Raw genomic sequence first — 114560 nt, 5'->3', positions numbered from 1 at the left:
CGGCGGGGTCTCGCTGGCCTCGGGCGATCCGATCGGTGACCCGGAGGCCTGGCCGGGCGCGATCGACGCCTGGCTGACCGAGGCGCGCGAGCACGCCTGGGCGCCGGCCGTGATGGGGGCCTCCGAGGAGGCCGGGGTGATCTACGCCCGGCACGGGCTGGACGCGCTGGAGCTGGGCGACGAGGCGATCGTCGAGCTGGACGAGTTCTCGCTGGACGGCCGGGCGATGCGGGTGGTCCGCCAGGCCTACAACCGGGTCAAGCGGGCCGGCTACACGGTGCGGATCCGGCGGCACGAGGACGTGCCGGAGTACGAGATGGCCGAGCTGGTCGAGCGGGCGGACCAGTGGCGGGACGGCGCCACCGAGCGCGGCTTCTCGATGGCGCTGGGCCGCCTCGGCGACCCGGACGACGGCCGCTGCGTGATGCTGGAGTGCCATGACGGCGAGGGCGAGCTGAAGGCCCTGCTGAGCTTCGTGCCCTGGGGCGAGAAGGGGCTTTCGCTGGACCTGATGCGCCGCGCCCGGGACACCGAGAACGGCCTGATGGAGTTCATGGTGATCGAACTTCTCCAGCGGGCCCGGGAGGTCGACCTGGAGCGGGTCTCGCTGAACTTCGCGATGTTCCGGTCGGTCTTCGAGCGCGGTTCGAAACTGGGGGCCGGCCCGGTGCTGCGGCTGTGGCGTTCCGTGCTGGGGTTCTTCTCGCGCTGGTGGCAGATCGAATCGCTCTACCGGGCGAACGCGAAGTACCGGCCGATCTGGGAGCCGCGTTATCTGCTGTTCGAGAAGAGCAGCGAGATCCCGCGGATCGGCATCGCGAGCGCGCGTGCCGAGGGTTTCATCACCGCACCGAGCCTGCCCGCTCTGTTCCGTCGCCGACACGCCCGTCCCGCTGTGGTGGGGCCCCGGGTGCCTACGGCGGAACGGACTGGGAAGGGGTAGTCCCTCCGCCGGGGGGCGGAGGGAAGCCGAATCACCCGAATGACGGTGTTTCGGTCGTCGATCTCCCACTTTGGGATGACGTGGAATCGACAGAATTGCCGATGAGGATTCTTTGACCACCTTCTAATGTTGAGTGGTGGTAGAGGTTTCGGGGAGCATCGGAATTGGAGCGAAGGCTGTGAATCAGAGGACCCACGCGGGGGGCGTGCGAAAGGGGCCGCTGGCATTTGCCAGACGGGCCGTTGTCGCAGAGTGGGGGCCGTTGTTCGGCGCTGTCCGGGAACGGCTGGTGGAGCGGAAGTTCGCGGCCGTTCCACTGGCCACCGCCGCCACGCTCCTGATCATGATGTTCAGCGTCATCCAACACCTGCCCGGCGGCGAGCGCTTCGTCACCAGCATCGGGGTGGTGCGGGCCTCGCTGCCGCTGGAGGTCTCGCTGCTGCGGACCCCGCTCTCGCTCTACGTCCCGGCGCTGGACCTGCCGGTCTGGGGCGCGCTGGCCCAGGTCTTCCTGGTCTTCGGGCTGGCCGAGATCGTGCTGGGCCGCCGGATGACGCTGGTGATCGCCTACGTCTGCACCCTCGCCGGGACGCTCTTCGCCCGGGTGGCGGTGGCGGTCGGGCCGGACCACCTGCTGGGGTTCCCGCGGTGGGTGGCGCATGTGCGCGACACCGGGCCGTCGGCCGCCGTGGTGGGGCTGGCGCTCTGCATCGCCTTCCGCTGCCGGGCCTGGTTCACCGGCGGCACCGTGCTGGTGCTGATGATCGGCGAGGCCGTGATCCTGCCCAACCTGGCCGGCCTGGAGCATGTGGTCGCACTGATGGCGGCGATGCTGATCGCCGCCTCGGTGGAGGTGTTCGGGGGCTTCTGGCCGCGGGTGCTGGCCGGCGTGGTCGCCGCCACCGCGATCGCCGCCGCCGGGCGCGCCGGCGAGGCCAGGCGGCGCGGCGCCGCCGCGGGCACCGTCATCCCCTGACAGGCACTTCTTGACGGGCGTCCGCCGACGGGCTCACCCCGTACGACGGGGCCGTACGGGGTGGGCCCGGGCCGCGAGGGGCAGACCGTACCGGGGTCAGTCGCGGACGCTGCGGGGCAGCGGCAGCTCGAACCAGACCACCTTGCCGACGGCCTTGCGGGCCGAACCCCAGCGCTCGGCGAGCTTGGTCACCAGGTGCAGCCCCCGGCCGGTCTCGCCGAGCTCCTCGGCGGGCTCCAGCGACGGCAGGTTGTGGTTGTCGTCGCTGACCTCCACCAGCAGCTTGTCCACCCGGATCAGCTGCAGCCGCACCTTGTCCCGGGCGACCCGGACGGCGTTCGTCACCAGCTCGCTGACCAGCAGCTCGGTGGTGTCCGAGAGCGCCTCCAGGTGCCAGGCGGCGAGCTGCTCGCGGACCAGCGTGCGGGCCCGGCCGACCTCGGCGGTGTCCACCGTGAGGTCCCAGGTGGCCACCTCGGTCGGGGCCACGCCGTCGAACCGGGCCACCAGCAGGGCGACGTCGTCCTTCCGGTCGTCCGAGTGCAGCCGCTCCAGCACCACGTCGCAGGCCTGCTCGGGGGTCTGCTTGGGGTCGATCAGGTTGCCGCACAGCGCGGCCAGCCCCGCCCCTATGTCGCTGCCGCGGACCTCGACCAGGCCGTCCGTGCAGAGCACCAGCATCGAGCCGTCCGAGACGTCGATCTTCTTGGCGACGAACGGCACCCCGCCGACCCCGATGGGCGCCCCGGCCGGGATCTCCAGCAGCTCACCCGTGCCGTCCGGGTGCACCAGGACCGGCGGGACGTGGCCCGCGCTGGCCAGCTCGCAGGTGCGGTTGATCGGGTCGTAGACCGCGTACAGGCAGGTGGCCAGATGGTCGTCGCCGAGCTTGTGGGCCAGGTTGTCCAGGTGGCGCAGCAGCTGCCCGGGCGGCAGGTCCAGCGCGGCCAGGGTCTGCATCGCGGTACGGAACCGGCCCATCGCGGCGGCCGAGTGCAGGCCGTGGCCCATCACGTCGCCGACCACCAGCGCGACCCGGCTGCCGGGCAGCTGGATCGCGTCGAACCAGTCGCCGCCGACCTCGGCCCGCGGGTCGCCGGGCAGGTAGCGGTGGGCGATCTGGACACCGGGGATCCGCGGCGGGCGGGTCGGGATCATCGACCGCTGCAAGGTGGTGGCGACCCGGGACTCGGCGCGGTGCAGCCGGGCGTTGTCCAGCGACAGCGCGGCCCGGGCGGCCAGCTCCTTGAGGGTCGCCGCGTCGCTCTCGTCGAAGGGCGCGCGGTCGGCGAGCCGGAGCAGCTTGAGGATGCCGAGCACGGTGCCGCGGGCGGACAGCGGCACCACCAGCATCGAGCGGCCGGCCACCACCGAGGCCAGCCCGGCGCCGCCCAGCGAGGCCGCGTAGTCCACGGCGACGTCCGGGCTGATCACCGGGACCAGCACCGGCTGGTTGAGCTGGAGCGCCATGCCCGGCGGGGTGCTGCGCGGCATGGCGAGCAGCGCGCCCTCCTCCAGGACGTGGTCCCACTGGCCGACGGCGTCGTTGAAGGTGCGGGCGACCCGGCGCAGCATGGTGTCGTCGTCCGGTCGGGCGGCGGGCAGTTCCGAGTCGGAGATCAGCCCGTCCAGCAGGTCGACGCAGGCGAAGTCGGCGACCCGGGGGACGAGCACCTGGCACAGCTCGCGGGCGGTGGCGTGCAGGTCCAGGGTGGTGCCGACCTTGCCACCGACCTCGCCCAGCAGCGCCAGCTGCTCGCCGGCCTGGCCGTTGGTCAGGATCGGGACCAGCTGGTCGGCCGGCCGGGCCCCGCCCGGGGCGGGCACGGTGGGAGTGGCGGTGTCCGTCGTACGGTCGCGGTGGCCGTTCGCGGAGGGTTCGACGGCGGCCTGCTCGATGGTGGCTCCTCCTTCGGATCCTGCGGAGCTGTCGGTGGCGGGGGCCGCCGTGGCCGATTCGCGCTGCCCGGGCAGGGCGCCGCCGGGGCCGGTCGGGCCGGCGCCGCCGGGGGGCAGCACCCGCAGACCGAGCGCGGCGCCGCGGGCGACGCCCGGGGACCCGGTGGAGCCGCCGTCGCCCCGGCGTCCGGTCGGCTGCTCGCCGGGCCGACCGGACCCGAGCCGGGCGGCGCGCTGCTGCGCGGTCGGGTAGCGGCGGCCCAGCCCGGCGGCCGCGCGGGCGGTGCCGGCGGCGGGCGGTTCGTACGGGAGGACCGGCAGCGTGGTGGCCGCGTCCACCCACAGGGCGGGCAGGCCGGCCCGGAGCAGCTGCGCCAGCAGCCGCCGGACCCGCTCCGGGGATCCGGCGGGCAGCAGGGTGGCCAGCGGGCCGGCCGAGCCCTGCCCGGGCGGGGTGAAGGTGGCGCCGAGGCGGTGGAAGCCGCCCTGGGCGGTCGAGGTGGCGGCGTACGGCAGCAACCGGGACCCGAGCGCGATCCGCGGGCCGGCCGATCGCAGCGGTCGGGCGTCCACAGCCAGCGCCAGCAGGCTGCGGCCGGCCGGCTCGATCAGCGGGTACGCCCACCAGAGGATGTCCCGCACCCGCTCCTCGCGGTCGGTGACGGCCATCGGGCCGGACCACGGGGTGTCCAGCTGGGTGAGGTCGTCGAGGGTGTCGAAGGCGTCGCAGCGCCTCCCGGCCGACTGCCGTACGGTGCCGGGCCGCGAGGCGGGGCCGGGCAGCTGGGCCGGGCCGGGCAGGGCGTGCGGGCCGGTGCGCGGTTCGAAGGCGGGCAGCAGCCCGGAGGCGGTCCGGCCGTGCGCGACCTCGGCGCGGTGCCCGAAGAGTTCCTCGGCCGCCCGGTTCCACTGGACGATCCGGCCGTCCTCGTCGACCAGCACGGCGGCGAGCCGCAGGAGGGCTGCCACTCCTGACGGCGGGTCGTCACGGTCGCCGGCACCGCCCTGGGCGGCCGGGGCGACATCCGGACTCGGTGTGGAGTTGGGCTCGTCCACCATGGATTCGGTCTGCTCCCGCCTGGCCGCCGCGCCTGAGGGTGGCCGTTCTGTGTGGGGGGCGGCGTGCTCTGCCGGTCCCAGCGAAGCATGGAGAGGGTCTGGACTGATAGCGAAACGGTGAGATTCGTAAGTATCAGTTGCGTGTCACCCAGAGTGCGCCGCCACGCACACCCTGTCCATCCAACGAGTGGGGCAGCTGCCTCCCGGCCCGCCGGGAGGCCGGGTCGGCGGGGTAGTCTGGCTGATCGCACCGAGACGAGACAGAGGCGAGAAGGTGACTGCGCAGAGCCCCGTCCGCTGGTCGGACCCCGAGCAGCAGGAGCTGGAGGAGCGGGTCGCCGCGACCGAACTCGCCTGGCTCACCATGGATGTCGACGTGCAGACCCTGCGGGTCGAGATCGACAACTTCGCGCTGATCCACCACCAGCTGCTGGGCCCGCTCTACGCGCGGCTGGACGAGCTGGACGCGCTGATCGCCGAGGCCGTCGCCGCCCGCACCGGCCACCCCGAGGACGTCCGCCGGGCCGCCGACGCCCGCCGGCAGGTGGACGAGCTCCCCGACCTGGAGTCGCTCTTCGCCGACATCCAGGAGCAGGAGGCGGCCGTCGCCCCGCCGGAGCCGCCGACCCGGGTGCGTCCCGGCAAGGACGCTCAGCGGATCTACCGGGACCTGGCCCGCCGGGCCCACCCCGACCTCTCCACCGACCCGGCCGAGCAGCGGCGCCGCTCGGCGTTCATCGCCCGGGTCAACGAGGCGTACGCCTACGGCGACGCCAAGGCACTGGCGGAGCTCGCCGAGGAGTGGTCCACCGACCCCGAGGCCGCGCCCGCCGTCGACTCCCCCGACCGGCTGGCCTGGCTGCGCCAGCGGCTGGAGTGGCTGGGCGGGAAGATCGCCGAGGTGGCCACCGAGCAGGTCCGGCTGGAGAACACCGCGATGGGCGAGCTGCTGGCGCTCTCCCCCCAGGACCCGGACCGGCTGCTGGAGGAGCTCGCCGAGCAGCTGCTCGCCAAGGCCGCCGCCCAGCAGGCCGAGCTGGAGCGGCTGCTCGCCGGCCCTGCCGGGCAGCCCGTGGACGACCGCACCGAGAACCCGACCCAGGAGACCCAGACGATGTTCCCCCAGATCCCCTCCATCGACGCCGCCGCCGTCCCCGCCGACGCCGTCCTGCTCGACGTCCGCGAGCAGGACGAGTGGGACGCCGGCCATGTGGACGGTGCGCGGCACATCCCGATCGGCGAGGTGGTCGCCCGGATCGGCGAGCTGCCCGACGCCAAGCTGTTCGTCATGTGCCGGGTCGGCGGCCGGTCCGCGCAGGTCGTGCAGTACCTGGTGCAGCAGGGCATGGACGCGGTCAACGTGGACGGCGGGATGTTCGCCTGGGAGGGTGCCGGCCGTCCGATGGTCGGCACCGGCGGCGCCGAGGCCTTCGTCCTCTAGGACGCTCCCCGGCCCGGTCGGTCCGGTGTTCCCGGACCGACCGGGCCGGACCCTCCCCCGGTCGCGGGGCCTTAGGGCAAGATGGGCGGGCGCGCCCGAGGGGTGCCCCCGGGCCCAGGCCCGGGAGCGGCCCGCCCTGGGGTGCGCGCCGCCCGGCGCACGGCCGGGCAGCGGCGCGAGCGACCACCCGGGGAGAGCATGGCGCAGACCATCGCCGGCCGGCCGGGGCACACCGGCGACGGGCCCGGGCCGGTGCCCGCGGAGCCGGACACCACCCCCGCCCGGGTCTGGTCGACACCCGCACTGGTGGTGCTGTGCCTGTCCGGCGCCCTGCTGCTCGGCGCCGCCGGGGTCTTCCTGGGCGCCGTCTTCCTGCACGTGGCGCCCGCCAACGCGCTGTCCAGGGAGTACCGGCACCAGGTCGACGGGATCGTCTACCCGGAGTTCGAGCAGAACTGGAAGCTCTTCGCACCGAACCCGCTGCAGCAGAACGTCCGTCTGGACGCCCGGGTGCGGACCGTGCTGGACGGCGGCGCGACCCGCGAGCACGACTGGCTCGGCCTCACCGAGCAGGACATCGCGGCGATCCGCGGCAACCCGGCGCCCAGTCACGCCGACCAGAACATGCTGCGCCGGGCCTGGGACTTCTACGACGGCTCGCACGCCGGGCCGGACGGCACGCTGACCAACCCCCGGGGCAAGCTCGCCGAGCAGTACCTCAAGCGGATCGCGCTGCAGCGGATCGGCCGGACCGCCGACGGTGAGCGGATCCTGGAGATCCAGTTCCGGGTGACCGGGGTGCCCGTGGCGCCGCCCGGCTGGGCCGGGGAGAGCCCGCCGGTGACGCAGCCGGCCCGGGAGCTGCCCTGGTGGCCGGTGAACGACGAGGACTACCGGGGGCTGGCGTGAGCGGGGCCTCGCCGGCCGGGGCGCCGCAGGCGGATCCCTCGGGGGGCCGCGGCGCCGGACCGGACCGGGTCACGGACCAGGACCGGCCCCAGGACCGGCCCCAGGACCGGCACCAGGACCGGCACCGCCGCCGGAATCAGCATCAGCGCCCGGACCGGGATCAGCGCTCCGACCAGGGCCCGGGCCGGGCGGCGGCGCCGCTGCCGGACCATCAGCTGCTGGTCGGGATCCCCCGCCAGCCCGCCGTCGGACCGGGCGACCCGGTCGCCGTCCCGGTGCCCGGCGCCGTACCGCTGCCCGACGCGGCGCCCGGCGTGGTGCCCGGCCCGGTCCCCCGGCCCGGCGTCGGCCCCGTGGCGGCCCTGGGGGCGGCCTTCGCGAGGGGGTTCGCCGCGTTCACCGGGCGGGTGCTGGGCCCGTACCAGGCGGCCGTGGTGCGGATCGGCTTCGGGCTGGCCTGGCTGGCCTTCCTGCTGCGCGAGTGGCCCGAGCGCCGGGTGCTGTACGGCGACCGCTCGCCCTGGTCGCTCGACCTGGCCGGGCAGCTGCTGGCGGACAACGGCGCGTTCACGGTGCTGCCCTGGTTCGGCGGCCGGCTCTGGTTCGAGCTGGTCTACCACCTGGCCGTGCTGGCCGCCCTGTCCGTGGTGCTCGGCTGGCGGACCAGGGCGAGCGGCGTGCTGTTCATGGTGACCGTGCTGTCGCTGCAGAACCGCAACGTCTTCGTCGGCGACGGCGGCGACAACGTGCTGCACGTGATGGCCGTCTACCTGGTCTTCACCCGGTGCGCCGCCGTGTGGTCGCTGGACGCCCGTCGCGCCCGGCGCGCCGCCGGCGCCCGGGACCGGGGCGGGGCGGCACTCTGGGCCGTGCTCGGCGCCGCGCTGACGGCGGCCCAGTTCGGCGGCTTCTCCGGCGGCACCCTCGACTGGGTCTCGGCGGCCCGGCCGTACCCCGGTTTCGCCCCGCTGCTCTGGGGCCTGTGGGCGGTGGCCGGCCTCTGGTACGCCGTCAACCGGTGGTGGCCGGCCGGGGAGCCGCGGGCGGTGCTGGACGCGCTGGCCACCATGCTGCACAACTGCGCGCTGCTGGTGATCGCCACCGAGGTGGTGCTGATCTACTCGACCGCCGGCTGGTACAAGGTCCAGGGCTCGCGCTGGCAGGACGGGACGGCGCTCTACTACCCGCTGCACCTGGACTACTTCGCGCCCTGGCCATGGCTGTCCGGGCTGCTCGGGGCGGCCCTGCTGCCGGTCTTCCTGATCACCTACGGCACGGTGGCCGTCCAGGTGGCCTTCCCGTTCACGCTGGTCGACCGGCGGGTCAAGAACGTGCTGCTGGCCGTGATGATGGCCGAGCACGCGGGGATCGCGGTGGTGCTCGGGCTGCCGATCTTCTCGCTGGCGATGATCGCGGCGGACGCGGTGTTCCTGCCCACCACGGTGCTGCTGCGGGTCGGGGCGACGCTCTCCGACCTCCGGACCCGGCTCCCCGCCCCCGGGGCCGGGCGGTCGCGGCTGCGCCAGGCGGCCCAGGTGGGGCCGGAGCCCGTTCGGCCGCCCACCCTGGGTCGATCGGTCTAAGCTGTCCGTTATGTCCTGGTTGGCTGCCCTACGTGACACCGCGCGGGCCGGGCTGACCCTGGACCGGACCCTCACCAACCCCCAACGCGCCCTGCGCGGCGCCGTCGCGGTGGCCCTGGTGATCTTCCCGACCCTGGCCATCGGCGGGCCCCGACTGGCCACCTCCGCCGCGATGGGCGCCTTCATCGCGGGCACCGCGACCTTCCAGCGCAGCTTCCGGCCCCGGCCGACCATCGCGGTCGCGGCCGGCGCCGGGCTCGGCATCAGCACCTTCTTCGGGTATTTGGCCGTCGGCGTACCGGGGGCCTTCCCCGTCCTGCTGGCGGTCTGGGCCTTCGGCGCCGGGCTGATGTGGGCGATCGGGCCGACCGCCGGCGTGGTCGCGGCCACCACCGTCTCGGTGATGCTGGTCGTCGTCCAACTGCCGGTCAGCGTGCCCACCGCGCTCGGGCACGGCCTGGTCTGCGCGCTCGGCGGCGCCGTCCAGGCCCTGCTGATCACCGTCTGGCCGATCGGCAACTGGACCGCCCAGCGTGAGGCGCTCGCCGACACCTACGCCGAACTCGCCGACTACGCCCGCCGGCTGCGCCACGACCCGATCGCCCACCTGGACCCGGCCCCCTTCATCACCGCCCGGCACGCCGCCACCCTGACCTCCTGGCAGGAACGCCGCCGGCCGGCCGAGATGCGCGGGCTGCGCAGCATCGCGGAGCGGATCCGCCCGGCCCTCGCCGCCATCGCCGATCCGAAGGTCGGCGCCCCCGACGAGGGGCCCGAACGCGACCGGGCCCGCGAGGTGCTGGCGGCCGCCGCCGAGGCGATGGACGCGCTGGCGCGGGCGGTACGCACCGGGGATCCGCTCCGGCTGCCGCGCTCGACCCCCGCGCTCACCCTGGTGGCCCCGGCCCAGGGGCCGCAGCTGCGCGGCGCCGCCCGCCGGGCCACCCGCCGGCTGGCCGGCCTGCTGCGCCGGGCCGCGGACATCCTGGACGGCAGCGACGAGGAGAGCATCGGCGCCCTGGCGGTCGACCCCGGCAGCACGCTGCGCAAGCCCCCGCTGCACCGGATGGTGCCGGTCGCCGCCCGGACCGTCGGGCGCCAGCTGGAGCCGCACTCGGCGGTCTTCCAGCACGCCGTCCGGCTGTCCGGGGTGGTCACCGTCGCGTACCTGCTCGCCCGGGTGGTCGGCTTCCACCACGGTTACTGGGCCCCGTTGACCTCCGCCATGGTGATGCGGCCGGACTTCGCGCAGACCTACAGCCGGGGGGTGGCAAGGCTGGCCGGCACCGTGGTCGGCGTGGCCTTCTCCACCCTGGTGGTGCAGCTGCTGCACCCCGGCCAGTGGCTGGCGGCCGCCTTCGCGGTGGTCTTCATCGGCGGCGCCTATCTGACCCTGCGCACGGGGTACGCGCTGATGACCGCCTGCGTCTCCTCGTACGTGGTCTTCCTGCTCGGCCTCCAGCCGGGGGACCCGCTGGCCACGGCCTTCGAGCGGGTCGGGCTGACCCTGCTGGGCGGTGGCGTGGCGCTGCTCGCGTACGCGCTCTTCCCGACCTGGCAGTCGGCCCGGCTCGGCGAGCGGCTCGCCGAGTGGCTGGCCGCCGCCGGCCGCTACAACGCGGCCGCGCTGCGGGTCTACGGCGACCCGGCCACCGACGGCTCCGGTGAGGTGCGCGCCGCCCTGCTGGACTCCCGGGAGGCCCGCTCGGAGCTGATGCAGGCGGTGCAGCGGGCGGACGTCGAGCCCGGCCGGCACAAGACCCGGCTGCCGGACGTCTCACGCAAGCAGATCGACCGGGCCCGGGCGGCGGTCGGCCACCTCGGCCGGGTGGGCATCCTGCTGGAGGCGCACCTGCCGGGGCCGGACGCCGACCCGGTCCCCGGCGTCCCCGAGTTCGCCGACGAGGTCCGGTACGGGACGGCGCTGGCGGCGGGCGCCCTGCTCACCGGGCGGCGGGTGGAGTTCGACTCGGTCCGCGAGGCCCACGCCAAGCTGGAGCGGGAGCTGTCGCAGGCCCCGGAGAGCGACCGGCTGGACGTGATCAGGTCCGCCACCCGGCTGCTGCTGCAGGCCCTGAAGGACCTGGAACGGGCCCTGCGCCGCGGCGGCGGCCGGCCGGGCACCGCTCCGCAGCCCCGGGAGCGCGAGCCCGCGGGCTCCTGAGGCGGCCGGGCGGGCGCGGGGGCCCGCCGGGGCCCCGCGCGAGGGGTGGGAGAGTGGGGGCATGAACGACGAGGCCGAGGTCACCGGGTTGGTACGGAGCTGGCGGGAGAGCGCCGCCGCCCCCGGGACGGTGGTCCTGGACGGGTTCCACGCGCTGAAGCACGCACTGCGTTTCGGCGGGGACGTCCGGTACGTGTGCACCGCCGACCTGGCCGCGCTGCTGCGCCTCGCGGACGAGCTGGCGCCGGACGTGGCGCCGGCCCTGGCCGCGCTCGCGGTGCAGCTGCCCGAGCCGGCGCTGCGCTCGCTGGCCCCCAAACCGCACCCGACGGGCGTGGTCGCGCTGGCCGTCCGGCCCGGCCCGGCGGCCAACCTCGCGGCCCTGTCCCGCACCCCCCGCCCCGCCCCGGTGGTGCTGCTGGAGAACCCGCGCAACCTGGGCAACGTCGGGGCGGTGATCCGGCTGGCGGCCGGCTTCGGGGCCACCGGCGTGGTGACCACCGGCGACCTGGACCCCTGGCACCCCAACGTCGTCCGGGGCAGCGCCGGACTGCACTTCGCGACGGCGGTGGAGCGGCTGACGCTCGCGGAGCTGCCCGCCGGGCCGCTCTACGTCCTGGACCCGGAGGGCGCCGACATCAGGACGGTCACCGTGCCGGACGACGCGGTGCTCGCCTTCGGCACCGAGCGGCACGGCGTCTCGGACGAGCTGCGCGGGCGGGCCGCGCAGCTCGTCGCGGTGCCGATGCAGCCGGGGGTGTCCAGCTTCAACCTCGCCACCAGCGTGGCGATGGGGCTCTTCCACTGGATGTCCGGCCGCAGGCCCTGACGCTCCGGGCCGGCGGCCGGCCGGCGGGTCAGCCGAACAGCCGGCGCCAGGTGTCGGGGCCCGGGTAGCCGTCCGCCTCGTCGCCGCTCCAGCCCAGCGACAGCTGGAAGGCCTGGGTGTTCAGCCGGTCGCTCTCGCTCCAGCGCGGGCCGGGCCCCTGGCTGTAGTAGCGGCCGAACCCCTTGCGCACCAACTGCTCGCCGAGCTGCTGGACGTAGCTGTTGGACTGCCCGGGCGCGAACTTCTCCGCGCCGGGGAAGGCCGGGACGCCGGTCGCCGGCGGCGGGGCGGTGGGCGGGGTGCCGGGCGCGGGGGTGACCGGCGGCGGGGGCGATCCGCCGCCGATGTCCTCGCCCTTGCCGTTGACCAGGTGGTCCCAGGTGTCGCGGCCGGGCAGGCCGTCGGCCTCGGCGCCGGTCCAGCCCTGGGCCAGCTGGAACGCCTCGGTGGCCTTGCGGTCCGCCTCGCCCCAGGTGGGGCCGGGGCCCTCGGTGTAGAAGCGGCCGCCGCCGCGCTGGACCAGCATCTGCCCGAGCCGGGTGATGTAGTCGTTGGACCTGCCCGGGCCGAACGTGTCCGCCCCGGGGAAGGCCGTGCTCTGGCCGGTGCCGTCGCTGCTGCTGCCCGTGCCGGTACCAGGGTCGGTGCCGGTACCCGGGTCGGTGCTGCCGTCGGCGCCGCCGGGGGACAGCGCCTTGTAGCGGTAGGGCAGGTACCCGGTCGCGTTGCTCCAGTAGGCGTACGGGGTGGTCCGCCTGATGGTGCTCGGGGAGGTCTGCTCGTACGCGAGATAGCTGGTGCGGGCGGCGTCGGCCCACCCGCCGAAGATCGTCACGTGCGACCCGGCCTGCGGGTTCGAGGGGTTGTTGAAGATCAGGACGTCGCCCGGCTGGAGCTCGTCCTTGGTGATCCGGTCGGCCAGGCCGGGCAGGGTCCAGGTGGTCTCGCTGGCGGCCAGCCCCCAGGCCATCGAGACGTAGCCGGAGCAGTCCTGGCGGTACCCGTCGGACCAGTTCGAGCTCATGCTGTACGGGACCTTCTGGTCCACCCAGCCCTGCGCGCGGGCGATGATCTGCTCACGGGTGATCCCCTGGACGGCCTGCAGCCGGGCCGGGCCGCCCGCCGGGTCCCCGCCGAACCGGCCGGTGACCCCGCCCTGCGGGCTGCGGGGGGCCGGGGTGCTGCTGCTGCCGCCCGGGGTGGGGGCGGCGGCCGCGGCCGCGCCGCCGCCGATCACGGTGCCGACGGCCGCGAACAGGACGGCGGCCCGGCGGCGGACGCTGTGCGCGGATGCGTGCCCGCCGTCCTGGACGGCCGCGGCGTGCAGCCTGGCCCGGCGGCGGGCGGAGCATCCGGGGCATATGCAGTCGGTGTCCGGCTCGACCTCGTCGAACTCCAGCAGTCGGGTCATCTCCGCCCCTTTCCAGGGCACGTCGTTCCGGGGCCCGTCGCCCCCGGCCGGGAGCTTTCCTCGCGGGGGCTGACGGCATGGCAGGAGTGACCTTCGCAGGCCGATCCGGTGCTATCAGGACCAACGTCCCAAATCGGACGGGTATTCGGCGCGATGGGATGGGCCGCGCGGGTGAGCGGGCGCGACCGGGTGGAGCTGAAACACCGTCGGACGGCGACCGGCCGCGCGGTGCTGCCGGTACGAAGCAACCGTGCGGGGGAGCAGGCCTGCGGGGCCGGGGTGCGTCGGGCCGGGGCAGGCGCCGGGCCGACGGCGGGTCAGGCGGTGACGGCGGCCGACGGCAGGTCAGGACCGGCGGGTCAGCGCCGGCCGGGCGGGACAGGCCCGGGGTGGGACAGGCCCGGGGTGGGACACCGGACCGGCCGCGGCGTCACTCCCACTCCCAGCGGATGCCGACCTCGCCCGGCTGCTGGTCCGGCGCCAGCACATGGGCGCTGGCCGAGGCGCCGATCCAGAGCTGCTCGCGCCGCCGGTCCACCTCCTCGCCCGGGGAGCGGTCGTAGCGCTCGCAGTGCGCGGGCACCGCCGCCGGGTCGAAGTGCACCTGCAGCACGTACTCGCGCACCGGCACCGCGAAGCGCCGCCCGTACACCGTGGTCGGGCCGTCGGACGGGATCTCCACCTCGTACTCGAAGACCGTGCTGTCCCCCAGGCCCAGCGGGCGGTCCAGCATCAGCTCGGCCACCACCAGGCCGTTCTCCGGCCGGCGGCGGACCCGGCCCAGCCGGGCGTGCCGCACCGCGGTGATCTCGGGGCAGCCGGTCGCGCCCTCGTCCGCCTTGTGCACCACCAGGCAGCGGGCCACCCCGCTCACCGTGGCCCGGACCACCTGGCGCATCCGCAGCAGATGGCCGCGGTGCTCGGCGTCCACGTAGTAGGCGTCGTGGATGCTGAGCCGCTCCAGCTCGCCGACCGGCGGCGCGTCGAGCTCGGTGAAGACGTCCGCGATCTGCTGCTGGCCGGGCCAGACGTCCTCGATCCGCAGGCTGCCGGTGGTCGGGGCGGTGGCCCAGCGCCCGCGCGGGCGGGGCGGGCCGAGCAGCGCCGAGAGGCCGTCGTGCGGGAACCCGAGCAGCTCCTCCAGCAGGTGGACGGCGTGCAGCGAGGCGGCCCGTTCGGGCTGGCTGCGCCCGCGCCGCCAGTAGCTGAGGGTGGTGACGCTGACCCGGACGCCGCGGTCGGCGAGGGCGGCCCTGATCCGGTCCAGGCTGAGGCCGCTGGCCTCGATGGCGGCGTTCAGGGCCTCGTCGAAGCTGCCGGCCGGGTTGATCCGCGCGACCTGCGGTTGCGGGGCCGCGGGCGCCTCGGCGGGCGGGCGCTCCTCGGCGCCCGGCGCCGCGGAGCCCTGCTGCCCGGCGGGCGGGAGTTCGGGGGCCGGCGGTTCGGCGGCCAGGGGTTCGCCTGTCTGCTGTCCGACCAGACGGAGTCTGGCGGCGTTCTGTGGGAGTTGTGAGCCCATCCGGATACCTTCCCCACCAAGCGAGTTCGGCGGGACCGGCCCGCTGCCGGTATGCGCTGGGAGCCGCGTATCACCGAACTGTGGGAACCCTACGCACGGTCGAGAGGGTACGTCATCCACCGCGCGTATGACAGTGGTCACGGAGGGGACCGCCGGATGGCGGGGAGGGCGCCCCCGCGGCGGTGCGCCGTCCGGCCGGGGCGGGACGGCGCACCGCCGGGACAGGCCGTGAAGGCCCGCCCCGGCGGATCTCAGGAGGTCATGGACCTCAGGAGGTGGTGACCGCCGCGTCGTCGACCACGAAGCTGGTCTGCAGCGAGGAGTCCTCGGTGCCGGTGAACTTCAGGGTCACGCTCTGGCCGGCGAAGGCCGAGAGGTCGAAGGACTTCTGCACGTAGCCGGTCGCCGCGTTGGCGTTGGAGTACGTGGCCAGGGTGGTGGAGCCGGCCTGGACGGTCAGCTTGTCGTAGGCGGTGGTGCCGCTCTCCGCGGTGTCGATGTGCACCCAGAAGGAGAAGGTCGCCTTGCAGCCGGCCGGGATGGTGACGGTCTGCGACACGGTGTCGGTGTGGGCCGAGCCGTAGCCGTTCATCCAGGCCTTCCAGGAGCCGGAGTGCGCGGCCTGGCCGGAGCTGTTGTCGACGACGCCGGTGGAGGCCGTCCAGGGCGCCGCCGTGCCGGTCTCGAAGCCCGCGTTGCCGAGCAGCTGGGCCGGGGTGCAGGTGCTGGTGCCGCCGATCGTCCAGGTGAACGAGGCGGAGCCGGTGGCGTTGGTGGTGTCCTTCGCCGTCACGGTGACGTTGTAGGTGCCGGCCGCGGTCGGCGTGCCGGTGACCTTGCCGGTGGTGGCGTTGATCGCCAGGCCGGTGGGCAGGCCGGTGGCGCTGTACGTCAGGGTCTGGCCGCTCGCGCTGTCGGAGGCGCCGATCTGCAGGCTGACGGCGGTGCCGGTGGCGGTGCTCTGGTTGCCCGGGTTGGTGACCGTCACGGTGTTGCCGGTCTGGGTGCCGCCGAGCAGGGCGGTGGTCAGGGCGTCGGCGACCGGGCTGCCCCAGCCGGTGACCTGGTCGTAGCCGGCCTTGGTGGAGAAGTCCTGGTTCTTGCCGGTGACGGTGTCGTGGAAGGCGCCGGCGTAGCCGCTGCCGTTCGCCACGGTGTAGAGCTTCGGGCTGGCCTCGCCGAGCACCGGCTTGCCCGCCGCGCCGGCCTTCTGGTTGAACAGCGCGGCGTAGCCGGACCAGAGCGGCGCGGCGGCGCTGGTGCCGCCGTAGACCTGCCAGCCGCCGGTGGTGTAGATGGCGAAGCCGCTGGCCGGGTCGGCGTTGGAGGCGACGTCCGGGACGGTGCGCATGGTGCCGGTGACGCCGGTGCCGGTCTGCCAGGTCGGCTTGCCGAACACGGTGGAGACGCCGCCGCCGGCGGTGCTCCAGGCGCTCTCGGAGGAGTAGGTGGTGCCGGAGACCTTGAGGTTGGTGCCGCCGACACCGGTCTGGTGCGGGCTGGACGCCGGGAAGTCGACGGCCTTCACCGTGGAGCCGCTGGTGGAGCGGGTGCAGTCGCGCGAGCCGTCGTCACCGGAGGCCGAGAAGATCGAGATGCCCTGGGCGGCGGCCTGCTTGAAGGAGTTGTCGACCGCCGTCATCGAGGCGGCGGTGGTGTCCGGCTCGCAGGAGCCCCAGGAGATCGAGATGACCGAGACCAGGTTGTCCGAGACGATCTTGGCGGCCATGTCGATCTCGCCCTGGTCGCTGTTGGGCGCCTCGTAGACGAGCTGGGTCGCCTTGGGGGCGACGCCGCGCACGATCTCGCTGTCCAGCTCGACCTCGCCCTGGCCGTCGCCCGGCGCCGAGTCGTAGTTCGCGCCGTCCACCGAGACGGTGGTGACGGCCGGGCCGGTCAGCCCGTACTGGGTGTCGTAGGTCTTGAGGTTCGCGGACTTGTAGCCGTCGAACTCCCAGAGCGCCACCTTGGTGCCGGTGCCGTCCGCGCCCATCGAGTTGAGCTTGTAGGCGCCGTCGTACTGGCTGGGCCCGAAGCCGCTCGGGGCCGCGTGCGGGGCGGCGGCGGCCGCGGTGCCCTGGGGCTTGGCCAGGCGGGTGGTGCGCACGGTGTGGTTGTTCAGGCCGGATATGCCCTGGACGACGTCGGCCAGGTCGGCCGGCACCGAGGCGGCGGCGTCGTTGGCGAAGAAGGTGCGCTGCTGCAGCGGGTCGAGGTAGGCGCTCTCGTGGGTGCCGAAGGCCTTGGCGATCTGCTCGGCGGTGCCCTGGGCGTTCACCACCTGGCGGTTGTCGCTGACGCTCGCGACGGTCAGCCCCTGGGACTTCAGGTAGCTCTTCACCTGCTCCACGGCGGCCTGGGTCGGGCCGTACAGGGCGGTGAACTGCGCGGGCGTCAGGTACTTGCCGTACTCGGGCGAGCCGGGGGTGGCGACCGCGGTGAGGAAGCGGTCCAGGCCGGCGGTGTCGCGCAACTTGAGGCTGACGGCCACCGAGAGCTGCTGGGCGGCGGGGACGTCGCCCTTCTTCTCGGAGCGTGCGACCGCCGGGGTGACGGTGTCGGGGAGGGCGACCCGGGAGGCGGTGGCGTTCGGGGCGGGGGCGGCCTGGGCGGCGGTGATTCCCAGCGAGAGCGCGGTCAACGGCAGGACGGTCAAGGCCGCGGCAAGGGCGAGCGGGCGGGGGCGCACGGGCTCCTCCTCTGGCCGGCTGTGGGGGCCGGCAGGGACTGGGCGTTCCGGGTTCGAAAACGCTTGCTAGAACATCCCAGAGGGCGTGCGGAAATTGGCTCATGGTCGAGCAATTCATTACTAAAGAACAGTCAAGTGTGGACGGGTAATTCACAAACAGAATGACCGTCAGTCCATACAGTGAATGGCTGTCGGTGCGTCATCTGCGCAGCTCGCGACAGGGGATGAAGCGTACCGGAATTGGTCTGGCCCAATTCGCGCAGAGCGAACGGGACTTCTCCGGTGAATAGGTCCGGGGCGGTTGCCCCCATTTCGGCACGCACCGCGGGGGGCAGGCCGGGCCGGGGTGGGGCATTCCGGCGGGCTTCCTCGGCTGCCCCGGCAACACGGCAACACGGCAACACGGCGGCAGGGCGGCGCGGCGGCCGGCCCCGGTCCCCGCCGTCGTGGGCGGGGTCGGGCGCGGGGCCGGGCGAGGGCGGCCGGTTGCTACGAGCGGGCCGGGGGCCGCCGCCCCGGGCCCGCCGCCGGCATCAGTCGTCGGAGGGGGCGCCCAGCCACTGCGCCAGGGCGGCCCGCAGCTCGCCCCGGCTCGGGTCGACGGCGGCCCAGGCGGCGTAGCCGTCCGGACGCACCAGCAGGACGGTGTCGCGGAGCTTGCCGTGCGGGTCGGCGGGGGCGGCGGTGACCACCCGGTCCGCCCAGGGGTCGGCGGCGGACAGCTCGTCGTTGCTGACCAGGACGAACCGGCCGGTCCGCAGGGCCTCGTACAGCCGGCCGGGGCCGCCCGTCCGGCCGTCCGCCGTGCCCTCGGCCGGGTACAGGCCGGTGAGCCGCAGGTCCGGCACCCGGCGGCCGGCCAGCGGGTGGGAGTCCTTCGGGGCCGGGTACTTGATGCCGATGCCGGAGACGCTGCGGGCGCCCTTGGCGGCGACCGGGCCGAGGCCGTCGGCGAAGGAGGTCAGGGCGGAGCGCAGGGCCCGGGTGGGGCCGGAGCGGGCCAGCGCGAGGCGGACCAGCGCGCCGGAGGTGCGCAGGACGGTCCGGCCGACCGGGTGGCGCTCGGTCTGGTAGGTGTCCAGCAGGGCGTCGGGGGCCCAGCCCTGGACGGCGGCGGCGAGCTTCCAGGAAAGGTTGGCGGCGTCCTGGAGGCCGGTGTTCATGCCCTGGCCGCCGGCCGGGGAGTGGCAGTGCGCCGCGTCACCGGCCAGGAAGACCCGGCCGGAGCGGTAGTTGGGCGCCTGCCGCTCGTCGCTGTGGAAGCGGGAGGACCAGCGGGCGTCGTGCAGGCCGTAGTCCTCGCCGAGCGCCCGGCGGGTGATGTCGGCGATCTCGCTCAGGTTCACCGGGGCGCTGTCGGGGAGCCGGCGGGCGCGGTCCCAGGCGATCACCCGGTACCAGCCGTCGCCGAAGGGCGCGAGGAAGGCGAAGCCGTTCTCGTTGGCGCCCACCGTCAGGACGTCCTCGGGGGCGCGCTCCAGCCGGACGTCGGCCAGCAGCACGGAGTCGACCACCGACTCGCCGGGGAACGGGATGCCCAGCAGGTCGCGCACGGCGCTGTGGACACCGTCGGTGCCGACCGCGTAGCGGGCCCGGTGGACGGCCTTGGTGTCCCCCTCGCCGGTCTCGATCCGCACGCTCTCGGCGTCCTGGCGCAGGCCCGTCACCTCGACGCCGCGCAGGATCGTCGCACCGGCCTTCAGGGCCCGCTCCTGCAGCAGCCGCTCGGTGTTGGACTGCGGGGTGATCAGGACGAACGGGAAGCGGGTCGGCAGCGCGCCGAGCTCGATCCGCAGCCGGCCGAACAGGCGCAGCGAGGAGAGCGGGGCACCGGTGGCGATCAGGTCGTCCGCGAGCCCCCGGGCGTCGAGCTGCTCCAGCGTCCGGGCGTGCACGGTGAAGGCTCTGGTGAGGTTGGACTCGCTGCCGCGCTTCTCCAGCACCGTGACCCGGACGCCGGCGGTGGCCAGATCGCCGGCCAGCAGGAGCCCGGTCGGTCCGGCTCCGACGATCAGGACATCGGAGCTGAGCTGCTTCTGGGTCATATGTCATCTCCCGGCGGTGGGACGAGGGTGGGAGCGAGTTCTCAGCGCTCTCTCAGCCTCCCATCATCGCGGCCCCATCGGGACCTGTGAATCTCCGAATCATGACTCAGCCCGCAACATCCGAGACCGACCGTGACGCCGGCCCCGCGCGCGCCGGCGCCTCCCCCTCCGGCGGCCTCCGCGCCGGTGCGCCGACGCGGGCCGCGACCAAGCTGGTCGAGGTGGTCGTACCGGTCTACAACGAGGAGCACGTGCTGGAGCGCTGCGTGCGGCGGCTGCACGCCTATCTCGACGAGACCTTCCCGTACGACTACCGGATCACGGTGGCCGACAATGCCAGCATCGACGGGACCTGGGCCGTGGCCTGCGCCCTGGCGGCAGAGATTCCGCAGGTCAGAGCGGTGCACCTGGATCTGAAGGGTCGCGGCCGGGCGCTGCGGCAGGTCTGGGGCGACAGCGCCGCGGACGTGGTGGCGTACATGGACGTCGACCTGTCCACCGGGCTGGAGGCGTTCCTGCCGCTGGTCGCGCCGCTGCTGTCGGGGCACAGCGACCTGGCGATCGGGAGCCGGCTGCACCGGGGCTCGGCGGTGGTGCGCGGGCCCAAGCGGGAGTTCATCTCGCGCACCTACAACGTGCTGCTGCGGGCCACCATGGCGGCGAAGTTCTCGGACGCGCAGTGCGGTTTCAAGGCGGCCAGGACGGACGTGGTGCAGCGGCTGCTGGCCGAGGTGGAGGACAACGCCTGGTTCTTCGACACCGAGCTGCTGCTGCTGGCCGAGCGGTCGGGCCTGCGGATCCACGAGGTCCCGGTGGACTGGGTGGACGATCCGGACAGCCGGGTGGACATCGTCCGGACGGTGCTGGACGACCTGAAGGGGATGGCCAGGGTGGCCCGCCGCTCGCTGTCCGGCGCCACCCGGCTGCCGGTGCCGCCGAGGGTCCGGCAGGCCCGGCTGGCGCCCGGCCTGGGCTGGCAGTTGGCCAGTTTCGCGGTGGTCGGCACGCTCTCCACCCTGGCGTACGTGCTGCTGTACCTGGGGCTGCGTCAGCTGATGCCGGCGCTGGTCGCCAACGCCCTGGCGCTGGCGGTGACGGCGGTGGCGAACACCGCCCTCAACCGGCGCTTCACCTTCGGCGTGACCGGCAGCCGGGACGCCCTGAAGCACCAGGTCGAGGGCGGGATCGCGTTCCTGATCGGGCTGGGCCTGAGCAGCGGTGCGATCGCCCTGCTCGGGGTGGTGCAGCCGCAGGCCAGGCACGGCGCGGAGCTGGCCGCCCTGGTGGCGGCGAACGCGCTGGCCACCCTGGTGCGGTTCGTGCTGCTGCGGGTCTGGGTCTTCAGCCCCGGGCGGGCGGCCCGGGGCTGAAGGAGGGCGCCGAGGCGCGGGCCGGTCAGACGTGCCGGCGCACCTCGACGGTACGGAACCGGTTCGCGACGAAGGCCGCGTCGCAGTACGCGGAGTTGGCGGCCGGGTTGGCGCCGGTGCCGTGCAGGTCGGAGAAGGCGGCGGTCTGGTTGGCGTAGACCCCGCCGGTGAGGTTGAGCGAGAGCGAGACGCCGGCGTCCAGGGCGGCCTCGACCAGGGCGGCCTCGACCTCCGGCTCGACGGTGTAGCCGGCCGCCGTCATGGCGCCCTGCTCGCGCACGGTGCGGCGGAGCAGCTCGACGGCGGCCTCGGTGGACTCCACGGCGACGGCGAAGGAGACCGGCCCGAAGCACTCGGTGAGGAAGGCGGCCCGGTCGTCCGGCTTGTCGGCGTCCGCCTTGACCAGCGCGGGGGTGCGGACGGTCGCGGCCGGGAAGTCGGGGGAGGTGACCACCCGGGGCGCCAGGGCCAGCTCGCCGTACTCGCCGCCGGCGGCCTGCACGGTGCGCTGGAGCACCCCGGGATTGACCACGGCGCCGAGGACGGCGGCCGCCCGGGCGTCGTCCGAGAGCAGGCCCTCGACGGCGGCCGCGAGGTCGGCGACCACCTCGTCGTAGGACTTGTCGCCCTGGTCGGTGCGGACCCCGGTGCGCGGGATCAGCAGGTTCTGCGGGGTGGTGCACATCTGGCCGCTGTACAGCGAGAGGGAGAAGGCCAGGTTGGCCAGCATGCCCTTGTAGTCGTCGGTGGAGTCGATCACCACCGTGTTGACGCCGGCCTTCTCGGTGTAGACCTGGGCCTGCCGGGCGTTCTCCTCCAGCCAGTCGCCGAAGGCGGTGGAGCCGGTGTAGTCGATCAGCTTCACCTCGGGCCGCACCGCCAGCACCTTGGCGACGGCGGCGCCCTCGTGCTCGGCCGCCAGACAGACCAGGTTGGGGTCGAACCCGGCCTCGGCGAGCACCTCGCGGGCGATCCGCACGGTGAGCGCCAGCGGCAGCACGGCGCGCGGGTGCGGCTTCACCAGGACGGGGTTGCCGGTGGCGAGCGAGGCGAACAGGCCGGGGTAGCCGTTCCAGGTGGGGAAGGTGTTGCAGCCGATCAGCAGCGCGATGCCGCGCGGCACGACGGTGAACTCCTTGGACATCCGCAGCGGGTCGCGCTTGCCCTGCGGCTTGGTCCAGCCGGCCTGCAGCGGGAGCCTGGTCTGCTCGGCGTAGGCGTACGCGACGGCCTCCAGCCCGCGGTCCTGGGCGTGCGGGCCGCCGGCCTGGAAGGCCATCCCGTACGCCTGGCCGGTGGTGTGCATCACGGCCTGCGCGAACTCGTGCGAGCGGGCGTTGATCCGGGCCAGGATCTCCAGGCAGAGCGCCGCGCGGGCGGCCGGGCCGGCCGCGGCCCAGCCGGGACGGGCCGCCTGCAGGGCGGCGATCAGCGGGTCCGGCGCGGAGTGCGGGTAGCTGATGCCCAGCTCGATGCCGTACGGGGAGGCCTCGCCGCCGACCGGGTCGCCGTCGGTGGGCTGCCCCTCGATGGTGAAGGGCCGGCCGAGCAGGGCGTCGAAGGCGGCCTTGCCGTCCGCGGCGCCGCTCTCGCCGTACGCCTTGGGGAACTCGGGGTACGGGGACCAGTAGTCGCGTTCGGTGATGGCGGTGAGCGCCCGGTTCAGGGTGTCCTGGTGGCGTTCGACGAGTTCGGCGACGAGGGGGTGGGTGACCGCAGCAGCCATTGGTGCGCTCCTCGGAGGAGGCGGACGGGACACGTCACAGAGTAACCGAACGATCGGTCGGCTCAAGGGGTTCCGCGCTCCCTTTCCGGTCCGGGGCCCGCGCGGCCCGGGAAAAGCCCGGGGCTCCGGCGGCCGCCGGGACACGACGACGCCCCGGCCGGGAACCCGGCCGGGGCGTGGCGGTGTCGAGGTCGGACCCGGTCTACGGGACGCCGAGTTCGAAGATGATGTAGCCCGCGAACCAGCCGGAGGCGATCGCCGCGGAGCCGAGCACGGTGGCCAGCACCGGCCAGCTCAGCTTGCGCAGCGCGATGGCCAGCGGCACGAACAGCGGGAAGACCGGCAGCAGGTAGCGGGACGTGTTGCCGAAGATCTGCGCGCTGCCCAGCACCGTCACCAGCGTCACCAGGGTGTAGACGATCAGGACCACCGGCGGCCGCAGCCGCAGCATCAGCACGACCAGGATCGGCAGGGCCAGCACGATCAGGACGGCCAGCATGTCCGGGATCGGGTAGGCGAACGGGTAGTCGAACCGGCCGAGCATCACCCCGCGCATGGAGTTCCAGGTGCTCACGCCGTAGTCGAAGTAGTGCAGCCAGGCCTCGCGCTGGAGCTTGAAGTAGCCGCCCCAGTCACCCATCCGCCAGCCCACCCAGCCGACGTAGCCGAGCAGGCCGAGCGGCGCCAGGAACATCGCCACCAGCGGGCGGACCACGCCGCTCTCCCGCCGGTACAGGTCGATCAGGGCCGCGATGCCGACGCCCGCGATCAGGGCCGCCGCGGTCGGCCGGTTCAGCCCGGCGACCAGGGTGACCACGCCGGCCGCCACCCAGCGCCTGGTCAACACCAGATAGCAGGACCAGGCGGCGAGCGCGACGAAGGTGGAGTCCGAGTAGACCGCCCACTCGGCGCCGGAGCCCGGGATCACCGCCCACAGGCCGGCCGCGATCACGCCCGCCCGGGCGCCGGCCAGCCGCTCGGCGACGGCGAAGATGCCGGCCGCGGCGAACAGCGAGGCGACGATCGAGACCAGCATCCCGGCGCCGTACAGGCCGAGGCCGGTGCCCTCCGAGACCAGCCGCATCAGGCCGGGGTACAGCGGGAAGAACGCGGCGGAGTTCTGCTCTATCGTGAAGCCCTCGACCGCGCCGGGCACGTGGATCAGCTGCGGGTGGTAGCCGAACTCCGCGACCTGGCGGTACCACCAGCCGTCCCAGGAGGCCAGTACGTCCCAGGGCTGGGCGCCGCCGCCGAAGCGCGCGTCCTTCTTGGCGTAGTCGCCGGCGAACTGGAGCATCCGCATGAACACGGTGAAGCCGATCAGCTTCAGCACCGTGTAGCACCAGACGGCCGGCCCGTAGCGGATCGCCAGCCGGCGTGCCTTCTCGCGCAGGCTGTCGGCCTCCGCCCCCGCCCCGCCGTCCCGTTGCTCGGGCACGCCGGTGGTCACTGCCTGTTCTGCGTTCATCAAGACCTGATCCCACCCTGCCGCGGTCGATGGTGCGCCGAGTCTAGGACATTGGTCCAGACCTGGCCCTGGAGCTTCACCGGTCTGCCGGCTCTCGGAACACCCACAGCCGCAGCAGCACGAAGCGCAGCAGCGTCGCCGCCGCGTTGGCGGCGATCAGGGCACCGACCTTGACCGGCGAGGAGGCGTCCGGCGCGACCCGCGCGAGCAGTTCCAGCGCGCCGTCACTGAGCACCAGCCCCGCCACGAAAGCCACCAGCCCCTGCACCTGGTGCCTGGCGGCGCCGGCCGACCCGCGCACCTTGAAGGTGAAGCGGCGGTTGGCGGCGGTGTTGGCCACGGCGGTGACGAGCAGCGCGATCAGGTTGGCGGTCCGGTCACCGACGGCGGGGCTGAGAGCCACGTACAGGCCCAGGTAGGCGACGGTGGACACCGCGCCGACGACGGCGAAGACGGGCAGCTGCCGGACGGCCCCCGGGCGCTTCGCCGCCGGGTGGTCCGGCCCCGCCGGACGGGTCGCCGTCGGCGGTACCGCCGGTCGCGGCGTGTCGTCGTGATCGGAGTCGGACGGCATCGGTCACGGAACCCTGGGTCGAGGAGTCGGAAAACCCTGCCAAACGGTCAGCCGCGGGGAATATTGGTCTGTACCGATCGACAGTTGTCGGACCGCAAAGCTCCCACTCGGCATCGGCGCAGTCTACGGTATGGGCGTGGACGGCACTCCCTGACCCGTTCGCGACACCAGCCGATCACCTTCTTCTCCCATGGGCCAGGACAACCGATGACCGCAGTGCACCACGACCGCACCGAGCTCTCCGTCGTCATCCCCATGTACAACGAGGAGGAGGTCCTGCCGGTCCTCGTCGAGCGCCTGCGCCCCGTCCTGGACGGCACCGGCGTCAGCTACGAGGTGGTCGCCGTCGACGACGGCAGCACCGACAAGACCGCCGCCCGGCTGGAGGACCTCCGGGCCGGCTGGCCGCAGCTGCGGGTGGTCGCGCTGCGCCGCAACTCCGGCCACCAGGCCGCCCTCACCGCCGGCCTGCACAGCGCCCGCGGGGCGTACGTGGCGAGCATCGACGCCGACCTCCAGGACCCGCCGGAGAAGATCCCCGAGATGCTGGACCTGGCCAAGGCCCAGCGCCTGGACATCGTCTACGGGATCCGCTCGGACCGCTCCACCGACACCGGCTTCAAGCGCCGGACGGCCGGCGCCTACTACTGGCTGATCCGCCGGCTGGTCGGCAAGAGCGTCCCGTCCCAGGCCGGGGACTTCCGGCTGCTCAGCCGCGAGGCCGTGGACGCCCTCAAGACCCTCCCCGACCAGCAGCAGGTCTACCGACTCCTGGTGCCCTGGCTGGGCTTCCCCAGCGGCCAGGTCACCTACCAGCGCGACGAGCGCGCCGCCGGCGAGACCAAGTACCCGCTGCGCAAGATGGTCGGCCTGGCCATCACCAGCATCACCAGCTTCTCGGCGGCCCCGCTGCGGCTGGCCACCTGGCTCGGCGTCGTCAGCTTCTTCACCTGCCTGGCCATGCTGGTCTTCACCCTGACGGCCTACGCGCTCGGCAACACCGTGCCCGGCTGGACCTCGCTGTTCACCGCGATGCTCTTCCTCGGCGGCGTCCAGCTGATCTGCTTCGGCCTGCTCGGCGAGTACGTCGGCCGGATCTACACCGCCGTTCAGCAGCGGCCCACCTACTTCATCGCCAGCGACAGCGGCCGCACCGCCGAGGCCGCGACCCCGGCCGGTACGCCCGCCGCCTCCACCGCTCCCGCCAACGGGCCGGCGGCCGAGCCGAAGGTGCCCTCCGGCCGGCCCGAGGCCGGTCAACTGCCCCCGGCCTGATCCTTCGTCCGGCCGCCGGGGATACTCGGAGGATGGCCGATCACACCACCCGCACCGCCTACACCGTGGAGTCGCTGCTCGCGGTGACCGTCGACGTGTTCAACGAGCGGGGCTACGACGGCACCTCGATGGAGGACCTCTCCCGCGCCGCCGGGATCTCCAAGTCCTCGATCTACCACCATGTGCGGGGCAAGGAGGAGCTGCTGCGGCTCGCCGTCGGACGGGCGCTGGACGGCCTCTTCGGCATCCTCGGCGAACCGGCCGCCACCGAGGGCCCGGCCGTGCACCGGCTGGAGCACGTGGTGCGCCGCACCACCGAAGTCCTGCTCACGGAGCTCCCGTACGTCACCCTGCTGCTGCGGGTGCGCGGCAACACCGCCACCGAGCAGTGGGCGCTGGAGCGCCGCCGCGAGTTCGACCACCGGGTCGCCGAACTCGTCCGGGCCGCCGTCGCCGACGGCGCCCTGCGCTCGGACGTCGACCCGCGGCTGGCCACCCGGCTGCTCTTCGGCATGATCAACTCGATCGTCGAGTGGTACCGCCCGGGCATCAGGACCGCCGACGGCGTCGCCGACACGGTCGTCCGCCTCGCCTTCGACGGCCTGCGGGCCGTTTGATTGAGGCTCGGCTCGCCTCGCGGGCGCTTTGACCCGGTGCCGACGGTCGTCGCTCCCGCGGTCTCCCCCAGCCTTCGGCCGGGAGGTACCCCCACCGCTCCCTTCCTCGCTCTCTCTACTTTCGGCACCGGCGCGCCCCCTCGGCTCGCTCGCGGCCGTGCCCTCCCGCAGGTCAACGCCCTGTGTGAGGGCTGCTTCGTACGTGGGGTGGTCCTTCCGCCGGCTACGGGCCGGGGGCTCAGTCGGGGGGTACCTGGTCGGTCTCCTCGAAGACGATCAGGGTCTGGGTGGCCAGCACCTGGGGGATCGACTGGATGCGGCCGAGCACCAGCTCCCGCAGGGCCCGGTTGTCGGCCGTGTGCACCAGCAGCAGTACGTCGAACTCGCCGCCGACCAGGGCGATGTGTGCCACCCCGGGCAGTTCCAGGAGTTGTTCGCGGACCGTCCGCCAGGAGTTCTGGACGATCTTCAGGGTGATGTAGGCGGAGGCGCCCTGGCCGGCGCGCTCGTGGTCGACCCGGGCGGTGAAGCCGCGGATCACTCCGTCGTCCATCATCCGGGAGATCCGGGCGTAGGCGTTGGCCCGGGAGACGTGCACGCGTTCGGCCACCGAGCGTATCGAGGCCCGCCCGTCCTGCTGGAGCAGGCGCAGGATGGACCTGTCGACCCGGTCCAGCGGGGTGACGGGTTCCTTCGCTCTGGACATCTGTTCAGCGGACATGGCCCCCCACCCCTCGGATATGGACGTGCTGCTTCCAGCAGACCGCTGTCACGGCCGATTGTCCACCACCTTGGCGCAGCTGTGGTCAGAATGAACAGACAACCGAACAATCGGTAGGGAGGAATCCGTCGCCGACCCGGTCGCGGCCCTTGAGCACCACGGCACCACCCCGCTGCCACCGCAGCCCCTCCCCCACCCCTTGGAGGTGCCCGAGATGACCGTTCTCGATCACAGACACCACACGTCCGTGCCGGGCTGGCTGCCCGGGGCCACCGCCCCGCGCACCGACCCGGCGCCGCTGCTCCCGGACGCCTCCCCCGTACGGGTGCTCGGCACCCCGGCGCTGGAGAAGTACGACCCGGCCCTGCTGCGCGAGCTGTACCGCCGACTGGTCGTCGGCCGACGCTACAACCAGCAGGCCACCGTGCTCACCAAGCAGGGCCGGCTGGCCGTCTACCCGGCCTCGACCGGCCAGGAGGCCTGCCAGGTCGCGGCGGCGATGGTGCTGGGCGCCGGCGACTGGCTGTTCCCGAGCTACCGGGACACCCTGGCCGTGGTGTCCCGCGGGGTGGACCCGCTGGAGGCGCTCACGCTGCTGCGCGGCAACGCGCACACCGGCTACGACCCGCGGGCGACCCGCACCGCGCCGCTCTGCACGCCGCTGGCCACCCAGGCCCCGCACGCCGTGGGCCTGGCGCACGCCGCCCGGCTGAGCGGTGAGCCGGTCGTCGCGCTGGCGCTGCTCGGCGACGGCGGGACCAGCGAGGGGGACTTCCACGAGGCCCTGAACTTCGCCGCGGTGCTGCAGGCCCCGGTGGTCTTCCTGGTGCAGAACAACGGGTACGCGATCTCGGTGCCGCTCACCCAGCAGTCCGCCGCGCCCAGCCTGGCCCACAAGGCCGTCGGCTACGGCATGCCGGGCCGGCTGGTGGACGGCAACGACGCGCCCGCGGTGCACGCGGTGCTCGGCGAGGCCGTCGAGCGGGCCCGCTCCGGCGGCGGTCCGACCTTGGTCGAGGCGCTCACCTACCGGCTGGAGGCGCACACCAACGCGGACGACGCCACCCGTTACCGCGAGGACGAGGAGGTCGCCGCCTGGCGCGAGCACGACCCCGTCCTGCTGATGGAACGCCACCTGCGCGAGGCCGGTCTGCTGGACGACCAGCTCGTCCGGCAGGCGTCCGAGGAGGCCGAGGCGCTGGCCGCCCGGATGCGCGCGGAGTTCCACAGCGACGCCGAGCTGGACCCGATGTCGCTGTTCGCCCACGTCTACGCCGAGCCCACCCCGCAACTGCGGGAGCAGGCGGCCCAGCTGGCCGCCGAACTCGCCGCCGAGCTGGCCGCCGAGGCCGAGGTGCAGCACTGATGAGCACAGCAACACCGGTGCGGACCAGCACCATGGCGCAGGCGCTCAACGCGGCGCTGCGCGACGCCATGCGCGAGGACCGGAGCGTCCACGTGCTCGGCGAGGACGTCGGCGCGCTCGGCGGTGTCTTCCGGATCACCGACGGCCTGACCGCGGAGTTCGGCCAGGACCGCTGCCTGGACACCCCGCTCGCGGAGGCCGGCATCCTCGGCACCGCGATCGGCATGGCCATGTACGGGCTGCGCCCGGTGGTCGAGATGCAGTTCGACGCGTTCGCGTACCCGGCGATGGAGCAGCTCGTCTCGCACGTCGCGAAGATGCGCAACCGCACGGCCGGCAAGCTGCCGCTGCCGATCACCATCCGGATCCCGTACGGCGGCGGCATCGGCGGGGTCGAGCACCACAGCGACTCCTCCGAGGCGTACTACGCCCAGACCCCGGGTCTGCACGTGGTCACACCCGCCACCGTCGGCGACGCCTACGGTCTGCTGCGGGCCTCGATCGCCTCGGACGACCCGGTGGTCTTCCTGGAGCCCAAGCGGCTCTACTGGGGCAAGGACAGCCTGGACCCGACCGCGCCGGTCGAGCCGATCGGCCGGGCCGTGCTGCGCCGGACCGGCAGCTCCGCCGTGCTGATCACCTACGGGCCCTCGCTGCCGGTCTGCCTGGAGGCGGCCGAGGCGGCGAAGGCCGAGGGCTGGGACCTCGCGGTGCTGGACCTGCGCACCCTGGTGCCCTTCGACGACGAGACGGTCTGCCGGGTGGTCCGCTCGCTCGGTCGGGCGGTCGTCGTGCACGAGGCGAGCGGCTTCGGGGGGACGGGCGCGGAGATCGCCGCCCGGGTCACCGAGCGCTGCTTCCACCACCTGGCCGCCCCGGTCCTGCGGGTGACCGGCTTCGACATCCCGTACCCGCCGCCGATGCTGGAGCACCACCACCTCCCCGGGGTGGATCGGATCCTGGACGCGGTCGCCCGGCTCCAGTGGGAGGACTGAGGATGATGCCCGTCGTACGCGAGTTCACGCTGCCCGACCTCGGTGAGGGGCTCACCGGGGCGGAGGTGGTCCGCTGGATGGTCGAGGTCGGCGAGGTGATCGCGGTCGACCAGCCGGTGGTCGAGGTGGAGACGGCGAAGGCCGTGGTCGAGGTGCCCTGCCCGTACGGCGGGGTGGTCACCGCCCGGTACGGCGAGCCGGGGGAGGAGGTGCCGGTCGGTGCCGCGCTGGTGACGGTCGCGGTGTCCCCGTCGGGCGACGTGGCCGGCTCGGACCTGGGCGCGCCGACCGGCGGCTCGGGCAACGTGCTGGTGGGCTACGGCACCTCGGAGGGCGGCAAGGGGGCCCGGCGCGGCCGGGTCCGCCCGGGCGGGGCCGTCGGCCGTGCCGGCACCGTCGAGGCGGTGGCTCCGGCGCCCGCTCCGGCGCCGGTGCGGCAGCTGGTCCCGGCCGCCCCGGCGGTGGTCGCGGTGATCTCGCCGCTGGTCCGTCGCAGTGCCCGCGAGCACGGCATCGACCTGGCGGGGCTGACCGGCAGCGGCCCGGACGGGCTGATCCTGCGCGCGGACGTGGACCGGGCGGTGGCCGCCGCGGCCGCCGCCCCGGCGGCCGGCCCGGCGAACGGCGCTCCGCGGCCCGCGGCGGCGACCGCCGAGGGCGCCGTCCCGCTGCGCGGTCTGCGCCGGACGATCGCCGAGAAGCTGACCCTCAGCCACCGGGAGATCCCGGCCGCGACCTGCTGGGTCGATGCCGACGCCACGGAACTCCTGGCGCTGCGTGAGCAGTTGAACGGCGGTGGCGGGCCCAGGATCGGTCTGCTGGCCCTGCTCGCCCGGATCTCGACCGCCGCGCTGGCCCGGTTCCCGGAGCTGAACGCGAGCGTGGAGTGCGACGCCTCCGGCGCCCCGGTGGCCCTGCGGCGGCACTCCGTCGTGCACCTGGGGTTCGCGGCGCAGAGCGAACGCGGTCTGGTCGTCCCGGTGGTGCGTGACGCGCATCTGCTGAACACCGTGCAACTGGGCGCCGAGCTGGCCAGGTTGACGGAGTCGGCACGAGCCGGCTCGCTCACCCCGGCCGAGCTCACCGGCGGGACGTTCACGCTCAACAACTACGGCGTGTTCGGCGTGGACGGCTCGACCCCGCTGATCAACCACCCCGAGGCGGCCATGCTCGGGGTCGGCCGGATCGTGGCCAAGCCGTGGGTGCACCGGGGGGAGCTGGCGGTCCGGCAGGTGACCCAGCTGTCCTTCACCTTCGACCACCGGGTCTGCGACGGCGGTACGGCGGGCGGGTTCCTGCGCTTCGTCGCCGACTGCGTCGAGCAGCCGGGGATGCTGATGCGCCAGCTCTGAGCGCGGGGCCGGCCCGGACGGCCGTCGCCCTGTGTGTCGACTCCGGCGCACAGGGCGACGGCCATAGGTCGGGGGAGCGTAGCGCGCGGACGGGCTGTGTGTCCGGTCTTCGCGTGATTTGTCGGATGAGCTGTGCGGGCGTGCCACGCTACCGAAGGCTTCAGCAGGGACAAGCCAGGTGGTTGCAGGGTCGGCCGGAGGCGAAACGATTCTCTTGAGTACTCGTCAAGTTGCGGTGAAGAAACCCAGAGCGCTCCTGGTCCGGGCCGGGCACGGATCGGCCACGGCCTCGGCCGTGCCGGGACTGCCGCCGGTGCCGCAGGGAGCGTCCGAGCCGGTCCCCGAGCCGGGCGGCGACCCGCTTTCCGCGCCGGACACCGACCCCGGACCCGCGCCGGCGGCCGGTACGACCGCGGCGGGCGGCCTGAGTACGGCGGGCGGCGTGGGTCCGGCCCCCGGTACGGGTACAGCCCCCGGTACGGGTACGGTCGCCGACCAGGCCTCGGTGCCCGCCGCGCGGGCGGCCGCCGAGGCCGGGCCCGCCCCCGGTGGGGTGCCGGGCCCGCCGATCCCGGCGATGCCGACCGTGCCCCCGTCGATCCCCGGGGCGCCCCGCGCCCTCCCCCCGGCCCCGAGCACGCCCGCGACCGGGGCCGGCTCGGCCGTCACGCCGCTGCTCGCCGCCGCGCCGGGCCTCAACTGGGCCGGTCCGGGCGACGACTGGAGCCGGGCCTGGGCGATGCGGACCCTCGACGATCCCGCGCCGGGCCCCGCACCCGCCCCCGGCCCGCTGCCCGCGCCGGAGGCCCGGGCGCAGGCCCTTCCGGCCGGCGCCGCGCCGGCGGGTGCGGTGGCCGGCCCGGACGCACTGCCGCCGACCGCCCGGGACATCGGGCTGATCCGGGACACCCTCGCCGTGGTCGAGCCGGTCGCGGACCGGGCCACCGCGCACTTCTACGCGTTGATCTTCCTGCACCACCCCGAGGTCCGGGCGCTCTTCCCGGCGGCCATGGACGTCCAGCGCGACCGTCTGTTCCGCGCCCTGCTGCAGGCCGCCCGCAGCGCCGACGACCCGGCCGGGCTCACCGAGTACCTGACCGGGCTGGGCCGGGGCCACCGCAAGTACGGCACGCTGAGCGGCCACTACGGTCCGGTGGGCGAGTGCCTGGTGGCGGCGCTGGCCCGGTACGCCGGCACCCGCTGGGACGCCGAGACCGAGCTGGCCTGGCGCCGGGCCTACCGGCTGATCTCCGGCATCATGATCGACGCGGCCGAGGGCGCCGCCCGGATCTCCCCCGCTTGGTGGCAGGCCGAGGTGGTCTCGCACCAGCAGGCCACCCGCGACATCGCGGTGGTCACCGTCCGCCCCGACCAGCCCTATCCGTACCGGGCGGGCCAGTACACCACCCTGGAGACCCCCTGGTGGCCGCGGGTATGGCGGCACTACTCGTTCGCCTCGGCGCCCCGGCCGGACGGCCTGCTCACCTTCCATGTCAAAGCGGTGCAGGCGGGCTGGGTCAGCAACGCGCTGGTCCGCCGGGCTGCCCCGGGGGACGTGCTCCGGCTCGGGCCGCCGGCCGGTTCGATGGTGCTGGACCACGCGTCCGGCACGGACCTGCTCTGCCTGGGCGGCGGGACCGGGATCGCCCCGATCTGCGCGCTGGTGGAGGAGCTCGCCGAACACGGTGCGGCCGGCCGCACGGTCGAGGTGTTCTACGGTGCCCGCCGGGATCCCGAGCTGTACGGGCTGGAGAAGCTGCGCCTGCTGGCACAGCGGCACCCGTGGCTGTCGGTGCGGCCGGTGCTGTCGGGGCCCGGCGGGATGGCCGGGCCGGACGCCGCACTGTCCGGCGAGTTGCCGGAGGTGGTGGCCCGGTTCGGCCCGTGGTCCCAGCGGGAGGCCTATCTCAGCGGGCCGCCGGCGATGGTGCGCCGGTCGGTCGGGGTGCTGCTGCGGGCCGGGGTGGCGCCGGGGCGGATCCGGCACGACCTGGTCGGGGACCTGGCCGCGGCGTAGCGCCGTGCCGGTACCCGTGCCCGCGCCGGTGCCCGCCCCGGTGCCCATGTCCGCGCCCACCGCTGTGCCCGGGCCGGTACCGGCCGGCGCGGGTGTGCCGCCGCCCCGACCGTCCGGTCCGGCGGCCGCTGTCCCGTCCGGGGGTTGGTCCGGCGGTTCGGGCGGGTCAGCCCAGGTCGGGCGCGAGCATCGCGCGGACGCCCTCGATGTTGGCGGCGAGGAAGGCCCGCAGGCTCGGCGGTACGACGTTGACCGAGGTGACGCCCTCGCGGGTGAAGGGCAGCCGGACGATCTCGTACTCCCCCTGCGGTTCGTCCACCTCGGGCCCGTGCCGGCGGGACGGGTCCATGGCAGCCAGCCGGCAGACGAAGAAGTGCTGCACCTTGACGCCGTGCGGGTGGGCGAGGGCGGCGGCGTCGGCGGGGGTGCCCCCGCCCGGGGCGTGCGGGTGGGGGTGGCTGATGGTGTCGACGAAGGCCGGCACCACGTCCACGACCTTGCCGCCGAGCTCCTCGTCGACCTCGCGGTGGAGTGCCTCGACGACCGTGCGGTCCTCGGGCTCCACGCCGCCGCCGGGGGTGATCCAGTACGGGTGGCTGCCGGGCCGGGTGCGCTTGATCAGCACGATGGAGGCCTGGCCGTGCGCGTCGTCCGGGTCGAGTTCCAGCAGGATCGCCCGCGCGGTGCGCTTGACGACGGGACGCGGCGGGTTGGCCATGGCCACCTCCGGGGCTGGAGCGTTGTGCGGGAGTCTGCCGCAGGCGGGCCGCGGCCAAACGCGGCCATGCCCGGGTACGTCCGTTCGAGCAGCGGGGGAGCAGGGCTAATGGATCTTGAATGCCAAGGCGAGGCTTGCCCCTGGTTTCGGTATTCATCGACAACGACGGGACATGCCTTGGATTCAAAGGTCTTTCGCCGATGAAACGTACGACTGTGATTGCGACGCGACCCGCCCTGTGCTGCAATGGGCGACCGCCGGGCACAACGGAGCAGTCCACTGCGGATGCCCTCCTGCGCACTGACCGGGGCTGGGGCCCGGGTGTGGTCATGGATCGGATCGCAGAAGCGTCGAACGCCGTCCGGAGGGGTCGGCCGGCCCGGGCGGCCACGACCCGGCCGGCGGGGAGGAAGGACCGCCGGCCCACCCTGATCGCCTCCGTCCGGCGGGCCCTGCGGTTGCTGGAGGCGATCGGAGGCCTCCTCCGGGCCGCCACGGCCAAACAGCTCGCGCGCGCCGCCGGCCTCCCCCTGGGCACCGCCTCCCATCTGTTGCGCACCCTGACCCACGAGGGCTGCCTGCGCCGGGCCGAGGGCACGTGCTTCCACGGCGACTCCGTGGAGGGCATCGGCCGGGTCGACGGCCGGCACTCCGGCCGCACCGAGCCGCCCACCCGGATGGAGCAGCTGAGGGACGACCCGGAGGCGGCTGTTCATCTCGCGGTCCACGAGGAGGGTGAGGTTCAAGTGGTGGACGTGGCGTCCGGTCCGACCCGGCCCGCCGTCGAGGTCCGGGCCGACCTCCGGGGTCACCGCGCACGCGCACCCGATCGGACAGTGCCTGCTCGGCCGGCTCTCCGAGGAGGCCCGGCGGGACCACCTCTCGCGCCATCCGCCGGTCGGGCTCACCCCGTCGACCCCGGCGCGGGAATCCGCCGTCCTGCGGGTGCTGGGCGCCGTCACGCCCACGGTGCCGGCGACCGAGCGGCAGCAGGACGCGCTCGGCACGGTCTGCGCCGCGGTGCCGATCACGCTCGGCTCGCCGGTGGCCACCATGGCGCCGTCGCTCCCGCTGGAGCAGGCGGGACGGCCGGCGGCCACGGTCGAGCGGCTCCGGGTCAAGGTCGGGGCGATGTCCCCTTCGTTCGTCCTCTGACGGCACAGTGCCGAGAAGGGGCCCGCCTGGCGTCCGCCTCGTTCACCATGTGAAAAAGCACATCCTGTCCACAACCTCCCCAAACGTGGACGAGGAGGTTTGAACGGGGAATCGAGGCGAAAGTACAGAATTGGCAGGACTTTTCACAGTCGCGAGCCGCACTCCCACCTCCAGCTCCAGAGCTCGGGGAAATCCCGCCCTCACCGGCGGGCGGAGCGCCCACCCGGGGCACCGTTCCTACACAGCGAACCGCGTGTCCGGCCATCGGTGGACCATCAGCACGCACGGCCGGGCAGAACGAGAGGTACTCGCGCATGCACAGCACAGTCCAGGGCCACGTGGTCATGAACCTCGTGGTCTCGAACGAGCTCTCCCTCCGCATCGTGGTCGATCTCGAGTACGACCCCGGCGACCCCTACGCCGTCCGGTTCACCTTCCACCTGCCCGGTGACGCACCGGTCACCTGGGTGTTCGCCCGGGAGCTGCTGCTCGACGGGATCAGCCGCCCGACGGGCGAGGGCGACGTGCACATCCACCCGATCGGCGGGGAGGAGCTCACCGACGTCTGCATCGTCCTGCACTCCCCCGAGGGCGACGCGTTGCTACGGGCCTCGGCGCCGCCCCTGGTCGCCTTTCTGACCCGCGCGGACCGGCTGGTGCCGATGGGCCAGGAACTCACCGGCGGCGAGCTGGAGGCCGAGCTCGCCGACATTCTCAAGGGGTGTGAGAACGCGGGCTGACCGGGCCGCCGCGGCCCTCTTCGCGGAGCGTCCCGGCCGGCGACGCACCGGCGCGCGACGCACCGCCCCCGGGCGGCCGGGTGCCGGGGCCCGGCGGTCACGGCTCCGGGCGGGAACGGACGGAGGGCCCCGCACACCTGGTGCAGGGCCCTCCCGCCGCTGATGGGCGGCCGGTTGTTCGGCCGGAGTGTCCCGGCCGGACGGTGGCCGGCCTCACCGGCACGGTCTCAGCTGTAGTAGCCGAGCACGTCGACGATCACCTCGGCCCGCAGACTGGCGTTGTAGATCTCGATCGATCCGGAGCCGCCGACCGGGACGGTCACGTGGTTGGCGATGGTCTGGCCCTTGCTCCAGTTCAGCGCCGAGGAGGTCGTGGTCCCGTTGTACGGGTAGACCTCCAGGTGGCCGTCGTCGAGCGTGCCGGTCACGGTGATGTTGAGCACCACGGCCTTGGACTGCGACAGTCGCCCGCCGAAGTCCAGCGGCAGGTTGCGGACGCTGTGGTACTCCAGCGGACCCTGGTAGGTGCCGATGCCGGTCCGGGTGTCCATCAGCCGGTGCGGCACCGTGGTGTGGAACTGCGCGCCCGCCGTGCCGGCCGTGAAGTAGCCGAAGATGTCGGCGATCACGTGCGAACTCGTCCAGGTGTCGTTGAGCAGGACGACCTTGCCGTCCGGCCCGACCGGGACGATCACCTGGTTGGCGATGGTCTGGCCGGTCGTCCAGTTGAGGTTGGACGTGGTGGTGCGGGCCCCGCCGGAGGGGTAGGCGGTCAGGTGGCCGTCCGACTGGGTGCCGGTCACCGTCACGTTGAGCACCGCCGCGGTGATGCCCTGCGCGGGCAGGCCGGGGCGGCCGGCGATCGCCACCGGGATCTCCTGGTAGGGGCTCGCGGGCCGGCCGCCGGTCTGGTCACCGCTCTGCCGGGTGTCCAGGATGCGGGTCGGGCCGGTGGCCGTGAAGGTCGAACCGTCCGCGGCCGTGCTGGAGTAGTACCCCGACACGTCGGCGATCAGGTGGGCGGCGTCCCAGCTGCCGTTGTACAGCTTGACGCTGCCGTCGGCGCCGACCGGCACGGTGACCAGGTTGGGGATGGTCGTCCCCTTCACCCAGTTGATGTTGGACGTGCTCGGCAGGGCCTTGTCCGAGGGGTAGACGGTCAGGTGGCCGTCGGCCCGGGGCTGGGTGACGGTCACGTTGAGCACGACGCCGGTCAGGCCCTGGGTGGGGATGCCGGCCCGGCCGGCGATCTTCAGCGACAGGGTCTGGTAGGCGCCGACGGCGCCGCCCGCGGTCTGTCCGCCGGCCTCCCGGGTGTCCAGCAGCCGGGTCGGCGCGACGGCCTTGAACGTGCCGGCCGGGCTCTCCGGGGCGGCGGCGCACAGGGTGTCGGTCAGGACGGCCGCGTTCGGCGCGCCGAGGCCGGTCGCCAGGTCGTAGCCGGCACCCGCCTGGTACAGGTTCCCGGTGTAGCCCGACGGGATGTAGGCGTTGTTGCCCGTGGTGACGTCGAGGAGGCCGGAGCCGCCCTTGGCCCGGTAGAGCGCGGGGTTGAGGAAGCCCAGCGGGCCGCCGGCCGCGCACTGGAGGGAGGCGTTGGCGGCAGCCGCGACGGCGGCCCAGACCGGGGCCGCGCCGCTGGTGCCGGCGATCCGGCCCCAGTACTGCAGGCCCTGGGCGTCCACGCCGACCGCGATCAGGTAGCCGTTGGAGCCGTCCGCCAGCGCGGCGACGTCCGGGACCTGCCGGCAGGCCTGGCCGGCCGCCGCGGTGCAGGACGTGCCGCTGTAGCCCGGGCCGGTGGTGCCGGCCTGGTAGCCGGTGGCCGCGTCGAGCTTCCAGGTGCGGGAGACCCCGCCACCGGTGGAGCCGCCGCGGTTCCAGGCCGACTGGACCAGGTCGGCGGAGTGCCCGGTCATCGAGGTGCCGCCGACGCCGGTGACGTACGGCTGGCTCGCCGGGTCGTCGGTGCTGATCCGGGGGTCGGACGCCCCGCCGTCCCGGAAGCAGCCGTTGGACCCGCTGTCGCCGGAGGCGGCCACCACGGTCTGGCCCTGCGCCGCCGCCTGCTGGAAGATCAGGTTCTCGCTGGTCAGCATCGCCGGGTCGGCGTCCGCCTCGCAGATGCCCCAGCTGGTGGACAGCACCTGGGCGCGGTTGTCGTTGACCATCGCCCGGTAGACGTTCAGGACGTTCGCCTTGGTGGCGAACTGCGCGTCCGGGCCCTGGTAGACCAGGATGTTCGCGTTCGGGACGAGGCCGAGGACGGTCTCGATGTCCAGCGCGGACTCGATGCCGTAGTTGTTGAGGTCCGGCGCGTGGGTCGGCCCGCCGTCGATCTTGACCCGGGAGACCGGGGTGCTGGTGCCGTAGCACTGCTGGTACGCCGCGACGGCGGCGTCCGAGTAGTCCTCCAGCTCGAACAGCGCCACGGTGCTGCCCGCACCGCCGGCGCTGGCGCCGACCGGCATGTTGTAGACCGTGGCCAGCGCGTTGCTGCTGTAGTAGTCCCGGTAGTCCTCCCGGCCGTAGCTCTGCTTCTGCCAGTCCTGGACCCACTGGCAGAGCTGCGGGGGCGTACCGGTGGCGTGCGGAGCGACGCCGGCGCCGTCGCCGGCGGCAGCCTTGGGCGCCGACTTGGGGGCGGCGGCCGCCCCGTCCGGCAGCGCGTGGTTGCTGCGGGCCGCGGCCAGGGTGTTCAGGCCGACCACGCCGGCGACCGAGCCGGCGATGCTGCCCGGCAGCTCCGGCGCCTCGGTGTTGGCGTAGGCGGTCCGGCCGTCGGCCAGCCGGTAGCCGGCGATGTCGGTGCCGAACGCCTTCTCGGCCTCCGCCACCGTCGCGGTGACCGGGATGGTGAGGCCGTCGGAGCCGACGGTGCCGGGGTGCAGGCCGAGACCGGTGAGGGCCTCGGCCGCGCGCTGCAGGGTCGCCCGGTCGGCGCCGAAGCGCTGGCCGAACTCACCGGTCCTCAGATACTGGTGGTACTGCGCCGAACCCGGCGTGGAGACCCCGGTGAGGAAGCTCTGCAGGGCCTGCGGGTCGCGGGGCGACAGGGTGACGCCGAGCTGGAGCACGGTGTCGTCGGCCGGGGCGGTGGCCGCCACCGCGCCGACCGGGGCGGTGGGCGCGGTGCCGACCCGCTGCGGAGCCGGTGACGGGCTGTCGGCGAACGCCGTGCCCGGGACGAGCAGTGCGGCCACCAGCGCGGTGGCCGCGGATCCGGTGAGCAGGCGCCGTGACGAGAACCGCCGGGCCTGGGCCGTGGCCGGCCCGGCTATTCGGAATCCGCGCGGCGGATCCGTGGGATTGGCCATCCACAATCTCCTGGTACGTACGGGAGCGAGGTGCTGCGGATGCAGCCTCTGTGGTGACCCCGGACCGGTCGGCCGGACAGGTCTCGCCGCCGAGCGGCGGCGGTGCCGGCTCGAAGCGGACATGCTGTGGAAGGCCGTGCACGTGGCAAGGCCGGAAGCCCCCCGACTCCCCCATCCCCGACGGTGGAATCACCGAGGGTCGTTATATCAGTCGCGGTACGACAATCGGGACGGGGATATCGACCTGACGGGCTCCGTTCACCGAGCCTTGCCGCTGCTCCGCGCCTCCTCGCGCCTCCTCGCGCCTCCCCGCGCCTCCGCACACCGCGCTCGCCCGGGGCTCCGCGCCCGCGATCCGCGCTCCTGCGCCCGCGCTCCGGTCCGCGCGCCCGCGCACACACGTCAGCGCCCGCTCGGGGATCCGGGCGGGCGCTGGGTCGGGCACGGTCGGGCACAAGGAGGGACCGGGACGGCCGGCCGCGATCAGTCGTTGTCGAGGGCCAGGCTGAGGCCCCAGGAGACCAGGCTGATGATCAGCGCGCCGAAGAAGGCGGCCCAGAAGCCGTCCACGTGGAAGTCCAGGTCGAGCTTGTCCGAGGCCCACGAGGTCAGCCACAGCATCAGGGCGTTGATCAGGAAGGTGACCAGGCCCAGCGTCAGGACGAACAGCGGCAGCGAGAACAGCTTCACCACCGGCTTGATCAGCCAGTTCACCACGCCGAAGATCAGGGCCACCGCGATCACCGTGAGGGTCTGCTGCCCCCAGCCGTCCTGTCCCGACAGCGTGATGCCCGTGACGATCCAGGCCGCGACCCAGATGGCCGCCGCGTTGATGAGTGTCTTGATGGCGAAAGATTTCACGGTTGAACACGTATCCCATCTGGTGGCCGAAGGTTGGTACATACGATGCCCGACCCGGGGCCCGTGAACCTAGGCCTGAAGGCCCTCACTTTTCGGCGCCGTCCGCACCCCCCGGAGCACCCCTGAGCAGGACGCTCGACCCGGGTGCCGGCGCGGGCCGGCCGGCTGCGGGCGCCGCCGGGGAACCCCGCCGCCGGCCGGGGCGGATCGCGGCCCCGGGGCGGCCCGGAGCCGCTTGCGCGCAGCGGGTCCGGGAAGGGCGGGAGAGTACGATCTGCCGCAGGTGGAGGCGTTGTCCAAGGCCGCGTCCCCGGCGCTGATCCGCGAGGCTCGGAAGGAGCTTCTCCCATGATTCCCGACCCGCCCGGCGCTGCCCGCCCGGCCCTCGTCCCCTCCCCGGTCGCGTCCGTCGGGGGCGTCGCGTCCGTCGGCGCGGTCCGGGCCGCCGGGATCGGCACGGTCCGGGCATGAAGGTGTTCCGGCTCGACCAGCTCGACGCGGAGCGTGCCGCGAACGAGGGCGCCTACCTGCGCTTCCTGAAGGAGCGCCACATGTCGGCCGGCCTCTACGCGCTCTCCCCCGGCGACACCGACCCGCAGACCGCGCACGCCCAGGACGAGATCTACCAGGTGGTCAGCGGCCGGGCCGAACTCACCGTGGGCGACGAGACGACCACCGTCGGGCGGGGCACCGTGGCGTACGTGCCGGCGGGGGTGCCGCACCGCTTCCACCACATCACCGAGGAGCTGCGGGTGCTGGTGGTGTTCTCCCCGCCGGAGGACTGAGCGGGCGCGGCCGGTAGGGTCGGGCCCGACCAGTCCGTGATCACCGCGGGAGCCCGTGGCAGCGGGCTGAGAGGGCGCTGGACGGCACGTGCGGCAGGTGACGCCGGGTGCCGGCGGCCGCGTCGACCGCCAGAACCTGGCCGTGACCGGGGAGCACCCCGTCCGGGACAGGGAGGGAGCAGCACCATGACCTCGAGCCGCACCGAGCCGCGCAGCCTGACCGACGAGCTGTGGGCGTCGATCGAGCCCGTCTACGCGAAGATCCTCGACCACCCGTTCCTCGCCGGGCTGACCGACGGCACCTTGCCGCGGGCCGCCTTCCGGCACTTCGTCGTCCAGGACTCGCACTACCTGCGCGACTACGCCCGGGCCCTGGCCGTCTGCGCCGCCAAGGCGCCCGATGAGGAGGACGTGCGGGCGTTCGCCGACGATGCGGTGGGCGCGCTCGCCGCCGAGCAGGGCATGCACGCCGAGTTCATGGACGCCTTCGGCGACAGTGCCGAGCAGGCCGCCGCCGAGCCCGTGCTGCCGACCACCCGGGCCTACACCAGCTACCTGCTGGCGACCGTCCACGGCGGCTCGTATCCCGAGGCGGTGGCGGCGGTGCTGCCCTGCTACTGGATCTACGCCCGGGTCGGCCAGGAGCTGCTCGCCAAGTCCTCGCCGGACCCGCTGTACGCCAAGTGGATCGCCACCTACGGCGACGAGGCCTTCCAGTCGGTGGTCCGCCGGGTGCTGGCGCTCACCGACCGGCTCGGCGAGGAGATCTCCCCGGCCGAACGGCGGCGGGTGGTGGAGCACTTCACCACCACCTCGCGCTACGAGTGGATGTTCTGGGACGCGGCCTGGCGCGGCGAGACCTGGCCGGTCTGAGCTGGTCCGAGCTGGTCTGACCGGTCCGAGCCGGTCCGAGCCGGTTCGGGCTGGTCCGGGTCGCCGGCGGCCGTCGGCCCGTCGGCGACCCGGCGGTGGCTCAGCCGTTGGTGAACCAGCCGGTCACGTCGACGACCTCGTGGGTGGCGCCGCTGCGGTTGGCGATCTCCACGCCGCCGCCCCCGAGCTGGGCGGTGACGCCGTTGGCCGAAGTCCCGCCCGTGGTGAAGTTGACGTTGGAGGTGTTCGGCAGGGCGGTGCCGGCCGGGTGCACGATCAGGTGCCCGGCGGTGTCCGGCTCGGTCGCGGTGACGTTGAGGGTGGCGGCGGTGGCCTCGGCGGGGATGCCCGCGGTGCCCGCCACGGGGACGGTGGTGGAGCTGTACGGCGGGCGCTTGCCGCCGTTCGTCCGGCTGTCGAAGAGCCGGGCGGGCGCCATGGCGGAGTAGAGCCCGTGGCCGGCGGGGCTGTAGTACCCGACCAGGTCGACGATCACGTGGACGCTGCCGAGGTGGTTGTAGAGGTTGATCTTGTCGCCGTAGTTCAGCGGCACCACCACCTGGTTGGGGACGGTCCGGCCGGGGGCGAAGTTGATGTTGGAGGTGGTGGGCACGTACTGCAGCGGCGGGAAGACGGTCAGGAAGCTGTCCGCGTCGGGGTCGGTGACCGTGACGTTCAGGACCACGGCGGTGGCGCCGCGCGTGCCGAGGTCTTCGCGTCCGACGACCAGGCCGCGGCTGGTGTCCGGCCCGAGCTTGGTGCCGGAGCCCTCGCGGGTGTCCAGCAGCCGGGTCGGCGTCGTGGGCTCGTACTTGGCGGCGGCACCGGGCTGGTAGTAGCCGAGGATGTCGATCACCACATGGGTCGCGCCGGTGTGGTTGTAGACGTTGATCGTCGGCAGGTGCTGGTCCCCCCCGGATCCCGGGACGGAGACGTTCTGGGCCACCGGCACCGTCACCAGGTTGGACACGGTCTGCCCGACGGTGAAGTTCACGCTCGACGTGGTCGGCACCGTCCGCGGGGCGCCCGCCATCGCGCTCAGACTGAGGTAGCCGTCGGTGGTCGGGGCGGTGGCGGTCACGTTGACCACCACGGCGGTGGCGTCCGCCGGCACGACGTTCGCCCTGGCCGGCGGCATGTGGCTGGTGTAGGGCGCGAGCGGGACGGTGAGGTTCTCGTCCGGGCCGATCGGCGAGTAGCTCGCCCACGTCGTGAGGAAGGAGTCCCGGGTGTCGTAGGCGCGGATCGGGTTCACCGGCACGTACCCGGCCGGTGCGGTGGGGGCCGGTGCGGCGGCCGGTGCGATGGCGGGCGCGGTGGCGGGCGCGGCCGTGGCGGTCCCGGCGGCGAGGGCGGAGAGCGGCAGGGCCAGGGCTGTGAGCAGGGCCAGGGCGACCGCTGGGCGGCGCAGGAGCATGGTGTGGATTCCCCCAGGAGGACGGAGCGGAGAGGTGCCCGGCGGCCCGCCTCCGTGAAGCCGCGCGTACCTGATAGACCTCCGGCGGTCCCCCCGGGTTGCACGGGTCCCGAAACTTTGTCCGCGGCAGGCGGGTTGGGGATTCCCGCGCCGCCCAAGCCCGGCCGCTCGGGCCCGGATCCGGTCCGGACTCGGGGTCGGGCGTCGGGGTCGGGGCTCGGGGTGATCTCCGGGTTCTCTCGGGGCCGCCGCCCCTCGTTCCGGTGCACCGGCACCCGTACGATCGAAGTACCGAAGCAGACGGGATGCGGCACCAGAAGGCAGCCGGCCCGAGGGGAGAGTAAGGAACGGACATGGCTGAGCTCTGGAAGTCGCTGCCCTCGTGGGTGCGGAACATCGTCGTCCCGATCATCGTGCTGATCCTGGCGTGGAACATCCTGTGGTTCGTGGTGGGCGTGGTGGGCGCCCTGATCGGACTGCTGCTCAAGGTCCTGGTGGTGGTCGGCATCGCCGCGGCCGTGGTGATCCTGGTGAAGAAGGCCGCCAGGAGCTGACACCGACGCCGGAGCGCCCGCACCCCCTGTCCGGGGTGCGGGCGCTCCGGCGTTCCCCCGTCACGGCGCCGGTTCGCCGCCTCCGGCCCGGGACTTCAGGCCTCCGGCCGCCCGAGCCGCTCCCGCCGGTCCCTGCGCTCCAGCCGTTCCCGTCGCTCGCGCAGCAGCACGGCGTCGAGGTCCCAGCGGGGGCGCCACCCGGTGGCCCGGGCCCGGGCGATGTCCAGCACCACACTGCGGGCCAACTGGTCGACCGCGTACGGGGTGAGGCCCGGGACCAGCCCGGTACGGGCCGCGAACTCCGCCAGCCGGACGGGCAGATGGTTGATCCGAACCTCCCGGTCGTGGGCGCGCAGCACCCGGCGGACGGCGTCGTCGCGCCGGTAGGGGCGGGCATCGGCGATGTTGTACGCGCCGGGCGCCCAGTCGGCAGCGGCCAGGCAGGCGTCGGCGAGGTTCTGCACGGCGGTCAGGCTGAGCGCGACGTCCGGCCCGGGCAACAGCAACCGCCCACCGCGGATCCGCTCCAGCAGCCGCGGCACCAGGTGCGGATCCCCCGGGCCGTACACCGCGCGCGGGCGCAGCACCACCGCCCCGGCGTCCAGGGCGAGCCGCTCGCCCGCCGCCTTGCTCCGCCCGTACGCGTTCAGGTGCCCGTCCGTGGTGGGGTGGCCTTCGCCGACCAGCGAGCGGTCCGGCCGCGGGTCGTAGACGCTGGCGCTGCTCACCCAGACCACCGGCCGCCCGCCCGCCGCCTCGAGCAGCCGCGCGGTGCCCTCGACGTTCACGGCGTACTGCCGGGCCTCGTCCGGGGAGCCGGGGGCCGGGTCGCCGACCGCCGCCGCGCAGTGCACCACCAGGTGGGCGCCGGCCAGGTCCGGGCGGCCGGCGGTGGCGTCCCACGGGATGTGGCGGCCGAGCGGGCCCGGACTGCGGCCCAGGCAGAGCACCTCGGCACCCTGGGCGGCGGCCGCGCGGGCCACGTACGAACCGCAGAAGCCGCTCGCGCCGGTGACCGCTATCCGCATCACGGCGCGTCCTCTCCCCCCGGAGGTCCGGTCCTGGCCGGAGGTCCGGTCCTGGCCGGAAGTCCGGCCCGTACCCGTAGTTCGGCGTAGCCGGGCAGGGCGGAGCGGCGGTCCACCCGGGCGCGCACCACGACCGGCCGGTACGGCGCCAGGGCCAGCAGGAAGTCGGCGAGCTGCGCCCGGGCCAGCCCGGCGCCCGGGCAGGCGTGCGGGCCGGCGCCGAACACGGCCTGGGTGGCGGCGGCCGGGTCGGCCGGGGTGTCGAGCTGAGCCTGGGCGGCGTGCCGGGCGACCAGGACCAGCCGGTCACCGCGGCCGACCGGGCGGCCGGCGACGGTGGCGTCGGCGGCCGCGACCCGGGGCAGGATCGGCGAGGGCGCGGTCAGCCGGAGCAGTTCGGCGGCGAGCGCGGGGGCGGTGGCGGGGGTGAGGCCGGCCCAGAGTCCGGCGTCGGCGCACCAGGCGGCGGCCCGCGGCAGGGCGGCCACCGTGGTGTTCACGGCGGCCACGGCGACCATGGCGTCCAGGGCGTCCGGGAGCAGTGCGGTGAGGTCGGCGGCGGCCCGCGCGGCGGTGTCGGCGCTGCCCGGGCGGCGCCGGCCCGGCAGGTGGTCCCGGGCGGTGGCGGCGGCCGCGTCGGCGGCGGTCCGGGCGAGCAGGAGCGGATCGGCGGCGCAGCCGGTCAGCGCGGCGGTGGTGGCGCCGGCCACCTCCCTGGCCAGTTCGACCAGGTCGACGGTGGCGTCGCCGCCGGGTCGGCCGGTACCGGGGCCCCGGGAGTGGTCGTCCGGGGCCAGGACGGCGAGCCGCTCGGTGAGGACGCGCTGCCAGAGCGGACGCAGTCGCGCGACGGCGCCGCTGCCGAGGTCGGCGGCGAGCGTGCGGCGGGCGGCCCGGTGCCCGGCGCCGTCCTGGTCGAAGAGCAGTCCGCCGTCGGTGAGCCGGGCGGCGGCGCCGCCGGTGGTGCCCTCGGCGGTGCGGTCCAGCGGGAGGTGGGTCAGCACCTCGCGGTAGGCGTCGGTGCCGTGCACCAGGACGGTCCGGCCGATCCGGACCACCGGGCGGCTTCGGGTCGCCGCGAGCAGCGCGAACAGCACCGGGTGGCTGCGCAGGTAGACCCGGCGGTCGCGGCGGCGGGCGGTGCGGTGCGCCCGGCGCGGGGTGGCGTACGGCCCGACCAGTGGCGCGGTCACCGGGCCAGCTCCTCGGCGCAGTACCGGGACGCGGCGCCGCGGTCGGGCTTGCGCGAGCGCCCGGCCAGCGGGACGTCGGCGAACAGGACGGCGTCCGGCCTGGCGCTGCCCATCCGGGCCAGCGGCGCCTCCAGGGCGGAGCGCAGCCGCCGCTCGTCCGTCCCGGAGCGCGGCTGGACGAGCGCGACCAGCCGTTCGTCGCCGTCACCGGCGGGGACGCCGACCAGCACGGCCAGTTCGACCCCGGGCAGGTGCAGGGCCGGCTCGTACAGGCCGGGGTAGATGTTCTCGGCGCGGCGCAGCACCATGTCCTTGCAGCGGCCGGCCAGCGCGATCCGGCCGTCCGCGGTGAGGGTCGCGCGGTCCCCGGTGCGGACCCAGGGGTCGGGTTCCTCGCCGAGGTAGCGGTGGCGGGCGCCGGGCCCGGTGAGCAGCAGTTCGCCGGCCGGCGAGAATTCGGCCCGGACGCCCGGCAGCGGGTGGCCGACCAGGTCGCCGTCCCCGGTCCAGGCGGCCTTCTCGGCCTCCTCGGCGGCCGCCGCGGGGAAGAGCTCGGTCAGGGCGTAGACGCTCCACGCCTCGGCGGCGCCGGCCTGCTTGACCCGGCCCAGCAGGTCGGCGCCGGCCGGGGCGGAGCCCGTCCACACCCGGCCGGAGAAGCGTGCCCCGGCGGCCAGCGCGGCGCGCAGCTGCGGTGGCGTCAGATAGGTCTCGGACGGTGCCAGCCGGTGCAGTTGGCCGGCCAGGGCGTCGGGCGAGCGGGCCGGCAGGGCGACCGCGGCGCCGGCCGCGAGCGCCGGGACGAGGACGAAGAAGGTGCCGCCGAGGACGGTCGACCCCGGTTGCGGGCGGACCAGTTCGGCGACCGTCCGCAGGCCCGCCGCCAGCCCGGCCCGGCTGTGCACGACGGCGCGCGGGCTGGAGGTGGTGCCGGAGGTGAAGACGATCACGGCGTCCGCGTCGGGGCCCGGGTCGGCGGCGGGCGGCGGGCCGCCGGCGCCCGGTCGCAGCCGGGGCGCGCAGCCGGGCAGGCGCGGCCCGAGGGTGGCGACCGGGCCCAGGGCGGCGAGCGGCGGCAGCGCGAGCCGGGCCCGGCGGGCCAGCGGGCGGGCCCAGCCGGCCACCGCCTGCGCGGCGGCGTCCGCCAGGACCAGCGCGGGCCGGGCCAGTGACAGCCTGGCCTGCAGCACGTCGGGCCCGGCGGACGGGTCGAGCACCGCGATCCGCACCCCCAGGTGGTGCGCGGCGAGCATGACGGCCAGGGCGCGCGGGCCGGGGCGGACGGCCACGCCGAGGGTGTCGCCGGGCGCCAGGCCGCGGCGGTGCAAGGCGGCGGCGTACGCCTCGGCGAGGTCGGCGAGGTCGGCCGAGCGGATCCTGGTCCGCACCGCGCCGGTCCTGGTCCGGTGCAGGACGGCGGGGCGGGTGCCGGCGGCGCGCAGCGCCGGGACGAGGGTTTCCAGCACGGGGGGACCTTTCTGTGCGGGCGGGAGGGGGTCGGGCCTTGCGGTGACGGGCGGGCGCGGCGGCGTCAGCGCGGGTCGGTGGCGTGCCGGCCGCTGCCCCGGTCCAGGTACCAGCGGGCGGTGGTCAGCACCCCGTACGCCGTCAGCCGGCGGGTGGAGTTGTGCACCACCATCGCCCGGCAGCGGCTGATCGCGGTGGTGTGCCGGCGGACCCGGTTGAGGAAGGCGCGGTCGGTCGGCGACGGGCGCCGGGGCATGCCACCGACGGCCAGGTACAGCTCGGCGGTGACGGCCATGTTGTTGCCCGCGTGCATCCGGTAGGGCGCCAGGAAGCCGTGCCGCCGGTGGTGGGCCGGCCGGATCCGCCCGAACGCGGCGGCGGTGGCCACCAGGACCCGGAAGCCCGCGCGGCCGAGCGGGCCGTGCTCGTCGCGGCGGGCGAGGATGCGGCCGCAGACCAGGCCGGGCGCCTCGGTCAGCGCGATCCGGGCGGCGGCCGTCCAGGTGGGCTGCGGGACGCAGTCGGCGTCGGTGCGGGCCAGCAGCCGCCCGCCCTGCGCGACGGCGTGCCGGAACCCGGTGTCGACCGCGCAGCCGACGCCCTTCTCCGGCTCGACCAGCACCTGGACCGGGAACGGCGCGGCGGCGGCGAAGGCGCGGGCGATCTCGGCCGTCCGGTCGGTGGAGCCGTTGTCCACCACCAGCAGGGTGAAGTCCTGGTCGTGCTGGCGGGCGAGGGCGGTCAGGGTGTCGCCGATCCTGGCCTCCTCCTGGTACGCCGGGACGATCACCCAGAGCGGGGCCCGGCCGCCGGTGGGGGCGCCGTTCACGACGCCTCCCAGACCATGGTCATCAGGCTCACGCCGCCGCCGAGGCCCACCAGCAGGACCTTGTCGCCGGGGTCCAGTTCGCCCTGCACCCGGTCGAGTTGGACCCCGAGGGTGGCGCTGGCGATGTTCCCGAGGTCGGGCACGGTGAGCACCAGCTTCTCGGCCGGCACGCCGGTGAGCTCCACGAAGCGCTCCAGGTAGGGCACGGTCACCTGGTGGACCAGGACACGGGCGTAGGCGTCCCAGCCGAGGCCGGTCCGGGCCGCGACCCGGGTCAGGATGTCGCCGCCGATCTTCTCGAAGACACCGCGCAACTCCTTGCCGCCGCCTCGGAAGTAGCTGTACTCGTCGCCGCGCGGGTGCCGGGACCCGCCGCCGGGGATGCCGCCCACCGCCCAGTGCTCGGAGGCCGTCTCGGTCTCGACGTCGAGGATGCCGCCGCGCTCCACCGGTTCGACGACCACGGCCGCGCCCGCGTCGCCGAAGGTGTAGCCGGCGAACCCCTCCCGGAAGTCGGCGAGGCCGCCCGGGTCGCGCCGCATGGCCCGGCTGGGCGTCTCACCGGTCACCACCAGGGCGCGGCGGGCCCGGCCGGCCAGGATCATGGCCCGGGCCAGGTCGATCCCGTTGAGGAAGCTGTTGCAGGCGTTGCTGACGTCCAACGCGTGCGCCCGGGAGCCGAGTTCGGCCTGGACCAGATGAGCGGTCGCGGGCTCGCAGACGTCGCGGGTGGCGGAGGCCCAGAGCAGCAGGTCGATGTCGAGGGGGTCGATCCCCCGGGCGTCCAGGGCCCGGCGGGCGGCGCCCAGCGCGAGGGTGGAGGCGTACTCGCCGTCGGCGGCGAAGTGCCGGGTGACGATGCCGGTCGCCTTCTCGAACATCCGCTCCGGCAGCCGGAGTCCGGCCGTCACCTCGTCCTGGAGCTGCTGGGAGGTCAACCGTCGGGAGGGCAGGTACGAGCCGACGGCCGTGATGCCGACTCGCGGTATCGGAAGGTCCATACCCTCATGGTGGCGGCAGCGGCGGCCGGAAGGCTTGAGTACGGGTACTCAGATCGGCCCTGGTCGGGGCCTGAACGCGCGGGTGCCCGCCCGCCGGTACGGCGGACGGGCACGGCGACGGGGCTGCCCGGTCCTGCTCAGCCGTTGGTGAAGTACCCGAACAGGTCGGCGATCACGTGGGTGCTGCCCATGTGGTTGACGATGTCGAACCTGCCGTCGGCACTCACCGGGGTGGTGACCTGGTTCGGCACGTCGCGGCCGGGCACCGGGTTCAGGTTGCTGGTGTCGGGGACGGCGGTGCCGGTGGCGTGCACGATCAGGTGGGTCGCGGCGGTCGTCCCGGTGGCGGTGATGTTGGCTACCGCCGCGAAGGCGCCGGCCGGCACGCCGCCGACGGTCCGCGAGCCGCCCTGGCCGAGCGCCCCGCCGCCCTGCCGGCTGTCCAGCAGCCGGGCGGGTACGACGGGCGTGAACAGGCCCTTGCCGTCCGGGCTGTAGTAGCCGAAGACGTCCACGATCACCTGGGTGCTGCCCAGGTGGTTGTACAGGTTGACGGTGCCGTCCGTCCCGACCGGGACGATCACCTGGTTGGGGACGATCTGCCCGGGCCGCACATTCAGGTTCGAGGCGGACGGGCGGCTGGTGCCCGCCGGGTAGGCGGTCAGGAAGCTCTCGGCGGTGGCGTCGGCGGCGGTCACGTTGAGGACGACCGAGGTGGCGTTCGCGGGCACGCCGCCGGAGCCGGTGACCTTCAGCGGACGCACCGCGTCCTGGCCGATCGGGGCGTCGCCGGGCTTGCGGGTGTCCAGCAGCCGGGCGGGCGCGACGCCGCTGAACTTCCCGGTGCTGTCGGCCTTGTAGTAGCCGAGGACGTCGACCACCACGCCCACCGCGCCGCCGGTGTTGGCGATGGTGACGTTGCCGTCCTCGCCGATCGGCACCGTCACCACGTTCGCGACGTCCTGGTTGGGGCCGTAGTTGACGTTCGAGGTGGTCGGCCGCTCACCCCGGTTGGGGGTCGCGCTGAGGAATCCGTTGCCGGTGGCCCCGGTGGCCGTCAGGTTGAGCACCACCGCGGTGGCGCCCTGCGGCACCACCGGGATCCGGACGTTGTTGTACTCGACCTCGTTCTCGCGCACGAAGACGTCGAGGGAGCTCCAGGCCCCGCGCTGGGTGTAGCGGCTGTTGGTGACCCGGGTGTCGGCCACCCGGACGGGCGCGATCGCCGTGAACCCGGCCGCCGTGTAGGCGGCGGTCACCTGCAGGCTGGTGCTGGCCGTGCGGTCGGCCCAGTCGGTGGCGGTCAGCGTGACGGTATAGGTGCCGGGCCGGGCGTAGGTGTGGCCGAAGCCGTCGTAGTAGTGGGAGTCGGACGTCCCGTCACCGAAGTCCATCGAGTACGACTTGATCTGCCACGGGCTGGTGGTGTCGTTGGTGTTCAGGTCGAAGCCCAGCGGGTCGGTGCGGCTGGGCCACGCCTTGAGCACGGGCGTCAGCGGGGCGTCCGGCCTGGCCTCGACGTAGCCCGGGTACGAGACGACCCGGTGACCGGTGCTGTCCGTCGCGGTGATGTACGGGGTGAACACGCCGGCCTGGGTGTACGTGTGCCGGACCTTGACCTCGGTCGTCACCAGCGGCGCGGAACCGTCACCGAAGTCGTAGCTGTAGGTGACGCCGGTCGGCCAGGTGTTGTAGGGCGTCGCCGTGAACTCGACGGCGTACGGGAGCGCGCCCCGCATGCCGGGGCCGGCGGGGTGGTCGGCGGAGCGCGTGTCGATGCCGACCTCGGTCAGGCCCTGCACCTCCGCCGCGCCGCGGTCGCGCAGGCTGCCGTGCGGGCCGGTGCCCGCGACCAGCGGATTGTCCACCACCGCACTGCCGTACAGGTCGGTGTCCGGCAGGCCCGGCACGTCGGGGTCGGCGGAGTCGATCGCGGCGGTGTCGCCGTTGCCGGGGCGGTGGAAGAGGTTGTCGGTGAAGGCGATCGCCGCGTCCACGTCGTGCGCGCCCTGCCCGGTGGCCGCGGTGAAGGCCGCGGGGGACAGGTGCCCGGCGCCGCCCCAGCTGTAGGCCTCCGTCCCGCTCAGCGGGTGGACGATGTTGTAGTCGACCTTCGTCGCCGCGGTGGAGCCGGCCGCCACCGAGATCGGCGCGCCGCGCGGGATCGTGCCCTGGGAGACGACGATGTTGTTCTCGACCACCGAGCCGGCGGAGGCGCCCAGCAGGGCGATGCCCGGGCCGTTGCTGCCCACCACCGTGTTGTTGACGACGACCGTGCCGGGCCCGTCGGTGATGCTCAGCCCGCCGCCCTGGGAGGTGCCGATGTCGTTGCCGATGAAGGTGGTCCGTTGCGAGCCGGACTCCACCACGACGCCCGCGTTGGCGTAGAAAACCGACCGGGTGACGGTGACCTGGTCGCTGTGCCCGGTCACCCGGAGCGCGGCCGAGCCGGCCGGCAGGGTCTTGCCGAGGTACCACTCCGCCATCAGTTGGTCGACCTGGATCCGGCTGGAGTCCTTGATGACGACCGGCTGGGCGGTGTTGTTGATCAGGAATCCCCGGATCACCACGTCGGAGGCGCCGTCCACGGTGAAGACGTGCCCGGTCGTGCTGGTCAGGCTGGGCTGGTGACTGTAGGTGTACATGCCGATCGGCGCGCCGTTGATGACGATCGGATGCCCCGGGGTGCCCGAGCGGGTCACCCGGACCTCACCGGTGAAGTCGGTGTCCGGCGCCACCTGGACGGTCTGGCCGGGCTGCGCCGCGTCGACGGCGGCCTGGAGGGTGCAGTACGGGCGGGCGGCGGTGCCGGTGCCGGCGTCGCTGCAGTTGGCGGCGGCCCGGTTGTCGACGTTCAGGACGCCGCCCGCGTCGGCGTGCGCCGTGATGGCGGGCAGGCCGAGGACGGCGGAGACGGTGGCGGCGGCGAGGCCGACGGCATGACGGATGCGCATCTGTCTGTTCCCCCTGGAGGCGGCCGCCCGCGCGTCCGCGCGACGGGCTGACCGGCGGGATCCGCTGTGGGCCCCGGGCTCCAGCGGTTCTGAGTGAAAATCAGACTAGCGCCGTGAAGATCGTGTGTGCCACGGGGTATCCCCGGTGGGTGCCGTACCGCGGTGCCCCGGCCCGGGGCACCGCGGTACGGCCCGGTCAGGCGTCCTGGACCGGGACCGCCTGCGCGCGGGGGCGCTCCGCGCCCGGCTGCGCGGGGAGCTCGGCGCCGCCGGCGGCCCCGTTCATCGTCCCCAGCAGCTGGCGGGCCAGGCCGAGGCCCGTCCCGCCCATGGTCAGCGCCTTGGCGAACATCTCGCCCATCCCCTCGGCGCCGTTGAGCAGCACCATGTGCTCGACGTTGCCGAACGCCTCGGCCCCGGCCCGGACGATCTCCGGCCAGTTCTCGGCGAGTTGCTGGGCGACCACGGCCTCCTGGTTCTCCGCCAGGGCGGCCGCGCGGGCCTTGATCGCCTCGGCCTCGGCCAGGCCGAGCGCCCGGGCGGCCTCCGCCGCCGCCAGGCCCTTGGCCTCGGCGGCGGCGGCCTCCGCCTGGCCGGTGGCCCGGGTCGCGTCCGCGGAGGCCAGGCCCCTGGCCTTGGTGGCCTCGGCCTCGGCGAGGGCCGCGATCTTCACCCGGTTCGCCTCGGCGGCGGCCTTCAGCTCGGTCTCCTTGGCCTGGGCCTGGGCGGCCGAGATCCGGGCGTCGCGGTCGGCGTCGGCCTTGGTCCGGGTCTCGTACGCGCGGGCGTCGGCGGGCTTGCGGACGTCCGCCTGCAGCTGCTGCTCCTTGCGGTGCGCCTCCAGCTCGGCGACCTTGGTCTCCTGGACCACGACCTCCTGGCGGGAGGCGGCCTGGGCGAGCGGGCCGGCCTGCATGGCGCGGGCCGTCGCGGTCTCCATCTCGGCCTGGTAGCCGGCCTGCTGGATGCCGCTGTTGCGGGTGGCCTCGGCCTTGCGGGCGAACGCCTCCTGCTCGGCCTCGGTGGCCTGGCGGTCCGCCTCGGCCTGGGCGATCCGGGCGTCCCGCATGACCCGGGCGGCGTGCGGGGCGGCGAGGTTCTGGATGTACCCGGTCGGGTCCAGGATCTCCTGGATCTGCAGCGAGTCGATGATCAGGCCCAGCTTCTCCATCTCCGTGCCGGAGGCGGCCCGGGTCTCCCCGGTGAGCCGCTCGCGGTCGCGGATCATGTCCTCGACGGTCAGCCCGCCGACGATGGAGCGCAGATGGCCGGCGAAGACGTTGTGGACGCGGTGGCCCATCATCGCCTGCTGGTCCAGGAAGCGGCGGGCGGCGTTGGCGATCGACACCGTGTCGTCGCCCACCTTGAAGATCACAACGCCCTTGACGTGCACCGGGATCCCCTGCGAGGTCACGCACTCGACGTCGAGGTCGGCCTCGTTGAGGTCCAGCGACAGCTTGCGGACGACCTGGACGCCCGGGGTGACGAGCGTCCCGCGGCCGGTGACGACCCGGAACCCCAGCCCCTCACCGACTCCCTCGGCGCGGTGCTTGGACCCGGAGATGATCAGTGCCTCGTTGGGCTCGGCGACCCGCCACATGAGCTTGAAGAGCACGATCAGGATGATGATCGAGGCGACGGCCGCCCCTGCGATGCCGATGAGCATCGGCTGATTCCCCCTTCAGGGCACACCGGTTCCGTGGCTGCGCTCTGTTGTGCAGGATGGCGCGGAACACGGTGGCAGCGGAGATTCTGCGCCTGTTCCGATCACTTGGGAAGCAGCTGGTGTCCTGATTCTGTATCAGCCGGTCAGGCCGGTGTTACGTACACCGTCCGTGGCGGCTGGTACTCGACCACGACCACCCGGGTGCCGACCGCCAGCCGCTCCCCGGGGAACGCCGGATGGGCGAGGAACGCCTCCGACCCCTGCCTGGCCACCACGTGGATCATCACCTCGCCGACCAGACCGTCGCCGACCGTCCCCGTCACCCGTCCCGTGCTGCCGACCACCGCGGACCCCTCTCCGTCGGCTCCCAGTGTGCCCGCGCGGCCGCTTCCTGGACCCCCTCTGGACCGCCACCCGCGGTGCCCGCTACGGTGTTGAGGTCTTGTTGCGGACAAAACCGTCCGTAGACACGGGAGCTCGGAGCACCGGGCTGAGAGGGCGCTGAACGGTACGCCACCACGCGTACCAACCGCTGCGTCGACCGCAGGAACCTGGACCGGGTAATGCCGGCGTAGGGAGTAGAAGGTCAGATGACCATGTTCGAAACACCGGAGAAGTCTGCCCAGAGCCCGGCGGGCGGCGCGGCCGGCAGCCCGGTCAGCAGCGCGGCCAGCGGCTACCCGACCCCCGCCTGGCGCAAGGCCTACCGTGAGGGATCCCGCCCCGACCTGCGGGTTCCGTACCGCGAGGTGGTCCTCACCAACGGCGGGAGCGTCCCGCTGTACGACACCTCGGGCCCGTACACCGACCCCTCGTACGAGCCGGACGTCCGGCGCGGCCTGCCGGCCCTGCGCGACGCGTGGATCCGCCAGCGCGGCGACGTCGAGGAGTACGACGGCCGCGAGGCCCGCCCGGAGGACGACGGGATCAAGCACACCTCGCCGCGCGGCGGGGACCTGCGCAACCTCGACGCCGTCTTCCCCGGCCGCCCGCGCCGCCCGCTGCGCGGCCGCGACGGCGCGGCCGTCACCCAGCTCGCCTACGCGAGGCGCGGGATCGTCACGCCGGAGATGGAGTTCATCGCCCTGCGGGAGGGCCTGGAGGCGGAGTTCGTCCGCTCCGAGGTGGCCCGCGGCCGGGCGGTGATCCCGCTGAACGTGAACCACCCGGAGGTCGAGCCGGCGATCATCGGCACCAACTTCCTGGTGAAGATCAACGCCAACATCGGCAACTCCGCGGTCACCTCCTCGATCGAGGAGGAGGTGGAGAAGATGACCTGGGCGACCCGCTGGGGCGCCGACACCGTGATGGACCTCTCCACCGGCCGCAACATCCACACCACCCGTGAGTGGATCCTGCGCAACTCGCCCGTCCCGATCGGCACCGTGCCGCTGTACCAGGCGCTGGAGAAGGTCGACGGCAAGGCGGAGGAGCTGAGCTGGGACGTCTACCGCGACACCGTGATCGAGCAGTGCGAGCAGGGCGTCGACTACATGACCGTGCACGCCGGCGTGCTGCTTCGGTACGTGCCGATGACGGCCCGGCGCAAGACCGGCATCGTCTCGCGCGGCGGCTCGATCATGGCGGCCTGGTGCCTGGCCCACCACCGGGAGAACTTCCTCTACACCAACTTCGAGGAGCTCTGCGACATCCTCGCGAGCTACGACGTCACCTTCTCGCTCGGTGACGGCCTGCGCCCCGGTTCCACCGCGGACGCCAACGACCAGGCGCAGTTCGCCGAACTGCAGACCCTCGGCGAGCTCGGCCGGATCGCCCGGGACCGGGACGTCCAGGTGATGATCGAGGGCCCCGGCCACGTCGCGATGAACAAGATCAAGGAGAACATGGATCTCCAGAAGGAGATCTGCGACGAGGCGCCGTTCTACACCCTCGGCCCGCTCACCACCGACGTCGCCCCCGGCTACGACCACATCACCTCGGGCATCGGCGCGGCGATGATCGCCTGGTGGGGCACGGCGATGCTCTGCTACGTCACGCCCAAGGAGCACCTGGGCCTGCCCAACCGGGACGACGTGAAGACCGGCGTCATCACCTACAAGATCGCCGCGCACGCCGCCGACCTGGCCAAGGGCCACCCCGGCGCCAGCGACTGGGACGACGCGCTCTCGGACGCCCGGTTCGAGTTCCGCTGGGAGGACCAGTTCAACCTGGCCCTCGACCCGGAGACGGCCCGGGCCTTCCACGACGAGACGCTGCCGGCGGAGCCCGCCAAGACGGCGCACTTCTGCTCGATGTGCGGCCCGAAGTTCTGTTCGATGAAGATCTCCCAGAAGATCCGCGACGAGCACGGAGACGGATCGACGGCGGTGGCGACGGAGTTCGACCCGGAGGCGGCGGCCGGCATGGCCGCGATGTCGGCCGAGTTCGCCGCCAAGGGCAACCGGGTGTACCTGCCGTTGGCGGACTGACGGTCCGTCGCGCCCCGTCGGGTGCGTGACGAGGCGTGGAGCAGCGCTGTTCCGGGGGCAGGAGGGGGCTCCCGGAGCAGCGCTGTTTCCGGTGCCCCGCGCTCTCGGGGCTCGCCCGGGACAGTGCCTCGGCGATGATGGCGGCGGCGTCGCGGGGATCGGTCCGGGCCAGGGCGAGGAGGGCCTCCAGGCCCGCTCGCGCGACCGACCTGAAGATCACGGCGGTCTCGGACGGGAGTTCCGAGGCCGGGTCCTCCTCGGCCTGGTAGCGGCCGGTCCTCCTGATCGCGGGAAGCACCTCGTGGGTCACCCAGCGGCGGAACCTCTTGGCGTCGGGCTTCCTGGAACGAAGGATCAGTGAGTAGAGGCCGGACTCGCTGACGATGGAAAGCTGCTGGTCACCGCCAGGGGTGCGGATAGTACCCGCACCCTTTGCGTCGTCGTCGAGCCCTCGCACGGCGTCATGCACGCGCGCGATCCGGAGCACCGAGGCGACATCCGCGGCCACCCACCAGGGCTCCCCGTCGATGGTGACCACACGGACCTCGTGGCCCTGGCGCCTCGACTCGTTCGGACCGCGGCCGGGCGCCCGGGGTGTCGGCGGCGGCCGGGGTTCAGGCGCCGGCGTCCTGCGGGTACCAGCGGAGCTCGACGGTGTTGCCGTCCGGGTCCTGGACGTAGACCGAGGTGGCGCTGCCGCGGGCGCCGTAGCGGCCGACCGGCCCTTCCAGGACGGTGAAGGTGCCCGAGTCGATGACCTCCTGCCAGTCCAGGGGCTCCACGGTGAGGCAGATGTGGTCGACGTTGGACTCGCCCCGGGCGCCGTCCACCAGGTCGATGATGGTCTCCGGGGTGATCCGGACCGAGGGGAACGGCGCCTTGCCGGCGCGCCACTCGTCGACCCGGACCGGCTCCAGGCCGAGCGGGCCGAGGTAGAAGTCCAGCGCCCGCTCGACGTCCTGGACGTTGAGGACGAGGTGGTCGAAGGCCTTCACGCGAAGGTTCGGCATCGGTGCTCCCGGGTGGTGGGTTGCGGCGGAGAGGGTGTCCGGCCTGCTGTCTTCCATGATTCGCCGGTGGGAATCCGGCATCAAGGCACGATCGGAATACGATCGTTGAGCAGGATTAAACGACGGGGGTACGACATGTGGGAGCGGCTGGAGACCCGGATCTTCCTGACGCTGGCCGAGGAGCTGCACTTCGGCCGGACCGCCGAGCGGCTGGGGATCACCACCGGCCGGGTCAGCCAGGTGATCGGGAAGCTGGAGCGCCGGATCGGCGGCACCCTGTTCGAGCGCACCAGCCGCAGCGTCCGGCTGAGCGCGGTCGGCCGGCAGCTGGCGGACGACCTGGCCCCCCTGGTGGCCGGCATGGAGCAGGCCCTGCGGCGGGCCGCCGACGCGGCCCGGGGCGTCACGGGCGAGCTGCGGGTGGCCTTCCTCGGCGAGTGGACGGCGCCGGTGCTGCTCAAGGCGGTCGCGCTGTTCACCGAGCGTCACCCCGAGTGCCGGGTGGACGTGCGGGAGGTGCAGTTGTCCAACTCCCGGGCAAGCCTGCTGGACGGCTCGGTCGACGTACTGATCGCCTCCTACCCGTTCGACGGGATGGCCTGCGGGCCGGTGCTGCTGACGGAGCCAAGGGTGCTGGCGGTGTCCGCCGGGCACCCGCTGGCCGGCGAGGAGTCGGTGTCCGTCGAGGTGCTGGCGGAGCACCCGGTGATCCAGTACCCGGCGGTGACCTCCGCCGCCTTCAAGCGGGACCGTACGCCGGACCGTACGCCGGCCGGCCGCCCGGTGCCGGCCGGCCCGGCCGGCGGGACCTTCTCCGAGATGCTCACCCTGGTCGCCATGGGCAGGGGCGTCCTGCCGGTCGGCGCCCACTCCCGGCAGTACTACCCGCGTCCTGACGTCGCCTACGTGCCGATCCGGGACGCCCCGCCGATCGAGCGCGGTCCGGTCTGGCTGGAGGGCAACACCACCGCGCGGGTACGCGAGTTCGTCCGGGCGGCGGCGGACGCCGCGGGCGGGCCGGCGGGCCCGGGGGCGACAGCCCGGAGCTGATCCTGCGGTGGGGGCGCCGACCGACGCGAGGTGAGGCGGGCCTGCCCGGTGGGGGCGGCGGCGGGGGCGATCGGCCACCGCGGCGCTGACTTCGAAACGATTTGTCAGGACATCTGCTGACGCGGAAAGTCACGGAAAAATATCGGAGTATACGCGGACCGTCGCGGTCCAGTAGCGTACGCCGTCGTCCCCGTCGATCGCTTGTCCGATATACCCACAGGATTTCTCTTGAATCTCGACTTCAGCGCCGAGCCCCTCTTCTCCTGGTACGTCGTGCTGCTGTGCATCAGCGGTGTCGCGATGGTTGCCATCGGTGCCGTCAATTTCGGTGCCCTCAGCATCGGCTGGCGTATTTTCAACGCGGTCGCCGGTGTCGGCTTCCTCGGTTACGGCATCTACCTCGGATTCATCTTCGAGGGCGGCGAGTACCTGCTGTTCTTCAAGGCGTTCATCCTGCCCGGCGTGCTGATCTTCAACTTCGTCCGTTCGCTGGCCACCCGCGGCAACGCGCCCGCGCCGCAGGTCTTCCAGCCGGCCCAGGCCTACCCGGCGGACGCGCCCGCCCAGCCCTTCCAGCCGGCCGCGCCCGCTCAGCCGGCGCCCGTGCAGCAGCCGGGCCAGGCGAACCAGGCAGGCTGAACCGGCCGGCCCGGGGCAGCTGCTCCGGGCACGTCGGACCAGTGACGGTCGAACGCCGTCCCACAGGGCCCGTCCGCCACCGGGACGGCGTTCGGCGTGTCCGCCGCGCCGCCTCCGGGGCGGGCCCGGTCCGTCCTTCCGGGGGAGTCAGACGTCGTCGGGGCTGGTGAAGGCGGGCGGGCTGTAGCCCGGGCTGCTGAACTCGGCCGTGCGCGGCGTGCGGCCCTCGGGGTCGGTGACGCCCTCGACCCCGGGGCTGGAGAAGCCGGGGCTGCTGAAACTCGCACCGCTGTAGCCGGGACTGCTGAAGTCCGGCGGGGTGGGCGGGTCGCGGTGCTCGCCCGTGCTCTCGGCGGCCGGCGCGGCCCGGGGCGCCGGGGTGAACGGCGGCAGCGCGGGCTCCGAGTCCAGGTTGGCCCGCAGGTAGGGCAGCAGGGCGCGGTCCCGCAGCGCGAGCTGCCAGGCCCGGCGGGCGTCGGCCACCTCGGCGCGCAGTTCGGGATCGGTCTCGTCCGGCGGACCGGCGCCGTCGCGCAGCGCGGTCAGGACGAGTCCGACGATGCCGATGACCATCGCGCCGGCGCCGATGGCGAGCGCGAGCCAGCCCGCGGTGAGCAGGGAGCGGCCCAGCACCAGCTCGGGGGCGGCGGTGCTCAGCACGTACCCGAGCAGCAGGAAGACCAGCCCGGCGGCGCCGGCCAGGATCGGCGCCAGGACGGTGAGCACGGGGAAGAGGCCCGCGCCGTCCTCGGAGCTGAGCTGGGCGGCGAGTTCGCCGATGTTCCGAGGGCCGGTGCTGCGCGGGGTGGACTCGTGGACGGGGGCGGGCCGCGGCCGCCCGGTCCCGGCGCGCAGGTTGTCGCGCAGCCGGGTGTAGTGCTCGTACTCGACGGCGGCGCCCGAGGCGATGGCGCTCGCGGCGAGCAGCGCCTTGGTGCGCAGCTGCTCGGAGGTGAGGCGGGCGGTGTTCCCGGTGCCGGTGCTGCCGGTGCCGGTACCCGGTTCGCGTTCGCGCAGTGCCGCCAGGATGGTTCCGTCGCGCAGTGCTTCGTCGAGGAGGCGCTCGAAGTCCGGGCGGTCCTCGGCCAGCAGGTGCGGGGCGTTGTTCATGCGGACCCCGTTCGCTCCGTCACGGAGGTGGATTTCCGCACCGGGGTACGCCTTCGGAGGGTGGGGCCGGGGCGGCCTGGTGCGGTGTGCCTCGATGGTAGGGGCGGGTGGGGGCGCACAGACAGTCGGTTTCCGGAATTTCAGCGCCGGGGGCGTGCGGGATGCTCCCTGGCATCCCTTCCGGACCGGTTCAGTTGACGGGCAGTCGGGCGATCAGCAGGCGGCCTTCCATGGTGACGCCGCCGTCCATGGCGACGGCCAGCTCGTCGGCGTAGACGTACGGGCCGGGGATGTGCGGGGGCGCGCCGTCCTCGGCGTGGGCCGCGCCGGTGAGGTACGGGATGGGGCTGTGGCCGTGCACGACGCGCCGGCCGCCGTAGGCGTCGAGCAGCTCGTGGACGGCGGTGGGGCCGGCGTTGCCGCGGAAGGCGAACCGCTTGGTGAAGCGGCGGAAGGCGTCCCACCACTCGTCGGCGCCCTCGTCGGCGAGCAGGTTGTGAACGGCGTCGTTGACCTCGGCGATCGACTCGCCGTACTCCAGGTAGGCGGTGGTGTCGGAGTGCAGCAGCAGGTGGTCGTCCTCCAGTGCCATCGCGGGCAGCCGGGACAGCCAGCTGATGTGGTGCGACTCCAGCCGGTCGAGGTCGTGCTGCTGGCCGCCGTTGAGCCGCCAGGCGGCGAGGAAGGAGGCGGTGCCGGCGGTGGACTGCACGGGTTCGTCGCCGTAGCGGTGCGCGCCGAGGAAGAGCAGTTCGTGATTGCCCATCAGGGCGCGGCAGTAGCCGCCGGCGGCGGCGGCCTCGGCGGCGAGCTGCATGACCAGGTCGATGACGCCGATGCCGTCGGGGCCGCGGTCGGTGAAGTCGCCGAGGAACCAGATCCGGGAGCGGCCGGCGGACCAGTGGCCGTCGGCGTCGATCAGGCCCTGGTGGCGCAGCTCGGCGACCAGCTCGTCGAGGTAGCCGTGCACGTCGCCGACGACGTACAGCGGGCCGGGGGGCTCGCTGGGGTCGGGCGCGGGGTACGGGGTGGAGTAGGGCAGGCCGTCCTCGGTGAGCGGGGGGCCCAGCTCGATGGTCGGCGGGTCCTCGCGCGACGGCGCCGGCTGTGCGGCGAGGTCGTGCAGGGTGGGCTCGTGCGGGACCTGCGCCTGGAAGGAGGGGTCCTGGTAGCCGGGCTCCTGGAAGCCTGCCTCCTGGTAGCCCGGTTCCTGGAAGGCCTGCTCCTGGAAGGCGGGATCCTGGAAGGCCTGCTCCTGGAAGAGCGGCTGGTGCTGGTCCTCGCGGTGCGGGGCGCTCTGCTGCGGGGCGGAGGGCCAGTGCTGTTCGAGGTAGCGGGCGCCGCCGTAGGCGCTGTACGTCTCGGAGTAGCCGTCGGTGTAGCCGGTGGGTTCCGCGGGCTCGAAGTAGGAGCCGTAGGGCAGCACGTCGAGGTCCGGGTGATGGCGGGGGCCTGAGTCCGGCTGTTCAGGCCCGGGGAAGCGGTCCTCGGGTGTCATCCGCCCATCATAGGAAGACCACTCTCCCGGCGTCCTCACCTGGTGGGTATCCAATTCTCCGGAGCGTCAGTCGGGCGGCCCGTGAGGTCCGTTTTGTCCGGGACTGAGTGGACTAGACCTCGCCGGGGGAGCGGGGCGGGCTGACGGTGGTTCGGGTGCTGCGGCGCTGGGAGGAGGCCCGGACGATCAGCTCGGTGGGCATCAGGGTGCCGGGCGGCGGTCCCGTCCCAGCGGTCCGGAAGCGGGGCGGGAAGAGCCGTCCGACGTCCACCCCGGTGCCCGAGTCGACGCCCTCGATGGCGTCGATCAGCAGGTTGACCACGGTGGTGCCGATCCGGCGCGGCTTGAGCGACAGGGTGGTGATCGGGGGCTCGGTGCCGGCGTAGACGTCGCTCTCGCTGCAGCAGACCAGCAGCAGGTCGTCGGGCACCCGCAGGCCGTACCGGCGGGCGGCGGCCAGCAGGTCGGTGCCGTTCGGGTCGAAGAGGCCGTAGACGGCGTCCGGGCGGTCCGGGCGGGCGAGCAGCCGGTCGGCCGCCACCGCGCCGGCCGCCGGGTCGTGGGCGGGGTAGGTCTCGTACACCGGCTCCTGGCCGACCCGGCCGCACCAGCCGAGGTAGGCGTCGGTGGAGAGCCGGGTGTACGTGTCGGTGCTGGTGCCGGTGAGCAGGCCGATCCGGCGGGCGCCGGACTCGGTGAGGTGGTCGAGGATGCCCAGGACGGCGGCCTCGTGGTCGTTGTCGACCCAGGCGGTGACCGGGCAGTTGCCGGGCTTGCCGTCGCTGACCACCGGCACGCCGGACCGGTAGAGCTCGCTGACCAGGGGGTCCTGGTCGGGCGGGTCGATCACCACGGTGCCGTCCAGGGCGATGTTGCCCCAGACGTCGTGTCGGGACGAGGCCGGCAGTACCACCAGGGCGTAGCCGCGGCCGAGCGCGGCGCTGGTGGCGGCCCTGGCCATCTCGGCGAAGTAGGCGAACTCGGTGAAGGTGAACGGCTCCTCGCCGTAGGTGGTGACGGTCAGGCCGATCAGGCCCGACCTGCCGGTGCGCAGGGTTCGGGCGGCGGCCGAGGGGCGGTAGCCGAGGCGCTCGGCGACCTCGCGGACCCGGCTTCTGGTCTCGTCGGGCAGGCGCCCCTTACCGTTCAGCGCGTCGGAGACCGTGGTGATCGACACTCCGGCGGCTGCTGCCACATCCCGGATGCCGGCCCGCTCCAGACGTCGTGAGGTGGTGGGTCGCCGACCGCTCTGGTTGGCTGCTGCTGTCATGGCGGACCGATCGTATGGCTCATGACGGCTCCCTGTGACCGGGGCGGTCCGAAGCGGAGAAGATACGTTTCTCCATGAACGAGGCGGTGGCGGTCCCTTCGATACCCGGCGGAAATCAGCCGTCTTACCTCTGACATGTGCCATTGGAACCCGGCAGAATGGCTGATCTGCACCCCTCGGCCCGCCGGGCATGTCACTCCTACGGGTGAGCGCGGTCGGTATCGTTCAAGGCACCCGGCCGGGGCGGGTGCGCACCCCGGTACCCCGCGTACGGCGATCCCGTCACGCGGCGGACATGATCAGCACCGCGCACCTGCAAACAGGCCGCGCGGCAGCAGAGCACAGAAGGAGACGAGCGTGAGCGGTACGGCAGCGCAGGGCCCCCGGCTGAGGCCGACCCTGGACGGCATCCCCACCTACAAGCCCGGCAAGCCCGCCGGAGCCGACGCCTACAAGCTGTCCTCCAACGAGAACCCGTACGAGCCGCTGCCCGGCGTGCTCGACGCGGCGGTGGCGGCGGCCGGCTCGTTCAACCGGTACCCCGACATGGCGGTCTCGGAGCTGACGGAGGAGCTCGCCGCGCGCTTCGGCGTCCCGGCCGAGCACATCGCCACCGGCACCGGCTCGGTCGGCGTCGCCCAGTCGCTGATCCTCGCCACGGCGGGCCCCGGCGACGAGGTGATCTTCGCCTGGCGCTCCTTCGAGGCCTACCCGATCATCACCCAGGTCGCCGGCGCGGTCCCCGTCCCGGTGCCGCTCACCGCGACCGAGGACCACGACCTCGACGCGATGCTCGCCGCGATCACCGGGCGGACCAGGCTGATCTTCGTCTGCAACCCGAACAACCCGACCGGCAACGCGATCCACCGCGCCGAGCTGGAGCGCTTCCTGGACGCCGTCCCGGCCGAGATCCTGGTCGTCCTCGACGAGGCCTACATCGAGTTCATCCGCGACGCCGAGGTGCCCAACGGCATCGAGCTCTACCGCGACCGCCCGAACGTCTGCGTCCTGCGCACCTTCTCCAAGGCGTACGGCCTGGCCGGGCTGCGGGTCGGCTTCGCCGTCGCGCACGAGCCGGTCGCCACCGCGCTGCGCAAGACCGCCGTCCCGTTCGGCGTCAGCCAGCTCGCCCAGGACGCGGCGGTCGCCTCGCTGCGCGCCGAGGACGCCCTGCTGGTCCGGGTCGAGGCCCTGGTCGAGGAGCGGGCCCGGGTGCTCGCCGCCCTCGTCGCCCAGGGCTGGACGGTCACCGACTCGCAGGCCAACTTCGTCTGGCTCCGGCTCGGCGAGCGCACCCTGGACTTCGCCGCCGCCTGCGGCGCCGCCGGTGTGATCGTCCGCCCGTTCCCGGGCGAGGGCGTCCGGGTCTCGATCGGCGAGGCGGCCGGCAACGACATCTTCCTCGCGACCGCCGAGACCTTCCGCAAGGCCCTGTAGCGGCCCGCCCGCCGCGGCCCCGGCCCGTCCGGGTGCCCGTGCCGGGCCCGCCCGCGCCGTGACGAGGGGGCGCACCGCCGACGCGGTGCGCCCCTTCTTACCGCCCCCTGCACCGTTGCCGGGCGCGCATCCGGGTGTTCGGCCCCGACCCCACCAGGGATGTTGGGGCAGAGGGAATCTGACGGTCTATCGTTTTCGGTATGTCCTCCGCCGAACTGATCCGCATCGTCTCCCGCTCCTCCCCCATGGCCCTCGCCCAGGTGGAACGGGTCCGCGCCGAACTGGGCGCGCTGCACCCCGGGATCAGGACGGAGGTCGTCCCCGTCACCACCTCGGGCGACCGCTGGATGGGCGATCTCGCCCAGCTCGGCGGGAAGGGCGCCTTCACCAAGGAGGTCGACGCCGCGCTGCTCGCCGGCGAGGCCGACCTCGCGGTGCACTGCGTCAAGGACGTGCCCGCCGACCGGCCGCTGCCCGCCGGAACGGTCTTCGCCGGGTTCCTCAAGCGGGACGACATCCGGGACGCCCTGGTCCACCCCGCCGGCCGCACCCTCGACGAGCTCCCCGCCGGGGCCCGGATCGGCACATCCTCGGTGCGCCGGCGGGCCCAGCTCGCGGTCTCGCACCCGCACCTGGAGTGCGTCCCGATGCGGGGCAACGCCAACCGCCGGCTGGAGAAGCTCGCCGCCGGCGAGGCCGACGCCCTGCTGCTGGCCGTCTCGGGCCTGGAGCGGATCGGACGGCCCGACCTGATCACCGAGATCCTGCCGGTCGAGACGATGTGCCCGCCGATCGGCGCGGGCGTCCTCGGCCTGCAGTGCCGCGAGGACGACACCCGCACCATCGACACCGTCTCCGGGCTCGGCGACGCCGACGCCTGGCGGGAGACCACCGCCGAGCGGATGTTCCTGCACGTGCTGCAGGGCCACTGCAACAGCCCGATCGCCGGCTACGCCAAGGCCGAGCGGGACGGCCGCCTCTCCCTGCGGGCCCGGGTCTTCTCCCCCGACGGCAAGACCGTGCTGGACGCCCACGAGTGGGCCGGCCCGCTCGACCCCGCCACCCTGGGCACCTCGGTCGCGGTCGCGCTGCTGCGCCAGGGCGCGCGCGAGCTGATCGACACCATCCCGCACTGAGGGCGCCCGGCGCGGGCGCGCACCACCGGCCGCCGCCCGGATGCGGCGGGCGGCCGGGCGGTGCAGGGTCGGGGTATGGCCTCGATCATCGTGCTGCTGGAGCTGGAGCCGTCCACCGAGGTGCTCGACGAGGGTGAGGTGGACGTCGGCGCCCGGGTGCGCTGGGTCCACGCCGCGGCGGGCGACCCGGACGTGCCGGAGGACCCGGCGCCGCGGACGTTCTGCGGTATCGACACCGCGCCCCTGGAGTACGAGCCGTACCGGCCGTCCGGACCGGGGGAGCCCTGGTACCCGCCACTGCACCGGACCAGGCGCTGCCGCGACTGCGAGACGGCACTGCGGAGCCTGTGAGCCGCGGGACCGGGGCGGGGGACGGGCGACCCTCCGCCCGTCCCCCGCCCCGGCTCCACGGCCGGCATGCCCCCAGCCGGCCGTTTCGCCGTCCGTCACTCGCCGCGCCGGCGCAGGAAGGCTCCCGAGGCGGCCGCGCCCAGCAGGACCAGGACGGTGTTGGCCAGGACGGCGACACCCACCCCGCCGAGCACCGTGGCGGTGGCCGTGCCGCCGCCGAGGGCCGTCATCCTGGCGGTGACCACGGCGCTCATCACCGGGGTGCCGAGCGTGATGCCGACCTGCTGGGTCATCGTGGCGACGCCGGTGGCCAGGCCCTGCTCGTGGTCGGGCAGGCCCGAGGTGGCGGTCACCATGAAGCCGACGATCGCCAGCATGTTGCCCACGCCGCCGACGAAGGTGGCCGCCAGCAGCAGGGCCAGCCAGCCGGTGCCGGTGCCGAGCAGCAGCAGTGCGGCGGTCGCCGCCGCCTGCACCAGCAGGCCGGTGACCAGCGTGTTCCGGGTGCCGAGGCGGCGGATCACCCGGGGGGCCCGGATCCCGCCGAGGACCGTCCCGGCGCCGAGGACGGCGAAGGCCAGGCCGGTGGCGAGCGGCGAGAAGCCGAGCACCCGCTGCAGGTAGAGCGTCATCAGGAAGACCAGCGAGGTCTCGGTGGCGAAGGCGATCAGGCCGGCCAGGTTGCCCCAGACGACCGTCCGGCGGCGCAGCACCCGGACGGGTACCAGCGGGTGGGCGGCGGCCCGCTCGACGAACCGGAACGCCACCAGCAGCAGGGCGCCGACGGCCAGCGCGCCGAGCGCGAGCGGGTCGCCCCAGCCGTGCTCGCCGGCCCGGGTCAGGCCGTACACCAGGGCGAGCAGGCCGCCGGTGACGGCGGCCGCGCCCGGCAGGTCGATCCGGGGCCGCTCGGCGCCGCCGCGGCCCTCGGCGGACTCGGGGACCAGACGCGGCGCCACCAGCAGGACGGCCAGCGCCACCGGGACGTTGACGAAGAACGCCCAGCGCCAGCTGAGCAGGTCGGTCAGCAGCCCGCCGAGGACAGCCCCGGAGGTGAAACCGGCCGACATCAGCGCGCCGTTCAGGCCCAGTGCCCGCTCCCGCAGCGGGCCTTCGGGGAACGCGGTGGTGAGCAGTGCGAGCCCGGCGGGGGTGACGGCGGCGGTGGCCAGGCCCTGCGCGACCCGGGCGGCGAGCAGCACCCAGGGGGTGGTCGCCAGGCCGCCCACCAGCGAGGAGGCGGCGAGGACGGCGAGTCCGACCAGGAACACCCGGCGCCGGCCGAACAGGTCGGCGACCCGGCCGAACAGCAGGCTGAACCCGGCGGCGCTGAGGGCGAAGGCGGTGACGATCCACTGCAGGCCGCCGAGCGGGAAGCCGAGGCCGCGGCCGATCACCGGCAGGGCGACGTTGAGGATGGAGAAGTCCACGGCCAGCATGAACTGGGCGGCCAGCAGGACGACCAGGACGAGGCGTTGGCGTCCGGTCATGGTGGCGGGCGCTTTCGGCGCCGCCGGCGGCAGGGGGGTCTGGTCGAGCACGGTCATGGCGGGCTTCCTCCCGGATCGGAGCTGCGAAGTGGGTACGGCGGCAGCCTCCGCCCGCCCCGGGCGCGGACCCAGCCCCCTGCGATGGGTAGCACCGGCAGGGACAGGCTCGGCCGGCCCGCCGGGTGTTCACTGGACTCATGGACAAACCGGTGGAGTTGAGCGATTTTCTGCGGACCCGCAGGGCCCGGCTGCAGCCCGAGGACGTCGGCCTCGTCGCGTACGGCGCGCGCCGCCGGGTGCCGGGGCTGCGCCGGGAGGAGCTGGCCCAGCTGGCGGGGGTGAGCGTCACCTACTACACCCGGCTGGAGCAGGGACAGAGCCTGAACGCCTCGGACGAGGTGCTGGACGCGCTGGCCCGTGCGCTGCGGCTGAGCCCGGACGAGCACGCCCACCTGCGCAACATCGCCCGCCCGGGCCGGGCCCGGCCGCGCCCGGCGGACCGCTTCGAGCGGGCCAGGCCCGGCACCCGGCAGCTGATCGCGGCGATGCGGGAGGTGCCCGCGGTGGTGGTGGGGCACCGTAACGAGGTGCTGGCCTGGAACCCGCTCGGGCACGCGCTGCTGGCCGGGCATCTCGATCCGGCCGCCCCGGACCACCGGGGGGAGCGGCCGAACCTCTCCCGGATGCTCTTCCTCGATCCGCACACCCGGGAGCTCTACCGCCGCTGGGAGGAGGAGGCCCGGGCGAACGTCGCCTACCTGCGGCTGACCGCGGGCCGGCACCCGGACGACCGGGAGCTGGCCGCCCTGGTCGGCGAACTGTCGATGAACAGCCCGGAGTTCGCTGCACTCTGGGCCAGGCATCCGGTCAACGACTGCCTGTTCGGCAGCAAGGAGCTGCACCACCCGGTGGTCGGCCGGCTGGAGCTGGCCTTCGAGGCGATGCCGCTGCCCGAGGGCGGCGGGCACCGGATGCTGCTGTACAGCGCCGAGCCGGGGTCGGCCTCGGACGCGGCCCTGCGCCTGCTGGCGAGCGCGGCGGCGGGTGCCTCGGCCCCTGCGGCGGCGGGAGCGGCCGCCCCGGACTGCGGGATCACTGTGGATGGCTGGGAACTGCCTGGGAGTTCGGTCAACCGCTGATGAGGGGGCCGGTGCGGACAGCCCAAGACTGTGCCGATAGGTCCCTCAATGTCCGGTTTTCCGGGGTCAGGGACTTCCCAGCCGCACCCCAGGACTCCGCAAGAGCCCGGGGCGAGGCTTGCCCCCATGAAGGTGTTCCCGCGACGGCGTGGTGCCGTCCTCGTCAACTCCGCACTCGGCGTGGCCCTCCTGGGGGGCGCCGCCCTGGTGTACACCACCTTGGACAGCGGTACCAGCGTGGCGGCCGGCAAGGCCCAGGTACGAACGGCGACGGTGGCCAAGGGCACGGTCCTGGCCACCGTGTCCGGAACCGGCACCCTTGCCTCACCGACCGACGCCGGGCAGGACTTCGTCACCGGAGGCAAGCTCACCGCGGTCAAGGTCGCGGTCGGTGACACGGTGACCAAGGGCCAGGTGCTGGCGACCGTGGACACCACGGCCGCCCAGCAGCAGGTGGACGCCGCCCGGTCGGCGCTCACCGCGGCCAAGGCCAACCTGACCAAGGCCGAGGCCGGCGTCACCACCACGACCACCTCCCAGCTGCCCGCCTCCTCCGGCTCGGGCTCCTCCGGCGGCGGCTCCGGCTCCTCGGGCAGCGGCAGCCGGGGTACCGGCGCGACGGCCACGGCCAGCGCCACGCCGACGCCGCAGACCACCACGATCACCACCACCAAGGTGGACGACGCGGCGGTCGCCCAGGCCCAGCAGCAGGTCGACACGGCGCAGACCAATCTCACCAACGCCCAGGCCACGCTGGCCGGTACGACGCTGACCGCCTCCGTGGACGGCACCGTCGCCTCGGTCGGCGGCAAGGTCGGCGACACCGCCTCGGGTGGTTCCACCGGCTCGACCGGCTCCACCAGCAGCAAGTCGACCGGGACGACGACCACTTCGTCCTCCGCGACGCCGAGCGGCTTCATCGTGCTGACCAACCCGACCGGGATGCAGGTCACCGCGGCCTTCTCGGAGCTGGACTCGCTCAAGCTCAAGAAGGGCGAGGCGGCCACCGTCACGCTCAACGCGCAGTCCGACACCAAGCTCAACGCGACCGTCCTGTCGGTGAGTTCGCTGCCGACCAGCAGCGGGAGCGGTGGCGCCGTGCAGTACGGCGCGACGCTGCAGATCACCGGTGACACCAGCAAGCTGCGGACCGGCCTGAGCGCCACCGTCTCGGTGGTCACCGGCGAGGCGGACAACGCCCTCTCGCTGCCCGCCGCCGCACTGGCCGGCACCGGCGCCAGCCGGACCGCGACGCTGGTCGCGACGGACGGCACCACCTCCCGGGTGACGGTGACGGTCGGCGTGGTCGGCGATGCCACGGTCGAGGTGACCGAGGGCCTGAAGGAGGGCGACAAGGTCGAACTGGCCTCCACCACCTCCGGATCGAGCAACGGGTTCCCGAGCGGGAACTTCCCGGGGCTCGGCGGCGCGGGCGGCGGCCAGGGCGTGGGCATCTCCGGTGGCGGCGCCGGGGCCGGCCGGGGCGGCAACCGCTGATGCGCCGCCACAGCTCCGGCGGCCGGGCCGGCTCCGGGCGGGCGGGCGGCGTCGTCGCCCGCGCGGCCGCCGCCGGCCCGGGCGAGTCCGCTCCCCCGCCGGTGATCCAGATCCGCCGGGTCACCAAGTCCTACGGCCACGGCGACGCCACCGTGCACGCGCTGCGCGGCCCGTCCGACCCGGTGAGCGGGGAGCCGCTCGGCGTCACCCTGGACATCGAGCAGGGCGATTTCGTCGCGGTGATGGGCAGTTCGGGTTCGGGCAAGTCGACGCTGATGAACATCCTCGGCTGCCTGGACGTCCCCACCGGGGGCCGCTACCTGCTGGACGGCACCGACGTCGGCCACCTCGACGAGGGCCAGCTCTCGCTGGTCCGCAACCGCAAGATCGGCTTCATCTTCCAGTCCTTCAACCTGGTGCCCCGCACCACGGCCCTCGCCCAGGTCGAACTTCCGCTGGCCTACGCCGGCGTACGGTCGGCCGAGCGGCGGCGCCGGGCGCTGGCGGCGCTCTCCCTGGTCGGGCTCGCCGAGCGCTCCGGGCACAAGCCCAACGAGCTGTCCGGCGGCCAGCAGCAGCGGGTGGCCGTGGCCCGGGCACTGGTCACCGCCCCCGCGATGCTGCTCGCCGACGAGCCCACCGGCAACCTGGACAGCCGTTCCACGGAGGAGGTGCTGGGCATCATCGACGGGCTCAACGCGATCGGTCGCACCGTCGTGCTGATCACCCACGAGGACGAGGTCGCCCGGCACGCCAAGCGGGTGATCCGGCTGGTGGACGGAGCTGTCGTGCGGGACTTCCGGCAGGGTCCGGTGGGCGGTCCGCCGCCGGCGATCCGCCCCGAGCTGGTCGGAGGCCGGTCGTGATCCTCTGGCAGATGCTCCGCTTCGCCTTCGGCGGCCTGGCCGCCAACAAGGTGCGCTCCGCCCTGACCATGCTGGGCGTGCTGATCGGGGTCGCCTCGGTGATCCTGCTGCTCGCGGTCGGCAACGGCTCCTCCGTGGCGGTGAAGGACTCGATCACCGCGCTGGGGACGAACTCGCTGACGGTGTCGGCCGGGTCCTCCGTCGGCGGGGCCCGTGGCGCGTCCACCGCGAAGAAGCTCACGGTGGACGACGCCAAGGCGCTGGCCTCCTCGGCGCAGGCGCCGGACATCAAGTCCGTGGCGCCGGTGGTCACCACCACCGGGACGGCGCTGTACGGGGACATCTCGTACAGCCCGGGGTCGATCGTCGGCACCTACCCGGCGTACTTCGAGACCTCGAACCAGAAGGTCGAGAAGGGCGACTACTTCAGCAACGACGACGTGCTGAACGCCCGCAAGGTCGCGGTGCTCGGCTCGACCACGGCCAAGCAGCTGTTCGACACCGTGGACCCGGTGGGCAAGCAGATCACCATCGGCGGTACGCCGTTCACCGTGACCGGCGTGCTGAAGACCAAGGGCAGCACCGGGTTCAACGACCCGGACGACCTGGTGATCGCCCCGCTGCCGACCGTCCAGAACGCCTTCACCGGCTTCGGTTCGGTCAACCAGATCCTGGTCCAGGCGACCTCGGCGGAGACCACCACCGCCGCGCAGGCCGAGATCACCCAGATCCTGATGGGCACCCACGCCCTGGCGGACGCCAGCAAGCTGGACTTCCGGATCAGCAACCAGGCCTCGCTGCTGACGGCGCGGGAGAGCACCGGCAAGACCTTCACGGTGCTGCTCGGCGCGGTGGCCGCGATCTCGCTGCTGGTCGGCGGGATCGGGATCACCAACATCATGCTGGTGACGGTCACCGAGCGGACCAGGGAGATCGGCATCCGCAAGGCGCTCGGTGCGCCGAAGGGGGTCATTCTCGGGCAGTTCCTGACCGAGTCGACCCTGCTGTCGGTGCTCGGCGCCGGTCTCGGGGTGCTGGCGGGCCTGGTCGGTTCGCACTTCAGCATCGTCGGCATCAAACCGGTGGTGATCCCGGAGTCGGTGCTGGCCGCGTTCGGCATCGCGGTCGCCATCGGCCTGTTCTTCGGCAGCTACCCGGCCAACCGGGCCGCTTCGCTGCGGCCCATCGACGCCCTCCGGCACGAGTGACCCAGGAGCCCTGACCATCGTGAGCAACGACAACCACTTGCTGGTGCCGCGCGAGGACGACAACAGCCCGATCGCCCAGGTCGAGCTGCTCTCCTCGGCGCCGGACGCCCGTGACATCACCACCGAGCTGGCGGCGCCGCCGCGGCGCCGGCTGCCCTGGCTGACCCTGGCACTGGCGGGCGGGGTGCTCGCCGCGGCGGCGTTCAGCGGCGGCGTCTGGTACCAGCAGAACCACGGGAGCACCAAGTCCGCGGCGGCCGGCGGCGGTGGGCAGCAGCGGGCCGCCGCCCCGGGCGGCTACGGCGGCCAGGGCGCCGCCGGCCAGGGTGCGGCGGGCCAGGGCACCGGCCGCCGCACCGGCCAGGCCGGTGGCCAGACCGGCGGTCAGGCGGGCGGTACGGGTGCAGCGGGCGGCGCCGGCGGCTTCACCCGCGGCACCGTGAAGGTCGTGGACGGCACCACCGTCTACCTGACCGACGCCAACGGCAACACCGTCAAGGTGACGACCGGCGACTCGACCAAGGTGCAGCTCAACAAGGAGGGCAAGGTCGGCGACCTGCAGCCCGGCCAGAGCGTCACGGTGGTCGGCACCCCGGACGCCTCCGGCGGCTACGCGGCCACCCAGCTGGTCGAGGGCGCGGCGGCCGGCGGCTTCGGCGGCTTCGGCGGCGCCCGCACACCGTCCGGCGGCTGACCCCGCGGCCTCCGGACCACGGCCCGGCCGGCACCCCGCCGGCCGGGCCGTCTTTCTGCCCGCCGGTCGTCGTCCTGGACCGCCGGGTTGCCGGGCCGCCCCCTCGCCGGGGGACGGGCGCCCGGGGCCCGTCGGGCGGGCGTTCGAGGGCGAAGGGCCCTTGCCCCGAGAAATCCCCCCCCGGTTAAGCTGGTTAATCCAACATTCATCAACCACGCATAGCCTCCCAGGGCTATCGTCCGATGAGTGTCATCGTCCGACCGGGAGGCGGAACAGCCGTGCAAGGGATCGTGTCGACATCAGGGATCGCGGCCAGCGCCGGTACCTCGGGTGAAGCCTTCCTCCTGGTCGTCGACGACGAACCGAACATCCGCGAGCTGCTCTCGGCCTCGCTGCGGTTCTCCGGCTTCCGGGTCTCCTCCGCCGCGAACGGCGAGGAAGCCCTCGCCGCCGTGGCCGCCGAACGCCCCGACCTGGTGGTGCTGGACGTGATGCTCCCGGACCTCGACGGCTTCACCGTCGTCGAGCGGCTGCGCGAGCAGACCCGGCGCGACCGGATAGCCGGGCCCGCGCACACCGGCGACCACCTGCCGGTGCTCTTCCTCACCGCCAAGGACGGCGTCGGCGACAAGGTCCAGGGCCTGGCCGTCGGCGCGGACGACTACGTCACCAAGCCCTTCAGCCTGGAGGAGCTGATCGCCCGGATCCGCGCCATCCTGCGCCGGGCCGGCGGCCCCGCCGAGGACGGGCGCCTGGTGGTCGCCGACCTCACCCTCGACCCGGTGGCCCACGAGGTCACCCGGGCCGGCACCCCGGTCTCGCTCTCGCCGACCGAGTTCAAGCTGCTGCACTACCTGATGGCCAACGTCGGCCGGGTGGTCTCCAAGGCGCAGATCCTGGACCACGTCTGGGCGTACGACTTCGGCGGCGACCTCTCCATCGTCGAGTCGTACATCTCCTACCTGCGCCGCAAGCTCGACTCCGGGCCGGTGCACGGGCCCAAGCTGATCCACACCGTCCGCGGCATCGGCTACGCCCTGCGCCGGCCGCCGCAGAACTGACCACGCTCGGATGCCCCGGCCCGACCTGTTCCGCCCCCGACCCGGCCCGCGCCCGCCGGGCCGGCTCCGACTGCCCCGGCCCGGCTCCCTGACGGCCCGGCTGTCGCTGCGCGCCCGGCTGCTGGTGCTCGCCCTGCTACTGGTCACCACGGGGCTTGCGGTCAGCGACACCATGGTCCTCGGTACCGTCCGGCACCAGCTCGAGCAACGCCTGGACGAGCAGCTCCAACGCTTCGCCGAGCCGCTGTCGCACCGCGCCGCCGGGCGCCAGACCTGGGGCGACAAGGGGCAGCCGCCGGCCGTCGCCGGGAAGCGGGCACTGCCGCTGCTGGCCGCGCTGCCGAGCCAGTACACCGTCCTGTACCTGTCCGCCGAGGGCAAGGTGCAGCAGGTCGTCCGCCAGCCGCTCACCGAGTCCGACCCGGCCCCGGAGCTGGGCCGCCTCGACCCCGCGACCACCGACCCGCAGGTGGCCTTCGACCTGCCCGACACCCGCGGCCGCGGCTCCTGGCGGGCCGTCGTCCTGCCGCTGCAGCGCCAGGCCGCCGGCAGCGAGTTCGCCGCGCCGAACGCCTCGTACCTGCTGGTCGCGGTCTCCCGGGAGGAGGTCGACGCCACCGTCGGCAAGCTGCGCGCCTCCTTCCTCGCGATCGGCGGAGTCGTCCTGCTGCTGATCGCCGCCCTCGGCTTCTTCGCCGTCCGGGCCGGGCTGCGGCAGCTGCGCGGCATCGAGAAGGGCGCCGCCCGGATCGCCTCCGGCGAACTGTCGCACCGGATGCCGGAGCTCTCCACCCGCACCGAGGTCGGCCGGCTCTCCGCCGCCCTCAACGGGATGCTCACCCAGATCGAGGCGGCCTTCGCGGCCCGCGCCGAGTCGGAGGCCCGGATGCGGCGCTTCGTAGCCGACGCCTCGCACGAGCTGCGCACCCCGCTCGCCGGCATCCGCGGCTTCGCCGAGCTCTACCGGATGGGCGCCCTGCCCACCCCCGCCGACGTCACCCGCACCATGACCCGGATCGAGAGCGAGGCCGTCCGGATGGGCACCCTGGTCGAGGACCTCCTGGTGCTCGCCCGGCTGGACGAGGAACGCCCGCTCGACCTGGCCCCGATGGACCTGCGCACCCTGGCCGCCGACGCCCTGCACGACCTCACCGCCCTCGACCCCTCCCGCCCGGTGGCGCTCACCGGCCCGGCCGGCCACGGCGCCCCCGGGGCCGCCCCCGTCCTCGGCGACGAGGCCCGGCTGCGGCAGGTCGTCACCAACCTGGTCGGCAACGCCGTCAAGCACACCCCGCCCGGCACCCCCGTCCGGATCGGCGTCGGCACCGCCCAGGGCGACTGCCTGCTGGAGGTCGCCGACTCCGGCCCCGGCCTCACCCGTGACCAGGCCGAACGCGTCTTCGACCGCTTCTACCGCGTCGACGCCTCCCGCAGCCGCAACGACGGCGGCGGCGCGGGCCTCGGCCTCGCCATCGCCACCGCCCTCACCCACGCCCACGGCGGCACCCTCACCCTGCACAGCGCCCCGGGCGACGGCGCGGTCTTCCGGATGGAGATCCCGCGCCAGCGGTGACCACCCGGGAGGGTGAACGGGCCCGGACGGCACCCGTCGGCCGGTTATCGTGTGCGACGGTACGGCCACGGCTTCGGGGCGTCCCGAAGGACGCGCCCGTGGCCGAGGAGATCGTCGTGGACCTGGACCAGGCGTTGTGGCAGGTGTGGAAGTCCATGGACGTCCCGGAGGGCTTCCGGGCGGAGATCATCGGCGAGGCCGTCGAACTGTCGCCCATCGGCGCGGTCCGGCACTTCACCGTCAACCGGCGGCTCCGCGGATCCTTGCTCGACCACCTGGGCGGCACCGGTCATGGTCCCGCGAGCGCCGGCAACGTCATCCACGGTCACAAGGTGTTCGTCCCGGACGTCTTCGTCGCCCCCGACGACCTGGCGGAGATCGGGGACCCCGACGGCTTCGGTGTCCCGGCAGCCGGTGTGGCGCTGGTCGTCGAGACCGTGTCGCCCGGCAGCGAGAGCCGCAAGCGCGACCTGGTCCGCAAGCACCGCGCGTACGCCACGGCGGGCATCCCGGTCTACGTGATCATCGACGACTTCGACGACGGCGGCTCGGTCACCGTCCTCTCCGGCCCCGACCCCGCCAGGGGCAGCTACGCGAGTTCGGTCCGCACGCCGTACGGCGAGGAGGCGATCGTCCCGGAGGGGCCCGCCAAGGGATTCGTGATCGGCCCCGACGTCACCGGCGGCCCCCGCTGAGGCCGGCGCCGCCCGAAATCTCCTTGCCCCCGACCGCCCGGCAGGGGAGGCTGCCACCATGTCCGACCATGAGAACAGCAGCTCACGCGGGGTGGAGAGCCTCTTCAGCCAGGGCCGGCTGACGACGATCCCCCGCAAGGCGGCCCGCCGCGACCAGTTGCTCACGCACCTCGCCCAGACCCTCTTCCAGCCCGGCCGGGACTACACCGAGCGCGAGGTGAACGAGGCCCTGCTCACCGTCCACGACGACTACTCCGCCCTGCGCCGCTACCTGGTCGAGGCGCACCTGCTCGTGCGCACCAGGGACGGCAGCAGGTACCACCGGGCCGGCTGACGGGGGAGCCGCCGGCTCCGCGCCGGGTGCCGGGGCAGGCCGACGGGCGGCGTCCGCCGGCGGGTGCCGGGGTACGCCGCCCGGGGGCGGGGCGAGTCGCGGGGGGCAGAGCCCGCCGTCACTTCGGGTCGCGGTCGAAGACCGACTTCGACCAGCGGTAGCCGAGTGCCGCCAGGCCGAGGCACCAGAGGACGGTGATCCACCAGTTGTCGCCGATCGGGGTGCCGAGCAGCAGGCCGCGGAGGGTTTCGATGGCGGGGGTGAACGGCTGGTACTGGGCGACGGGCTGGAACCAGCCCGGCATCGCGTCGACCGGGACGAAGGCGCTGGAGATCAGCGGCAGGAAGATCAGCGGCAGCGCGTTGTTGCTCGCCGCCTCGGCGCTCGGGCTGACCATGCCCATCCCGACCGCGATCCAGGTGAACGCCAGGGCGAACAGGGCGAGCAGCCCGAACGCGGCGACCCACTCCAGGACGGTGGCGTCGGTGGACCGGAACCCGATGGCCACGCCGACCGCGCCGACCAGCACCACGCTGACGAGCGCCTGCAGCACGCTGCCGACCACGTGTCCGACGAGCACCGAGCCGCGGTGGATCGCCATGGTGCGGAAGCGGGCGATGATGCCCTCGGTCATGTCGTTGGAGACCGACACCGCGGTGCCGACCAGGGTGCCGCCGATGGTCATCAGCAGGATGCCCGGGACGAGATAGGCGATGTACTGCGAGCGGTCGGCGCCGCCGCCGCCGATGCCCGCGCTCATCACGTCGCCGAAGACGTAGACGAACAGCAGCAGCAGGACGATCGGGGTGAGCAGCAGGTTCAGGGTGAGCGACGGGTAGCGGCGCGCGTGCAGGAGGTTCCGGCGCAGCATCGTGGACGAGTCGCGGACGGCGAGGGAGAGGGAGCTCATCGGACGTTCTCCTTGGGCTGGTCGGTCGGGCCCGGCGCGGCGGTGCCGCCGGTCAGGGCGAAGAACACGTCGTCGAGGTCGGGGGTGTGGACGGTCAGTTCGTCGGCCTCGACGCCGGCGGAGTCCAGCCGGTCGAGGACGGCGCGCAGGTCGCGCTGGCTGCCGTCGCTCGGGATCTGCAGCGTCAGCGACTCGTCGTCGTGGGTCACTTCGCCCAGGGCGACGGCCGCGGTGCGGTAGCCGGCGGGGTCGGTGAAGCGCAGGCGGACGTGGCCGCCGGGGATGAGGCGCTTCAGTTCGTCGGCGGTGCCCTCGGCGGCGATCCTGCCGTCGTTCAGCACCGCGATGCGGTCGGCGAGTTCGTCGGCCTCCTCCAGGTACTGGGTGGTGAGGAAGACGGTGACGCCGCCGGCGACCAGGTCGCGGATGATCTGCCACATGGTGTGGCGGCTGCGGGGGTCCAGGCCGGTGGTCGGCTCGTCCAGGAAGATGATCCGCGGGTCGCCGACCAGGGTCATGGCGATGTCCAGGCGGCGTTTCATACCGCCGGAGTAGGTGGAGGCGGGCTTCTTCGCCGCGTCGGTGAGGTCGAAGCGCTCCAGCAGGTCGGCGGCGACCCGCCGCCCCTCGGCCTTCGACAGGTGGTGCAGGTCCGCCATCAGAAGCATGTTCTCCTCGCCGGTGATCAGGCCGTCGACGGCGGAGAACTGGCCGGTGACGCCGATCGCGGCGCGCACCGCCTGGGGAGCGGCGGCGAGATCGTGGCCCGCGACCTGGGCCTGGCCGCCGTCGGCGGTGATCAGGGTGGAGAGGATCTTGACGGCGGTGGTCTTGCCGGCGCCGTTCGGGCCGAGCAGGGCGAACACGGACCCGGCCGGGATGCGCAGGTCGATCCCGTCGAGCACGGTCTTGTCGCCGTAGGACTTGCGCAGGCCGACGGCGGACACGGCGGCGGGCGCCGGGTGAGCGTCCGAGGTCCTGGGCGTGGGCATGACAGAAGAAGGCATGTGGCCCTCCCTTTTCGAAGGCTGGGGCGGCTGGGGGGAGTGGGCGATTCGGAGCGGGAACTACCGGGGTCAGGCCTTGGTGCGCAGGATGTCGATGTTGCCGTGCCGGGTGCGGGCGCGGACCTGGACGGTGTCCTCGCTCTCCTCCGGGCTCTCGGACGCGCTGAGCGTGTTGCGCACCTGGCCGGAGCCGGAACTGACGTCGAGCCAGGCGGCCGTGCCCTTGCGGACGCCGACCTCGATGGCGCCGTAGGAGGTCTCCAATTGGACGGTGCCGCGGGCCACCTCGCCCACCCGCAGGGTGCCGTGCGCGGTGGTGGCGACCACCGAGCCCTCGGCGCGCGTGATGCTGATGTCGCCGTTGGCGCCGCTCACCCGCAGCTCCCCGACCGCCGCGCCCACGGTCGTGGAGCCGTGCGAGTTCTTCAGGACGGCGGAACCCTCGACGAGCCCGACCCGCAGGCTGCCGGAGCTGGTGGTGATCTCGGCCGCGCCCTCGATCCGGTCCACCGTGATGGAGCCGTGCGAGGCGGTCAGCTTCAGCGGCCCGGTCGTGTCGAGCCGCACGTCACCGGACGAGGTCTTCACCCGGACCTCGCCGAGCCGCCCCTCGCCGAGCACCTGGGCCCAGGAGCCCGTCACGTCGACGCGTGACCCGGTGGGCAGCTCGACCGTCACGTCCACGGTGCCGGTCCGGCCGAACAGGTAGCGCTGCTTGGGCGTCCGGACGGTCAGGGTGCCGCCCGAGTACGTGATCTCGGTCTGGTCGGCCGCCCGGACGTCCTGGTCCCGCTTCGGGTCGCGCGCCCGCACCTCGACGACGGTGTCGGCGCGGTCGCCCGCGGTGAACTGGATGGAGCCGGCCTCCACGTGCGCGACGGCCGAGATCGGGTCTGGAGTGTCGAAAGAAGGCATGGCAGTACCGTCCTCATGAGTCCGTGGGGCGTCCCCGCTGGTGGGACGTGGTGAAGGGTGAAGTGGGGCGGGCGGGGGTGCAGTCAGCGCACCCAGCCCGTGAAGCTCTGGCCGAGCTGCTGGCTCTTCTCCGTCGTGCGCGGCCGGGCGCCGCCCTCGACCGCGGTCGCCACGGCCCGCACCAGCCAGGCGTTGACCGACAGGCCCTCGTGGCCTGCGGCCTCCTCCGCGCGCGCCTTGAGATGGGCCGGCAGGCGCAGGTTGACCCGGGCGGTGCCGCTCTCGTCGCCCTCGGCGGGCGCCTGCGCCCGGAGCGGTTCGACGGGTGCGGCCGGCCCCGCCGGGACACCGCCCTCGGTGGGCGGCAGCGTCACCACGAAGTCCGGGTCGAGCCCTCGCAGCCGGACGTCCACCGAGCCGGGGGCCAGCTCCCGGGTGATCTCGTCCATGGCGGCGGAGAGCACGTTGAGCATGGTCAACCGGGTTGCCGACTCCAGCGGAGCGGTGAGCCTCTCGGCCAGCGCGCGGGCTTCGTCGCCGCCGGCCTCGGCGGCCACCGCGAGTTCACGGCGAAGGGTGTCGACATACGGGGTGAGGTCCATGACGCCATAGTGGCACCACGGTGGCGCCACATGCAAGCCCCGGCATGACATCATCGCCACGGATTCGGCAGGCATGGGTCTGACCTGCGGAAATAGTCTGGCACCTGTCCGGGTGAATGTGGTGCCACGTGTGTCGGTCGCGCCCCGTTGGCCTTCCGTGGTGCCACGTGGTGCCATGTGGCACCAGGCCTGCGCCAATCCCCGCCGGGTGATGTCACGCCACGCCGGCCGGGGGTGGCACCGCCGGCAGACCCCCGGAACGCGGATCGCTCAGACGGCGCCGAACTCCCCTGCGGCGGCGGCTCGTACGAAGGCCTGCAGGGCTTCGGGGGTGAAGGTCAGGACCGGGCCGTCGGGGTCCTTGGAGTCGCGGACACGGCCGGGGTTGGCGTCGTCGACCTCGATGCAGTCGCCGCCGTCGCCGTTGCTGTAGCTACTCTTCCGCCAGCGGGCGGGTTCTGCAGGAGAGCGCATGGCGTTCAGGGACCTCCATCGCCGTTCTGATTGTCGCCGGCGGGTAGTTGCCTGTGATGAGTTCAGACGGTCCCGAACTCTCCTGCGGCGGCGGCTCGTACGAAGGCCTGCAGGGCTTCGGGGGTGAAGGTCAGGACGGGGCCGTCGGGGTCCTTGGAGTCGCGGACACGGCCGGGGTTGGCGTCGTCGACCTCGATGCAGTCGCCGCCGTCGTTGTTGCTGTGGCTGCTCTTGCGCCAGCGGGCGGGCTCCGTGTCAGGTCGCATGGCGTTCGTGGTCCTCCATCGCCGCTCTGATCATCGCCGCCGAGTCCCGGGGCGACAGGGCCTGGGCCCTGAGCAGATCGTATGACTCCCGGAGCTTCGCTACCCTCTCCGGGTCGTCCTCAAGTACCCCTGAGCGGCTGCCTTCCAGATAGGCCACGGTGGCTCGGGTCGGCAGCGTGAGCAAGGTGAGCGAGCCGCCCATCTCGCCGTGTTCTCCGGCGGCGAAGGGCAGCACCTGGATGGTGATATGAGACGGACGTCCGGCGTCGAGCAGGGCTGCAAGCTGCGTGGCCGTCGTATTCGGACCACCAACCGGGCGGCGGAGAGCTGCCTCGTCCAGGATGAACCAGTACCGTGCAGGGGCGTCACCGTGCACTCGCCGCTGGCGGTTGAGGCGGGCGGTGAGCTTGTCCTTGATTTCCTGTTCGGTGGCGTGCGGGTCACCGGAACGCAGGGAGGCCCGGGCGAAGTCGGGTGTCTGCAGCAAGCCCGGCACGGTGATCGTGCAGCTCTCGTGGATCAGCGCCTGAGCGGCCAACTCCATGAACCGGCGGTACTTGTCCGGGAACTCCTGCGCCCGTGCCAGCGGGTAGAGCCCGATGAACAGGCCCTCGGTGCCGAAGACGGCGTCCAGCTTCTCGGACAGTCCCCGGGGCGGGGCGGACTCGGCCGTCTCGATCCGGCTCAGATGGGCCTTGGAGAAGTTCAGAATCGCCGCCAGTCTCGCCAACGACATCCCGTCCGCTCTCAGGCGGTGCCGGCGGATCTCGGCGCCGTAGAGGTCCCGGGCGGATCGTTCCGGGTGGAGGTCACGTCCCTTGAAGACCATCCGGTGGCTCCTTCGTGTTCCCCGTCCGGTCGTGGAACACGGTCGGACTTCCCCAGCGTAGCTGCGCAGGGCGACGCTTGGAGTACGGACGGTGATGACCGTCAAGTACTTCCAGGAGCAGCAACCATGACGAGCATTCAGTCCGGGGCCGACGACTCGACCCCGGATCCGCTGAACGACCGGCACCTGGCCGAGTGCCGCTGCCCGATGGACTGCGGCGGCCGGCCCGAGGCGGGACTGAGACTCGTCGGCCCGTACCCGGCCATCAGGCCGGCCGACGTCGCCCGGGTGCGGCCGCCGGCGGTGCCGTACGTTCCGCGCCGGGTGGGCGAGACCGTCCGCGACGTGCTGAGCGGGCGGCCGGGGGTCTTCATGGGGCGCCTCGGCAACGCGGTCTTCCTCCGGCCGGTGTCCGGCGGGGTGGAGTGGGACGTCGAGCCCCGGTGGATCGATGGCCCGCACGTCTGACGGGGCCCGCACGCCTGACCGGGACGGCCTCGGGGTGCCCGGGGGTGCCGGGCTCTGCGTGCCGGGCACCGCGGCCGGCTTCCTCCTGGAGCTGGGGGCCGAGGTGTGGTCCTGCCGTGCCCACCACCTCTGCGGCCGGCTGCCCGTGGATCCGCGCCGCCAGGTCGCGGCCTGGGCGGCGCTCGGTACGGCCCGTCGCTGGGGTGCGCACTTCCCGTCCGGGCGGTTCTGGGGCTGCTGGGGGAGTGCCGACGCGGCGAGGGGCGGGCGGTGTCAATCGCCTGATCGTCCAAATCGTCCGCCGGGCCCGACCGGCTGCTGATTGTGGGGTGCGGAGGCTGTTGCGCACACTGGCCGGGACAGCGGCAGGGCAGGGGCAGGGAAGCAGCGACGGCGAACCCGGGCGCGCCTGCCCCGGGCCCGGCCCGCGCGCGCCCGACCGTCCGTCCGGATCCCGATCATCCCGGTCATCCAGAGGGTGGCACCCCTCGGCCACTTCACCGGCTACCCCCACCCCCTTGCGGCGGCTCCATAAGTATGATGGATACTGCCCTTGTGAATGTATTCACGTTCACAAGCGGACAAGCTTGCGTGGCAACGTGATGCTCTGTCGCTATAGATGAAGTTTGTCCGCTATGTGATCAAAGGAACCCTGTCCGAGAGAGGGCGAAGTGGACCTAGCAGTCGCTCACGAGACCATTGCGCGGTGGCAGTTCGGCATCACCACCGTCTACCACTACCTCTTCGTCCCGCTGACGATCAGCCTGGCCTCGATCGTGGCCGGGCTGGAGACCGCATGGGTGCGGACCGGCAAGGACAAGTACTTCCACGCCACCAAGTTCTGGGGCAAGCTCTTCCTGATCAACATCGCGATGGGCGTGGTCACCGGGATCGTGCAGGAGTTCCAGTTCGGGATGAACTGGTCCGACTACTCGCGCTTCGTCGGCGACGTGTTCGGGGCTCCGCTCGCGATGGAGGCGCTGATCGCCTTCTTCTTCGAGTCGACCTTCATCGGGCTGTGGATCTTCGGCTGGGACAAGCTACCGAAGAAGCTGCACTGCGCCTGCATGTGGATGGTCGCCATCGGCACGGCCCTCTCCGCGTACTTCATCCTGGCGGCGAACTCCTGGATGCAGCACCCGGTCGGCTACGAGATCAACCCGGCCACCGGTAAGGCCCAGCTCACCGACATCGCGCGGGTGCTGTTCCAGGACACCACCGTGGTCGTCGTCCTGCACACCCTCACCGCGGCCTTCCTCACCGGCGCAGCCTTTGTGATCGGCATCTCGTCCTTCCACCTCTGGAAGGCCAAGCGCAAGCCCGAGACGGCCGACCCGAGGAAGACCGCCGTGATGCGTACCTCGCTGCGGCTCGGGCTCGTCCTGGCGGTGATCTTCGGTCTCGGCAGCGCGCTCAGCGGTGACGAGCTGGCCAAGGTGATGTTCAAGCAGCAGCCGATGAAGATGGCGGCGGCCGAGGCGCTCTGGGAGACCCAGGACCCGGCGCCGTTCTCGATCTTCGCGGTCGGCAACGTCAACGACGGGCACAACTCGGTCGAGCTGGAGATCCCGGGGATACTGTCCTTCCTCGCCAACAGCAACTTCAGCTCGCCGGTGCCGGGCATCAACGACACCGCCGCCGCCGAGGCCGCGAAGTACGGCGGCGATCCCAAGGACTACATCCCGAACATCTTCGTCACGTACTGGGGCTTCCGCCTCATGATCGGCTTCGGGATGACCTCCTTCGTGGTCGGCCTGCTCGGACTCTGGACGACCCGCAAGCGGCGGTTCCTGGCGCCCGAGCACCGCACCGCGGACGACGAGGTGCCGAAGCTGATGCTCACTCCGCACCGCGAACTCGGGCCGTTCCTCACCCGCTGGAGCTGGCGGATCGGCATCGTCACCCTCGGATTCCCGCTGCTCGCCAACAGCTTCGGCTGGATCTTCACCGAGATGGGCCGCCAGCCGTGGGCCGTGTTCGGGCTCATGAGGACGGCCGACGCCGTGTCGCCGAACGTCAGCGTGACCACCCAGGTGATCGCCCTCAGCACCTTCACCCTGCTCTACGCGATCCTCGCCGTGATCGAGGTGAAGCTGCTGGTCAAGTACGCCAAGGCCGGCCCCGACACCGCCGAGCTGCCACCGGCGAAGGACCCGACGCTGCGCGGTCCGTCCTCCGACGAGGACGCCGACAAGCCCCTCGCCTTCGCCTACTGAGGACAGAGAGATCATGGAACTCCACGACGTCTGGTTCATCCTCATCGCCGTCCTGTGGATCGGCTACTTCTTCCTCGAAGGCTTCGACTTCGGCATCGGCGTCCTCACCAAGCTGCTGGCCCGCGGCACCACCGAGCGCCGGGTCCTGATCAACACCATCGGGCCGGTCTGGGACGGCAACGAGGTCTGGCTGCTGACGGCCGGCGGCGCCACCTTCGCGGCCTTCCCGGACTGGTACGCGACGCTGTTCAGCGGCTTCTACATCCCGCTGCTGGTGATCCTGGTCTGCCTGATCGTCAGAGGTGTCGCCTTCGAGTACCGGCACAAGCGGGACGAGGAGCGCTGGCAGCGCAACTGGGAGCACGCGATCTTCTGGACGTCGCTGATCCCGGCCTTCCTGTGGGGCGTCGCGTTCGCCAACATCGTGGCCGGCGTCGACATCGACGCGCAGAAGAACTACACCGGCACCCTGGGGGACCTGCTCAACCCGTACGCCCTCCTCGGCGGGTTGGTGACGCTGTTCCTCTTCACCTTCCACGGCGCGGTGTTCGCCGCCCTCAAGACGGTCGGCGACATCCGGGTCCGGGCCCGGGCGATGGCCCTGCAGCTGGGGCTGGCCACGGCCGTCCTCGCCCTGGTCTTCCTGATCTGGACGCAGGCCGACAGCGGCGACGGCTGGAGCCTGGCCGCCCTGGTGGTCGCGGTGCTGGCGCTGGTCGGGGCGCTGGTGGCCAACCAGCTGGCCCGCGAGGGCTGGGCGTTCGGCCTCTCGGGGCTGACCATCGTGGCGGCGGTCGCGATGCTCTTCCTGGCGCTGTTCCCGGACGTGATGCCTTCCACCCTGAACCCGGAGTGGAGCCTGACCGTCAGCAACGCGTCCTCCTCGCCGTACACGCTCAAGCTGATGACGATCGTCGCCGCGATCTTCACCCCGATCGTGCTGCTCTACCAGGCCTGGACGTACTGGGTGTTCCGCAAGCGGATCGGCGTCCAGCACATCCCGGGGCACGACCCGGCCGCCGCGCTCGACCAGCCGTAACGCTCCTCCCGGCCGCTCGTAGCGCCGTCCGCGCCCCTCCCGCCGCATTCCCTCTCCCGCCGCACCGCCAAGGAGAACCGTCGTGAAGCCCGTCGACCCACGGCTGCTGGGTTACGCCCGCACGACCCGTGCCTTCCTCGCCGGATCGGTGATCCTCGGCGGGGCGGGCGCGGCCCTGGTGGTGGCCCAGGCGAGCCTGATCGCCGACATCGTCGTCCGCGGCTTCCAGCAGCGGGCCGGGCTCGACGAGCTGACCGGCCCGCTGCTGCTGCTCGCTCTCACCGCCGTCGGCCGGGCGCTGGTCGCCTGGCTGACCGAACTGACCGCGCACCGCTCGGTGGCCAGGGTGAAGTCCACCCTGCGCCGCCGGCTGGTCGACCACGCCACGGCGCTCGGGCCGGCGTACCTCGCCGGCCGGCGCACCGGCGAGCTGACCACCCTCGCCACCCGGGGCGTCGACGCCCTGGACGACTACTTCGCCCGCTACCTGCCGCAGCTGGCGCTGGCCGTGGTCGTCCCCGTCGTGGTGCTGCTGCGGATCGTCGGCGCCGACTGGACCTCCGCCGCGATCATCGCCGGCACCCTCCCGCTGATCCCGCTCTTCATGGCCCTGATCGGGATGGCCACCCAGTCCCGGATGGACCGTCAGTGGGCGGGGCTGTCCCGGCTCTCCCACCACTTCCTCGACGTGGTGGCCGGCCTGCCGACGCTCAAGGTCTTCAACCGGGCCAAGGCCCAGGCCGAGACGATCGGGCGGATCACCGCCGAGTACCGCCGGGCCACCCTGCGCACCCTGCGGATCGCCTTCGTCTCCTCCTTCGCGCTGGAGCTGCTCTCCACCCTCTCGGTCGCGCTGGTCGCCGTCTCGATCGGCTTCCGGCTGGTCGACGGGACGCTCGACCTGGAGACCGGCCTGCTGATCCTGATCCTCGCCCCGGAGGTGTACTTCCCGATCCGGCAGGTCGGCGCCCTCTACCACTCCAGCGTGGAGGGGCTCACGGCCGCCGACGAGATCTTCCAGGTCCTGGAGACCCCGCTGCCGGCCACCGGCCCCACCCCGGCCCCGGCCCTGGCGGGCGCCACCCTCACCGTCACCGGCCTCACCGTCACCCACCCGGGCCGCACCGCACCGGCCCTCCAGGACGCCGCCCTCACCCTCACCCCCGGCAGCACCACCGCCCTCACCGGCCCCAGCGGAGCCGGCAAGAGCACCCTGCTCTCCGTCCTGCTCGGCCTCACCACCCCGGACGCCGGCACCGTCACCGTGACCACCCCGGACGGGACCGCCCACCGACTGGCCGACCTGGACCCCACCACCTGGCGCCGCCAGATCGCCTGGGTCCCCCAGCACCCCCACCTCTTCGCCGGCAGCATCGCCGACAACGTCCGCCTCGCCGCCCCCGCCGCCACCGACGACGCCGTCCGCACCGCCCTGGCCGCCGCCCACGCCCTGGACTTCACCACCCGCCTCCCCCAGGGCATCCACACCCCTCTCGGCGAAGGCGGCACCGGCCTCTCCGCGGGCCAGCGCCAGCGCCTCGCCCTGGCCCGCGCCCTGCTCGCCACCGACCGCCCCCTCGTCCTGCTCGACGAGCCCACCGCCAACCTGGACGGCGAGAGCGAGGCCGCCGTGGTCGCCGCCGTCCGCACCCTCGCCGAGGACCCCACCCGCACCGTCCTCCTGATCGCCCACCGCCCCGCCCTCCTGGCCGTGGCCGACCACCACACCCACCTGAACACCCCCCTCACCCGCACTCGCACCCTTCCCCCCACCACCGTCCCCCTTCCCCTCACCACCGTCCCCCTTCCCCCCACCACCCCCCTCCCCCTTCCCCCCACCACCCCCCTCCCCCTTCCCCCCACCACCGTCCCCCTTCCCCCCACCACCCCCCACCCCCTTCCCCCCACCGAGGGTGCGCTGCGCGAGGGGGCGGCGGACGGGGTGGGTACGGAGGGGGGCGTGGTGCGCGATTATCGGACTGCCAACGGCGAGAACCCGGCACACGAGGGTCGGCAGTCCGATAATCGTGCAGCCCCCCGTAGTACCCACCCCGGGAGCCGACCCCGCAACCACCCACCCGAGAGCAACCACCGCCCGAGCCCCGCGCGCAGCGCACCCCGCCTCACAGCAGCCACCACCCTCGGCACCGCCGCCCTCCTCTCCGCCGTAGCCCTGATGGCCACCTCCGGCTACCTCATCTCGTACGCCTCCGAGATGCCCCCCGTCCTCTACCTGATGATGGCCGTCACCGCCGTCCGCGCCTTCGGCATCGGCCGCAGCGTCTTCCGCTACGCCGAGCGGCTGGTCTCGCACGACGCCGTCCTGCGCACCCTGGGCACCCTCCGCACCGCCGTCTACGCGCGCCTCGAACAGCTGGCCCCGGCGGGCCTGCCGGCCTTCCGCCGGGGTGACCTGCTCTCCCGGCTGGTGGCGGACGTGGACGCGGTCCAGGACCACTACCTGCGCTGGCGGCTGCCCGCCTCGATCGCCGCCGCCGTATCGGTGGTTTCGGCGGTCGGGCTCGGGCTGTTCCTCCCGACGGCGGGGGTGGTCCTGGTGGTGGGCCTGCTGCTGGGGGGCGGGGTCGTCCCGGCGCTGGCGGCCCGGTTGTCGGGCCGGACGGAGCGGCGGCAGGCGCCGGCTCGGGGCGAGCTGGCGAACACCGTGGTGGACACCTTCACGGGGACCGCCGAGCTGACCGTCGCGGGTGCGCTGCCGCGGCGGCTGGCGGCGGTCCGCGCGGCGGACGCCGACCTCACCGCGCTGGCGGCGCGGTCGGCGGCGACCACGGCGCTCGGCGCGGGGCTGGTGGCGCTGCTGACCGGGCTGACGGTGACGGCGGCCGCGGCGGTGGGCCTGCGGGGTGTGGCGAGCGGGGCACTGGCGCCCGTCTGCCTGGCGGTGGTGGTGCTGATGCCGCTGGCCGCGTTCGAGGCGGTGGCGGGGATGCCGCTCGCGGTGCAGGCGCGGGAGCGGAGCAGGGCGGCGCGGGCCCGGCTGGCGGACGTGCTGGAGTCCCCGCTGCCGGTGACCGAGCCGGCCGACCCGGCGCCGCTGCCGGCCGAGCCGCTGCCGATCGCCGTCCGGGGGATGAGCGCCCGCTACCCGGGCGCGGAGCGGGACGCGCTCTTGGGCGTGTCGCTCACCCTGGCGGCGGGCCGCCGGATCGCGGTGGTGGGGCCGTCCGGGTCGGGCAAGAGCACGCTGGCGCTGACGCTGCTGCGGTTCCTGGACCGGACGGCGGGGACGGTGATGCTGGCCGATCACTGTCCACAGGCTGTGGACAGTGATCGGACGGCCTCGGACGACGTCCGCCGGGTGATCGGCCTGTGCGCCCAGGACGCGCACGTCTTCGACAGCTCGCTGCGCGAGAACCTGCGGCTGGCCCGGCCCGGCGCCACCGACGAGGAGCTGCGGGCGGCGCTCGCGTCGGCCCGGCTGCTGGACTGGGTGGACACCCTGCCGGCCGGCCTGGACACCATGGTCGGCGAGCACGGCGGACGGCTCTCGGGCGGCCAGCGCCAGCGCCTGGCCCTGGCCCGCGCCCTGCTCGCGGACTTCCCCGTGCTGGTGCTGGACGAGCCCGCCGAGCACCTCGACCTGCCGACCGCCGACGCCCTCACGGCGGACCTGCTGGCGGCCACGGCCGGCCGCACCACCCTGTTGATCACCCACCGGCTGGCCGGCCTGGCCGCCCCGGGGGCGGTGGACGAGATCCTCGTCCTCGACCACGGCCGGGTGGTCGAACGCGGTGGCTGGGCCGAGCTGACCGCCGACCCCGAGAGCCGGCTGCACGCGATGTGGCAGCGCGAGCGCGAGGCCGACGGCCTCCTCCTGCTCGACGCGCACTGAACCGCTCCCACCCCACCCCACCACCCACCCCCTTCCGCTCCCTCGGCCGACGCGCCGCTCCCTCGGCCGACGCGCCGCTCCCTCGGCCGACGCGCCGCTCCCTCCGCCGACGCACCGCTCCCCCGTTCGTCCAGCCGTCCAAATCCACCCAAACTAGGCTCATCCCATGGCCCGCACATCCGACCGCGGCCCCGACCGCGACCCCGCCAGTACCCCCACGCATGCCCCCACCCCCGCCGGCGACCACACCCCCGAGCCGCACCCGGCCCCCCACCGGGTGCCCGAGATCGCCTCGCTCGGCCTGGACACCCTGGTCACCGAGGTGGCGGAGCGGCTGCAGTCGGCCGCCGCCGTCACCGACCGGATGCAGCGGCTGCTGGAGGCGGTGGTCTCGGTCGGCGCGGGGCTGGACCTGCACGCCACGCTCCAGCGGATCGCGATCGGGGCGGCCGAACTGGTCGACGCCCGGTACGCCGCGCTCGGCGTGATCTCGCCGACCGGCCACGGGCTGGCCGACTTCATCCACGTGGGGGTGGACGAGGAGACGGCGGCCAGGATCGGCGAGCTACCGGCCGGACGGGGCATCCTGGGTGCGCTGATCGACCGCCCGGAGCCCCTGCGGCTGACCGATCTGGCCGCCGACCCGCGCTCCGCCGGGTTCCCGAGGCACCACCCGCCGATGACGTCCTTCCTGGGCGAGCCGATCCGGGTGCGCGGCGAGGTGTTCGGCAACATCTACCTGACCGAGAAGGCAGGCGGCGGGGCGTTCACGCCGGAGGACGAGCAGGTGCTGCACGCGCTGGCGGCGGCGGCCGGGGTGGCGATCGAGAACTCCCGGCTCTACGAGGAGGGGCGGCGCCGCGAGCGGTGGATCGCGGGGGCGAACGCGGTGACCACCGCGCTGCTCTCCACCGACGATGCGCAGGTGGCGCTGACGGTGGCGGCCGAGCAGGTCCGGGAACTGGCCGGGGCGGCGCTGGGGATGATCCTGCTGCCGACCGGCGGCGGGCAGCTGCGGGTCTCGCACGCCTCGGGGGAGGCGGCCGAGTTCGTCACCGGTGAGCTGGTGCCGCAGAGCGGGTTCGCGGCCCGGCTGCTGGAGGGGGAGAGCGTCTACCTGGACGACATGTCGGGCGACCCCACGGTGGAGATCAGGCTGGCCCGGACCTTCGGGCCGTCGATGGCGGTGCCGATGGTGGCCGCCGGGCGGGTGCTCGGCGCGCTGGGGGTGTGGCGGAGCAAGGGCGCGACGCCGTTCACGGAGGCCGAGAAGCAGCTCGCGCAGACCTTCGCCTCGCAGGCCGCGCTGGCGCTGCGGCTGGCCGAGGCGCAGCGCGACCGGCAGCGGCTGGCGGTGTTCCAGGACCGCGACCGGATCGCCCGGGACCTGCACGACCTGGTGATCCAGCGGCTGTTCGCGACCGGCATGATGCTGGAGAGCGCCGCCCGGCGGGCCGTGGTGCCGGAGGTGCAGACCGGGATCGGCAAGGCCGTGGACGAGCTGGACGCGACCATCCAGGAGGTCCGCACCACCATCTACGCCCTGCAGCACGACGGCCAGGGCGACGAGCCGGACACCCTGCGGACCAGGGTGCTGCGGGAGGGCAGTCAGGCTGCGGCAGCTCTGGGGTTCAAGCCCTCGGTGGCCTTCACCGGGCCGGTGGAGAGCCTGGTGGGGGAGAAGGCGGGCCGTCAACTGCTGGCGGCACTGAGGGAGATGCTCTCCAACACGGCCCGGCACGCGCGGGCCTCCCGGGTGCGGGTGGACGTGGACGCCACCGTGCATCTGAACGACGAGGGGCGTCCCGTCCCGGGTGATCCGGAGTCGCTGGAGCGGGCCGGGCGGCCGGGGGTGCTGCTGTCGGTGACGGACGACGGGGTGGGGATCCCGGAGGGTGGCCGGCGCAGCGGGCTGCGCAACCTGGCCCGCCGGGCGGAGGCGCTGGGTGGGGACGCGTGGCACGAGCCGGGGCCGTACGGCAAGGGCACCTCGGTGCGTTGGACGGCTCGGCTCTGACGACGTCGCAGGCAACGCGAAGTGTGCACTTGGTGAAAGTTTAACGAGGGAGAACTTCCCGGCCAACGGAGCAAGTTGTGCATTTGCTGCCCTTCCAGAGCGCTTGTGTGCACACATAGCTTTGCCTCGTCTCGCTGAACGGACGGGGGGAGCAGTGGACGCGTCGGCCCGCGGTCGCGCCGTATCACCAGGTTTAGGCAAAGCAGGGCCGAGGGGTGGGTTCCGGACCGAGCGGGGGCCCGACGGCCGGTACCGGTGGCAGCTGAAGGCGTCGAACGGGCGGCTCGTCGCGGTGTCGCCGGCCGCCTTCGACACGCCGGCGGAGGCCGAGCGGAGCTTCGAGAACCTTCGGACGGCCGCGCCGGAGCTGGTCGCCCGGATCACCCATGTCCGGGACGGCATCGGCTGGATCTGGGTCGTCCCCGGCTCGCGGGGCCTGCCCGAGATCCGCTCCAGCCGCCCGTACGAGCGGTACGCGACCTGCCAGAACGCCTTCCGCCGGTTCGTCGTGCTGCTCGGCAAGCTGGCCGATCCCGCCGACGAAACGGTGCAACTCCCCTCGGACAGCAGACGCTTGAGACCCACCGATGCCCGCTGAGGCACGCGGCCCGCGACTGCTGACCGTGCACGGGGCAGATCGCGGGGTCGGCTGGGCGATGCGCGCGGCCAACGGCCGACAGCTCGCCGTCGGCGCCCGGAACTACCGTGGCGAAGCGGAACTATCCTCCGCCATAAGACAGTTGCTCATCGAGCGGGCCGCCCTGCGCTGTACTGTCGGGCAGTCGGAGGCCCGGCTCTGGATCTGGACGGCCTACCTCCCGCCGCGCAGCACCCGGCCGGGCGCCGAGGAGGCCGAGCCGATCGCCCGCAGCGCGCGCGGCTACCTGCGCCGCGACCAGTGCCAGGGTGGTGTCGACAGCTTCCTGACCGCCCTGCAGGCCCTCGGGCGGGAGCTGCGCCGCACCGGACAGGGCGACCGGTGGCCCTGGTGAATCGCAGGTATCCGGCAAGGTCCCGAACCGCCACCGAGAGAAGAACGTCGACGGGCCCGCCGTGTCCTCCGGCCGCCCGCCATCCCCTTTGTGACCTGCGCGGACGTCCGCGCGCCGTCCGATGCGCCGGGCGCCGCCGCCGGCCGGGCGGCCCTTCCGGGGGAAAGGCCCGCCGGACAGGATCAGGTCTGCCGGAGCGGCCGCCGCGGACTCCGGCCCCGGGCCTCATCAGGGTCACGGGTAGCGATGTACGTCTCTCCCACCGGAGGAATCGGAACATGCGCAAGACCGCTGCCAAGCTGCTCACCGCCGCCGCCCTCGCGACCTCGCTCGTCTCCGTCGCGAGCGGCACCGCGATGGCCGACCCGTCCGTCGTACCGGCCACCCAGGACATCGTGGGCGTCGGCTCGGACACCACGCAGACCGTTCTGAACCAGTTCTCGACCGACTACAACGCCTACCTCACGGGCCTGGGCGACACCACCTCCCCGCGCCTCTACAGCTTCGACGCGACGGGCTCGGCGACCATCACCGCCAAGGCCGGCACCACCGCCTTCGCCCGCCCGAACGGCTCCGGCGCCGGCATCACCGCGCTGAACCAGACCAGCCCGGCGGTCCTGCCGATCGACTTCGCGCGCTCCTCGCGTGCCCCGCAGACCGGTGACCTGACGACGGACATCTTCGTCGGCTTCGCCAAGGACGCGGTGACCTGGTCCGCCAAGTCCACCGGCAGCAACGCCCCCGCCAACCTGACCACGGCGGACCTGAAGAACATCTACAACGGCACCTACACCACCTGGAACCAGATCACCGACATCGCGGGCTACACCGGCCCGAACGTCACGATCAAGCCGTACCTGCCGCAGGCCAGCTCCGGCACCCGTTCCTTCTTCCTCAAGGCCATCGGCGTCACCACCCTGGGCGCCAACGTCGTCACCGGCCCCGAGGAGAACGAGGGCACCGACGCGGCCCTCAACAACGCCAACGTGATCTTCCCCTACTCGGTGGGTCACTACGTCGGCCAGGTCTACGGCGGCCACTCCAGCGGCACCGACGCCGCCGGTGTGCTGAGCCTGCGCTCGATCAACGGTGTCGCCCCGCTCACCGCGAGCAACACCATCAACCCGACCTTCGCCAACCCGACCTACGGCCGCACCCTGTACAACGTGGTCCGTAACGCCGAGTGGACCGCCGCCACCACCAAGGGCACCGCCCTGCGCAACATCTTCGGCACCAGCGGCTGGATCTGCACCAGCGGCGCCGCCGACATCGCCAGCTACGGCTTCCTGACCATCGGCGGCTGCGGCAGCACCACCCACATCTGATCGACCACCACGCACATCCGATCCACCGTCAAACACCGTCGGCCGGGGGCGTCACGCCCCCGGCCGACGGGCCGCGCGGAGTCCTCCGGGCCGTGGCCCGGGGTGAAGCGCGCGGTACGTCCCGCCGAACCGTCCGGGAAGCCGCCTCCGTACGCCCCGCCAGGTGGCGGCGAGCCGGCCACCGCACCCGGCGGCCGCGGTGGCGTCCCGTCAGTGACCCCCGGCGGCAGGGGGCGCGGCCGCGATCGTCCCGGCCCTCCCGAAGTACCACCAGCACCACCCCGCCCAGCGCGCATCCCAAGGAGAGCAGCATGTCCCGCACCAGCGTTCGCCTCGCCGCCACCGCCGCCACCGCGGTCCTCGCCGTGACCGGTCTGTCCGGTGCGGCCGCCGCCGACACCACCCCGGCCCCGGCCGCTCCGGCGAGCGGCAGCGTCGTCGTCCACGAGAGCACCTCGTTCATCCAGCAGACGGCCGCGGCCGGTGTCGTGGTGGTCCCGCTCCCCGCCGGCCAGCCCGGCTACGACAGTGCCACGGGCTTCTCGGCGACCTTCCCGGCGACCGGTGGCAACGCCGACCTGCAGGCCTTCTACGACAAGATCGACCTGGGCGGCGGCCTGCTGTTCGTCAACCTGCTCACCGGCAAGACCGCGATCTTCAAGCAGCTGGCCTTCCAGGCCGACACCTGGAAGCTCACCGGTGTGCCGCTGGGTGGCACCGCGCCGGTCAACCTGCTCGACCCGGCCGGTGACAACCAGATCACCCGGACCGGCACCACGCAGTCGCTGGAGGCCTCGGACCTCAAGGTGGACGCCCAGGGCGCCCAGTACGTCGACGGCAAGCTCGGCACCACCTTCTTCCAGGGCGGCCAGTCCATCGGTTCGTTCTCCGTCACCTTCACCCCCGCGAGCTGAAGGGCCCCTCGGCCATGCCGTGAGCAAGCAGCGGGTCCACGCGCCGCCGCGCGTGGGCCCGCCTCCCGGCGTGCCCGTACGACGGCGGCCGTATGTCACAACGGGCTTGCGGCGCTGACGTGTTGTGGCCTCGTACACCCTGTCGACCGGACCCGGCCATGTCCGGCTGGCCGAATAGTGACGCACCGGAACCGTCGGTACGCCCACAGATCCGTCCCATCGCCCCGCGCACGTCCGTGCGCAGCTCCACGGAGGTGCCCGTCATGAGAGTCCGCCAGCCAGACCCGAGACATCAGGGGTGGTGGCGGAGGAGGCTGCCTGCGCTGACGCTCGCCCTGGCCGTGGTCGCCACGCTCTCGGTGCTGCCGCTCGGCCTCGGGCCGGCCACCGAGGCACAGGCGGCCACCGGGGTCACGGTGGAGGGGCCGGAGATCTGGGACCCGGCCTCCGGGACGTACGGCGCCCGGGGCCAGGTGTCGGTCTCGCACGGCAGGAACCTCACCAACGAGGTGGTCCAGGTCTCCTGGAGCGGCTTCACGCCGACGGTGATGTGGGACGGCACGCCGGCGAGCCTGGTCCGGGAGTTCAGCGCCGAGGTGATGTACCCGGTGCGCATCTACCAGTGCCGGGGTGACAACCCGAAGCCGACCGACTGCTACGGCAACACGATGTACGGCGGCGACCCGGCGCTCGGCTTCGAGCAGCCGAGCCGCCCGGACGGCACCACCACCCCGGACTTCCCGTCCAACCACCGGATCGCGGTGACCGGGCCGGACGGCTCCGGCACGGCCAGCATCGAGGTCTGGACGTCGACGCAGAGTCCGTCGCTGGGCTGCGACGCGACCCACCCCTGTTCGATCGTGGTCGAGCCCAACTACGGCGGCGACCCGCTCGACAACTTCGGCCACCGGGGCGCCGCGGACTGCGCCGACCACTCGCTGGACATGGACTTCGAGAGCAACACCGCCACCGACCTGGTCTTCACCGGGCTGGAGAACCCGAAGACCCACAACCGCACCGGCGAGCAGTGCGCCTGGACGCACCGCGCCGTCGTGCCGCTGGAGTTCGCGCCGACCGCGGCCGACTGCAAGGCCGCCGCCGCGGACTTCGACGCGGCCGGGCTGGAGATGGCCAACCGGGCGCTGCAGCAGTGGCGTTCGGGTCTCTGCAAGGGCGACGCGCCGCTGAACCTGCAGTACAGCTTCGCCGGTGGCGAGCCGCAGGCGCGGGGGGACTTCCTGGCCGGTTCGGGCCCCGACATCGCCCTCACGGCCCGGGCCGACACGGGGGCCGCGCCGCGGCCGTACGTCTACGCGCCGCTGGCCACCACCGGGATCTCGGTGGTCTTCGTGGTGGACGACCCGAACACGGGCCGGGAGATCCGCAACATGCGGCTGAACGCCCGGCTGCTGGCCAAGCTGCTCACCCAGTCGTACACCTTCGGTGCCTCGGACATCGTCTCGGTGGCGGGCAACCCGTCGAACATCTTCGTGGACCCGGAGTTCCAGCAGCTGAACCCGGTCTCGCTGAACGGCGGTGCCTCCTGGCCGACCTTCGCGGGCCCGGACATGCTGCCCGTCGTCCTCGGCGGGACCACGGACCTCGTCCACCAGCTGACCTCGTGGATCGCCTCGGACCCGGAGGCGTCCCAGTTCCTCCAGGGCTCGCCGGACCCGTGGGGCATGCACGTGGACTCCTTCTACCTGCGGCCCAAGTTCGCCGGCTACCCGGTGGAGGCGCTGCAGCCGCAGGACTTCTCCGGGATTCCCGGCGAGACCGGGGACAAGGCCGTCTGGAAGCAGTGGGAGTGGAACCCCTTGCTCGGCGGCCTCGGCCAGGTCGGCCGCAACATGCTGCAGTTCCAGGGCACGGCCCTGCGGACCGACGCGGACGGGAACGGCAACCACCCCAGGGTCGCCGCGCAGACCATCGGCCAGCGCACCATGTTCGCGATCCTGGACGCCGGGCAGGCGAAGGCCTTCGCCCTGCCGGAGGCCGCGCTGCGGAACCCGGCCGGCGCCTTCGTGGCACCGGGCCTGGACTCCTACCAGGCGGCCGTCGCCGACATGCCCGTCGACCCGGTCAACGGCACCCAGCACCTGCCCTACGGCGTGGACGGCACGGCCTTCACCAAGGACCAGGGCGCGTACCCGCTGACCACGGTGCAGTACGCCATGACCCCGACCTCGGGCCTGTCCGCGGCGAAGGCCAAGGCGGTCTCGGCCTTCCTCAAGCGGGTCACCGACCAGGGCGAGGGCCAGATCTACGGCCTCAACCCGGGGCAGCTCGCGCCGGGCTTCCTGGGGCTGACGCCGAGCCAGTCGGCCCAGGCCAAGGCGGCCGTGGCCCATGTCTCTACGCAGGACGGCGCGCTGCCGGGCAACCAGACGGCGCCGGCCGCCGAGGGCGGCACCGAGGGCGGGTCCTCGTCCGGCGGCTCCGCCTCCGGCGGGGGGACCGGATCGGCCGGCGGCGGCGTCGGCGACCAGGGCTCCGGCGCGACCACCGGTGGCACCGGTTCGAGCGGTGGCACGGGCGGGACGAGCGGTGACACCTTCGGCGGGGGGACGGCCGGCGGCGCGGGTACGACGGCGGGCGCGGCCGCCACCGCGCCGGCCGCGGCGAAGCCCGGCGCCTCACCGTCGGCCGCCGCGAGCGGCGGCGCGCTGGACGCGGCGCCGGTGGCGGCCGGTCGGCCGGCTCCGGACCGCGCCGGTACGGCCCGGTTGCTGCTGCCGGTGGCGCTGATCGCCGGCCTGGTGCTGCTGGTCGGCGGCCCGGCGGCGCTCGTCCTGGGCGGTACTCCGGCCGGCGGCCGGCTCGTGGCGGGCGTGCGCTCGGGCTGGGCGCGGCTGCGCGGGACCCGGCCCTGACCGGCGGTCCGTCCGGCGGGTGAGGACGTCCGGCGGGGCCCCGTCCAGGCCCCGCCGGACCGCCCCGCCGGACGGGTCCGCCCGTGGCCGCCGCCCGTGGCCGCCGCCGGTACCCGCCACCGCCTCACCGCCACAGCGGTGCCCCCGAACCCTTCTTCCGTACCGAGTCCCGTACCGAGCGCGCCGGAGAGCAGACCATGACAGCCGCCATCGAGCCCGCGGCGCCCTTCGCCCGGGCCACCTCCGACCCCGACGTCCCCCGTACGATCACCGCTCCCGCGACGCCCGCCGACCGGCTGTTCCGCGGCGTGCTGCGGGCGGCCGGCCTCTCGGTCTTCGTGATCATGGGGCTGATCGCGTTCTTCCTGCTGCTGCGCGGCTCGGACGCGCTCCGGGCGGTCGGCTGGTCGTTCCTGACCGAGCAGAAGTGGCGCACCCAGGCGCACTCCTTCGGCATCGCGGCGGTGCTGCCCAACGGCCTGCTGATCGCGGTGATCGCGCTGGTCATCGCGGTGCCGGTGGCGCTCACCACCGCCGTCTTCATCTCCGAGTACGCCCCGGTCCGGCTGCGGGCGACGCTGATCTCGCTGGTCGACCTGATGGCGGCGATCCCCAGCATCGTCTACGGCCTGTGGGGCCTGTTCTTCCTGCAGCCCCGGATCATCGGTTTCGTCCGCTGGACGGCGATGCACCTGGGGGACGCGATCCCGTTCCTGAAGGTGCGTACCGGTGACATCGGCACCTCGTACACCTCGTCCACCTTCATCGCGGGCGTGGTGGTGTCGCTGATGATCATCCCGATCGTGGCCTCGCTCAGCCGGGAGGTGTTCTCCCAGGCGCCGCAGGGCGAGCGGGAGGGCGCGTACGCGCTGGGCAGCACCCGCTGGGGGATGGTGCGCACGGTGGTGCTGCCGTTCGGCCGGGGCGGCGTGATCGGGGCGGTGATGCTCGGCTTCGGTCGGGCGATGGGCGAGACCATCGCGGTCGCGCTGATCATCTCGCCGAACTTCAAGGCGATCACCCATGTGCTGGAGAACGGCGCCAACTCGATCTCGGCGCTGATCGCGCTGCGTTTCGGGGAGTCGGACGCGCTGTCGCTGTCCGCGCTGATGGCGGCCGGCCTGGTGCTGTTCGCCCTCACCCTGCTGGTCAACCTGGCGGCGGGTGTCGTCATCAACCGGTCCCGCTCCGGCGCGACCACGGCGGACTGACCGTGCCCGGCCGCCCGGCCCCGCAGGCTTCGGCCGACCGCGCCCCACTGCCGCCCCGCCGCATCGAAGGGACCACCGGATGACCACCCTCGACCTTCCCCCCGCGCCGGCTCCGTCCACGGCCGCCCCCGGGCCGGCCGGGCCCGCCGGGGCCGCGTCCGCCGCCGGGCCCGAACGCCGGGTGCGGCTCGGCGGGGTCACCCGCGAGGACGTGCTGACCCTGCTCGGCGCCGTCGGTGGCTCGCTGGCGCTCGACTGGCTGCTGTACGAGCGGGTGCTGCCGTTCAGCGGTGCGCTCGGGTTCCTGCTCTGCTGGTACCTGCTCTTCCTGGCGGGCTACTTCGCGCTCGGGCGGCTCCAGTGGGAGCCGCAGCTGGTGCGCGAGCGGCTGGTCGCGGTGGTGACCTGGAGCTCGGGCCTGCTGGTGGTCGGGCTGATCGCCGACCAGGTCGGCTACGTGCTGCTGAAGGGCCTGCACGCGGCCCGTCATCCGAACTTCTTCACCGAGTCGATGGAGACGACGGCCGCGCTCTCCCCGATCACCTCCGGCGGCGCCCTCAACGCGGTGGTCGGATCGCTCGAACAGCTGGGCCTGGCCACGCTGTTCGCCGTCCCGCTCGGGATCGCCGCGGCCGTCTTCATGTCCGAGGTCGGCGGCCGGATGGCCCGGCCGGTACGGACCCTGGTCGAGGCGATGACGGCGCTGCCGTCGATCGTCGCAGGCCTGTTCATCCTCGGCATCGTGATCGTCACGATGGGCGCGGAGAAGAGCGGCTTCGCGGCCTCGCTGGCGCTCACCGTGATGATGATGCCGATCGTCACCCGGGCCGCCGAGGTGGTCATCCGGCTGGTGCCCGGCACGCTGCGGGAGGCCTCGTACGCGCTCGGCGGCAGCCAGTGGCGGACGGTCTGGAACGTCGTCCTGCCGACCGCCCGGCCCGGCCTGGTGACGGCGGTGGTGCTGGGGATGGCGCGCGGGGTCGGTGAGACCTCGCCGGTGCTGCTGACCTCGGGGTTCACCTCGCAGTTCAACGGCAACCCGTTCGCCGAGCACCAGGTGTCGCTGCCGCTCTACATCTGGAACTACGTGAAGCAGCCCTACCCCGAGATGGTCTCGCGGGCCTTCGCCGCCGCGCTCACGCTGATGATCGTGGTGCTGGTCCTGTTCGTCACCGCGCGCGTCGTCGGAGGCCGCGCCCCGGGGCAGCTGACCCGCCGCCAGCGCCGGCGGATCGACCGGGCCGCCCGGCCGGCCGGGTCCGCCCCGGCCACCCGGGCCGACCGCCCCGCCCGGCCGGCCAAGCACGCCCGTCCTGCCCCGGCCACCCGGGCCGCCCGACCCGTCCGGGAGTCCTGATGTCCCTGCCCCTCACCCCGCGCTCCGGAGGAGTCCCCATGTCATGGGAGGCCGTACACCGCCCCGTGCCGCGACCGCCGGCCCTGCTGCTGTCCGTGCTGCTGGTCGCCCTGACCCTGCTGCTGGGGCAGAGCACGCCCGCGTACGCCGCCACCTCGCTCAACGCGGACGGCTCCAGCTGGGCGGGCCCGGCGATCGACCAGTGGCGCCAGGACGTCGCGCCGCAGGGCATCCAGATCAACTTCAACGCGGTCGGCTCGGCCGCCGGCCGGACCCAATGGACCATCGGCCAGGACGACTTCACCGCCTCGGACGTGCCGTTCCGCACCCAGGCGGACACCGGTCTGGGCTCGTCCGCGCACAGCAACGGCGCCGGCAACAGCGAACCGCAGGTGTACGGCTACTCGTACGTGCCGATCACGGCCGGCGGCACCACGTTCATGTACAACCTGGTGGTGGCCGGCAAGCAGGTGCGTGACCTGCGGTTGTCCCCGCAGACGGTGGTGGACATCTTCACCAACAAGATCACCTCCTGGGACGACCCCCGGATCACCGCGGACTACGGCCGGGCGCTGCCCAAGCTGCCGATCACCCCGATCGTCCGCTCCGACGGCTCGGGCGCCACCGCCCAGTTCACCCGCTGGATGTCGCACACCCACAAGGACCAGTGGGAGGCGTACTGCACCCGGATCAACGGCTACAGCTGCGGTGACTACACCGAGTTCTTCCCCCCGTCGGGCCGGATGGTCGCGCAGAACGGCTCGGACGTGGTGGCCGGGTACATCAAGTCGCAGGCCGGGCTCGGCACCATCGGCTACGACGAGTACGCCTTCGCCAAGCGCAGCAACTGGCCGGTGGTGAAGGTGCTCAACGCGGCCGGGTACTACTCGCTGCCGACCGCCTCCAACGTGGCGATCGCGCTGACCGCCGCCAAGATCCGCGGCGTCGACGACAACACCCCGCCGGACGACCCGAACTTCCTGCAGCAGAACCTCGACGGCGTCTACACCATGAACGACCCGCGCTCGTACCCGATCTCCAGCTACAGCTACCTGATCGTGCCCCGCGCGGGGGCCAGCCTGCCGGTGCCGCCGCGCTTCAACAACGACAAGGGCAGCGCGCTGAGCCGGTTCATCGCGTACGTGCTCTGCGAGGGCCAGGGCGAGGCGGACGGTCTCGGGTACTCGCCGATCCCGCGCGGCCTGGTGAAGGGCGGGATGCTGCAGGTCCAGCACATCCCCGGGAACGCCAGCCCGGTGGACCCGAACTCGCTGAGCAACTGCGCCAACCCGACCTTCAACTCGGCCGGGCAGCTCACCGTCCTCACCAACGCGCCGCAGCCGAGCCCCTGCGACAAGGCCGGCACCCCGATCGACTGCACCGTCCAGGGCGGCCAGGCGGTGGCCAAGGGCGGCGGCGGCGCGACGGGCTCCGCCGGCGGTACCTCGACCGGCCCCGGGGCCAAGGCGGCCGGGACGGCCGGCGGTACCGGCGGCGGCGCGGGGGCCGGTGGTGGCGCCGGTACGGGTGCCGGCGGTACGGCCGGCGGTACCGGGGGCGGTGACGCCGCGGCCGGTGCCGGGGGCGGCGCGGCCGATCCGAACGCGACCGGTGAGGCCGCCGAACAGGTGGTGGACCCGCAAACCGGCCAGGTGGTCGCCGCCGGCCGCGGTGGTTCGGCCGGTGAGATCCCGGCCACCGTGGTCGCGGTCGACGGGCGGCCCGAGGACTGGCTGCTGACCACCCTCACGGCGCTGGAGCTGCTGGCGGTGGTCGCGGTGCCGCCGCTGCTGGGCGGCTATCTGCTCCGGCGGCGCCGGCAGACCCCGGGCGGCCCGGCATGACGGCCCGCCGCACCGGCACGCCCGCCGGGCCGGCGCGGCGATCCGCCGGAACGACCCGGCGGCCCGCGGGAACGACCCGGCGGCCGGCCGGAACGACCCGGCGATCCGCCGGAACCACGCAGAGGAGGAGACGGTGAGCGCACCCACGATCGACCCGGCGTCCGTCACCGTCCCGGCCCCCGCCGGGCCCGGGGCGGCGGCGCCGCCGGTGGGCCTGTCCAAGGCGCCCGCGCCGGCCCCGGCGGCCCCGGCCCCGGCGGCCGGCCGGTCCACCGGCCGGCGGCGGTTCCTGCAGGCGGCCTGGGCGGCGAGCCTGGCGGCCGCCCTGCTGACCGGCTTCGTCGGCTATCTCTTCACCCTCTCCCACCTGCAGGAAGGGCACTCCCAGTCGACCTCCTACAAGACCTTCCGGGACCAGCTCGCCAAGGCCGTCGCCCCGACCGGCGCCGCCGCCGACGGCGCGCCCGTGGCGCTGATCGACATCCCCGCCATCGGCCTGCACCAGGCCGTGGTGGTGGAGGGCACCACCGGCCGGGACCTGATGCGCGGTCCGGGCCACCGGCGGGACACCGCGCTGCCCGGTCAGCAGGGCGTGAGCGTGCTGTTCGGGCGCGGGGCGAGCTTCGGCGCGCCGTTCGCCCGGCTGTCCGAGCTGCGGGTCGGCGACAAGGTCACCGCCACCACCGGGCAGGGCAGGTTCACGTACACCGTGAACGTCTACGGGGACGCCGATCAGCCGATCACCGATCCGGCGCGGAACCGGCTGGTGCTGGTCACCGGCGACTCCGGCTGGATCCCGTCCGGGACGGTGCTGATCGGCGCCCGGCTCGACGACGAGGCCCAGCCGAACCCGGGCGGCCGGCCCGTCACCATCGCGTACGACAAGGCCCTCGCCGCCGACAAGGGCGCGCTCGCCGCCCTGCAGCTCTGGACGCTCGGACTGCTGGGCGCGGTGCTGGCCGCCACCGCCGCGGCCCGCTGGTGGCGCCGTTCGGCCGCCTGTCTGAGCCTCGCGCCGGTGCTCGGCGCGCTGCTCTGGAGCGTGTACGAGAACGCCGCCGCCCTGCTGCCCAATCTCTACTGACGCGCGCCTGCCGCGCGCTCCGGAGGACCGCACCGATGACCGAAGCCCCGAACCTGACCGCCGACCTGCCGACGGCCCGGCCCGCCGACCCGGTGCCGCCCGGCGCCGCCGAGACCACCCTGACGCTGCCGCCCGTCCCCGCCGGGGCCTTCGCCGACGCGCCCCCCGAGGGCCTGGCCGGCCTCGAAACCCGGGAGGTGTCGGCCTGGTTCGGCTCCCACAAGGTGCTGGAGCGGGTCTCGCTCGGCATGGCAGCCGGTGAGGTGACGGCGCTGATCGGCCCGTCCGGCTGCGGCAAGTCGACCTATCTGCGGATCCTCAACCGGATGCACGAGATGGTCCGCGGCGCGGCGCTGGCCGGCGAGGTGCTGCTGGACGGCGACGACGTCTACCGGCCGGGCCGCCGGCCGGCGGAGGTGCGGCGGCGGATCGGCATGGTGTTCCAGCGTCCCAATCCCTTCCCGGCGATGTCGATCCAGGACAACGTGGCGAGCGGGTTGAAGCTGGCCGGCATCAAGGTCGGCAAGGAGGAGCGCGCGCACCTGGTGGAGTCCAGCCTGCGCCGGGCCGGGCTCTGGGACGAGGTGGCCACCCGGCTGCACACGCCGGGCGGTTCGCTCTCCGGCGGCCAGCAGCAACGCCTGTGCATCGCCCGCTCGTTGGCGGTCTCGCCGGACATCCTGCTGATGGACGAGCCCTGTTCGGCGCTGGACCCGACCTCCACCCGCCGGGTCGAGGAGACCATCGCGGAGCTGCGCGGCCGGCTCACCATCGTGATCGTCACCCACAACATGCAGCAGGCGCAGCGGGTCTCGCAGTCCTGCGCGTTCTTCCTGGCCACCCACGACACCCCCGGCCGGATCGTCGAGGCGGGCCCGACCGAGCAGCTCTTCGGCAGCCCGCGCGACCAGCGCACCGCCGACTACGTCAACGGCCGCTTCGGGTAGGCCGGGCGAAGGTCGCCGGTGCCACGGCGCGGGCGGGCGGGCGGCCCGCTGTGACTGCCGGGTCCGGTGTGACCACTGGGCCGAAGGGGGGAACCGTGCGGGCGGGGCCGCCCGCCCGCCGGGGCGCGCCGTTACCGGCCCGAACAGGTGTCGTTGGGCCGGTAGGACCAGTTCGCCGATGAGAGGACCGGACGATGCCCACCCCCGCCACTGCCGCCACCACCGCCGTACCCCCCGCCAGGGAGGCGGCCCCGGCCGGGCTCGGTGAGCATGCGGGCAAGCATCCCGGCGAGCCGGACCTGATGGATCCGGAGCTGCTCGCGGACCCGTTCGGCGGGTACGGGCGGCTGCGCGAGCAGGGCCCGATCGTCCGGGGCCGCCGGCCGGACGGCTCGCCGGTCTGGCTGGTCACCCGGCACGACGACGTCCGGGAGCTGCTGCGCGACCAGCGGTTCGTCAACTGCCCGACCTCGGTGCCCGGTTGGGCGGCGGAGAGTACCGAGTACGCCGGGGTGCCGGAGCGGGGCCCGGCGGAGCCCGGCCGCCCGCAGCTGCCCGGATCGCTGCCGGACATCGACCCGCCGGCCCACACCAGGCTGCGCCGGCCGGCCGCGCGGGCCTTCTCCGCCCGCCGGCTGCAGGCCCTGCGCCCCCGGGTGGAGCGGATCGCCGAGCACCTGCTGGACGCCCTGCCCGGGTGCGCCGTCGGCGGCGTGGTCGACCTGGTCGAGCACTACGCGTACCCGCTGTCCATCGCCGTGCTCGGCGAGCTGGTGGGGCTGCCCGAGGCGGACCGCGGGCTGTGGCGCGACTGGAGCGCCGAGCAGGCCGCCGGACGCGCCGGCGCCGCCACCGCGGCCCTGGCCGACCGCCTCGGGGAGCTCGCCGCCCGGCGCAGGGCCGAGCCCGCCGACGACCTGGTCGGCGCCCTGCTGCGCCCCGACGAGGCCACGGGTGGGGCGGGCGGGGGGCGGATCACCGACGAGGAGGTGGCCGGCCTGGTGCTGGCGCTGGTCACGGCCGGTCACGCGCCCACCGCGGACCTGATCGGCAACGGCGCGGTGGCGCTGCTCACCCACCCCGGGGAGCGGGCCCGGCTCGACGCCGATCCGGCGCTGTGGCCGCGCGCCGTCGAGGAGCTGGTGCGCTGGTGCGGCCCGGTGCACCTGACCGGGCTGCGGTGGGCCACCGAGGACCTGACCTTCCGGGACACCCGGATCCGGCGCGGCGAGGCGGTGCAGCTCGTCCTGGTGGCTGCGAACTTCGACCCCCGCCGCCACCCCCACCCGGAGCGGCTCGACCTGACCCGCGAGCCGGTCGGCCCGGGCGATCAGCAGCTCGGCTTCGGCCACGGCATCCACTCCTGCCTGGGCGCCGGGCTGGCGCGGCAGGAGGCGGAGGTGGCGCTGGCCGCGCTGCTGCGGCGCCACCCGAAGCTGTCCCTCGCGGTGGCGCCCGATCAGCTGGAGCGCCTCCCGCTGCCCGAGGGCTGGCGGCTGCGGCGGCTCCCGGTGCGTCTGGAGCCGGCGGGCCTGGAGCCGGCGAGCCCGGAGCCGGCGGGCCCGGGGGCGGTGGGCTGAGCCGGGCGGCGGTGGGCTGAGCCCGGGGGCGGGGCCGGCGGATCAGGCCGACGCGCCCTCGGTGCTGCCCAGCAGGGTCTCCAGCACCGTCGCCACGCCGTCCTGCTCGTTGCTCACGGTGTGCGTGGCGACGGCGGCGAGCACCTCGGGGTGGGCGTTGGCGACGGCGTACGCGCGGCCGGCCCAGGCCAGCATCTCCAGGTCGTTCGGCATGTCGCCGAAGGCCACCACCTCGCTGCTGTCGATGCCGTGCCCGGCGCACCAGTGGGCCAGCGTGCTGGCCTTGGTGACGCCCGGCGCGCTGATCTCCAGCAGCGGGATCGGGCTGGACCGGGTGATCTCGGCGAGGTGCCCGGCGGCCTTGCGGGCCTCGCTCAGCAGCTTGTCCGGGTCGAGGTCGGGATGCTTGGCAAGCAGCTTGAACAGGTCGCGGACCTCGCCGCCCGGGCCGAGCAGCTCCTCGGCCGGGCCGACCGGGTGGCTCTCGTCGGAGCCCCACATCCGCACCTCGTAGCCGGGCTCGCGGGCGAAGCCGCCCGGGTACTCGAAGGCGAAGGCGGTGCCGGGCAGCTTGGCGCGCAGCACCGTGATCACCTCGAGCGCGTTCTCGGCGGTCAGCGGGAAGGTCTCCAGCAGCTCACCGCGCCGGACGTCGACGATCGCGCCGCCGTTGGAGCAGATCGCCACGCCGTGGCCGCCGACGTGCGGGCTGACCTGCTGCATCCAGCGCGGCGGGCGCCCGGTGACGAAGACCACCTGGATCCCGGCCGCCTCGGCGGCGGCCAGGGCGGCAGAGGTGCGCGCGGAGACGGTGCCGCCGGCGCAGAGCAGGGTGCCGTCCAGGTCGGTGGCGATCAGGCGGGTGCGGGGCTTCGGCCGGCCCGGGGTGGTGGTCACCGATCCATCTTCGCTCACCCGTCGGGAGAGGTCACCGATCCGGTCGTCCCCGGCCGTTTCCGGGCCCGGTCGGTCGCCGCCCGGAGGACTTCGGTCGGGGGCCACTCCCACGGGTGAAGACGGTCACCGGCGCCCGCGCGACAGGGCTACCGTCCGTGATTGATCGACCACATACAGCCGATGTGACTGATGCCCCGGCGGTGCTCACAACACCCCGGGGCGCGGCAACAGGCTGGACTTACAGACTTACCTCCCTCCCGGGCGGCGGGCTCGGCGCGAAGCCCGATGTGCCCGCCGGGCCCGAGCCGGAGCTGCGGGAGCCGGTGCTGTCGGAGCCCTTGCCCGAGCCGCTGCTGCCCGAGCCCGTGCCGCCCCGGTGCCGGACGATCCCCCGGCCCGCGCCCCCGCCGGCGCCGGTCGCCCAGGTTTTGGCACCGCCGTCACCGGCGCCCCCGCCGCCCCGCCCGGGCCCGTCAGTGCCGCTGCGACGGTCGTCCTGCACGGCCTCACCACCGCCGACCACCGGATCTCCCTCGGCGCCCGCGACCGGGCCGCGCTGGCCCCGCTGATCTAGGAGTGGCTCGCCCGGGGCGCCACCGACGGCCAGATCGTCGCGGCCGCCACCCAGGGCCTGCCCGCCACGCTGCGCAACCCCGCCGCCCTGCTGACGTACCGGCTCAAGGACAAGCTCCCGCCCGAGCCCCGGCCGGGCCCGCCCCGGTCGCCCGCCCTGGCCGAGCACCCCGAGTGCCAGGGCTGTGACCGGCCGCTGATCACATCCGGTCCCGCGCCCGACGGCCTCTGCGGGGACTGCCGGACGATCCGTGACAACCCGCTTCTGCCCCCCGGCCACTGGGCTCTCGCCGCCCCCGGCGTAGGGTGAGCACCCTTCCGCAGGGCGACTGTTGACGTTCGGTAACCTTCCTGTGTGTAACATCCGACCATCTTTCGAGCGTCTGTATGGATACGGTGCTCAGGTCCGTACCGGTTTCCGTCGGTGAAGGGTGCGCTTGTGTCGGGGCAGTGGAACGAAGGCCCGTACGGGGGCGGCGGTGAGCAGTCCGACGCCACGCCGGGCCGTGCCGTGCGCACGGGCGACGCGACCCGGCCCGAGACAGGCGTGCCCGCCCCCAGACCGGGCGGCCGCGCGGAGGCCCGCAAGGCCGCGCAGGGGCGCGGCGGCCGAGGCACGCCTACGCCGGGTGACGACCGGGGCTCCGCCGCCGCCGGCCGTGGCCGCAAGCCGCAGCGGAACCGGAAGAAGTTCGTCGCCTGGACGGCCGCCAGCGCCATGGTGCTGCTGGTCGCCGGCGGCGGCGCGCTCTACCTGCTGTTCAACGGCAACATCAAGAGCTTCGACCCGGACGCCATCTCCACCGACCGCCCGCCCGAGGCGCAGGCCGACGCCAACGGCAACAAGCCCGTCAACGTCCTGCTGCTCGGCTCCGACAGTCGCAGCGGCAGCAACAGCGACCTCGGCGGCGGCGACTCCGAGGGCGCCCGCTCGGACACCACGATCCTGTTGCACGTCTACGCCGACCACAAGCACGCCGTGGGGATATCGATACCGCGCAACGCCCTGGTCACCCTGCCCTCCTGCAAGCTGCCCAGCGGCAAGTGGACCAAGGAGAAGACCGGCGCCCTGTTCAACGAGGCCTTCGCCCTGGGCGGCACCACCGAGGGCAACCCGGCCTGCGCCCAGAACACCGTCGAGAAGCTGACCGGCATCCGGGTCGACCACACCATCGTGGTCGACTTCCAGGGCTTCTCCACCATGACCAAGGCCGTCGACGGCGTCGACGTCTGCCTGCCCGAGGCCATCTACGAGGGGGACATCAACCCCAACCTCGGCAAGAAGGGCAAGGTCGTCCTGCCGATGGGCAAGCAGAAGGTCGACGGCCAGCTGGCGCTGGACTACGTCCGGCTGCGGCACGGCATCGGCGACGGCTCCGACATCGGCCGGATGAAACGCCAGCAGGCCTTCATGGGCTCGCTGATCTCCAAGGTGAAGAAGCAGGGCCTGAGCCCCACCACCCTGCTGCCGCTCGCCAACGCCGCCACCAAGTCGATGACCGTCGACCCCGGCCTCGACAGCGTGGACAAGCTGCTCGGCTTCGGCCTGTCGATGAAGAACATCGACATGCACGACCTGAAGTTCCTGACCCCCCGCTGGCAGTACCACGGCGAGAACATCGACCTGGTGCACCCGAACGTCGACAACCTCTGGGCCACCCTCAAGGCGGACCGCACCATCGACGGCCAGGACGCCACCGGCCAGGCCGAGGCGCCCGCCGCCGGCCCGGCGGCACCGGCCGCGCCGGTGAGTACCGGGGCCGCGCCGTCCGCCGCCCCCGACACCAACGGCACCGGCATCAAGGTCGCCGTCTACAACGGCACCACCGCCAACGGCATGGCCGGCAAGGCGAGCGAGACGCTCAAGGCGGCCAAGTTCACCGTCACCAAGGCGACCGGCGCCCCCTCCACCAACCACGCCACCACCCTGGTCGAGTACGGCACCGGCCAGAAGGCCACCGCCGAGAAGGTGGCCGCGCTCTTCCCCGGCGCCACCCTCACCCCGAGCAGCGCCGCCGGCATCAGCCTGGTGCTCGGCAAGGACTACGCGGACGCCAACGGCGGCGGTGCGGCCGCCGGAACCCCGGGCACCCCCGCCCCGCCGCCCACCCTGGCACCCGCCGACACCGCCGACGCCCGCTCCGCCGACGACGACATCTGCGCCAACACCACGTACGGGACGGGCGGCTGAGCCGCGATCCGGCGGACCGTCAGCCGACGGCTCGCCGGTAGACCTGCCGCGAGCCGCCCTCCGGCCCCGCCGGGGCCGGCTCCCCTGGCGTGAAGCCGAGGCTCTCGTAGAACACCCGGGCCCCGCCGGCCACGGCGCCCGGGTGATCGGCGCCGAAGGTCACCACCTCGACCGTCCCGCCGCCGGCCGCGAACCGGCTCAGGGCCTCCGCCATCAGCGCCCGCCCGACCCCCAGCCCGCGCGCCTCCTCGGAGACGACCAGCCAGTGCACATGGTGCAGCGGCGGCTCCGACCCGAACAGCAGCCCGCCCAGCAGCCGGTCACCCGCCGGGGCGTCGACCGGGGCGTCCACCACCAGTGCCGCACCCCGCCCGATGTGGTCCTCGACGGCCCGCCGGAACCCGGGATCGTCCACCATCGGCCCGAACCACTGCTCCACCTGCCCGGCCAGACCCAGGAATCCGGCCAGGTCCATGCTGCGGGCGACTCTGACGATCATCCGGCCAGTCTGGCAGAGCCGGTGCCCCGCACCCGTGGTGACGCGGCCCGGACCGAACCGCGTCAGACCGTGCCGAACTCCCCGGCCTTGACGCCCGCGACGAAGGCCGCGAAGGCATCGGCGGAGAAGACGAGTGCGGGACCCTCTGGGTCCTTGGAGTCACGGACGGGCATGAGGCCGGTGAAGCCTGGGGCTACCTCGATGCACTGGCCGCCGCCATTGCTGTACGAGCTCTTGCTCCAGAGAGCACCAGTGAGGTCGATGCGGTGGCTCATGTTCAGAAGTTCCTTCCGGCGAGAGCGGATCATGCCCAGGGACTCGGCCTGCGAACAGGCTGTGACCTGCAGCCGATCGTAGTCCGTTGCCCATTCGGTCACGCTATCCATTGCGCCCTCCAGGTAGCCTCTTTGCAGAGTTTCTGTGTATCCGAGCACTCTCCGATCGGTCAGTGTCAGAAGAGTTACGGGCATGGTGAACGGGACGCTTTCGCCCAGGTCGAACGGTGCCACCTGCAGCACGACGTCGGGACGCCTGGCCAGGCATTCAAGATGATGAAGCTGCTGGGCCATGACGGCGGGCCCGCCGACCGTCCGGCGTAGACAGCTTTCGTCCAGCACCGCATGGACCAGCGGTGCCGGCACCCGATCGAGCAGGCGCTGCCGGGCCAGGCGGAAGGCTCGTCGCTCATCTGCCTGAGCTTGGTCGATGTTCCCGCGCTTTACGGCCGCTTGGACAAGGGCGGTCATGTACGAGTCCGTTTGGAGAAGCCCGGGAATCACGCCCATTTCGAACAGACGTAGTTCCACAGCCGCGGCTTCACGATCGGCGAACTCCGGGAACCCCTCGATGAGGGCGTCGTTTCCGAGGTGCCACCACATCAGTTCCAGTGTGCCGCCGGTCTCCAGGGCCGCGTCCGCGTCCCTCGCGAAGCGCACCGGCGGCATCCGCTCGGCCCGCTCGACGTACGACACGTACGAGCCGGTGTAGCCGACACAGGTGCCGAGTTCGGCCTCCGTCATCCCCGCGGCCTGCCGGGATCGTCGTAGTTGGGTACCGAAGGCGGCCAGCGGGGAGGACGACGGGTCGAGCTTCCTGATGTTCATGGGCCCCAAATCAACAGATCTGACTGTCCACTCAAAACCGTTCCGATCGTAGCCGCCCACAGTGACCATAGGAGTACAAAGAGTGAAGAGCGCGCGAGCGCCCACGCACCTACGGAGACGTGATCATGACGATTCCTCAGTCCGGCCACCACGACGCCGTCCCGGCGGTGATCAGCGACCGCAGCATGCCGTTCTGCCGGTGTCCGGCCAACTGCGGGGGGCTGCCCGAGGCGCATCTCAAACTGGAGAGCCCGTACCCGGTGGTCGCTCCCGGGGTGCACGGGGTGCCGCCGTCCAATCCTTACCAGCCCTCCAGGAGAGGGGAGTTGGTGGTGGACGTGCTGAGCGGTCGGACGGGTGTCTTCATGGGCCGGATGGGACGGGCGGTGTATCTGCGACCCGAGAGCGGCGGGGTGGAGTGGGAGGCCGATCCGCACTGGCTGGACCGGCCGCCGATCCCCAGGATCACCGTGCGGTCCCTGGACTCCCACCCCGAGCCGGGTGTCCCGGAGGCGACATGACCGGCGCCGGGGGTGGGGCGCGGTGGCCCCCGAGATGACGGCCGGGCCCGTCGCCCGGCCGTCGGAGGCGGCCGGCCCGGTTCTCCCGGGCCAGCTGCGAGAGGGCCGGCCGCGAGAGCGCCAAGTGCGGGGCCTGGACTGGGCCTACCGGATCGCCAGCCTGCTCGGGGCCGCCACCGGGCACGACGTGCGCCTGTCGGTCGTCCCGTCCGGATACCGCCTCACCCTGGCGTCCCCGCCCGATCCGTTGATCCAGGGCGCGGTGATGCCGGTGCTCGGCGTGACCGCCCGCCGGGGGCACTCCAGCCGGACCGGCCTGTGGTGCGAGATCGACGGCTGAGCCGTCCCGTCCACAGGCCGGTGGTGGGTGCTGGGCACGGTCAGGCTGCCTGCCAGAGCTCGATCCGGTTGCCGCCCGGGTCGGTGACCCAGCCGAACCGGCCGACGCCCGCCATGTCCTGGGTCTCCTCGGCCACGTCCGCCCCCTTGGCGCGCAGCTGCGCGAGCATCGCGTCGAGGTCGCGGACCCGGAAGTTGAGCATCGTCTGCTGGGTGCGGGAACCGAAGTACTCCGTCCCGGACTCGAAGGTCGCGAACACCGTCGGCCCGGCCTCCGGGTTCCAGAGGCCGTGCTCGTCCGCGTCCAGGCCGAGGCAGTCGCGGTACCAGGCGCCCAGGGCCGCCGGGTCCTCGGCCCGCAGGAAGTATCCGCCGATTCCAAGCACACGTTCCATGTCGCCATCCTGCCAGGGCGGCGGGCGTCCGCCCGGTACCCCGGCCCGGTCGCGGGGGAAGTCGTCAGCACGGGCGGGCGGCCGGAGCCGCGCCGGGGTCGGGGGCGCGCTCGGGCGCCGTCCAGGAGAGCAGCAGCCGCAGGGCGTCGGCGGACGGGCTGCCGGGCTCGGCCGCGTACGTGATCAGCGCCTGGGACGGGTCGTCGGCGGCCCGCAGCGTCTCGTAGGTCAGCTCCAGTCTGCCGACCACGGGGTGGTGGAAGCGCTTCGTCCCGGAGGTCTTGTCCTGCACCGGATGTTCGGCCCACCAGGTGCGGAACTGCTGGCTCCTCACGGCGAGTTCGCCGATCAGGGCGGCCAGTTCGGGGTCGTCGGGGCGGCGCCCGGCCTCCATGCCCAGGTAGGCGACGTTGCCCCGGGCGCAGCGCTCCCAGTCGGCGTAGAGCGTGCGGGAGCCGGGGTTCAGGAAGGTGATCCGGGCGATGTTGCGTTCGGCCGGCGCCATCGCGTCGAAGTCGCCGAGCAGGGCGCTCGCCGCGCGGTTCCAGGCCAGCACCTCCATCCGCCGGCCCATCACGAGGGACGGCAGCCCCTCCAGGGAGGCCAGCAGGGTCCGCAGCATCGGCCGGACCTGCTGCGGACGCGCCGCACCCGGTCGGGCCGCCGCGCGGGTCACCGGCGGGCGGGCGATCCGGTGCAGGTGCCTGGTCTCCTCCGGGTCGAGCCGCAGGGCCCGGGCCAGCGCGTCCAGGACGGCCGGCGAGGCGTTGCGGACCCGGCCCTGTTCCATCCGCGTGTAGTAGTCGACGCTGACGTCGGCGAGTTCGGCGATCTCCTCGCGGCGCAGGCCGGCCACCCGGCGCGGCCGTCCGCCCTCGGGCAGGCCGACGTCCCGGGGGTGCAGCCGGGCGCGGCGGGAGCGGAGGAAGTCCCGCAGGGCGGTCGCAGTGCTCATGGGCCGATTCTCGCCCGGCCGCAGCCGGGGTGCCTGGCCCTGACAGGACCAGGCAGCGGCCGTGGAATATTCGCCGTCGTCGCGCGGGGCGCTCCGGTCAGCCCACCTCGGGCGTGCCCAGGTCCAGCTCCCCGATGATCTCGCCCTCGACGGTCTCCCCGGTCAGCCGGAACCCGAGTCGGCGGTAGAACGGCTCGGGCCCGTTGTCGGCCACGTGCCAGGACGTCGTCAACGTGCGGCGCCCACGCCGCCGCAGCTCCGCCGCCACCTGCTCGACGGCGAACCGGCCCACACCCCGCCCCTGTTGCCCGGCGGCCACGTTCAACCGCCACAGGCCGTCCCTGGTCACCCCCGGCGGGTCGGCGTCGAAGGGCACGTCGAAGAAGGCCATCAGGAACCCGACGATCTCCTCCCCGTCCATCACCAGCCGGGGCCAGGCCTGCTCCCCGAAGGCGTAGGCCAGCGCGAGCGACTGCGCGACCGGCTGCACCAGCTGCTGCTGGTCGGGGTGGACGGACAGCCGGCAGGCGTCCTCCACGTTCTCGGTGGTGATCTCGACGAGGCGAAGTGCTGAGGTCATCGCGGCACCCTAGCCGCCGTGGCGCCGGGAGGCCCGGGTTTTCCCGGCCGCCGGTGACAGGCGGTGACATCGGTGACGTCCGGTCACTGTGGTGACGACCAGTGACGAGCCCGCCCGGGTGCGGGTGCTGGCGTCCCGCACCGTCGCAGGTGGCGGGCCGACGGGGGTTGTAACGGGCCCTTCGCGGCGAGACGATGGTGGGAGCTTTCCCGGATGGTCCGACAGCCGCCAAGTCCGCACTCGACCGCCTGTACCCCTCAGGCGATTTGCAGATCGGAGGCACCATCATGGCAGGCGTCAGGAGCACGGTGGCCGACTACGGACCACCCCGGTACTGCTCCCAGAAGCCGTCCCTGCGTCCCGCCCCGGCTCCCGGCCTCGCGCCGCACCGGGCACACGCGATCATCGCCATCGGGAACAAGTGGCTGAACGGCACCGTGCTGCGCTACTGCTTCCTCGACTCCACCGGCGGCGGCCGGGGCCCCGGGCAGCTGGACGCCGTCCGGGCCGCCCTCCGCGAGTGGAAGGACCTCGGCATCGGACTGGACTTCAAGGAGGTGGACGACTCCTCCGAGTCGGAGGTCCGGATCGACTTCCAGGGCAGGTTCTCCGAGTCCGTGGTGGGCACCGATGTGCTGCAGGTGGGGCAGCACGAGGCCACCACCAATTTCGGCTGGGACCTCACCGACGCGGTCGGCCACGCCACCGCCCTGCACGAGACCGGTCACGTCCTGGGGTTCGACCACGAACACCAGAATCCCAATGCCGGGATCGAGTGGGAGGAGGAGAAGGTCTACGCCGCGCTGGCCCTGCCGCCCAACGAATGGGACCGGGAGACGACGTTCTTCAACATCATTCGGAAGCTGGACCCCGCCACGGTGTCCGGCTCCGTCTTCGACGCCGACTCGATCATGGAGTACCCCTTCCCGCCGGGGCTGATCAAGCGGCCCAAGAAGTACCGGATCGAAGGCATCCCCGATCCGCTGTCGCTCTCCGCCTTCGACAAGGACATGGTGCAGCAGTGGTACCCGACGCTCGTCGCCAGGCCGCGCCACCTGGAGCCGCGCGAGTCCGTCGCACTCCCGAAGCACTCCGGCGGGCAGTCCGACTTCGAGATCACGCCGGCCGAGAGCCGGAAGTACGCATTGGCCACCTTCGGTGACGCCGACGTGGTGATGGCCCTGTTCGAGCGGGTCAACGGCGACCTGCGGTACGTCACCGCCGACGACGACAGCGGCCAGGACCGCAACGGCCGGCTCGACGTCAAGCTTTTCAAGGGCCGCACCTACGTCGTCCGCGCCCGGCTCTACTCCACCTGGGGCAGCAGCGAGGCCGCGCTGATGTACTGGTGAGACGGCCGGCGCCGCGGTGGGACCCGCACCGCCTCGGCGGGCCGGCGTCGGCGGTACCCGGGCGGGTACCGCCGACGCCGGCCCGGGGGGCCGGTCAGCCGGCCACCCGCAGGGTCACGGCGGCGGTGTGCAGCGTCCCGGCGGTCTGGAACTGCAGGAACAGCCGCCAGTCGCCGGCGGCCGGGAGTTCGGCGTGGAAGGGCAGCGTCGGACCGCCAGTGGCGCCCTCGGCCCGGGTCTCCGGGTGCAGGTGGGCGAAGGCCTGGTCGCCGGTGTGGAAGGCGGTGAGGTGGGCGTAGGACTCCAGGTACGGCTGCAGGTCGGTGACCGGCACGCCGTCCTTGCTGACGGTGACCTTCAGCTCGGCGGCGGCCCTGGCGGTCGGGGCGCCGTCCACCGTCACGGTGTAGCCGTCGACGCTCGCCGAACCGGTGGCCGA

General features: G+C 73.6%; 96 protein-coding genes, 2 pseudogenes and 1 riboswitch (2 of these 99 cut by a window edge). Of the genes and pseudogenes, 57 read left to right on the top strand and 41 right to left on the bottom strand.

Features of this window, described 5'->3' with window-relative positions; genetic code table 11:
- Both OG689_RS20855 and OG689_RS20850 read left to right on the top strand, forming a co-directional pair.
- Positions 1–943, top strand: the 3' portion of a protein-coding gene (locus tag OG689_RS20855) for a phosphatidylglycerol lysyltransferase domain-containing protein (protein WP_266327307.1). The gene continues 833 nt to the left of window position 1, outside the view; the window shows 943 of its 1776 coding nt (coding positions 834–1776); its start codon lies beyond the left edge, outside the window; its stop codon occupies positions 941–943.
- 262 nt (positions 944–1205) lie between these two features.
- Positions 1206–1919: a hypothetical protein gene (locus tag OG689_RS20850; protein ID WP_266322426.1), complete on the top strand. Its 714-nt coding sequence runs from the start codon at positions 1206–1208 to the stop codon at positions 1917–1919.
- A gap of 96 nt (positions 1920–2015) precedes the next feature.
- On the opposite strand, the gene OG689_RS20845 is transcribed toward OG689_RS20850, so the two are convergent.
- Positions 2016–4877 carry a SpoIIE family protein phosphatase gene (locus OG689_RS20845; RefSeq protein ID WP_266322424.1) on the bottom strand — a complete coding sequence of 954 codons (2862 nt, stop codon included), beginning with the start codon at positions 4875–4877 and terminating at the stop codon, positions 2016–2018.
- Positions 4878–5151: 274 nt separating this feature from the next.
- On the opposite strand from OG689_RS20845, the gene OG689_RS20840 reads away from it, so the two are divergent.
- The 5 genes from OG689_RS20840 (at position 5152) to OG689_RS20820 (ending at position 11803) form a co-directional block, all read left to right on the top strand.
- Entirely contained in the window at positions 5152–6318 is a 1167-nt protein-coding gene (locus OG689_RS20840) for a rhodanese-like domain-containing protein (protein WP_266322422.1), read from the top strand.
- Between the two features lie 198 nt (positions 6319–6516).
- Positions 6517–7227 carry a DUF5819 family protein gene (locus tag OG689_RS20835; RefSeq protein ID WP_266322421.1) on the top strand — a complete coding sequence of 237 codons (711 nt, stop codon included), beginning with the start codon at positions 6517–6519 and terminating at the stop codon, positions 7225–7227.
- A 353-nt stretch (positions 7228–7580) separates the two neighbouring features.
- Positions 7581–8810 (top strand): HTTM domain-containing protein, encoded by a 1230-nt coding sequence (locus OG689_RS20830; RefSeq protein ID WP_266327305.1) that lies wholly within the window; start codon positions 7581–7583, stop codon positions 8808–8810.
- Positions 8811–8820: 10 nt separating this feature from the next.
- Complete coding sequence (locus tag OG689_RS20825; RefSeq protein ID WP_266322419.1) at positions 8821–10974, top strand: FUSC family protein; 2154 nt, start codon at positions 8821–8823, stop codon at positions 10972–10974.
- A gap of 61 nt (positions 10975–11035) precedes the next feature.
- Positions 11036–11803 carry a TrmH family RNA methyltransferase gene (locus tag OG689_RS20820; RefSeq protein WP_266322417.1) on the top strand — a complete coding sequence of 256 codons (768 nt, stop codon included), beginning with the start codon at positions 11036–11038 and terminating at the stop codon, positions 11801–11803.
- A gap of 28 nt (positions 11804–11831) precedes the next feature.
- Here the strand turns inward: OG689_RS20820 and OG689_RS20815 are convergent, their stop codons facing one another.
- From OG689_RS20815 to OG689_RS20800, 4 genes are all read right to left on the bottom strand, one after another.
- On the bottom strand, positions 11832–13214 hold the full coding sequence (locus tag OG689_RS20815; protein WP_266322415.1) for a peptidoglycan-binding protein: 1383 nt from the start codon (positions 13212–13214) through the stop codon (positions 11832–11834).
- A gap of 430 nt (positions 13215–13644) precedes the next feature.
- On the bottom strand, positions 13645–14733 hold the full coding sequence (locus OG689_RS20810; protein WP_266322414.1) for a hypothetical protein: 1089 nt from the start codon (positions 14731–14733) through the stop codon (positions 13645–13647).
- 268 nt (positions 14734–15001) lie between these two features.
- Positions 15002–17422, bottom strand: a complete 2421-nt coding sequence (locus tag OG689_RS20805) for a protease pro-enzyme activation domain-containing protein (RefSeq protein WP_266322412.1) — start codon at positions 17420–17422, stop codon at positions 15002–15004.
- 533 nt (positions 17423–17955) lie between these two features.
- Entirely contained in the window at positions 17956–19467 is a 1512-nt protein-coding gene (locus tag OG689_RS20800) for an FAD-dependent monooxygenase (RefSeq protein WP_266322411.1), read from the bottom strand.
- 101 nt (positions 19468–19568) lie between these two features.
- Between OG689_RS20800 and OG689_RS20795 the strand changes: the two genes are divergently transcribed.
- Positions 19569–20837 (top strand): dolichyl-phosphate beta-glucosyltransferase, encoded by a 1269-nt coding sequence (locus tag OG689_RS20795; RefSeq protein ID WP_323189311.1) that lies wholly within the window; start codon positions 19569–19571, stop codon positions 20835–20837.
- Between the two features lie 25 nt (positions 20838–20862).
- Here the strand turns inward: OG689_RS20795 and paaN are convergent, their stop codons facing one another.
- From paaN to OG689_RS20780, 3 genes are all read right to left on the bottom strand, one after another.
- The gene (gene paaN / locus OG689_RS20790) at positions 20863–22563 is read right to left on the bottom strand and encodes a phenylacetic acid degradation protein PaaN (protein ID WP_266322409.1); all 1701 of its coding nucleotides are present in this window, start codon (positions 22561–22563) and stop codon (positions 20863–20865) included.
- Between the two features lie 202 nt (positions 22564–22765).
- A complete protein-coding gene (locus tag OG689_RS20785; protein WP_266322408.1) occupies positions 22766–24031 on the bottom strand; it encodes a glycosyltransferase family 39 protein in 1266 nt (421 codons plus the stop codon).
- Positions 24032–24107: 76 nt separating this feature from the next.
- Positions 24108–24605, bottom strand: coding sequence for a GtrA family protein (locus OG689_RS20780; protein WP_266322406.1), 498 nt, complete (start codon positions 24603–24605; stop codon positions 24108–24110).
- A 207-nt stretch (positions 24606–24812) separates the two neighbouring features.
- Between OG689_RS20780 and OG689_RS20775 the strand changes: the two genes are divergently transcribed.
- Positions 24813–25880: a glycosyltransferase family 2 protein gene (locus OG689_RS20775; protein WP_266322404.1), complete on the top strand. Its 1068-nt coding sequence runs from the start codon at positions 24813–24815 to the stop codon at positions 25878–25880.
- Between the two features lie 32 nt (positions 25881–25912).
- Entirely contained in the window at positions 25913–26497 is a 585-nt protein-coding gene (locus OG689_RS20770; RefSeq protein ID WP_266322403.1) for a TetR/AcrR family transcriptional regulator, read from the top strand.
- Positions 26498–26735: 238 nt separating this feature from the next.
- Here the strand turns inward: OG689_RS20770 and OG689_RS20765 are convergent, their stop codons facing one another.
- On the bottom strand, positions 26736–27203 hold the full coding sequence (locus OG689_RS20765) for an Lrp/AsnC family transcriptional regulator (RefSeq protein WP_266322402.1): 468 nt from the start codon (positions 27201–27203) through the stop codon (positions 26736–26738).
- 229 nt (positions 27204–27432) lie between these two features.
- On the opposite strand from OG689_RS20765, the gene pdhA reads away from it, so the two are divergent.
- From pdhA to OG689_RS20745, 4 genes are all read left to right on the top strand, one after another.
- Complete coding sequence (gene pdhA, locus OG689_RS20760; RefSeq protein ID WP_266322401.1) at positions 27433–28584, top strand: pyruvate dehydrogenase (acetyl-transferring) E1 component subunit alpha; 1152 nt, start codon at positions 27433–27435, stop codon at positions 28582–28584.
- Positions 28584–29579: an alpha-ketoacid dehydrogenase subunit beta gene (locus OG689_RS20755; protein WP_073929250.1), complete on the top strand. Its 996-nt coding sequence runs from the start codon at positions 28584–28586 to the stop codon at positions 29577–29579. The genes pdhA and OG689_RS20755 overlap by 1 nt, the downstream gene beginning before the upstream one ends.
- A gap of 5 nt (positions 29580–29584) precedes the next feature.
- Positions 29585–30931: a dihydrolipoamide acetyltransferase family protein gene (locus OG689_RS20750; protein ID WP_266327301.1), complete on the top strand. Its 1347-nt coding sequence runs from the start codon at positions 29585–29587 to the stop codon at positions 30929–30931.
- Positions 30932–31166: 235 nt separating this feature from the next.
- Entirely contained in the window at positions 31167–32948 is a 1782-nt protein-coding gene (locus tag OG689_RS20745) for a globin domain-containing protein (RefSeq protein ID WP_266322398.1), read from the top strand.
- 166 nt (positions 32949–33114) lie between these two features.
- Here OG689_RS20745 and OG689_RS20740 read toward each other — a convergent pair whose 3' ends face one another.
- Positions 33115–33666: an NUDIX domain-containing protein gene (locus tag OG689_RS20740; protein ID WP_266322396.1), complete on the bottom strand. Its 552-nt coding sequence runs from the start codon at positions 33664–33666 to the stop codon at positions 33115–33117.
- 119 nt (positions 33667–33785) lie between these two features.
- Here OG689_RS20740 and OG689_RS44835 point away from each other — a divergent pair.
- The 3 genes and pseudogenes from OG689_RS44835 to OG689_RS20725 form a co-directional block, all read left to right on the top strand.
- Positions 33786–34193: pseudogene (locus OG689_RS44835) on the top strand (hypothetical protein); the annotation flags it as partial.
- Positions 34194–34401: 208 nt separating this feature from the next.
- On the top strand, positions 34402–34821 hold the full coding sequence (locus OG689_RS20730) for an IclR family transcriptional regulator C-terminal domain-containing protein (RefSeq protein WP_266322394.1): 420 nt from the start codon (positions 34402–34404) through the stop codon (positions 34819–34821).
- Between the two features lie 314 nt (positions 34822–35135).
- Positions 35136–35561 (top strand): SsgA family sporulation/cell division regulator, encoded by a 426-nt coding sequence (locus OG689_RS20725; RefSeq protein WP_266322392.1) that lies wholly within the window; start codon positions 35136–35138, stop codon positions 35559–35561.
- Between the two features lie 227 nt (positions 35562–35788).
- Here the strand turns inward: OG689_RS20725 and OG689_RS20720 are convergent, their stop codons facing one another.
- The gene (locus OG689_RS20720; protein ID WP_266322391.1) at positions 35789–38878 is read right to left on the bottom strand and encodes a protease pro-enzyme activation domain-containing protein; all 3090 of its coding nucleotides are present in this window, start codon (positions 38876–38878) and stop codon (positions 35789–35791) included.
- A gap of 483 nt (positions 38879–39361) precedes the next feature.
- On the bottom strand, positions 39362–39739 hold the full coding sequence (locus tag OG689_RS20715; protein ID WP_266322389.1) for a phage holin family protein: 378 nt from the start codon (positions 39737–39739) through the stop codon (positions 39362–39364).
- Between the two features lie 348 nt (positions 39740–40087).
- Between OG689_RS20715 and OG689_RS20710 the strand changes: the two genes are divergently transcribed.
- From OG689_RS20710 to tenA, 3 genes are all read left to right on the top strand, one after another.
- Positions 40088–40210 (top strand): hypothetical protein, encoded by a 123-nt coding sequence (locus OG689_RS20710; protein ID WP_266322388.1) that lies wholly within the window; start codon positions 40088–40090, stop codon positions 40208–40210.
- On the top strand, positions 40207–40524 hold the full coding sequence (locus OG689_RS20705) for a cupin domain-containing protein (RefSeq protein WP_073929256.1): 318 nt from the start codon (positions 40207–40209) through the stop codon (positions 40522–40524). Before OG689_RS20710 ends, OG689_RS20705 begins: the two co-directional genes overlap by 4 nt.
- Before the next feature lie 186 nt (positions 40525–40710).
- On the top strand, positions 40711–41397 hold the full coding sequence (tenA, locus tag OG689_RS20700; protein WP_266322385.1) for a thiaminase II: 687 nt from the start codon (positions 40711–40713) through the stop codon (positions 41395–41397).
- Between the two features lie 100 nt (positions 41398–41497).
- On the opposite strand, the gene OG689_RS20695 is transcribed toward tenA, so the two are convergent.
- Complete coding sequence (locus OG689_RS20695) at positions 41498–42814, bottom strand: hypothetical protein (protein WP_266322383.1); 1317 nt, start codon at positions 42812–42814, stop codon at positions 41498–41500.
- Between the two features lie 353 nt (positions 42815–43167).
- Between OG689_RS20695 and OG689_RS20690 the strand changes: the two genes are divergently transcribed.
- Positions 43168–43368: a DUF5326 family protein gene (locus OG689_RS20690; RefSeq protein ID WP_266322381.1), complete on the top strand. Its 201-nt coding sequence runs from the start codon at positions 43168–43170 to the stop codon at positions 43366–43368.
- Between the two features lie 95 nt (positions 43369–43463).
- On the opposite strand, the gene OG689_RS20685 is transcribed toward OG689_RS20690, so the two are convergent.
- The 8 genes from OG689_RS20685 to OG689_RS20650 all read right to left on the bottom strand — a co-directional run bounded on the left by OG689_RS20685 (position 43464) and on the right by OG689_RS20650 (position 53850).
- On the bottom strand, positions 43464–44396 hold the full coding sequence (locus OG689_RS20685) for an NAD(P)-dependent oxidoreductase (RefSeq protein ID WP_266322379.1): 933 nt from the start codon (positions 44394–44396) through the stop codon (positions 43464–43466).
- Positions 44396–45589: a cytochrome P450 gene (locus OG689_RS20680; RefSeq protein WP_266322377.1), complete on the bottom strand. Its 1194-nt coding sequence runs from the start codon at positions 45587–45589 to the stop codon at positions 44396–44398. Before OG689_RS20680 ends, OG689_RS20685 begins: the two co-directional genes overlap by 1 nt.
- On the bottom strand, positions 45586–47055 hold the full coding sequence (locus OG689_RS20675) for a class I adenylate-forming enzyme family protein (RefSeq protein WP_266322375.1): 1470 nt from the start codon (positions 47053–47055) through the stop codon (positions 45586–45588). The genes OG689_RS20680 and OG689_RS20675 overlap by 4 nt, the downstream gene beginning before the upstream one ends.
- A 65-nt stretch (positions 47056–47120) precedes the next feature.
- Positions 47121–47885, bottom strand: coding sequence for a glycosyltransferase family A protein (locus tag OG689_RS20670; RefSeq protein WP_266322374.1), 765 nt, complete (start codon positions 47883–47885; stop codon positions 47121–47123).
- Positions 47882–48886: a ketoacyl-ACP synthase III gene (locus OG689_RS20665; protein WP_266322373.1), complete on the bottom strand. Its 1005-nt coding sequence runs from the start codon at positions 48884–48886 to the stop codon at positions 47882–47884. The genes OG689_RS20670 and OG689_RS20665 overlap by 4 nt, the downstream gene beginning before the upstream one ends.
- A 137-nt stretch (positions 48887–49023) precedes the next feature.
- Positions 49024–51840 (bottom strand): PKD domain-containing protein, encoded by a 2817-nt coding sequence (locus OG689_RS20660; RefSeq protein WP_266322372.1) that lies wholly within the window; start codon positions 51838–51840, stop codon positions 49024–49026.
- Positions 51841–52036: 196 nt separating this feature from the next.
- The gene (locus OG689_RS20655) at positions 52037–53506 is read right to left on the bottom strand and encodes a flotillin family protein (RefSeq protein ID WP_266322371.1); all 1470 of its coding nucleotides are present in this window, start codon (positions 53504–53506) and stop codon (positions 52037–52039) included.
- A 143-nt stretch (positions 53507–53649) separates the two neighbouring features.
- Positions 53650–53850 carry a hypothetical protein gene (locus OG689_RS20650; RefSeq protein WP_266322370.1) on the bottom strand — a complete coding sequence of 67 codons (201 nt, stop codon included), beginning with the start codon at positions 53848–53850 and terminating at the stop codon, positions 53650–53652.
- Between the two features lie 115 nt (positions 53851–53965).
- Positions 53966–54101, top strand: a riboswitch (TPP riboswitch).
- Between OG689_RS20650 and thiC the strand changes: the two genes are divergently transcribed.
- Complete coding sequence (gene thiC, locus OG689_RS20645; RefSeq protein WP_266322369.1) at positions 54097–55935, top strand: phosphomethylpyrimidine synthase ThiC; 1839 nt, start codon at positions 54097–54099, stop codon at positions 55933–55935. It overlaps the preceding riboswitch by 5 nt.
- Before the next feature lie 301 nt (positions 55936–56236).
- On the opposite strand, the pseudogene OG689_RS45050 reads toward thiC, so the two are convergent.
- Both OG689_RS45050 and OG689_RS20640 read right to left on the bottom strand, forming a co-directional pair.
- A pseudogene (locus OG689_RS45050) lies at positions 56237–56473 on the bottom strand (Bro-N domain-containing protein); the annotation flags it as partial.
- A gap of 76 nt (positions 56474–56549) precedes the next feature.
- Positions 56550–56945 carry a VOC family protein gene (locus OG689_RS20640; RefSeq protein WP_266322368.1) on the bottom strand — a complete coding sequence of 132 codons (396 nt, stop codon included), beginning with the start codon at positions 56943–56945 and terminating at the stop codon, positions 56550–56552.
- Between the two features lie 105 nt (positions 56946–57050).
- On the opposite strand from OG689_RS20640, the gene OG689_RS20635 reads away from it, so the two are divergent.
- Together OG689_RS20635 and OG689_RS20630 are read left to right on the top strand one after the other, a co-directional pair.
- Positions 57051–57995 (top strand): LysR family transcriptional regulator, encoded by a 945-nt coding sequence (locus OG689_RS20635; RefSeq protein ID WP_266322367.1) that lies wholly within the window; start codon positions 57051–57053, stop codon positions 57993–57995.
- 228 nt (positions 57996–58223) lie between these two features.
- Entirely contained in the window at positions 58224–58634 is a 411-nt protein-coding gene (locus OG689_RS20630; RefSeq protein WP_266322366.1) for a hypothetical protein, read from the top strand.
- A 147-nt stretch (positions 58635–58781) separates the two neighbouring features.
- Here OG689_RS20630 and OG689_RS20625 read toward each other — a convergent pair whose 3' ends face one another.
- From OG689_RS20625 to OG689_RS20615, 3 genes are all read right to left on the bottom strand, one after another.
- The gene (locus tag OG689_RS20625; RefSeq protein ID WP_266322365.1) at positions 58782–59744 is read right to left on the bottom strand and encodes a hypothetical protein; all 963 of its coding nucleotides are present in this window, start codon (positions 59742–59744) and stop codon (positions 58782–58784) included.
- Positions 59745–59934: 190 nt separating this feature from the next.
- Positions 59935–61242, bottom strand: a complete 1308-nt coding sequence (locus OG689_RS20620) for a metallophosphoesterase (RefSeq protein ID WP_266322364.1) — start codon at positions 61240–61242, stop codon at positions 59935–59937.
- A gap of 112 nt (positions 61243–61354) precedes the next feature.
- Positions 61355–62512, bottom strand: coding sequence for a LacI family DNA-binding transcriptional regulator (locus OG689_RS20615; RefSeq protein ID WP_266322362.1), 1158 nt, complete (start codon positions 62510–62512; stop codon positions 61355–61357).
- 357 nt (positions 62513–62869) lie between these two features.
- On the opposite strand from OG689_RS20615, the gene hisC reads away from it, so the two are divergent.
- The 3 genes from hisC to OG689_RS20600 all read left to right on the top strand — a co-directional run bounded on the left by hisC (position 62870) and on the right by OG689_RS20600 (position 65436).
- Positions 62870–63949, top strand: a complete 1080-nt coding sequence (gene hisC, locus OG689_RS20610; RefSeq protein WP_266322360.1) for a histidinol-phosphate transaminase — start codon at positions 62870–62872, stop codon at positions 63947–63949.
- 200 nt (positions 63950–64149) lie between these two features.
- Positions 64150–65085: a hydroxymethylbilane synthase gene (gene hemC / locus OG689_RS20605; RefSeq protein WP_266322359.1), complete on the top strand. Its 936-nt coding sequence runs from the start codon at positions 64150–64152 to the stop codon at positions 65083–65085.
- A 75-nt stretch (positions 65086–65160) separates the two neighbouring features.
- Entirely contained in the window at positions 65161–65436 is a 276-nt protein-coding gene (locus OG689_RS20600; protein WP_266322357.1) for a hypothetical protein, read from the top strand.
- Between the two features lie 95 nt (positions 65437–65531).
- On the opposite strand, the gene OG689_RS20595 is transcribed toward OG689_RS20600, so the two are convergent.
- Positions 65532–66983, bottom strand: coding sequence for an MFS transporter (locus OG689_RS20595; protein ID WP_266322355.1), 1452 nt, complete (start codon positions 66981–66983; stop codon positions 65532–65534).
- 140 nt (positions 66984–67123) lie between these two features.
- On the opposite strand from OG689_RS20595, the gene OG689_RS20590 reads away from it, so the two are divergent.
- From OG689_RS20590 to OG689_RS20550, 9 genes are all read left to right on the top strand, one after another.
- A complete protein-coding gene (locus tag OG689_RS20590; protein ID WP_266322354.1) occupies positions 67124–68065 on the top strand; it encodes a helix-turn-helix transcriptional regulator in 942 nt (313 codons plus the stop codon).
- Positions 68066–68191: 126 nt separating this feature from the next.
- The gene (locus OG689_RS20585) at positions 68192–69562 is read left to right on the top strand and encodes a biotin/lipoyl-binding protein (RefSeq protein WP_266322352.1); all 1371 of its coding nucleotides are present in this window, start codon (positions 68192–68194) and stop codon (positions 69560–69562) included.
- Positions 69562–70428 carry an ABC transporter ATP-binding protein gene (locus OG689_RS20580; RefSeq protein ID WP_266322350.1) on the top strand — a complete coding sequence of 289 codons (867 nt, stop codon included), beginning with the start codon at positions 69562–69564 and terminating at the stop codon, positions 70426–70428. The genes OG689_RS20585 and OG689_RS20580 overlap by 1 nt, the downstream gene beginning before the upstream one ends.
- Positions 70425–71636 (top strand): ABC transporter permease, encoded by a 1212-nt coding sequence (locus OG689_RS20575; RefSeq protein ID WP_266322348.1) that lies wholly within the window; start codon positions 70425–70427, stop codon positions 71634–71636. Before OG689_RS20580 ends, OG689_RS20575 begins: the two co-directional genes overlap by 4 nt.
- Before the next feature lie 19 nt (positions 71637–71655).
- Positions 71656–72330: a hypothetical protein gene (locus OG689_RS20570; RefSeq protein ID WP_266322346.1), complete on the top strand. Its 675-nt coding sequence runs from the start codon at positions 71656–71658 to the stop codon at positions 72328–72330.
- Positions 72331–72620: 290 nt separating this feature from the next.
- Positions 72621–73391 (top strand): response regulator transcription factor, encoded by a 771-nt coding sequence (locus tag OG689_RS20565; protein WP_266322344.1) that lies wholly within the window; start codon positions 72621–72623, stop codon positions 73389–73391.
- A gap of 10 nt (positions 73392–73401) precedes the next feature.
- A complete protein-coding gene (locus OG689_RS20560) occupies positions 73402–74964 on the top strand; it encodes a HAMP domain-containing sensor histidine kinase (protein WP_266322343.1) in 1563 nt (520 codons plus the stop codon).
- Positions 74965–75062: 98 nt separating this feature from the next.
- Positions 75063–75659, top strand: a complete 597-nt coding sequence (locus tag OG689_RS20555; protein WP_266322341.1) for a Uma2 family endonuclease — start codon at positions 75063–75065, stop codon at positions 75657–75659.
- A 58-nt stretch (positions 75660–75717) separates the two neighbouring features.
- On the top strand, positions 75718–75993 hold the full coding sequence (locus OG689_RS20550; RefSeq protein WP_266322339.1) for a DUF2087 domain-containing protein: 276 nt from the start codon (positions 75718–75720) through the stop codon (positions 75991–75993).
- Positions 75994–76111: 118 nt separating this feature from the next.
- Here the strand turns inward: OG689_RS20550 and OG689_RS20545 are convergent, their stop codons facing one another.
- The 7 genes from OG689_RS20545 to OG689_RS20515 form a co-directional block, all read right to left on the bottom strand.
- Complete coding sequence (locus OG689_RS20545) at positions 76112–76903, bottom strand: ABC transporter permease (protein ID WP_266322338.1); 792 nt, start codon at positions 76901–76903, stop codon at positions 76112–76114.
- On the bottom strand, positions 76900–77895 hold the full coding sequence (locus OG689_RS20540; protein WP_266327299.1) for an ATP-binding cassette domain-containing protein: 996 nt from the start codon (positions 77893–77895) through the stop codon (positions 76900–76902). Before OG689_RS20540 ends, OG689_RS20545 begins: the two co-directional genes overlap by 4 nt.
- Before the next feature lie 84 nt (positions 77896–77979).
- The gene (locus tag OG689_RS20535; RefSeq protein WP_266322336.1) at positions 77980–78825 is read right to left on the bottom strand and encodes a DUF4097 family beta strand repeat-containing protein; all 846 of its coding nucleotides are present in this window, start codon (positions 78823–78825) and stop codon (positions 77980–77982) included.
- 83 nt (positions 78826–78908) lie between these two features.
- A complete protein-coding gene (locus OG689_RS20530; RefSeq protein WP_266322334.1) occupies positions 78909–79427 on the bottom strand; it encodes a toxin-antitoxin system HicB family antitoxin in 519 nt (172 codons plus the stop codon).
- Between the two features lie 270 nt (positions 79428–79697).
- Positions 79698–79901, bottom strand: coding sequence for a DUF397 domain-containing protein (locus tag OG689_RS20525; protein ID WP_266322332.1), 204 nt, complete (start codon positions 79899–79901; stop codon positions 79698–79700).
- Positions 79902–79963: 62 nt separating this feature from the next.
- Positions 79964–80167 (bottom strand): DUF397 domain-containing protein, encoded by a 204-nt coding sequence (locus OG689_RS20520; protein ID WP_266322331.1) that lies wholly within the window; start codon positions 80165–80167, stop codon positions 79964–79966.
- On the bottom strand, positions 80157–80996 hold the full coding sequence (locus OG689_RS20515) for a helix-turn-helix transcriptional regulator (RefSeq protein ID WP_266322329.1): 840 nt from the start codon (positions 80994–80996) through the stop codon (positions 80157–80159). The genes OG689_RS20520 and OG689_RS20515 overlap by 11 nt, the downstream gene beginning before the upstream one ends.
- Before the next feature lie 126 nt (positions 80997–81122).
- Between OG689_RS20515 and OG689_RS20510 the strand changes: the two genes are divergently transcribed.
- The 16 genes from OG689_RS20510 (at position 81123) to OG689_RS20435 (ending at position 104716) form a co-directional block, all read left to right on the top strand.
- Positions 81123–81464: a hypothetical protein gene (locus tag OG689_RS20510; RefSeq protein ID WP_266322327.1), complete on the top strand. Its 342-nt coding sequence runs from the start codon at positions 81123–81125 to the stop codon at positions 81462–81464.
- Positions 81465–82135: 671 nt separating this feature from the next.
- Positions 82136–83680: a cytochrome ubiquinol oxidase subunit I gene (locus OG689_RS20505; RefSeq protein ID WP_266322325.1), complete on the top strand. Its 1545-nt coding sequence runs from the start codon at positions 82136–82138 to the stop codon at positions 83678–83680.
- Positions 83681–83693: 13 nt separating this feature from the next.
- Positions 83694–84719, top strand: a complete 1026-nt coding sequence (cydB, locus tag OG689_RS20500) for a cytochrome d ubiquinol oxidase subunit II (RefSeq protein WP_266322324.1) — start codon at positions 83694–83696, stop codon at positions 84717–84719.
- Positions 84720–84801: 82 nt separating this feature from the next.
- Positions 84802–88572, top strand: a complete 3771-nt coding sequence (cydD, locus tag OG689_RS20495) for a thiol reductant ABC exporter subunit CydD (protein ID WP_266322322.1) — start codon at positions 84802–84804, stop codon at positions 88570–88572.
- A 364-nt stretch (positions 88573–88936) separates the two neighbouring features.
- Positions 88937–90589 carry a GAF domain-containing protein gene (locus OG689_RS20490; protein WP_266327297.1) on the top strand — a complete coding sequence of 551 codons (1653 nt, stop codon included), beginning with the start codon at positions 88937–88939 and terminating at the stop codon, positions 90587–90589.
- A gap of 292 nt (positions 90590–90881) precedes the next feature.
- Complete coding sequence (locus OG689_RS20485) at positions 90882–91187, top strand: hypothetical protein (RefSeq protein ID WP_266322320.1); 306 nt, start codon at positions 90882–90884, stop codon at positions 91185–91187.
- Positions 91177–91581, top strand: a complete 405-nt coding sequence (locus OG689_RS20480; protein WP_266322318.1) for a hypothetical protein — start codon at positions 91177–91179, stop codon at positions 91579–91581. The genes OG689_RS20485 and OG689_RS20480 overlap by 11 nt, the downstream gene beginning before the upstream one ends.
- A gap of 278 nt (positions 91582–91859) precedes the next feature.
- Complete coding sequence (locus tag OG689_RS20475; protein WP_266322316.1) at positions 91860–92906, top strand: substrate-binding domain-containing protein; 1047 nt, start codon at positions 91860–91862, stop codon at positions 92904–92906.
- Between the two features lie 311 nt (positions 92907–93217).
- Positions 93218–93820 (top strand): hypothetical protein, encoded by a 603-nt coding sequence (locus OG689_RS20470; RefSeq protein WP_266322314.1) that lies wholly within the window; start codon positions 93218–93220, stop codon positions 93818–93820.
- 263 nt (positions 93821–94083) lie between these two features.
- Positions 94084–96693 carry a hypothetical protein gene (locus OG689_RS20465; RefSeq protein WP_266322313.1) on the top strand — a complete coding sequence of 870 codons (2610 nt, stop codon included), beginning with the start codon at positions 94084–94086 and terminating at the stop codon, positions 96691–96693.
- Positions 96694–96890: 197 nt separating this feature from the next.
- Positions 96891–97904 (top strand): phosphate ABC transporter permease subunit PstC, encoded by a 1014-nt coding sequence (pstC, locus tag OG689_RS20460; RefSeq protein WP_266322312.1) that lies wholly within the window; start codon positions 96891–96893, stop codon positions 97902–97904.
- 79 nt (positions 97905–97983) lie between these two features.
- Positions 97984–99261 carry a phosphate ABC transporter permease PstA gene (pstA, locus tag OG689_RS20455; protein WP_266322310.1) on the top strand — a complete coding sequence of 426 codons (1278 nt, stop codon included), beginning with the start codon at positions 97984–97986 and terminating at the stop codon, positions 99259–99261.
- A 38-nt stretch (positions 99262–99299) separates the two neighbouring features.
- Positions 99300–101105, top strand: coding sequence for a phosphate ABC transporter substrate-binding protein PstS (locus OG689_RS20450; RefSeq protein WP_266322309.1), 1806 nt, complete (start codon positions 99300–99302; stop codon positions 101103–101105).
- A 133-nt stretch (positions 101106–101238) separates the two neighbouring features.
- Positions 101239–102189 (top strand): class E sortase, encoded by a 951-nt coding sequence (locus tag OG689_RS20445; RefSeq protein ID WP_266322307.1) that lies wholly within the window; start codon positions 101239–101241, stop codon positions 102187–102189.
- Positions 102190–102224: 35 nt separating this feature from the next.
- The gene (locus tag OG689_RS20440; protein WP_266322306.1) at positions 102225–103136 is read left to right on the top strand and encodes a phosphate ABC transporter ATP-binding protein; all 912 of its coding nucleotides are present in this window, start codon (positions 102225–102227) and stop codon (positions 103134–103136) included.
- A gap of 194 nt (positions 103137–103330) precedes the next feature.
- Positions 103331–104716 carry a cytochrome P450 gene (locus OG689_RS20435; RefSeq protein WP_266322304.1) on the top strand — a complete coding sequence of 462 codons (1386 nt, stop codon included), beginning with the start codon at positions 103331–103333 and terminating at the stop codon, positions 104714–104716.
- A 42-nt stretch (positions 104717–104758) separates the two neighbouring features.
- Here OG689_RS20435 and OG689_RS20430 read toward each other — a convergent pair whose 3' ends face one another.
- The gene (locus OG689_RS20430) at positions 104759–105613 is read right to left on the bottom strand and encodes an HAD family hydrolase (RefSeq protein ID WP_266322303.1); all 855 of its coding nucleotides are present in this window, start codon (positions 105611–105613) and stop codon (positions 104759–104761) included.
- A gap of 376 nt (positions 105614–105989) precedes the next feature.
- On the opposite strand from OG689_RS20430, the gene OG689_RS20425 reads away from it, so the two are divergent.
- Entirely contained in the window at positions 105990–106187 is a 198-nt protein-coding gene (locus OG689_RS20425) for a hypothetical protein (RefSeq protein ID WP_266322302.1), read from the top strand.
- A 546-nt stretch (positions 106188–106733) separates the two neighbouring features.
- Entirely contained in the window at positions 106734–108377 is a 1644-nt protein-coding gene (locus OG689_RS20420; protein WP_266322301.1) for an LCP family protein, read from the top strand.
- Between the two features lie 19 nt (positions 108378–108396).
- Here OG689_RS20420 and OG689_RS20415 read toward each other — a convergent pair whose 3' ends face one another.
- A complete protein-coding gene (locus OG689_RS20415; protein ID WP_266322300.1) occupies positions 108397–108876 on the bottom strand; it encodes a GNAT family N-acetyltransferase in 480 nt (159 codons plus the stop codon).
- A 62-nt stretch (positions 108877–108938) separates the two neighbouring features.
- On the bottom strand, positions 108939–109979 hold the full coding sequence (locus tag OG689_RS20410) for a Scr1 family TA system antitoxin-like transcriptional regulator (RefSeq protein WP_266322299.1): 1041 nt from the start codon (positions 109977–109979) through the stop codon (positions 108939–108941).
- 125 nt (positions 109980–110104) lie between these two features.
- Here OG689_RS20410 and OG689_RS20405 point away from each other — a divergent pair, with 125 nt between their 5' ends.
- Together OG689_RS20405 and OG689_RS20400 are read left to right on the top strand one after the other, a co-directional pair.
- Positions 110105–110500 carry a hypothetical protein gene (locus tag OG689_RS20405; RefSeq protein ID WP_266322298.1) on the top strand — a complete coding sequence of 132 codons (396 nt, stop codon included), beginning with the start codon at positions 110105–110107 and terminating at the stop codon, positions 110498–110500.
- A 124-nt stretch (positions 110501–110624) separates the two neighbouring features.
- Positions 110625–110840, top strand: a complete 216-nt coding sequence (locus tag OG689_RS20400; protein ID WP_266322297.1) for a hypothetical protein — start codon at positions 110625–110627, stop codon at positions 110838–110840.
- Positions 110841–110880: 40 nt separating this feature from the next.
- Here OG689_RS20400 and OG689_RS20395 read toward each other — a convergent pair whose 3' ends face one another.
- The 3 genes from OG689_RS20395 to OG689_RS20385 form a co-directional block, all read right to left on the bottom strand.
- Complete coding sequence (locus OG689_RS20395; protein WP_266322295.1) at positions 110881–111234, bottom strand: VOC family protein; 354 nt, start codon at positions 111232–111234, stop codon at positions 110881–110883.
- Between the two features lie 64 nt (positions 111235–111298).
- Positions 111299–112189 (bottom strand): helix-turn-helix transcriptional regulator, encoded by an 891-nt coding sequence (locus OG689_RS20390; RefSeq protein ID WP_266322293.1) that lies wholly within the window; start codon positions 112187–112189, stop codon positions 111299–111301.
- Positions 112190–112286: 97 nt separating this feature from the next.
- Complete coding sequence (locus OG689_RS20385) at positions 112287–112769, bottom strand: GNAT family N-acetyltransferase (RefSeq protein WP_266322291.1); 483 nt, start codon at positions 112767–112769, stop codon at positions 112287–112289.
- A 287-nt stretch (positions 112770–113056) separates the two neighbouring features.
- On the opposite strand from OG689_RS20385, the gene OG689_RS20380 reads away from it, so the two are divergent.
- The gene (locus OG689_RS20380; protein ID WP_266322289.1) at positions 113057–114121 is read left to right on the top strand and encodes a M12 family metallopeptidase; all 1065 of its coding nucleotides are present in this window, start codon (positions 113057–113059) and stop codon (positions 114119–114121) included.
- 94 nt (positions 114122–114215) lie between these two features.
- Here OG689_RS20380 and OG689_RS20375 read toward each other — a convergent pair whose 3' ends face one another.
- Positions 114216–114560, bottom strand: the final stretch of a protein-coding gene (locus tag OG689_RS20375; RefSeq protein WP_266322287.1) for a hypothetical protein. It continues 726 nt past the right edge of the window; only the last 345 of its 1071 coding nucleotides appear in the window; its start codon lies off the right edge, out of view; it ends in the stop codon at positions 114216–114218.

Source organism: Kitasatospora sp. NBC_00240 (assembly GCF_026342405.1).
GTDB lineage: Bacteria > Actinomycetota > Actinomycetes > Streptomycetales > Streptomycetaceae > Kitasatospora.
This window is presented reverse-complemented; position numbering and strand designations above follow the sequence as displayed.

What these genes read in the sequence shown, in the direction of transcription:
- OG689_RS20845 (WP_266322424.1), bottom strand. Translation starts at nt 4,877, where the DNA reads ATGGTGGACGAGCCCAACTCCACACCGAGTCCGGATGTCGCCCCGGCC.
- OG689_RS20835 (WP_266322421.1), top strand. Translation starts at nt 6,517, where the DNA reads ATGGCGCAGACCATCGCCGGCCGGCCGGGGCACACCGGCGACGGGCCC.
- OG689_RS20825 (WP_266322419.1), top strand. Translation starts at nt 8,821, where the DNA reads ATGTCCTGGTTGGCTGCCCTACGTGACACCGCGCGGGCCGGGCTGACC.
- OG689_RS20820 (WP_266322417.1), top strand. Translation starts at nt 11,036, where the DNA reads ATGAACGACGAGGCCGAGGTCACCGGGTTGGTACGGAGCTGGCGGGAG.
- OG689_RS20815 (WP_266322415.1), bottom strand. Translation starts at nt 13,214, where the DNA reads ATGACCCGACTGCTGGAGTTCGACGAGGTCGAGCCGGACACCGACTGC.
- OG689_RS20810 (WP_266322414.1), bottom strand. Translation starts at nt 14,733, where the DNA reads ATGGGCTCACAACTCCCACAGAACGCCGCCAGACTCCGTCTGGTCGGA.
- OG689_RS20800 (WP_266322411.1), bottom strand. Translation starts at nt 19,467, where the DNA reads ATGACCCAGAAGCAGCTCAGCTCCGATGTCCTGATCGTCGGAGCCGGA.
- OG689_RS20795 (WP_323189311.1), top strand. Translation starts at nt 19,569, where the DNA reads ATGACTCAGCCCGCAACATCCGAGACCGACCGTGACGCCGGCCCCGCG.
- paaN (WP_266322409.1), bottom strand. Translation starts at nt 22,563, where the DNA reads ATGGCTGCTGCGGTCACCCACCCCCTCGTCGCCGAACTCGTCGAACGC.
- OG689_RS20785 (WP_266322408.1), bottom strand. Translation starts at nt 24,031, where the DNA reads ATGAACGCAGAACAGGCAGTGACCACCGGCGTGCCCGAGCAACGGGAC.
- OG689_RS20780 (WP_266322406.1), bottom strand. Translation starts at nt 24,605, where the DNA reads ATGCCGTCCGACTCCGATCACGACGACACGCCGCGACCGGCGGTACCG.
- OG689_RS20775 (WP_266322404.1), top strand. Translation starts at nt 24,813, where the DNA reads ATGACCGCAGTGCACCACGACCGCACCGAGCTCTCCGTCGTCATCCCC.
- OG689_RS20770 (WP_266322403.1), top strand. Translation starts at nt 25,913, where the DNA reads ATGGCCGATCACACCACCCGCACCGCCTACACCGTGGAGTCGCTGCTC.
- OG689_RS20765 (WP_266322402.1), bottom strand. Translation starts at nt 27,203, where the DNA reads ATGTCCAGAGCGAAGGAACCCGTCACCCCGCTGGACCGGGTCGACAGG.
- pdhA (WP_266322401.1), top strand. Translation starts at nt 27,433, where the DNA reads ATGACCGTTCTCGATCACAGACACCACACGTCCGTGCCGGGCTGGCTG.
- OG689_RS20755 (WP_073929250.1), top strand. Translation starts at nt 28,584, where the DNA reads ATGAGCACAGCAACACCGGTGCGGACCAGCACCATGGCGCAGGCGCTC.
- OG689_RS20750 (WP_266327301.1), top strand. Translation starts at nt 29,585, where the DNA reads ATGCCCGTCGTACGCGAGTTCACGCTGCCCGACCTCGGTGAGGGGCTC.
- OG689_RS20740 (WP_266322396.1), bottom strand. Translation starts at nt 33,666, where the DNA reads ATGGCCAACCCGCCGCGTCCCGTCGTCAAGCGCACCGCGCGGGCGATC.
- OG689_RS20725 (WP_266322392.1), top strand. Translation starts at nt 35,136, where the DNA reads ATGCACAGCACAGTCCAGGGCCACGTGGTCATGAACCTCGTGGTCTCG.
- OG689_RS20720 (WP_266322391.1), bottom strand. Translation starts at nt 38,878, where the DNA reads ATGGCCAATCCCACGGATCCGCCGCGCGGATTCCGAATAGCCGGGCCG.
- OG689_RS20710 (WP_266322388.1), top strand. Translation starts at nt 40,088, where the DNA reads ATGATTCCCGACCCGCCCGGCGCTGCCCGCCCGGCCCTCGTCCCCTCC.
- OG689_RS20705 (WP_073929256.1), top strand. Translation starts at nt 40,207, where the DNA reads ATGAAGGTGTTCCGGCTCGACCAGCTCGACGCGGAGCGTGCCGCGAAC.
- tenA (WP_266322385.1), top strand. Translation starts at nt 40,711, where the DNA reads ATGACCTCGAGCCGCACCGAGCCGCGCAGCCTGACCGACGAGCTGTGG.
- OG689_RS20695 (WP_266322383.1), bottom strand. Translation starts at nt 42,814, where the DNA reads ATGCTCCTGCGCCGCCCAGCGGTCGCCCTGGCCCTGCTCACAGCCCTG.
- OG689_RS20690 (WP_266322381.1), top strand. Translation starts at nt 43,168, where the DNA reads ATGGCTGAGCTCTGGAAGTCGCTGCCCTCGTGGGTGCGGAACATCGTC.
- OG689_RS20685 (WP_266322379.1), bottom strand. Translation starts at nt 44,396, where the DNA reads ATGCGGATAGCGGTCACCGGCGCGAGCGGCTTCTGCGGTTCGTACGTG.
- OG689_RS20665 (WP_266322373.1), bottom strand. Translation starts at nt 48,886, where the DNA reads ATGGACCTTCCGATACCGCGAGTCGGCATCACGGCCGTCGGCTCGTAC.
- OG689_RS20660 (WP_266322372.1), bottom strand. Translation starts at nt 51,840, where the DNA reads ATGCGCATCCGTCATGCCGTCGGCCTCGCCGCCGCCACCGTCTCCGCC.
- OG689_RS20655 (WP_266322371.1), bottom strand. Translation starts at nt 53,506, where the DNA reads ATGCTCATCGGCATCGCAGGGGCGGCCGTCGCCTCGATCATCATCCTG.
- thiC (WP_266322369.1), top strand. Translation starts at nt 54,097, where the DNA reads ATGACCATGTTCGAAACACCGGAGAAGTCTGCCCAGAGCCCGGCGGGC.
- OG689_RS20640 (WP_266322368.1), bottom strand. Translation starts at nt 56,945, where the DNA reads ATGCCGAACCTTCGCGTGAAGGCCTTCGACCACCTCGTCCTCAACGTC.
- OG689_RS20625 (WP_266322365.1), bottom strand. Translation starts at nt 59,744, where the DNA reads ATGAACAACGCCCCGCACCTGCTGGCCGAGGACCGCCCGGACTTCGAG.
- OG689_RS20620 (WP_266322364.1), bottom strand. Translation starts at nt 61,242, where the DNA reads ATGACACCCGAGGACCGCTTCCCCGGGCCTGAACAGCCGGACTCAGGC.
- OG689_RS20615 (WP_266322362.1), bottom strand. Translation starts at nt 62,512, where the DNA reads ATGACAGCAGCAGCCAACCAGAGCGGTCGGCGACCCACCACCTCACGA.
- hemC (WP_266322359.1), top strand. Translation starts at nt 64,150, where the DNA reads ATGTCCTCCGCCGAACTGATCCGCATCGTCTCCCGCTCCTCCCCCATG.
- OG689_RS20600 (WP_266322357.1), top strand. Translation starts at nt 65,161, where the DNA reads ATGGCCTCGATCATCGTGCTGCTGGAGCTGGAGCCGTCCACCGAGGTG.
- OG689_RS20595 (WP_266322355.1), bottom strand. Translation starts at nt 66,983, where the DNA reads ATGACCGTGCTCGACCAGACCCCCCTGCCGCCGGCGGCGCCGAAAGCG.
- OG689_RS20590 (WP_266322354.1), top strand. Translation starts at nt 67,124, where the DNA reads ATGGACAAACCGGTGGAGTTGAGCGATTTTCTGCGGACCCGCAGGGCC.
- OG689_RS20585 (WP_266322352.1), top strand. Translation starts at nt 68,192, where the DNA reads ATGAAGGTGTTCCCGCGACGGCGTGGTGCCGTCCTCGTCAACTCCGCA.
- OG689_RS20580 (WP_266322350.1), top strand. Translation starts at nt 69,562, where the DNA reads ATGCGCCGCCACAGCTCCGGCGGCCGGGCCGGCTCCGGGCGGGCGGGC.
- OG689_RS20560 (WP_266322343.1), top strand. Translation starts at nt 73,402, where the DNA reads ATGCCCCGGCCCGACCTGTTCCGCCCCCGACCCGGCCCGCGCCCGCCG.
- OG689_RS20550 (WP_266322339.1), top strand. Translation starts at nt 75,718, where the DNA reads ATGTCCGACCATGAGAACAGCAGCTCACGCGGGGTGGAGAGCCTCTTC.
- OG689_RS20545 (WP_266322338.1), bottom strand. Translation starts at nt 76,903, where the DNA reads ATGAGCTCCCTCTCCCTCGCCGTCCGCGACTCGTCCACGATGCTGCGC.
- OG689_RS20540 (WP_266327299.1), bottom strand. Translation starts at nt 77,895, where the DNA reads ATGCCCACGCCCAGGACCTCGGACGCTCACCCGGCGCCCGCCGCCGTG.
- OG689_RS20535 (WP_266322336.1), bottom strand. Translation starts at nt 78,825, where the DNA reads ATGCCTTCTTTCGACACTCCAGACCCGATCTCGGCCGTCGCGCACGTG.
- OG689_RS20530 (WP_266322334.1), bottom strand. Translation starts at nt 79,427, where the DNA reads ATGGACCTCACCCCGTATGTCGACACCCTTCGCCGTGAACTCGCGGTG.
- OG689_RS20525 (WP_266322332.1), bottom strand. Translation starts at nt 79,901, where the DNA reads ATGCGCTCTCCTGCAGAACCCGCCCGCTGGCGGAAGAGTAGCTACAGC.
- OG689_RS20520 (WP_266322331.1), bottom strand. Translation starts at nt 80,167, where the DNA reads ATGCGACCTGACACGGAGCCCGCCCGCTGGCGCAAGAGCAGCCACAGC.
- OG689_RS20515 (WP_266322329.1), bottom strand. Translation starts at nt 80,996, where the DNA reads ATGGTCTTCAAGGGACGTGACCTCCACCCGGAACGATCCGCCCGGGAC.
- OG689_RS20510 (WP_266322327.1), top strand. Translation starts at nt 81,123, where the DNA reads ATGACGAGCATTCAGTCCGGGGCCGACGACTCGACCCCGGATCCGCTG.
- cydB (WP_266322324.1), top strand. Translation starts at nt 83,694, where the DNA reads ATGGAACTCCACGACGTCTGGTTCATCCTCATCGCCGTCCTGTGGATC.
- OG689_RS20490 (WP_266327297.1), top strand. Translation starts at nt 88,937, where the DNA reads ATGCAGCGGCTGCTGGAGGCGGTGGTCTCGGTCGGCGCGGGGCTGGAC.
- OG689_RS20480 (WP_266322318.1), top strand. Translation starts at nt 91,177, where the DNA reads ATGCCCGCTGAGGCACGCGGCCCGCGACTGCTGACCGTGCACGGGGCA.
- OG689_RS20475 (WP_266322316.1), top strand. Translation starts at nt 91,860, where the DNA reads ATGCGCAAGACCGCTGCCAAGCTGCTCACCGCCGCCGCCCTCGCGACC.
- OG689_RS20470 (WP_266322314.1), top strand. Translation starts at nt 93,218, where the DNA reads ATGTCCCGCACCAGCGTTCGCCTCGCCGCCACCGCCGCCACCGCGGTC.
- OG689_RS20465 (WP_266322313.1), top strand. Translation starts at nt 94,084, where the DNA reads ATGAGAGTCCGCCAGCCAGACCCGAGACATCAGGGGTGGTGGCGGAGG.
- pstC (WP_266322312.1), top strand. Translation starts at nt 96,891, where the DNA reads ATGACAGCCGCCATCGAGCCCGCGGCGCCCTTCGCCCGGGCCACCTCC.
- pstA (WP_266322310.1), top strand. Translation starts at nt 97,984, where the DNA reads ATGACCACCCTCGACCTTCCCCCCGCGCCGGCTCCGTCCACGGCCGCC.
- OG689_RS20450 (WP_266322309.1), top strand. Translation starts at nt 99,300, where the DNA reads ATGTCATGGGAGGCCGTACACCGCCCCGTGCCGCGACCGCCGGCCCTG.
- OG689_RS20440 (WP_266322306.1), top strand. Translation starts at nt 102,225, where the DNA reads ATGACCGAAGCCCCGAACCTGACCGCCGACCTGCCGACGGCCCGGCCC.
- OG689_RS20435 (WP_266322304.1), top strand. Translation starts at nt 103,331, where the DNA reads ATGCCCACCCCCGCCACTGCCGCCACCACCGCCGTACCCCCCGCCAGG.
- OG689_RS20415 (WP_266322300.1), bottom strand. Translation starts at nt 108,876, where the DNA reads ATGATCGTCAGAGTCGCCCGCAGCATGGACCTGGCCGGATTCCTGGGT.
- OG689_RS20410 (WP_266322299.1), bottom strand. Translation starts at nt 109,979, where the DNA reads ATGAACATCAGGAAGCTCGACCCGTCGTCCTCCCCGCTGGCCGCCTTC.
- OG689_RS20405 (WP_266322298.1), top strand. Translation starts at nt 110,105, where the DNA reads ATGACGATTCCTCAGTCCGGCCACCACGACGCCGTCCCGGCGGTGATC.
- OG689_RS20395 (WP_266322295.1), bottom strand. Translation starts at nt 111,234, where the DNA reads ATGGAACGTGTGCTTGGAATCGGCGGATACTTCCTGCGGGCCGAGGAC.
- OG689_RS20390 (WP_266322293.1), bottom strand. Translation starts at nt 112,189, where the DNA reads ATGAGCACTGCGACCGCCCTGCGGGACTTCCTCCGCTCCCGCCGCGCC.
- OG689_RS20385 (WP_266322291.1), bottom strand. Translation starts at nt 112,769, where the DNA reads ATGACCTCAGCACTTCGCCTCGTCGAGATCACCACCGAGAACGTGGAG.
- OG689_RS20380 (WP_266322289.1), top strand. Translation starts at nt 113,057, where the DNA reads ATGGCAGGCGTCAGGAGCACGGTGGCCGACTACGGACCACCCCGGTAC.